Origin of the sequence: Streptomyces sp. NPDC050535 (assembly GCF_044457665.1) — a bacterium.
Taxonomy (GTDB): Bacteria; Actinomycetota; Actinomycetes; order Streptomycetales; family Streptomycetaceae; genus Streptomyces.
On the sequence record NZ_JBITHE010000007.1, the window covers coordinates 129,455 to 241,380 of the forward strand.

Annotated in this window: 108 protein-coding genes, 1 pseudogene and 1 riboswitch (2 of these 110 running past the window's edge); of the genes and pseudogenes, 63 read left to right on the forward strand and 46 right to left on the reverse strand. The window is 69.8% G+C overall.

Annotated features, from left to right (window positions below):
- The 8 genes from ACIBLC_RS18055 to ACIBLC_RS18090 all read left to right on the forward strand — a co-directional run.
- Positions 1-374 carry the 3' portion of an SH3 domain-containing protein gene (locus ACIBLC_RS18055; RefSeq protein WP_399211939.1) on the forward strand. Its footprint begins 121 nt before the window's first position, so only the last 374 of its 495 coding nucleotides appear in the window; its start codon lies beyond the left edge, outside the window; its stop codon occupies positions 372-374.
- 98 nt (positions 375-472) lie between these two features.
- Complete coding sequence (locus tag ACIBLC_RS18060) at positions 473-1,849, forward strand: FtsW/RodA/SpoVE family cell cycle protein (protein ID WP_399211940.1); 1,377 nt, start codon at positions 473-475, stop codon at positions 1,847-1,849.
- A 58-nt stretch (positions 1,850-1,907) separates the two neighbouring features.
- On the forward strand, positions 1,908-3,365 hold the full coding sequence (locus ACIBLC_RS18065; protein WP_399211941.1) for a penicillin-binding transpeptidase domain-containing protein: 1,458 nt from the start codon (positions 1,908-1,910) through the stop codon (positions 3,363-3,365).
- A 190-nt stretch (positions 3,366-3,555) separates the two neighbouring features.
- Positions 3,556-4,494, forward strand: coding sequence for a diiron oxygenase (locus tag ACIBLC_RS18070; protein ID WP_399211942.1), 939 nt, complete (start codon positions 3,556-3,558; stop codon positions 4,492-4,494).
- 277 nt (positions 4,495-4,771) lie between these two features.
- Positions 4,772-4,957 (forward strand): hypothetical protein, encoded by a 186-nt coding sequence (locus ACIBLC_RS18075; RefSeq protein WP_399211943.1) that lies wholly within the window; start codon positions 4,772-4,774, stop codon positions 4,955-4,957.
- A gap of 50 nt (positions 4,958-5,007) precedes the next feature.
- On the forward strand, positions 5,008-5,733 hold the full coding sequence (locus tag ACIBLC_RS18080) for a TetR/AcrR family transcriptional regulator (RefSeq protein WP_399211944.1): 726 nt from the start codon (positions 5,008-5,010) through the stop codon (positions 5,731-5,733).
- 23 nt (positions 5,734-5,756) lie between these two features.
- Complete coding sequence (locus ACIBLC_RS18085) at positions 5,757-6,053, forward strand: hypothetical protein (RefSeq protein WP_399211945.1); 297 nt, start codon at positions 5,757-5,759, stop codon at positions 6,051-6,053.
- A 102-nt stretch (positions 6,054-6,155) separates the two neighbouring features.
- Entirely contained in the window at positions 6,156-7,346 is a 1,191-nt protein-coding gene (locus ACIBLC_RS18090) for an NlpC/P60 family protein (protein WP_399211946.1), read from the forward strand.
- Between the two features lie 4 nt (positions 7,347-7,350).
- Here the strand turns inward: ACIBLC_RS18090 and ACIBLC_RS18095 are convergent, their stop codons facing one another.
- Genes ACIBLC_RS18095 through ACIBLC_RS18115 form a run of 5 tightly spaced genes read right to left on the reverse strand, consistent with a single transcriptional unit; the run spans position 7,351 to position 13,263 of the window.
- On the reverse strand, positions 7,351-8,604 hold the full coding sequence (locus ACIBLC_RS18095) for a styrene monooxygenase/indole monooxygenase family protein (protein WP_399211947.1): 1,254 nt from the start codon (positions 8,602-8,604) through the stop codon (positions 7,351-7,353).
- Positions 8,605-8,656: 52 nt separating this feature from the next.
- Positions 8,657-9,331 (reverse strand): GTP-binding protein, encoded by a 675-nt coding sequence (locus tag ACIBLC_RS18100; protein WP_399211949.1) that lies wholly within the window; start codon positions 9,329-9,331, stop codon positions 8,657-8,659.
- Positions 9,312-9,719 carry a DUF742 domain-containing protein gene (locus tag ACIBLC_RS18105; protein WP_399211950.1) on the reverse strand — a complete coding sequence of 136 codons (408 nt, stop codon included), beginning with the start codon at positions 9,717-9,719 and terminating at the stop codon, positions 9,312-9,314. The genes ACIBLC_RS18100 and ACIBLC_RS18105 overlap by 20 nt, the downstream gene beginning before the upstream one ends.
- Positions 9,716-10,255 carry a roadblock/LC7 domain-containing protein gene (locus tag ACIBLC_RS18110; protein WP_399211951.1) on the reverse strand — a complete coding sequence of 180 codons (540 nt, stop codon included), beginning with the start codon at positions 10,253-10,255 and terminating at the stop codon, positions 9,716-9,718. Before ACIBLC_RS18110 ends, ACIBLC_RS18105 begins: the two co-directional genes overlap by 4 nt.
- A complete protein-coding gene (locus ACIBLC_RS18115; RefSeq protein ID WP_399211952.1) occupies positions 10,252-13,263 on the reverse strand; it encodes a nitrate- and nitrite sensing domain-containing protein in 3,012 nt (1,003 codons plus the stop codon). The genes ACIBLC_RS18110 and ACIBLC_RS18115 overlap by 4 nt, the downstream gene beginning before the upstream one ends.
- Positions 13,264-13,668: 405 nt before the next feature.
- Here ACIBLC_RS18115 and ACIBLC_RS18120 point away from each other — a divergent pair, with 405 nt between their 5' ends.
- The gene (locus tag ACIBLC_RS18120; RefSeq protein WP_399211954.1) at positions 13,669-14,457 is read left to right on the forward strand and encodes a hypothetical protein; all 789 of its coding nucleotides are present in this window, start codon (positions 13,669-13,671) and stop codon (positions 14,455-14,457) included.
- A 93-nt stretch (positions 14,458-14,550) separates the two neighbouring features.
- Here the strand turns inward: ACIBLC_RS18120 and ACIBLC_RS18125 are convergent, their stop codons facing one another.
- On the reverse strand, positions 14,551-15,042 hold the full coding sequence (locus ACIBLC_RS18125; protein WP_399211955.1) for a MarR family winged helix-turn-helix transcriptional regulator: 492 nt from the start codon (positions 15,040-15,042) through the stop codon (positions 14,551-14,553).
- A 280-nt stretch (positions 15,043-15,322) separates the two neighbouring features.
- On the opposite strand from ACIBLC_RS18125, the gene ACIBLC_RS18130 reads away from it, so the two are divergent.
- The gene (locus ACIBLC_RS18130) at positions 15,323-16,159 is read left to right on the forward strand and encodes a lysozyme (RefSeq protein ID WP_399211956.1); all 837 of its coding nucleotides are present in this window, start codon (positions 15,323-15,325) and stop codon (positions 16,157-16,159) included.
- 70 nt (positions 16,160-16,229) lie between these two features.
- On the opposite strand, the gene lon is transcribed toward ACIBLC_RS18130, so the two are convergent.
- A complete protein-coding gene (gene lon / locus ACIBLC_RS18135) occupies positions 16,230-18,650 on the reverse strand; it encodes an endopeptidase La (RefSeq protein WP_399211958.1) in 2,421 nt (806 codons plus the stop codon).
- A gap of 184 nt (positions 18,651-18,834) precedes the next feature.
- On the opposite strand from lon, the gene ACIBLC_RS18140 reads away from it, so the two are divergent.
- On the forward strand, positions 18,835-19,485 hold the full coding sequence (locus tag ACIBLC_RS18140) for a GNAT family N-acetyltransferase (RefSeq protein ID WP_399211959.1): 651 nt from the start codon (positions 18,835-18,837) through the stop codon (positions 19,483-19,485).
- 3 nt (positions 19,486-19,488) lie between these two features.
- On the opposite strand, the gene ACIBLC_RS18145 is transcribed toward ACIBLC_RS18140, so the two are convergent.
- Positions 19,489-20,124 (reverse strand): rhomboid-like protein, encoded by a 636-nt coding sequence (locus ACIBLC_RS18145; RefSeq protein WP_399211960.1) that lies wholly within the window; start codon positions 20,122-20,124, stop codon positions 19,489-19,491.
- Positions 20,125-20,447: 323 nt separating this feature from the next.
- On the opposite strand from ACIBLC_RS18145, the gene ACIBLC_RS18150 reads away from it, so the two are divergent.
- The 5 genes from ACIBLC_RS18150 to ACIBLC_RS18170 all read left to right on the forward strand — a co-directional run bounded on the left by ACIBLC_RS18150 (position 20,448) and on the right by ACIBLC_RS18170 (position 27,670).
- Complete coding sequence (locus tag ACIBLC_RS18150) at positions 20,448-21,125, forward strand: spermidine synthase (RefSeq protein WP_399211961.1); 678 nt, start codon at positions 20,448-20,450, stop codon at positions 21,123-21,125.
- A 112-nt stretch (positions 21,126-21,237) separates the two neighbouring features.
- Complete coding sequence (locus ACIBLC_RS18155; protein ID WP_399211962.1) at positions 21,238-21,975, forward strand: response regulator transcription factor; 738 nt, start codon at positions 21,238-21,240, stop codon at positions 21,973-21,975.
- 40 nt (positions 21,976-22,015) lie between these two features.
- Positions 22,016-23,176, forward strand: coding sequence for an ATP-binding protein (locus ACIBLC_RS18160; protein WP_399211963.1), 1,161 nt, complete (start codon positions 22,016-22,018; stop codon positions 23,174-23,176).
- Between the two features lie 292 nt (positions 23,177-23,468).
- The gene (locus tag ACIBLC_RS18165; RefSeq protein ID WP_399211964.1) at positions 23,469-27,302 is read left to right on the forward strand and encodes a multifunctional oxoglutarate decarboxylase/oxoglutarate dehydrogenase thiamine pyrophosphate-binding subunit/dihydrolipoyllysine-residue succinyltransferase subunit; all 3,834 of its coding nucleotides are present in this window, start codon (positions 23,469-23,471) and stop codon (positions 27,300-27,302) included.
- Positions 27,303-27,472: 170 nt separating this feature from the next.
- On the forward strand, positions 27,473-27,670 hold the full coding sequence (locus ACIBLC_RS18170; RefSeq protein WP_399212195.1) for a DUF6104 family protein: 198 nt from the start codon (positions 27,473-27,475) through the stop codon (positions 27,668-27,670).
- A gap of 79 nt (positions 27,671-27,749) precedes the next feature.
- On the opposite strand, the gene ACIBLC_RS18175 is transcribed toward ACIBLC_RS18170, so the two are convergent.
- Entirely contained in the window at positions 27,750-28,589 is an 840-nt protein-coding gene (locus ACIBLC_RS18175) for a hypothetical protein (RefSeq protein ID WP_399211965.1), read from the reverse strand.
- A 170-nt stretch (positions 28,590-28,759) separates the two neighbouring features.
- On the opposite strand from ACIBLC_RS18175, the gene ACIBLC_RS18180 reads away from it, so the two are divergent.
- Both ACIBLC_RS18180 and ACIBLC_RS18185 read left to right on the forward strand, forming a co-directional pair.
- Complete coding sequence (locus ACIBLC_RS18180; RefSeq protein WP_399211966.1) at positions 28,760-29,857, forward strand: DUF4097 family beta strand repeat-containing protein; 1,098 nt, start codon at positions 28,760-28,762, stop codon at positions 29,855-29,857.
- A gap of 1 nt (position 29,858) precedes the next feature.
- The gene (locus tag ACIBLC_RS18185; RefSeq protein WP_399211967.1) at positions 29,859-30,992 is read left to right on the forward strand and encodes a helix-turn-helix transcriptional regulator; all 1,134 of its coding nucleotides are present in this window, start codon (positions 29,859-29,861) and stop codon (positions 30,990-30,992) included.
- A gap of 78 nt (positions 30,993-31,070) precedes the next feature.
- On the opposite strand, the gene ACIBLC_RS18190 is transcribed toward ACIBLC_RS18185, so the two are convergent.
- The 4 genes from ACIBLC_RS18190 to ACIBLC_RS18205 all read right to left on the reverse strand — a co-directional run bounded on the left by ACIBLC_RS18190 (position 31,071) and on the right by ACIBLC_RS18205 (position 34,519).
- Positions 31,071-31,634 (reverse strand): Clp protease N-terminal domain-containing protein, encoded by a 564-nt coding sequence (locus tag ACIBLC_RS18190; RefSeq protein ID WP_399211968.1) that lies wholly within the window; start codon positions 31,632-31,634, stop codon positions 31,071-31,073.
- The gene (locus ACIBLC_RS18195; protein WP_266832452.1) at positions 31,634-31,843 is read right to left on the reverse strand and encodes an HTH domain-containing protein; all 210 of its coding nucleotides are present in this window, start codon (positions 31,841-31,843) and stop codon (positions 31,634-31,636) included. The genes ACIBLC_RS18190 and ACIBLC_RS18195 overlap by 1 nt, the downstream gene beginning before the upstream one ends.
- 131 nt (positions 31,844-31,974) lie before the next feature.
- Positions 31,975-32,940 (reverse strand): zinc-binding dehydrogenase, encoded by a 966-nt coding sequence (locus ACIBLC_RS18200; RefSeq protein WP_399211969.1) that lies wholly within the window; start codon positions 32,938-32,940, stop codon positions 31,975-31,977.
- Between the two features lie 319 nt (positions 32,941-33,259).
- A complete protein-coding gene (locus tag ACIBLC_RS18205; protein WP_399211970.1) occupies positions 33,260-34,519 on the reverse strand; it encodes an NADP-dependent malic enzyme in 1,260 nt (419 codons plus the stop codon).
- Positions 34,520-35,059: 540 nt separating this feature from the next.
- Between ACIBLC_RS18205 and ACIBLC_RS18210 the strand changes: the two genes are divergently transcribed.
- The 3 genes from ACIBLC_RS18210 to ACIBLC_RS18220 are packed head-to-tail and all read left to right on the forward strand — an operon-like array spanning position 35,060 to position 37,771.
- Entirely contained in the window at positions 35,060-36,019 is a 960-nt protein-coding gene (locus ACIBLC_RS18210) for an ABC transporter substrate-binding protein (protein ID WP_399211971.1), read from the forward strand.
- A gap of 28 nt (positions 36,020-36,047) precedes the next feature.
- Positions 36,048-37,013 (forward strand): amino acid ABC transporter permease, encoded by a 966-nt coding sequence (locus tag ACIBLC_RS18215; RefSeq protein ID WP_399211972.1) that lies wholly within the window; start codon positions 36,048-36,050, stop codon positions 37,011-37,013.
- A complete protein-coding gene (locus tag ACIBLC_RS18220; RefSeq protein WP_399211974.1) occupies positions 37,010-37,771 on the forward strand; it encodes an amino acid ABC transporter ATP-binding protein in 762 nt (253 codons plus the stop codon). Before ACIBLC_RS18215 ends, ACIBLC_RS18220 begins: the two co-directional genes overlap by 4 nt.
- 137 nt (positions 37,772-37,908) lie before the next feature.
- Here ACIBLC_RS18220 and ACIBLC_RS18225 read toward each other — a convergent pair whose 3' ends face one another.
- The gene (locus ACIBLC_RS18225) at positions 37,909-38,667 is read right to left on the reverse strand and encodes a class I SAM-dependent methyltransferase (RefSeq protein ID WP_399211975.1); all 759 of its coding nucleotides are present in this window, start codon (positions 38,665-38,667) and stop codon (positions 37,909-37,911) included.
- 118 nt (positions 38,668-38,785) lie between these two features.
- On the opposite strand from ACIBLC_RS18225, the gene ACIBLC_RS18230 reads away from it, so the two are divergent.
- A complete protein-coding gene (locus ACIBLC_RS18230; RefSeq protein ID WP_399211977.1) occupies positions 38,786-39,415 on the forward strand; it encodes a CGNR zinc finger domain-containing protein in 630 nt (209 codons plus the stop codon).
- On the opposite strand, the gene sodX is transcribed toward ACIBLC_RS18230, so the two are convergent.
- Positions 39,319-39,753, reverse strand: a complete 435-nt coding sequence (sodX, locus tag ACIBLC_RS18235) for a nickel-type superoxide dismutase maturation protease (RefSeq protein ID WP_399212196.1) — start codon at positions 39,751-39,753, stop codon at positions 39,319-39,321. The genes ACIBLC_RS18230 and sodX overlap by 97 nt on opposite strands.
- A 145-nt stretch (positions 39,754-39,898) precedes the next feature.
- Between sodX and sodN the strand changes: the two genes are divergently transcribed.
- The 5 genes from sodN (at position 39,899) to ACIBLC_RS18260 (ending at position 43,172) form a co-directional block, all read left to right on the forward strand.
- A complete protein-coding gene (gene sodN, locus ACIBLC_RS18240; protein ID WP_399211978.1) occupies positions 39,899-40,294 on the forward strand; it encodes a superoxide dismutase, Ni in 396 nt (131 codons plus the stop codon).
- A 194-nt stretch (positions 40,295-40,488) separates the two neighbouring features.
- A complete protein-coding gene (locus ACIBLC_RS18245) occupies positions 40,489-40,914 on the forward strand; it encodes a helix-turn-helix transcriptional regulator (protein WP_399211979.1) in 426 nt (141 codons plus the stop codon).
- A 109-nt stretch (positions 40,915-41,023) separates the two neighbouring features.
- Positions 41,024-41,470 (forward strand): VOC family protein, encoded by a 447-nt coding sequence (locus tag ACIBLC_RS18250; RefSeq protein ID WP_399211980.1) that lies wholly within the window; start codon positions 41,024-41,026, stop codon positions 41,468-41,470.
- 71 nt (positions 41,471-41,541) lie between these two features.
- Positions 41,542-42,381 carry a hypothetical protein gene (locus ACIBLC_RS18255; protein ID WP_399211981.1) on the forward strand — a complete coding sequence of 280 codons (840 nt, stop codon included), beginning with the start codon at positions 41,542-41,544 and terminating at the stop codon, positions 42,379-42,381.
- Positions 42,378-43,172 carry a VOC family protein gene (locus tag ACIBLC_RS18260; protein ID WP_399211982.1) on the forward strand — a complete coding sequence of 265 codons (795 nt, stop codon included), beginning with the start codon at positions 42,378-42,380 and terminating at the stop codon, positions 43,170-43,172. The genes ACIBLC_RS18255 and ACIBLC_RS18260 overlap by 4 nt, the downstream gene beginning before the upstream one ends.
- Before the next feature lie 18 nt (positions 43,173-43,190).
- Here ACIBLC_RS18260 and ACIBLC_RS18265 read toward each other — a convergent pair whose 3' ends face one another.
- The 5 genes from ACIBLC_RS18265 to ACIBLC_RS18285 form a co-directional block, all read right to left on the reverse strand.
- Positions 43,191-43,535: a DUF952 domain-containing protein gene (locus tag ACIBLC_RS18265; protein ID WP_399211983.1), complete on the reverse strand. Its 345-nt coding sequence runs from the start codon at positions 43,533-43,535 to the stop codon at positions 43,191-43,193.
- A 9-nt stretch (positions 43,536-43,544) separates the two neighbouring features.
- Positions 43,545-44,777 carry an RNA polymerase sigma factor gene (locus ACIBLC_RS18270; RefSeq protein WP_399211984.1) on the reverse strand — a complete coding sequence of 411 codons (1,233 nt, stop codon included), beginning with the start codon at positions 44,775-44,777 and terminating at the stop codon, positions 43,545-43,547.
- A 50-nt stretch (positions 44,778-44,827) separates the two neighbouring features.
- Positions 44,828-45,241, reverse strand: a complete 414-nt coding sequence (locus ACIBLC_RS18275) for a YciI family protein (protein ID WP_399211986.1) — start codon at positions 45,239-45,241, stop codon at positions 44,828-44,830.
- A gap of 658 nt (positions 45,242-45,899) precedes the next feature.
- Complete coding sequence (locus tag ACIBLC_RS18280) at positions 45,900-46,982, reverse strand: family 2 encapsulin nanocompartment cargo protein polyprenyl transferase (RefSeq protein WP_399211987.1); 1,083 nt, start codon at positions 46,980-46,982, stop codon at positions 45,900-45,902.
- Positions 46,983-47,098: 116 nt separating this feature from the next.
- Positions 47,099-48,505, reverse strand: a complete 1,407-nt coding sequence (locus ACIBLC_RS18285) for a family 2B encapsulin nanocompartment shell protein (protein ID WP_399211988.1) — start codon at positions 48,503-48,505, stop codon at positions 47,099-47,101.
- Between the two features lie 270 nt (positions 48,506-48,775).
- Between ACIBLC_RS18285 and ACIBLC_RS18290 the strand changes: the two genes are divergently transcribed.
- Positions 48,776-49,009, forward strand: coding sequence for a hypothetical protein (locus ACIBLC_RS18290; RefSeq protein ID WP_399211989.1), 234 nt, complete (start codon positions 48,776-48,778; stop codon positions 49,007-49,009).
- 218 nt (positions 49,010-49,227) lie between these two features.
- Positions 49,228-50,139: a 1-aminocyclopropane-1-carboxylate deaminase/D-cysteine desulfhydrase gene (locus tag ACIBLC_RS18295; protein ID WP_399212198.1), complete on the forward strand. Its 912-nt coding sequence runs from the start codon at positions 49,228-49,230 to the stop codon at positions 50,137-50,139.
- A 33-nt stretch (positions 50,140-50,172) separates the two neighbouring features.
- Here ACIBLC_RS18295 and ACIBLC_RS18300 read toward each other — a convergent pair whose 3' ends face one another.
- Positions 50,173-51,036, reverse strand: a complete 864-nt coding sequence (locus ACIBLC_RS18300) for a L,D-transpeptidase family protein (RefSeq protein WP_399211990.1) — start codon at positions 51,034-51,036, stop codon at positions 50,173-50,175.
- A 54-nt stretch (positions 51,037-51,090) separates the two neighbouring features.
- Positions 51,091-52,299 carry an Ig-like domain-containing protein gene (locus ACIBLC_RS18305; protein ID WP_399211991.1) on the reverse strand — a complete coding sequence of 403 codons (1,209 nt, stop codon included), beginning with the start codon at positions 52,297-52,299 and terminating at the stop codon, positions 51,091-51,093.
- Between the two features lie 236 nt (positions 52,300-52,535).
- On the opposite strand from ACIBLC_RS18305, the gene ACIBLC_RS18310 reads away from it, so the two are divergent.
- Positions 52,536-53,225 (forward strand): response regulator transcription factor, encoded by a 690-nt coding sequence (locus tag ACIBLC_RS18310; protein ID WP_399211992.1) that lies wholly within the window; start codon positions 52,536-52,538, stop codon positions 53,223-53,225.
- Positions 53,222-55,018, forward strand: a complete 1,797-nt coding sequence (locus ACIBLC_RS18315) for a sensor histidine kinase (protein WP_399211993.1) — start codon at positions 53,222-53,224, stop codon at positions 55,016-55,018. The genes ACIBLC_RS18310 and ACIBLC_RS18315 overlap by 4 nt, the downstream gene beginning before the upstream one ends.
- A gap of 28 nt (positions 55,019-55,046) precedes the next feature.
- Here the strand turns inward: ACIBLC_RS18315 and ACIBLC_RS18320 are convergent, their stop codons facing one another.
- A complete protein-coding gene (locus ACIBLC_RS18320; protein WP_399211994.1) occupies positions 55,047-56,642 on the reverse strand; it encodes a Na+/H+ antiporter in 1,596 nt (531 codons plus the stop codon).
- Positions 56,643-56,704: 62 nt separating this feature from the next.
- On the opposite strand from ACIBLC_RS18320, the gene ACIBLC_RS18325 reads away from it, so the two are divergent.
- From ACIBLC_RS18325 to ACIBLC_RS18335, 3 genes are all read left to right on the forward strand, one after another.
- The gene (locus tag ACIBLC_RS18325; RefSeq protein ID WP_399211995.1) at positions 56,705-56,965 is read left to right on the forward strand and encodes a UBP-type zinc finger domain-containing protein; all 261 of its coding nucleotides are present in this window, start codon (positions 56,705-56,707) and stop codon (positions 56,963-56,965) included.
- Between the two features lie 311 nt (positions 56,966-57,276).
- On the forward strand, positions 57,277-57,690 hold the full coding sequence (locus tag ACIBLC_RS18330) for an anti-sigma regulatory factor (RefSeq protein WP_266454474.1): 414 nt from the start codon (positions 57,277-57,279) through the stop codon (positions 57,688-57,690).
- Positions 57,687-58,850, forward strand: coding sequence for an RNA polymerase sigma factor SigF (locus ACIBLC_RS18335; RefSeq protein ID WP_399211996.1), 1,164 nt, complete (start codon positions 57,687-57,689; stop codon positions 58,848-58,850). Before ACIBLC_RS18330 ends, ACIBLC_RS18335 begins: the two co-directional genes overlap by 4 nt.
- A 22-nt stretch (positions 58,851-58,872) precedes the next feature.
- Here ACIBLC_RS18335 and ACIBLC_RS18340 read toward each other — a convergent pair whose 3' ends face one another.
- Entirely contained in the window at positions 58,873-59,319 is a 447-nt protein-coding gene (locus ACIBLC_RS18340) for a hypothetical protein (RefSeq protein WP_399211997.1), read from the reverse strand.
- A gap of 183 nt (positions 59,320-59,502) precedes the next feature.
- Between ACIBLC_RS18340 and ACIBLC_RS18345 the strand changes: the two genes are divergently transcribed.
- Positions 59,503-60,471, forward strand: coding sequence for a diacylglycerol/lipid kinase family protein (locus ACIBLC_RS18345; protein ID WP_399211998.1), 969 nt, complete (start codon positions 59,503-59,505; stop codon positions 60,469-60,471).
- Between the two features lie 318 nt (positions 60,472-60,789).
- Positions 60,790-61,047, forward strand: a complete 258-nt coding sequence (locus tag ACIBLC_RS18350; protein ID WP_006380970.1) for a WhiB family transcriptional regulator — start codon at positions 60,790-60,792, stop codon at positions 61,045-61,047.
- 436 nt (positions 61,048-61,483) lie between these two features.
- Here the strand turns inward: ACIBLC_RS18350 and ACIBLC_RS18355 are convergent, their stop codons facing one another.
- Complete coding sequence (locus tag ACIBLC_RS18355; protein WP_399211999.1) at positions 61,484-62,959, reverse strand: sensor histidine kinase; 1,476 nt, start codon at positions 62,957-62,959, stop codon at positions 61,484-61,486.
- A gap of 420 nt (positions 62,960-63,379) precedes the next feature.
- Positions 63,380-64,132 (reverse strand): TetR/AcrR family transcriptional regulator, encoded by a 753-nt coding sequence (locus ACIBLC_RS18360; RefSeq protein ID WP_399212000.1) that lies wholly within the window; start codon positions 64,130-64,132, stop codon positions 63,380-63,382.
- Between the two features lie 97 nt (positions 64,133-64,229).
- Between ACIBLC_RS18360 and ACIBLC_RS18365 the strand changes: the two genes are divergently transcribed.
- Both ACIBLC_RS18365 and nagB read left to right on the forward strand, forming a co-directional pair.
- Complete coding sequence (locus ACIBLC_RS18365) at positions 64,230-64,982, forward strand: SDR family oxidoreductase (protein WP_399212001.1); 753 nt, start codon at positions 64,230-64,232, stop codon at positions 64,980-64,982.
- 225 nt (positions 64,983-65,207) lie between these two features.
- A complete protein-coding gene (gene nagB / locus ACIBLC_RS18370) occupies positions 65,208-65,993 on the forward strand; it encodes a glucosamine-6-phosphate deaminase (protein WP_399212002.1) in 786 nt (261 codons plus the stop codon).
- Between the two features lie 182 nt (positions 65,994-66,175).
- Here the strand turns inward: nagB and ACIBLC_RS18375 are convergent, their stop codons facing one another.
- From ACIBLC_RS18375 to ACIBLC_RS18390, 4 genes are all read right to left on the reverse strand, one after another.
- Positions 66,176-67,675: a glycoside hydrolase family 3 protein gene (locus ACIBLC_RS18375; RefSeq protein WP_399212003.1), complete on the reverse strand. Its 1,500-nt coding sequence runs from the start codon at positions 67,673-67,675 to the stop codon at positions 66,176-66,178.
- 9 nt (positions 67,676-67,684) lie between these two features.
- The gene (locus ACIBLC_RS18380) at positions 67,685-68,515 is read right to left on the reverse strand and encodes a carbohydrate ABC transporter permease (RefSeq protein ID WP_399212004.1); all 831 of its coding nucleotides are present in this window, start codon (positions 68,513-68,515) and stop codon (positions 67,685-67,687) included.
- Positions 68,512-69,501, reverse strand: a complete 990-nt coding sequence (locus ACIBLC_RS18385) for a carbohydrate ABC transporter permease (protein ID WP_399212005.1) — start codon at positions 69,499-69,501, stop codon at positions 68,512-68,514. Before ACIBLC_RS18385 ends, ACIBLC_RS18380 begins: the two co-directional genes overlap by 4 nt.
- Positions 69,502-69,585: 84 nt before the next feature.
- Complete coding sequence (locus tag ACIBLC_RS18390) at positions 69,586-70,863, reverse strand: extracellular solute-binding protein (protein WP_399212006.1); 1,278 nt, start codon at positions 70,861-70,863, stop codon at positions 69,586-69,588.
- A gap of 405 nt (positions 70,864-71,268) precedes the next feature.
- Between ACIBLC_RS18390 and ACIBLC_RS18395 the strand changes: the two genes are divergently transcribed.
- The 7 genes from ACIBLC_RS18395 (at position 71,269) to ACIBLC_RS18425 (ending at position 80,508) form a co-directional block, all read left to right on the forward strand.
- On the forward strand, positions 71,269-72,033 hold the full coding sequence (locus tag ACIBLC_RS18395) for a GntR family transcriptional regulator (protein WP_326720757.1): 765 nt from the start codon (positions 71,269-71,271) through the stop codon (positions 72,031-72,033).
- Positions 72,034-72,181: 148 nt separating this feature from the next.
- The gene (locus ACIBLC_RS18400; RefSeq protein ID WP_399212008.1) at positions 72,182-74,320 is read left to right on the forward strand and encodes a carbon starvation CstA family protein; all 2,139 of its coding nucleotides are present in this window, start codon (positions 72,182-72,184) and stop codon (positions 74,318-74,320) included.
- Complete coding sequence (locus tag ACIBLC_RS18405; RefSeq protein WP_399212010.1) at positions 74,292-74,492, forward strand: YbdD/YjiX family protein; 201 nt, start codon at positions 74,292-74,294, stop codon at positions 74,490-74,492. The genes ACIBLC_RS18400 and ACIBLC_RS18405 overlap by 29 nt, the downstream gene beginning before the upstream one ends.
- A gap of 139 nt (positions 74,493-74,631) precedes the next feature.
- Entirely contained in the window at positions 74,632-74,898 is a 267-nt protein-coding gene (locus ACIBLC_RS18410; protein WP_399212011.1) for a DUF3311 domain-containing protein, read from the forward strand.
- Positions 74,895-76,505 (forward strand): monocarboxylate uptake permease MctP, encoded by a 1,611-nt coding sequence (gene mctP / locus ACIBLC_RS18415; protein ID WP_399212012.1) that lies wholly within the window; start codon positions 74,895-74,897, stop codon positions 76,503-76,505. Before ACIBLC_RS18410 ends, mctP begins: the two co-directional genes overlap by 4 nt.
- A gap of 320 nt (positions 76,506-76,825) precedes the next feature.
- Positions 76,826-76,961: riboswitch (cobalamin riboswitch) on the forward strand.
- A 134-nt stretch (positions 76,962-77,095) separates the two neighbouring features.
- A complete protein-coding gene (locus ACIBLC_RS18420; RefSeq protein WP_399212013.1) occupies positions 77,096-79,483 on the forward strand; it encodes a ribonucleoside-diphosphate reductase subunit alpha in 2,388 nt (795 codons plus the stop codon).
- A 68-nt stretch (positions 79,484-79,551) separates the two neighbouring features.
- Positions 79,552-80,508: a ribonucleotide-diphosphate reductase subunit beta gene (locus ACIBLC_RS18425; protein ID WP_399212199.1), complete on the forward strand. Its 957-nt coding sequence runs from the start codon at positions 79,552-79,554 to the stop codon at positions 80,506-80,508.
- Positions 80,509-80,577: 69 nt separating this feature from the next.
- On the opposite strand, the gene ACIBLC_RS18430 is transcribed toward ACIBLC_RS18425, so the two are convergent.
- On the reverse strand, positions 80,578-80,772 hold the full coding sequence (locus tag ACIBLC_RS18430) for a hypothetical protein (RefSeq protein WP_399212014.1): 195 nt from the start codon (positions 80,770-80,772) through the stop codon (positions 80,578-80,580).
- 94 nt (positions 80,773-80,866) lie between these two features.
- On the opposite strand from ACIBLC_RS18430, the gene ACIBLC_RS18435 reads away from it, so the two are divergent.
- Positions 80,867-81,832 carry a GlxA family transcriptional regulator gene (locus ACIBLC_RS18435; RefSeq protein ID WP_399212015.1) on the forward strand — a complete coding sequence of 322 codons (966 nt, stop codon included), beginning with the start codon at positions 80,867-80,869 and terminating at the stop codon, positions 81,830-81,832.
- 24 nt (positions 81,833-81,856) lie between these two features.
- On the opposite strand, the gene ACIBLC_RS18440 is transcribed toward ACIBLC_RS18435, so the two are convergent.
- The 12 genes from ACIBLC_RS18440 to ACIBLC_RS18495 all read right to left on the reverse strand — a co-directional run bounded on the left by ACIBLC_RS18440 (position 81,857) and on the right by ACIBLC_RS18495 (position 94,324).
- A complete protein-coding gene (locus tag ACIBLC_RS18440) occupies positions 81,857-83,227 on the reverse strand; it encodes a cytochrome P450 (protein ID WP_399212017.1) in 1,371 nt (456 codons plus the stop codon).
- Entirely contained in the window at positions 83,224-84,309 is a 1,086-nt protein-coding gene (gene cyc1, locus ACIBLC_RS18445) for an epi-isozizaene synthase (RefSeq protein WP_399212018.1), read from the reverse strand. Before cyc1 ends, ACIBLC_RS18440 begins: the two co-directional genes overlap by 4 nt.
- A gap of 383 nt (positions 84,310-84,692) precedes the next feature.
- Entirely contained in the window at positions 84,693-85,343 is a 651-nt protein-coding gene (def, locus tag ACIBLC_RS18450; RefSeq protein ID WP_399212019.1) for a peptide deformylase, read from the reverse strand.
- A 92-nt stretch (positions 85,344-85,435) separates the two neighbouring features.
- Positions 85,436-86,416 (reverse strand): hypothetical protein, encoded by a 981-nt coding sequence (locus tag ACIBLC_RS18455; protein WP_081219330.1) that lies wholly within the window; start codon positions 86,414-86,416, stop codon positions 85,436-85,438.
- Positions 86,417-86,581: 165 nt separating this feature from the next.
- Complete coding sequence (locus tag ACIBLC_RS18460) at positions 86,582-87,838, reverse strand: HD-GYP domain-containing protein (protein ID WP_399212200.1); 1,257 nt, start codon at positions 87,836-87,838, stop codon at positions 86,582-86,584.
- Between the two features lie 187 nt (positions 87,839-88,025).
- Positions 88,026-89,417, reverse strand: coding sequence for an HD-GYP domain-containing protein (locus tag ACIBLC_RS18465; RefSeq protein ID WP_399212020.1), 1,392 nt, complete (start codon positions 89,415-89,417; stop codon positions 88,026-88,028).
- A gap of 154 nt (positions 89,418-89,571) precedes the next feature.
- On the reverse strand, positions 89,572-89,874 hold the full coding sequence (gene rsrA, locus ACIBLC_RS18470) for a mycothiol system anti-sigma-R factor (protein WP_383681741.1): 303 nt from the start codon (positions 89,872-89,874) through the stop codon (positions 89,572-89,574).
- On the reverse strand, positions 89,871-90,563 hold the full coding sequence (gene sigR / locus ACIBLC_RS18475) for an RNA polymerase sigma factor SigR (protein ID WP_365443425.1): 693 nt from the start codon (positions 90,561-90,563) through the stop codon (positions 89,871-89,873). Before sigR ends, rsrA begins: the two co-directional genes overlap by 4 nt.
- A 258-nt stretch (positions 90,564-90,821) precedes the next feature.
- Complete coding sequence (locus tag ACIBLC_RS18480; protein ID WP_399212021.1) at positions 90,822-91,472, reverse strand: alpha/beta family hydrolase; 651 nt, start codon at positions 91,470-91,472, stop codon at positions 90,822-90,824.
- Position 91,473: 1 nt separating this feature from the next.
- On the reverse strand, positions 91,474-92,289 hold the full coding sequence (locus ACIBLC_RS18485; protein WP_399212022.1) for an SOS response-associated peptidase: 816 nt from the start codon (positions 92,287-92,289) through the stop codon (positions 91,474-91,476).
- Positions 92,290-92,517: 228 nt separating this feature from the next.
- The gene (locus ACIBLC_RS18490; protein WP_399212023.1) at positions 92,518-92,952 is read right to left on the reverse strand and encodes a hypothetical protein; all 435 of its coding nucleotides are present in this window, start codon (positions 92,950-92,952) and stop codon (positions 92,518-92,520) included.
- A 613-nt stretch (positions 92,953-93,565) separates the two neighbouring features.
- Positions 93,566-94,324 carry a BTAD domain-containing putative transcriptional regulator gene (locus ACIBLC_RS18495; RefSeq protein ID WP_399212024.1) on the reverse strand — a complete coding sequence of 253 codons (759 nt, stop codon included), beginning with the start codon at positions 94,322-94,324 and terminating at the stop codon, positions 93,566-93,568.
- A gap of 359 nt (positions 94,325-94,683) precedes the next feature.
- On the opposite strand from ACIBLC_RS18495, the pseudogene ACIBLC_RS18500 reads away from it, so the two are divergent.
- A pseudogene (locus tag ACIBLC_RS18500) lies at positions 94,684-94,812 on the forward strand (helix-turn-helix domain-containing protein); the annotation flags it as partial.
- A 20-nt stretch (positions 94,813-94,832) separates the two neighbouring features.
- A complete protein-coding gene (locus ACIBLC_RS18505) occupies positions 94,833-95,030 on the forward strand; it encodes a hypothetical protein (protein WP_399212025.1) in 198 nt (65 codons plus the stop codon).
- Positions 95,031-95,094: 64 nt separating this feature from the next.
- On the opposite strand, the gene ACIBLC_RS18510 is transcribed toward ACIBLC_RS18505, so the two are convergent.
- Both ACIBLC_RS18510 and ACIBLC_RS18515 read right to left on the reverse strand, forming a co-directional pair.
- Complete coding sequence (locus ACIBLC_RS18510; RefSeq protein WP_399212026.1) at positions 95,095-96,099, reverse strand: acyltransferase domain-containing protein; 1,005 nt, start codon at positions 96,097-96,099, stop codon at positions 95,095-95,097.
- A gap of 138 nt (positions 96,100-96,237) precedes the next feature.
- Positions 96,238-97,305: a ketoacyl-ACP synthase III family protein gene (locus ACIBLC_RS18515; protein ID WP_399212027.1), complete on the reverse strand. Its 1,068-nt coding sequence runs from the start codon at positions 97,303-97,305 to the stop codon at positions 96,238-96,240.
- Between the two features lie 185 nt (positions 97,306-97,490).
- Here ACIBLC_RS18515 and ACIBLC_RS18520 point away from each other — a divergent pair, with 185 nt between their 5' ends.
- The 11 genes from ACIBLC_RS18520 to ACIBLC_RS18570 all read left to right on the forward strand — a co-directional run bounded on the left by ACIBLC_RS18520 (position 97,491) and on the right by ACIBLC_RS18570 (position 108,551).
- The gene (locus ACIBLC_RS18520) at positions 97,491-98,555 is read left to right on the forward strand and encodes a 3-oxoacyl-ACP synthase III family protein (protein WP_399212028.1); all 1,065 of its coding nucleotides are present in this window, start codon (positions 97,491-97,493) and stop codon (positions 98,553-98,555) included.
- Positions 98,555-99,343, forward strand: a complete 789-nt coding sequence (locus ACIBLC_RS18525; protein ID WP_399212029.1) for an enoyl-CoA hydratase/isomerase family protein — start codon at positions 98,555-98,557, stop codon at positions 99,341-99,343. The genes ACIBLC_RS18520 and ACIBLC_RS18525 overlap by 1 nt, the downstream gene beginning before the upstream one ends.
- 133 nt (positions 99,344-99,476) lie before the next feature.
- Positions 99,477-100,736 carry a beta-ketoacyl-[acyl-carrier-protein] synthase family protein gene (locus tag ACIBLC_RS18530; RefSeq protein ID WP_399212030.1) on the forward strand — a complete coding sequence of 420 codons (1,260 nt, stop codon included), beginning with the start codon at positions 99,477-99,479 and terminating at the stop codon, positions 100,734-100,736.
- On the forward strand, positions 100,733-102,055 hold the full coding sequence (locus tag ACIBLC_RS18535) for a ketosynthase chain-length factor (protein WP_399212031.1): 1,323 nt from the start codon (positions 100,733-100,735) through the stop codon (positions 102,053-102,055). Before ACIBLC_RS18530 ends, ACIBLC_RS18535 begins: the two co-directional genes overlap by 4 nt.
- A 159-nt stretch (positions 102,056-102,214) precedes the next feature.
- Entirely contained in the window at positions 102,215-102,472 is a 258-nt protein-coding gene (locus ACIBLC_RS18540) for an acyl carrier protein (RefSeq protein WP_399212032.1), read from the forward strand.
- Positions 102,473-102,483: 11 nt separating this feature from the next.
- Positions 102,484-103,152, forward strand: a complete 669-nt coding sequence (locus ACIBLC_RS18545; protein ID WP_399212033.1) for a TcmI family type II polyketide cyclase — start codon at positions 102,484-102,486, stop codon at positions 103,150-103,152.
- Between the two features lie 10 nt (positions 103,153-103,162).
- The gene (locus ACIBLC_RS18550) at positions 103,163-103,984 is read left to right on the forward strand and encodes a class I SAM-dependent methyltransferase (RefSeq protein ID WP_399212034.1); all 822 of its coding nucleotides are present in this window, start codon (positions 103,163-103,165) and stop codon (positions 103,982-103,984) included.
- Positions 103,981-105,186, forward strand: a complete 1,206-nt coding sequence (locus ACIBLC_RS18555) for a cytochrome P450 (RefSeq protein ID WP_399212035.1) — start codon at positions 103,981-103,983, stop codon at positions 105,184-105,186. Before ACIBLC_RS18550 ends, ACIBLC_RS18555 begins: the two co-directional genes overlap by 4 nt.
- 73 nt (positions 105,187-105,259) lie before the next feature.
- Entirely contained in the window at positions 105,260-106,198 is a 939-nt protein-coding gene (locus ACIBLC_RS18560; RefSeq protein WP_399212036.1) for an aromatase/cyclase, read from the forward strand.
- A 51-nt stretch (positions 106,199-106,249) separates the two neighbouring features.
- On the forward strand, positions 106,250-107,257 hold the full coding sequence (locus tag ACIBLC_RS18565; protein ID WP_399212037.1) for a methyltransferase: 1,008 nt from the start codon (positions 106,250-106,252) through the stop codon (positions 107,255-107,257).
- 40 nt (positions 107,258-107,297) lie between these two features.
- Positions 107,298-108,551, forward strand: coding sequence for an NAD(P)/FAD-dependent oxidoreductase (locus ACIBLC_RS18570; RefSeq protein ID WP_399212038.1), 1,254 nt, complete (start codon positions 107,298-107,300; stop codon positions 108,549-108,551).
- Positions 108,552-108,630: 79 nt separating this feature from the next.
- Here ACIBLC_RS18570 and ACIBLC_RS18575 read toward each other — a convergent pair whose 3' ends face one another.
- The gene (locus ACIBLC_RS18575; protein WP_399212040.1) at positions 108,631-109,347 is read right to left on the reverse strand and encodes a TetR/AcrR family transcriptional regulator; all 717 of its coding nucleotides are present in this window, start codon (positions 109,345-109,347) and stop codon (positions 108,631-108,633) included.
- Positions 109,348-109,500: 153 nt separating this feature from the next.
- On the opposite strand from ACIBLC_RS18575, the gene ACIBLC_RS18580 reads away from it, so the two are divergent.
- The 4 genes from ACIBLC_RS18580 to ACIBLC_RS18595 form a co-directional block, all read left to right on the forward strand.
- Complete coding sequence (locus ACIBLC_RS18580; RefSeq protein WP_399212041.1) at positions 109,501-110,457, forward strand: ATP-binding cassette domain-containing protein; 957 nt, start codon at positions 109,501-109,503, stop codon at positions 110,455-110,457.
- Positions 110,454-111,239 carry an ABC transporter permease gene (locus ACIBLC_RS18585; RefSeq protein WP_399212043.1) on the forward strand — a complete coding sequence of 262 codons (786 nt, stop codon included), beginning with the start codon at positions 110,454-110,456 and terminating at the stop codon, positions 111,237-111,239. Before ACIBLC_RS18580 ends, ACIBLC_RS18585 begins: the two co-directional genes overlap by 4 nt.
- Before the next feature lie 53 nt (positions 111,240-111,292).
- Positions 111,293-111,478 (forward strand): hypothetical protein, encoded by a 186-nt coding sequence (locus tag ACIBLC_RS18590; RefSeq protein WP_399212044.1) that lies wholly within the window; start codon positions 111,293-111,295, stop codon positions 111,476-111,478.
- Between the two features lie 217 nt (positions 111,479-111,695).
- Positions 111,696-111,926, forward strand: the start of a protein-coding gene (locus ACIBLC_RS18595; RefSeq protein WP_399212046.1) for an SDR family NAD(P)-dependent oxidoreductase. 531 nt of this gene lie beyond the right edge of the window; the window shows 231 of its 762 coding nt (coding positions 1-231); it begins with the start codon at positions 111,696-111,698; its stop codon lies beyond the right edge, outside the window.

Here is a 111,926-nt window from a genome sequence, read left to right on the forward strand (position 1 = left end):
GCGGCGACAGCCGCGAGTGGGACAACGGGCGGGACGACTCCCAGGAGGGCGACCCCGGCAGGGGCGGCGACGGCCGCGACTGGGAGGGCGGCCGGGACAACGACGGCCGCGACTGGGGCAACGGCCGAGACAACCCCCGCCTCTACAAGGGCCGCATCACCGCCCGCGGCGGCCTGGCCCTGCGCACCGCCCCGACCCGCGGCAGCCGGGTGCTCCGCGTCGCGCGGTACGGCGAGGTCGTCCACATCTTCTGCAAGACCTCGGGCCAGAACGTCGACGGCAACCACCTCTGGTACCAGCTCACCGACGGCACCTGGGCCTGGGGCGCGGCGCGCTACATCGACAACATCGGCCCGGCTCCCCGCTGGTGCTGAACCCGCACCGGGCACGCGTGGCCCGTGAGGTACACCGGAACAGCCCGTTTATCACTACATAACGGGACATCAGGGTCGCCGCTTGCTACGTTCCGGACATGATCCAGCCCGGAATGTCCGGAACGAAGGTGGCAGCGGACCTGCCCGCCCCGGCCGTACGCCTGCCCCGGCGCCGTGGCATCGAGTTCAGCCTCATCGTCGTCGCCGTCCTGCTCTGTGTGTACGGCTACTGCGCTGTCGGTCTCGCGAAGAACGGCACCGTCCCGCCCGGCGCCGCCGGTTACGGCGCCGGGCTCGGCGTGCTCGCCCTCGTCGCGCACTTCGCGGTGCGCTTCCGGGCGCCGTACGCCGATCCGCTGCTGCTGCCCATCGGCGTACTCCTCAACGGCCTCGGACTGGTGCTGATCTACCGGCTGGACCTGGAGACCCCCCGCGACCAGGCGGCCCCCACCCAGCTCGTCTGGTCGACACTCGGCGTCGCGCTCTTCATCGCGGTCGTCCTCTTCCTGCGCGACCACCGCGTTCTCCAGCGCTACACGTACGTCTCCGTCGCCGCCGCGCTCGCCCTGCTGACCCTGCCGATCTTCTTCCCGGCCGTGAACGGCGCCCGCATCTGGATCCGCGTCGCCGGATTCTCCATCCAGCCGGGCGAGTTCGCGAAGGTGCTGCTCGCGGTCTTCTTCGCCGGCTATCTGGCCGCCAACCGCAACGCGCTCGCGTACACCGGCCGGCAGATCTGGCGGTTCAAGCGGCTCCAGCTCCCCACCGGCCGCGTCCTGGGGCCGATCGTCGCGATCTGGCTGCTGAGTGTCGGCGTACTGGTGCTGGAACGGGACCTGGGGACCTCGCTCCTCTTCTTCGGGCTGTTCGTGATCCTGCTGTACGTCGCCACCGGCCGCACCGGCTGGATCGCGGTGGGCCTGCTGCTCGCCTGCGTGGGCGCGGTGGCCGTCGGCTGGCTCGAACCGCACGTGCACAGCCGGGTGCAGGACTGGCTGCACCCCTTCGCGTCGATCGAGGCGGGCGAGGGGCCCAACCAACTCGCCCAGTCCCTCTTCGCGTTCGCCGCCGGCGGGATGCTCGGTACGGGGCTCGGGCTCGGCCACTCCGTCCTCATCGGCTTCGCCGCCAAGTCGGACTTCATCCTGGCGACGGCGGGCGAGGAGCTCGGCCTGATCGGCCTGTCCGCGATCTTCCTGCTGTACGCCCTCCTCGTCGAGCGCGGCTACCGCGCCGGCCTCTCCCTGCGCGACCCCTTCGGGCGGCTCCTCGCGATCGGGCTCGCCTCGATCGTGGCGCTCCAGGTCTTCGTCATCGCGGGCGGGGTGACCGGACTGATCCCGCTCACCGGCATGGCGATGCCGTTCCTCGCACAGGGCGGCTCCTCCGTCGTCACCAACTGGATCATCGTGGCGCTGCTGATCCGGATCAGTGACTCGGCGCGGAGCCAGTACGACGGGACGGCGGCGCCGTGACTCGTCGGGTGCGGCTTCGGACGCGTCTTCGGGTAGGACTTCGGGAGGTCGTCGCGTCGTGACGCGCTACATCCGCAGAGCCGCCGCCCTGTGCGCGGTACTGCTTGTCGCCCTGCTCTGCAACGCCACACGCCTCCAGGTCTTCCAGGCCCGGTCGTACGACGAGAACCCCGCCAACCGCCGTCAGCCGATCGCCCGATACGGCCAGCCACGCGGCGACGTCCTCGTCGGCGGCCGGGCGGTCACCGGCTCCAAGGACAGCGGCGAGCAGCTCCGCTACGAACGGACGTACAAGAACGGCCCGTTGTACGCGCCCGTCACCGGCTTCGCCTCCCAGGTCTACGGGACCGCGCTCCTGGAGAACGCCGCGGACGGCATCCTCTCCGGCAGCGACCCGATGCTCGCCCCGCTCCCCCTGTGGAACGACCTCACGCGCTCCCAGAACCCCGGCGGCAAGGTCGTCACCACCCTCGACCCGGCCGCGCAGCAGGCGGCGTACGAAGGGCTCGGCTCGCGCCGGGGCGCGGTGGCCGCGATCGAGCCGTCCACCGGGAAGATCCTGGCGCTGGTCTCGACGCCCTCCTACGACCCCGAGGTGCTCTCCGGCAACGGGCCGGCGGTGAAGGAGGCCTGGGCGCGGCTCAACGGGGACGAGAGCAAACCGATGCTCAACCGGGCGATCCGGAAGACGTATCCGCCGGGGTCGACGTTCAAGGTGGTGACGGCCGCGGCGGCGCTTGACGCGGGCGTGGTGACCGATGTCGACCGGCCGACCGACTCCCCGGACCCGTACACGCTGCCCGGGACGACGACCCGGCTCACCAACGAGGTCGAGGGCTGCGAGAACGCTTCGCTCCGGTACGCCTTCGAGTGGTCCTGCAACACCGTCTTCGCGAAACTGGGCGTCGATGTGGGGCTGCGCGACATGACGCGCACCGCGGCGAACTTCGGCTTCAACGACCGGAAGCTGCGGATTCCGTTCGCGGTCGCGCCGAGCAACTTCGACATGCGGCTGGACACCCCTCAGCTCGCGCTGTCCTCCATCGGGCAGTTCGACACCCGGGCCACCCCTCTCCAGATGGCGATGATCTCGGCGGCCGTGGCGGGGGGCGGGTCCGTCAAGTCGCCCTATCTCGTGGCGAAGACGACGACCCGGAGCGGCGCCACGGTGTCCGCCAACGCTCCCGAGACCCTGCACCAGGCGATGAATCCCTCGACCGCGCTGCGGATGCGTGAGCTGATGACGGACGTCGTGGAGGAGGGCACCGGCACGAACGCCGCCATTCCCGGCGCCACCGTCGGCGGCAAGACCGGCACGGCCCAGCACGGCATCGGCAACTCCGGTACGCCGTATGCCTGGTTCATCTCCTGGGCGGAGGCCGACGACTCCGTGGGGTCGGCGGTGGCTGTCGCGGTGGTGGTCGAGGACGCGTCGGCGGAGCGGGGGGAGATCAGCGGGGGCGGGGACGCGGCGCCCATCGCCAAGGCGGTGATGGAGGCGGCGCTCGGGTTGTGAGATGCCGAGGGTGACCGGGAGTGACCAGGGGTGAGGGCCGTGGCGCGGGTCCGGCTGTAGACGCGTCGTCAACAAGTCGTGCGGGAGGGATTGACTCGCTTGCTGACGAGCGGTCTCATAAGGTGTGACCGGCGGTAACACGCGGGATCCCGTACGGCCTGAGGGATCCCGCACATCCCGTACGACCTGGATGGGGACAGCGATGACCGTGACCGAAGCCGAGGTGCTGCGCGACGCGCTCGGTCTGCTCAAGGACCGGGAGCAGGTGGCCGAGCGGCTGCTCGACTCCTCCGCCAAGCACTCCTTCGACCCGGACAAGGAGCTGGACTGGGACGCGCCGTTCGAGGACGGCAAGTGGTTCTGGCCGCCGGAGCTGGTGTCGCTGTACGACACCCCGCTGTGGCGGCGGATGAGCGAGGAGCAGCGGATCGCGCTGTCGCGGCACGAGGCCGCGGCGCTGGCGTCGCTGGGGATCTGGTTCGAGATCATCCTGATGCAGTTGCTGGTGCGGCACATCTACGACAAGGCGGCGACGAGTGCGCATGTGCGGTACGCGCTGACCGAGATCGAGGACGAGTGCCGGCACTCGAAGATGTTCGCCCGGCTGATCGCCCGGAGCGAGACGCCGTACTACCAGGTGAACCGGCTGCACGCGAACCTCGGGCGCCTGTTCAAGACCATCTCGACCACTCCCGGGTCCTTCACGGCGACGCTGCTCGGTGAGGAGATCCTCGACTGGATGCAGCGGTTGACCTTTCCGGACGAGCGGGTGCAGACGCTCGTCCGGGGGGTGACGCGGATTCACGTCGTGGAGGAGGCCCGGCATGTGCGGTACGCGCGGGAGGAACTGCGGCGGCAGATGGTGACGGCGCCTCGGTGGTCGCAGGAGTACACGCGGGTGACGTCGGGAGAGTTCGCTCGCGTCTTCTCCATCGCGTTCGTCAATCCCGACGTGTACGAGAACGTCGGGCTCGACAGGCGGGAAGCGGTTGCCCAGGTGAAGGCGAGTGGGCATCGGCGGGAAGTGATGCAGACCGGGGCTCGGCGGCTGACGGAGTTCCTGGATGACATCGGGGTGCTGCGGGGGGCTGGGCGGCGGTTGTGGAAGGCGTCGGGGTTGTTGGCCTGACGCCTTCTGGTCCGGCCCTCGTCGCCGTGGTGGGAGGGTGGGTCGGGGGGGGGGGGGGGGCGGCCCCCCCCCGCGGGGGGGGGGGCGGGGGGGGGGGGGGGGGGGGGGGGGGGGGGGGGGGGTGGGGGGGGGGGGGGGGTGGGGGGCCGGCCCGCTTGGGGGCCCGCCCCGGGGGGGGGGGGGGGGGGGGGGGGGGGGGGCCGCGCCGGTACATCCGCCCGCATCCGGACGGATCCGCTGTGGGCTGGAAGGTTCGCGGGGTTGGGGATCCGTCCGGATGCGGGCATTTGATGTACCGACACGGCCCCTTCCGTCGTACGGCGGCCGCGGCGGCGACCTGGCGGGCGGGCGAGGGCTCGACGTACCCGATCCGTCGTACGGCCGCGGCGGCGACCGGGCGGGCGGGCGGGGGCTCGACGTACCCGATTCGTCGTACGGCGGCGGCCGCGAGCCGGTGGGGTGATGGAGGGCAGCGTGGGCTCGTTGCGTGGTGGGGCGGTTACGCTGCCGGGCATGACCTCTGCGGCTCCTACTCCTGCTTACCGTCGGCTCGGTGTCGAGGAGCGGCGTAGTCAGCTGCTCGAGGCGGCGTTGTCGCTCTTTGCCCAGCGGGCGCCCGAGGAGGTGTCGCTGGATGACGTGGCGGAGGCGGCGGGGGTGTCGCGGCCGCTCGTGTACCGGTACTTTCCGGGCGGGAAGCAGCAGTTGTACGAAGCCGCGCTGCGGTCGGCGGCCGAGGAGCTCGAGCAGTGTTTCGCGGAGCCTCCCGAGGGGCCGCTGACGCAGCGGCTGTCCCGGGCTCTCGACCGGTATCTCGCGTTCGTGGACCAGCACGACGCCGGGTTCAGTGCCCTGCTGCACGGCGGGAGTGTCGTGGAGACCTCCCGGACCACGGCCATCGTGGACGGGGTGCGGCGGGCCGCCGCCCGGCACATTCTTGATCATCTGGCGGTGCGGGACCCGGGTCTGAAGCTGCGGATGACCGTACGGATGTGGATCACCGCCGTGGAGGCAGCCTCGCTCATCTGGCTCGACGAGGGGAAGGTGCCGCCGCTCGACGAGTTGCGGGACTGGCTCGTCGAGCAGTTCCTGGTGGCTGTCGTGGCCACGGCCGGGCGGGATCCGCAGACCGCCGCCGTGGTGAAGGCCGCGCTGGCCGCGGAGACGCGGGAGGGGATCGTGGGGTCGCTGGGGCGGCGGGTACTTCCCGTGATCGGCGACGCCGCGCATCTGCTCTGACCTGTCTTTGTGACACTGGTGCGGTGAAGAGCGAAGACACTCCCTTTGTCGGTGGTCCGCTGGACGGGCGGGTACTGCCCGTGCTGCTCGGGGCCACCGGGCATCCGCCCAAGGTCTACCGCGTTCCGGTGCCGGACTCCGGCGGCGGGCCGCCCACCGTGCTCGTGTACCGGCGGGTGCAGGCCGGACAGAGCAGGCGGCTCGGGCTGCATCTGGGGTGGCGGTACGAGTACGACCCCGAGGGGAAGGCGGGGCGCGGACTCAAGTGGCCCTGGTCCAAACCCGGCGGCGCCACGCCGGGCGCCAACGCCGACGAGTGACCTTCTTCGGCCGAACCGACCACCCGGCGCGCGCCCCGGCCCCATCCGCTCGATCCTGCCGGTGAGAGGTGGACGGGCCACCCCCGCACCGGAGGTGATGGCATGTCAGGAAGGTTTGGGCGGCTGGGTTGTACGGCGGTCGTGGTGTCGGTGACCGCCGGGGCGCTGCTGGGGTTCTCGCCGGCCTCCGCGGCCGCTCCGGAGCCCCCGGAGGCCGGTTCGCGGTCCGTTGTCGAGTTGCTGACGGACCTTCAGCGGCTGTACCGGGACGCGGAGCGGGCCACCGAGACGTACAACGCGACAGAGGAGAAGCTGCGGAAACAGCGGGCCGAGGTCGTCCGGCTCGACGAGGACCTCGCCAAGGCCCGCATCTCGCTGCACGACAGCCGAGGCGCCGCGGGGCGGCTCGCCCGGCAGCAGTACCAGGGCAGGACCGAGATCTCCTCGTACGTACGGCTGCTTCTCGCCCGCGATCCGCAGCACGCGCTCGACCAGGGGCATGTGCTCCGGCAGCTCTCGCTGGAGCGGGCCGAGACCGTCGAGCGGGTGGTGGGCAACGAGAAGCGGACGGACGGGCTCACCCGGGCGGCACGCAGGGCGCTGGACGGACAGCTCACCCTCGCCGGGCGGCAGAAGAGGGCCCGTGACGACGTACGCGGGCGGCTGGCGGAGGTCGAGGAGCTGCTCGCCTCGCTGACCGTGGGGCAGCTCGCGGAGCTGGCCGAGTTCGAGAAGTCGGGGGAGGCCGTGGCGCAGAAGAGGTTCATGGCCTCGGGTGCGCTCAGCAGTACCGCGCGGCGGCCATCCCGGGAGGGCGAGGACGCCCTGCGGTACGCCGTCAAGCAGATCGGGAAGCCGTACGAGTGGGGCGCCGAGGGGCCGAAGTCGTACGACTGCTCGGGGCTCACCTCGGAGGCCTGGGCGCATGCCGGGCGGCCCATCCCCCGTACCAGCCAGGAGCAGTGGGCCCAACTGCACCGCATCGCGCTGAGCAAGCTGCGGCCGGGGGACCTGGTGATCTACTTCCCCGAGGCCACCCACGTCGCCCTCTACGTGGGGGACGGGATGGTCGTACAGGCTCCTCGTCCCGGGACGAGGATCAAGGTCTCGCCCATCGCCGCCAATCCCGTACTGGGCGCGGTGCGTCCCGATCCCCGGGGGAAGCCACTGCCGAAACGCAAGTACACACCGCCGAAGCTCCCCAAGGGCTCACTGAACGGGGCGGACACCGGCTACAACAGGGCCCGGCAGGGGCGCGGGGTGCGGCTGTCGGACCGGCCGCACCCCGGGTGACAGGTCAGGCCCCCGTCACCGAAGCCAGGTACGCCTGCGTCTTGGCGGGCTCGAAGAAGAAGTTCTCGAAGTCGGCCGGGTCGTTGAAGCCGTTGGCGAACCGGTCGGCGACCGGGGGGAGTTGGCCGGCGGCGCCGATGAGGTTCAGGACGTGCTCCGGCGGAGCGCCCAGCATCGCGTTCGTCCACTTCGTCACGTGCTGAGCCGTGTCCCAGTACCGGTCGAAGGTCGCCCGCATCCAGGTCTCGTCGAACTCCTTCTCCCCGTGCTCGACGATCGAGGCGAGGTAGGCCGCGGCGCACTTGGCGGCGGAGTTGGAACCCTGGCCGGTGATCGGGTCGTTCGCCACGACCACGTCGGCGACGCCCAGGACCAGTCCCCCGCCGGGCAGCCGGCCGACGGGATTGCGGACGGTGGGCGCGTAGCGGCCGGACAACGTGCCCTGCGCGTCGGTCAGTTCGACCTTGGTGGCCCGGGCGTACTCCCACGGCGTGAACCGCTCCATGAGTTCCAGGGTCAGGGAGAGGTGTTCGGCCGGGTCCTTGACACCCTGGAAGACGTCCAGCGGGCCGCCGGGTATGCCCTCCCAGAAGAGGATGTCGGCGCGGCCTGAGGTGGTGAAGGTCGGCATGACGAAGAGTTCACCGACGCCGGGGACCAGGTTGCAGCGGACCGCGTCGTAGTCCGGGTGCTCCGGGCGCGGGCCCAGACCGTGCACGTACGCCACCGCGAGCGCCCGCTGCGGCTCGGAGTACGGGGAACGGGAGGCGTCGCGGCCGAACATGGACACCAGCTCGCCCTTGCCCGCGGACACCAGCACCAGGTCGTACGTACGGGCGAAGTAGTCGAGGTCGGAGACCGCCGCGCCGTGGATGACGAGCTGGCCGCCGCGCTGGGCGAACGTCTCCATCCAGCCGGCCATCTTCACCCGCTGGTCCACCGACTGCGCGTACCCGTCGAGCTTGCCGACCCAGTCGATCGCGCGCTGCGAGGGGCCCGGGTCGAAGGAGCCGGGGGCGGCGACCGAGACACCGAGTCCTTCGATCCTCGGGGCCTGGGACTCCCAGAAGTTCAGCTGGAGATCGCGCTCGTGCTGAAGCGCCGTGTCGAACATGCACTGAGTCGACATGACACGGCCGGAGCGGATCTCGTCCGCCGTCCGGTTCGACATCAGGGTGACCTCGTACCCGTGCGACTGGAGGCCGAGGGCGAGCTGGAGTCCGGACTGGCCGGCTCCGACAACGAGTATCTTCCGCATGCGGGTGGTGTCTCCTACGTACGTGGGCGTCGTCCCCGTTCGGGGCTGGTCCCTATTCGGGGCTGACTGCGAGCGCGTGGCCGACCAGGGCCAGCAGGGTCTCCACGACCGAGATCCGGCGGCGCGCGTCCATGATCATGACAGGTATGTGCGGGGGCACCGTGAGAGCCTCGCGTACGTCCTCGGGCTCGAAGCGCTCGCTGCCGTCGAAGTGGTTGACCGCGACGACGTACGGCAGTCCGCAGCTCTCGAAGTAGTCGAGCGCCGGGAAGCAGTCCTTGAGGCGGCGGGTGTCGGCGAGGACGACCGCGCCGATCGCGCCGCGCACCAGGTCGTCCCACATGAACCAGAACCGCTGCTGGCCCGGCGTGCCGAAGAGGTACAGGACCAGGTCGTCGTCGAGCGTGATGCGGCCGAAGTCCATGGCCACGGTCGTGGTCAGCTTCTCGGGCGTCGCGGTGAGGTCGTCGGTCTCCTCGCTGGCCTGGGTCATCAGCGCCTCCGTCTGGAGGGGCGTGATCTCGGAGACCGCGGTGACGAGCGTGGTCTTGCCCACGCCGAAGCCGCCCGCGACCACGATCTTCGTCGCGATCGGGGCGCGGGTGCGGTCGGTCTGCCAGGCCTGGAGGTTCTCGTCGGCGTCGGGGCGCGGCGAGACCGCCTCGGGAGGGGCAACTGCGTTGGGGAAGGCGGTTCTTGGCGCGCCCTCAGAGACGACGGAGTCCACTCAGCACCCTTTCCAGCAGAGCGCGGTCAGGCTGTCCGGGGCCGTGACCGGTTCCGTACACACGGATCTTTCCCTGGTCCGCCAGGTCGCTCAGGAGCACCCGGACCACGCCGAGCGGCATCCTGAGAAGGGCGGCGACCTCCGCCACCGTCCGCATCCGGCGGCAGAGTTCGACGATCGCCCGCATCTCGGGCATGACCCGGGTCTCCAGCGAGCCGTTGGTCAACTCCCGGCGCTCCTCCGGGGCTTCGAGCGCCGCGACGAACGTCTCCACGAGCAGGACGTGCCCGAAGCGGGTGCGGCCGCCGGTGAGCGAGTAGGGACGGACCCGGGCGGGTTTGCGATCGCCGCCGCGGACAGGGAGCCTGGGTGTACCGCTACTGCTCATCGGGCGCTCCCCGTCGGCTTGTTCGCGCTCACGGTCTCGCCTTCGGGACCGTCCTCGGTCTCGTAGGACTTGCGGAGTTCGATGCGGAGTTCGGGGGTCAGCACATGCCCGGCGCGGCCCACGAAGAGCGCCATGTGGTACGCCACCACGCTCATGTCGCAGTCCGGGGAGCCGTGCACACCCAGCAGCGAGCCGTCGCTGATCGACATGACGAAGAGGCTGCCCTCGTCCATCGCGACCATCGTCTGCTTGACGGCGCCGCCGTCCATCAGCTTGGCGGCGCCGATGGTGAGGCTGCCGATGCCGGAGACGATGGTGGCCAGGTCGGCGGCGGACCCCTTGGGGCCGCTCGGGCGTTCCTCCCTCGCCTCCCGGGCCTCCGCGTTTCTGCCGGGGTCGGAGGAGAGCAGCAGCAGGCCGTCGGAGGAGACGACCGCGACCGAGAGCAGGCCGGGCACCTCCTCGACGAGGTTCGTCAGCAGCCAGTGCAGGTTACGGGCTTCACTGCTCAGGCCGAAGGTACTGGGCGCGGTCAACTGCTTGCCTCCTCGACTGTGCCCCCCGATGGTTCTACGTCCTGTGCGCGCGGTGGCGCGGCATCCGCGGGCGTGTTCAGCTCCGCGGTCCGGTCGGCGATCTCCGCCTCCACCTCGCGGCGGCCCTCCTGCGCCCCCCGGTGGAAGCCGCCCAGCCTGCGGCGCAGCGCGTCGGCGTCCACGCCGCCGGCGCGGGGCCGCGGGGCCGCCACCGGCGCGGAGATCTTCGGCGTCCGCTTGGGCAGGCCCTTGTCGGTGATCCGCTCGTCCGCGTCCGCGACCCGCTCGTGGCTGTCGGGGCCGATGGCGTAGGGGTCGCTGGAGGGCGTGGACGTGGACTGGGTCGGGAAGTTGGCGAGGGACGGGTGCGGGGCGTCCGGGGGTGGCGGGGTGTGACTGGCCCCGGGGGTGCCCTCGGCGTCCTCGGCGTCCTCGGTGCCTTCCGGGTCGGTGAGCGACACGGGCCCGGAGGCATCCGCCGGCTCGGAGGCCGGCCAGGTTGTCCCGGCTGCCCCGACGGTCCCGGGGACGGAGGGAGAGGGCGTCGGCGCCTCGGACGCTTCCGTCGTCGCCGCCGTGTCCGTGCCGGTGGCCCGGCCCGCCCACGGTTCCTCCTCGGGTACCGGGGCCAGGAGCTCCATCGTGGTCTCGGGCGTCGGCTCGTTCCGCGGCTCGGGTGCCGGCGCGGGCAGCCCGGGCTCCCCGGCCTCCGGGGTGTCCTCGGCCTCGGCGTCACGTGCCGTACGCGCCGCCGCCGCGATCAGCGGGTCCTCGTCCGCGGCGGGCGTCGGCGCCTGCACCGGCGCCTTGAGCGTCGAACGGCCGTACAGGACATTGGAGTTGGCCTCGGCGTCCGCGCCGGGCAGGGTGACGGAGGGGGCGCCGCCGGTGACCGGCGCGGCGGAGGGGGCCGCCGTGGAGGGGGCGGCGGCCAGCAGTGCCTTCGGGAGGACGGCGACTACCGCGATGCCGCCCTGCTTCTGCTCGCGCAACCGGACGCGTACCGCGTGCCGGTGGGCGAGCCGGGCCACCACGTACAGGCCGAGGCCGAGTCCCTCGCCGCTCTCCTGGTCGTAGGCGTCCTCGGGGTCGAACTCCGCGAGGCGGGAGTTGAGCTGGGTCATCCGCTCGGTGGTCATGCCGATGCCCTCGTCCTGCACGGAGAGCATCACCTCGCCGTTCTCCAGGAGCCAGCCGGAGACCTCCACGGCCATGTCAGGCGGCGAGAACGACGCGGCGTTCTCCAGGAGTTCGGCCACGAGGTGCGAGACGTCGTCCGCGGCAAACCCGGCCAGGTGCGCGTGCGGCGGCAGTGTGGCGATGCGAACCCGCTCGTACCGCTCGATCTCGCTGACCGCGGCGCGTACGACGTCGACGAGCGGGACGGGACCGGCGTGATGCTGGCCGTGCTCGGCGCCCGCGAGGACGAGCAGGTTCTCGCTGTGGCGCCGCATGACCGTCGCGAAGTGGTCCAGCTTGAAGAGGGTGGAGAGCCGGTCGGGGTCCTGCTCGCGCTCCTCCAGGCCCTCGATGAGGCCGAGTTGGCGTTCGACGAGACCCAGGGTGCGCAGCGCCAGGTTGACGAAGGTGCCGTGGATGCTGCCGCGCACCTGCTCCAGATGGGCGGCGGCCGCGGCGAGTTCGGTGCGCAGCTTGTCGCGTTCGTCGGCCATCAGCTGGCGCTGGCCGATGAGGTGCTTGCGGTCGCCCTCGAGGGTGGTGATCCGCTCGTGGGCCGCGGCGGCGTGCGCGTGCAGCGTGTTGACGGAGCGGACGACCTGGGCGAACTCGTCGTTGCGGCCGGTGAACCTGACCGGCTCCTGCGCCCCCGGGTCGGCGGCGAGACGGGCCGAGCCGAGCCGCAGGACGGCCAGCGGACGGGTGAGGCTGCGGGCCATGCCCATCGAGACGCCGACCGCGACGAGCAGCAGGGTGCCGATCAGCGCGATACGGATCTCCAGCGCGGTGACGTCGTCGTCCCGCAGCGCTTCGAGGTCCTTGATGCGGCGGCTGTTGAGGGATGCCTCGGCCCCGCGCATCAGCTCGACGCGGGCGGACAGCGCCGTGTCCAGCTTCTTGGTGCTGGTGTCCAGTTCGGCGTCGGAGATCGTCGGCTGGTCGGTGAGGCCCGAGAGGTACTTGTCGGCGTTGGTGACGTCGGGCCCCGTGACCGTGGAGTCGTACGAGGTCTTGTCGGCCTTGGGCGCGTTCTCGCGGAACTCGGCGAGGGCCGCGTCCGAGCGCACGCGGGCCTGCTGGGCGGCGGCGCTGAGCGCGTCGCGCTGCCTGGAGTCCGCGTCCGACGAGACGCTGGTGGTGGTCGTCAGGCCCGTGTAGGGGTCGGTGGTGGTCTGGGTGCTGCGCGGGACGCTGAGGGCCGCGAGGAGCAGTCCACGGGCGGCGGCGGACTGCTGGACGGCGGAGTCCAGCTCGGCGAGGGAGTGCGCGCCGGAGCCCGCGCGGGGCGGCACCCGCTCGGCCAAGTCCTCGGCGAGGGCGTGGAGTTCGGTGATGGCGCCGGAGTACGACTGGTGCGCCTGGAGCGCGGTGCTCGCGCCGGTGAGTGCCGCCCTGCGCAGCGAGGCGATGGTGTCGAGGTCGGTGAGCAGGGCCGCGGGGGCGTCCTCGTCCGCCCGCAGCTCCTCGACCTGCCGGTCGACCCGGGCGCCGCGCTGCTCCGAGGGCGCCTTGTCCTTCGGCCGGCCCGCGGCGATGTACGAGGTGACCTCGTCGCGCTCGTCGGCCAGCGAGTGCGCGAGGATCAGCGCCTGCTGGGTGCGCTGCGCGAGCGTCACCAGGTTCTGGGAGTCGTTCAACTGACCCGAGGCGGTCAGGACGGTGGGGGCCCCGGCGCCGGCGATGGCGGCCGCGACGACCGCCACGGCGACGATCAGCCGGCTGCGTACACGGGCGGTCCTGCCCCTCCCCGCCGAGTCGGCGGCGGCGCCACCGGCGCCCTCCGTGGAGGACGTCTGCTTGCCTGTGCGCCTCGGCCGCGTCTTCTGCACCGGTGCTCGCATTCCTGACTCGTGTTATCCATGGGCCCGGATGACGGTGGGTCAACTGGGGCGTTCGCCCTCCCCAGGCCTTCGACTTCACTCAGGCAGGGGCACCCCGCCGGCTCCCGACCCTCCCAGTGCCGGTGGGCAGTGGTCCCGCATCATCCGGCCCGCCACCCGAAGGAGTGAACATCGGACGGGAGTTGGCGGGCAAGTTCCTCTGGCGCGTGCGATGCGCCCGCGCGGCAGGCCGGTTGGACGTGAGCGACGGGCTTTGGCAGTATTCGCCGCCACGCTTCACCGGAGTCGATCATTCCATGCCAAAACCGGCGCCTGAGCTGCTGGTCCGCGCCCGATCGACGACCGAGGGAAGCCTCTTGTGGGCCTTGTGAAGGGCTCGTGCAGACTGGCTGGATGCGCACTGAACTCGTCTCGGAGCCCGGCGACCCGGCCCACCCCAATGAGGACTTCGCATCGGTCGGACTTCCCGCCTCAGGACAGGGGGGCGCGCTGGTCTTACTCGACGGCGTGACACCACCCGCGGGCGGTGACGGCTGCGTGCATTCCGTCGCCTGGTTCTCCGCACATCTCGGCGGAGCACTGACCGAACTGTCCCTTACCCGCCGGGATCTGACGCTGCCGGAGATCCTCGCGCGTGCCATTTCGCGTACGGCCGGGGCCCACGCGGGAACCTGTGACCTTTCTCACCCACGCACACCCCAGGCAACCGTCGTCCTCGCACGCTGGTCCGCCACCGAGGTCGAGTACCTGGTCCTGTCGGACTCCGTGCTGCTGCTGGAGTCCCCCGACGGCTCGGTCATGCCGCTCCTCGACGACCGCCTCTCCCGGGTCCCCCTCGCGACTCTCACCTCCGCCGCCCGCACCGACGCGACCCTGCGCAACAAGGAGGGCGGCTTCTTCACCGCCGCCGCGGATCCCTGGGTGGCGACGCGCGCGGTGACGGGCTCGCTGCCCCGGTCCGCCGTCCACGCCCTGGCCGCCCTGACGGACGGCGCCACCCGGTGGGTGGAGAAGTTCGGGGAGGGCGACTGGACGGACCTGTTCACCGTCGTGCGGAAGGAAGGGGCCCAGGCCGTGGTGGACCGCGTACGGGCCCTGGAGACCGCGGACGCGGAGCAGCGGGTGCGGCTGGGGCGGAGCAAGACCCATGACGACGCGACAGTGGTGTTCGTGGACTGGTGAGCCACCCCGTGGCGCGGCCGGCCGCTCCCCCGGCCCCGCGCCCGCTCGCTTATCCAGGCCGCCGTCCCGCCACTTCTCCAGGCCGGTGTCCGGCTACTTCTCCAGGCCGGTGTTCAGCTGGTGCAGCAGCCGGGCCAGTTCCGCGACCTCCCGCGGGTCCCAGCCCTTCAGCTGCCGCACGTACCGGGCCCTTCGTGCCTCCCGGACCGTGCTGAAGCGGGAGCGGCCCTCCTCCGTGAGGTGGACGAGCCAGGCGCGGCCGTCGGCGGGGTCGGGCTCACGGGCGACGAGGCCGAGGTCCTCGAGGGCACGGAGCTGGCGGGACATGGTGGCCTTGCCGACGCCGATGTAGGCGGCGAGTTCCGTGGCGCGCTGGCGGCCGCACTCCTCCAGGCGGACGAGGAGCCCGTACGCGGAGGACTCCAGGTCGGGATGGACCTCGCGGGCCATCTCGCCGGAGGAGGCCCGGGCGCGCCGCAGGAACACCGTCAACTCGCGTTCCAGCGCCGGGAATTCCTGGTCCACACCACTTCGGGACGCCGTGGGTTCGGCGCGATGTCCGTCGCCGTTTCCGTTCTCGTGCACGTCAGCACCCCTGCCTCGGTTTCCGGATCCTGAAAGTTACTGCCAAAAATCACCATCGCCGCAGCTCCGCCAGTATTTCTCAGGCGTAGACCAACGGCAGCGTCCGGCCCCCCTTCCCACGCCGTCTTCTCCCTGCGTAGCTTCAGGGCCAGGCACATCAGTGGCATGGCCACGCCACCAGCGGGTCGATGCGGACCCGCCCTGACAGAGGTGGTCCATGCCGCCCGCGTTCCCCCCACCGAGCACCACCGTGCACCACCGATCCTCTCGGAGGCACGACATGCCCGCGCACGGACACAGACCTGGAACCACCCCCGGCCCGTACTTCCCGAAGCGCCTCTCCGCTCTCGGGATCCTGCTCGCCGCCTTCTCCCTCCTCCTCACCCTCCCGGCCCCCGCGGCCGACTTCCCCGCCCGTGGCTCCGCCCGCCTGGGCATGGGCGTCGTCGCCCACGACGGCCAGGGCGGCACCCCTGCCACCGGTGACGCCACCCAGACGGAGGGCGTGGACGTCAGCAGCCATCAGGGCAACGTCGACTGGGCGACCCTGTGGGGCAGCGGGGTCAAATGGGCGTACGCCAAGGCGACGGAAGGGACGTACTACACGAACCCCTACTTCGCCCAGCAGTACAACGGTTCGTACGACGTCGGCATGATCCGCGGCGCGTACCACTTCGCGACCCCCGACACCACGACCGGTGCCGTGCAGGCCAACTATCTCGTCGACCACGGCGGCGGCTGGTCCAGGGACGGCAGGACGCTGCCCGGTGTGCTCGACATCGAGTGGAACCCGTACGGGGCCTCCTGCTACGGCAAGACGCAGAGCGCCATGATCAGCTGGATCAGCAGCTTCCTCAGCCAGTACAAGGCGCGCACCGGGCGGGACGCCGTGATCTACACGGCGACCAGCTGGTGGACGGAGTGCACCGGCAACTACGCGGGTTTCGCGTCGGCCAGCCCGCTGTGGGTGGCCCGCTACGCCACCGCCGTGGGCACGCTGCCGGCGGGCTGGGGCTTCTACACGATGTGGCAGTACACGTCGTCCGGTCCGACGGTCGGCGACCACGACAAGTACAACGGGGCTCTGGACCGGGTCGTGGCGCTCGCCAACGGCTGACGGGCCCGGTGGGCATGGGAGGGCCCGGATCCCTCGCGGGACCCGGGCCCTCCTCAACCGATGGCGTCCGTCACGCCGCCACCGGAACCTCCGCGGCGGCGCCGTTCGTCGCCGGAGCGAGCGCCAGCTCCAGCACCTGGCGGACATCCGTCACCGCGTGGACGTCGAGCTTGTCCAGGACCTCGGCCGGGACGTCGTCCAGGTCGGGTTCGTTGCGCTTGGGGATGATGACCGTGGTGACCCCGGCCCGGTGCGCGGCGAGCAGCTTCTGCTTCACGCCGCCGATGGGCAGGACCCGGCCGGTGAGCGAGACCTCACCGGTCATCGCCACGTCCGTGCGGACCAGCCGGCCGCTGAGCAGCGAGGCGAGAGCGGTCGTCATGGTGACGCCCGCGCTCGGACCGTCCTTGGGAACGGCGCCCGCCGGGAAGTGGATGTGCACGCCCCGGTCCTTGAGGTCGCCGACCGGCAGTTCCAGTTCGGCCCCGTGCGACCGCAGGAAGCTCAGCGCGATCTGCGCCGACTCCTTCATCACGTCGCCGAGCTGACCGGTGAGGGTCAGACCGGCCGCGCCCGTCTCCGGGTCGGCGAGCGACGCCTCCACGAAGAGGACGTCACCGCCCGCGCCCGTGACGGCAAGGCCGGTGGCGACACCGGGCACCGCGGTGCGGCGCTCCGCCGGGTCCTGGGCGGACTCGGGCACGTGGTGCGGCCGCCCGATGAGCCCGCGCAGGTCGTCCTCGGTCACCGTGAACGGCAGCTTCCGCTCGCCGAGTTCGTGCTGAGCGGCGACCTTGCGGAGCAGCCGGGCGATCCCGCGCTCCAGGTTCCGTACGCCCGCCTCCCGGGTGTACTCCCCCGCGAGCCTGCGCAGCGCGCTCTCGTCGAGAGCGACCTCGTCCTTCTCCAGACCGGCCCGCTCCAGCTGGCGCGGCAGCAGGTGGTCGCGTGCGATGACGACCTTCTCGTCCTCGGTGTAGCCGTCGAGGCGGACCAGCTCCATGCGGTCGAGCAGGGCCTCCGGGATGGCTTCCAGCACGTTGGCGGTCGCCAGGAAGACGACGTCGCTGAGGTCGAGTTCGACCTCCAGGTAGTGGTCGCGGAAGGTGTGGTTCTGGGCGGGGTCGAGTACTTCGAGGAGTGCCGCGGCGGGGTCGCCGCGGTAGTCGGAGCCGACCTTGTCGATCTCGTCCAGGAGCACGACCGGGTTCATCGACCCGGCCTCCTTGATGGCGCGGACGATCCGGCCGGGCAGCGCGCCGACGTACGTACGCCGGTGTCCGCGGATCTCGGCCTCGTCGCGTACGCCGCCGAGGGCGACCCGTACGAACTTGCGCCCCATGGCGTGCGCGACGGACTCGCCGAGCGAGGTCTTGCCGACGCCGGGAGGTCCGACGAGCGCGAGCACGGCGCCGCCGCGACGGCCGCCGACCACGCCGAGCCCTCGCTCGGCACGCCGCTTGCGGACCGCGAGGTACTCGGTGATCCGCTCCTTCACGTCCTCGAGACCCGCGTGCTCGGCGTCGAGGACCGCCTGGGCGCCCTGGATGTCGTACGCGTCCTCGGTGCGCTCGTTCCACGGCAGTTCGAGCACGGTGTCGAGCCAGGTGCGGATCCACGAGCCCTCGGGCGACTGGTCGCTCGCGCGCTCCAGCTTCTCGACCTCCTTGAGGGCGGCCTCGCGGACGTTCTCCGGAAGGTCTGCGGCTTCGACACGGGAACGGTAGTCGTCGCTCTCGTCCTCCCCGCCCTCTCCGTTGAGGTCACGGAGCTCCTTGCGTACGGCGTCGAGCTGGCGCCGCAGCAGGAACTCGCGCTGCTGCTTGTCGACACCTTCCTGTACGTCCTTCGCGATGGACTCGGCGACATCCTGCTCGGCGAGGTGCTCGCGGAGCAGTTGAGTGGCCAGCTTCAGGCGGGCGACGGGGTCAGCGGTCTCCAGCAGCTCCACCTTCTGCTCGGTGGAGAGGAAGGGGGAGTACCCGGAATTGTCGGCGAGGGCGGAGACGTCGTCGATCGCGGTGACGCGGTCCACGACCTGCCAGGCGCCGCGTTTGCGCAGCCAGCTGGTGGCGAGCGCCTTGTATTCCTTGACAAGTTCGGTGACGTGGCCGGGCAGCGGCTCGGGCACGGTCTCGTCCACGCGGGTGCCCTCGACCCACAGGGCGGCTCCCGGACCGGTGGTCCCGGCGCCGATCTTCACGCGACCGCGGCCGCGGATCAGTGCGCCCGGGTCGCCGTCGGCAAGGCGGCCGACCTGTTCGACCGTCCCGAGCACTCCCGTGCCCGCGTACGTCCCGTCCACCCGCGGTACCAGCAGCACCTGCGGCTTCCCCGGCGTCGTACGGGCAGCGGCCTGGGCGGCCTCCACCGCGGCGCGCACCTCGGTGTCGTTCAGGTCCAGCGGAACCACCATGCCGGGCAGCACGACCTCGTCGTCGAGCGGCAGCACTGGCAGGTTGAGCGAAGTAGGAGTGGAATCGGCAGCCATGATCTTCCTCTCGACAAGCAAGTTGAGCTATGCAGACTCAATGCTTGTGAGCGCTCCGGTGTTCCCCGGCGGTGTTCGCTGTCAGCGATCGGGGCCTTCGCCCTGCCGGACGGGCTCTGGCGAATCCCACACCCGGGCTACAGTAAGCATCAAAATCAATCAGAGACCATTACAAGGAGTGCTGGTGGACAAGACCGTACGGGCCTGGGTCGACGGCTGGGTTCTCTCGCGTGGGGCGGCACCGCCGGTGGCCGAGTCGTGGGGGTGCTCCGTCGACGTGGGAGAAACGGAGCATGTGTCACGCCATGTTCTCGGGGCGACGAACGGGGCGGTCGAGGAGGCGGTGGTCCGGAAGGTCGCCGACGGGGTGACCGGTGCGGGAGTCTGGCTCAAAGTGTTCGCCGAGCCCTCGGTCGTCGGGCCCTGGCTCGGTGCGGGCTGGTGGGTCGACCCCGAGCCCGGCTTCCTGATGTCGGTGCCGCTCACCGGCACCTCCGGGGATTCCGCCCCGCCCACCGGCTACCGCCTGCGCACCTGGTCGCACGGCGACGTCACCCGCCTGCTGCTCGCGGCACCGGACGGCTCCTGCGCCGCGCGTGGCCAGATCGCGGCCATCGGCCGGACGGCGGTGGCCGACCGGATCGAGACCGCGCCGGGGCACCGCAGGCGAGGGCTCGGACGCCTGGTCGTGCGCACACTGACGCACGCGGCGGCCGCGCGGGGCGCCACGACCGGCGTACTCGCCGGAACGCCGGACGGGCGTGCGCTGTACGAGTCCCTCGGGTGGCGCGTGGAGGCGCCGCTGACCAGCGCGAAGTTCACCGGGGGCGCGTGAGCGTCAGTCTGCCGCGGGCGGGCGTCCCCGGCCCTGGCGCCGTACCAGCGGCCAGGTCGCGACACCGATCGCCAGGGCCATCAGGTGTCCCCGGTTCGTCATTGGGTCGGTGAACGCGACCAGGTCGGCGACAAGGCTCGCGCCGAAGACGGTGAGGAGCGGCCGACGCAGCCAGGGGGGCTGCAGACCCGCGAGCGCCCCGACGCTCGCGGCGGCACCGAAGCCGACGCCGTGGTCGAGGCGGTGCGGGGAACTGTCGGGCAGGTGCCCGGCCGGCACCGCCGGTCCGCCGGGGACCTCGGTGGCCGACGTGGCGATCACCTGCCCGAGCAGGAAGACACCGGCCGTCCGCGGACCGCCGACGCGCCGCTCCAGCGCGGTGAGGACCATCAGGAACCCGAGCGCGTACGGGGAGAGCATCCCGCCCGCGATCCACAGCGCATCGGCGGCAAGGGCCGGCACCGGGGTCCGTGCGAGGTGTGCGGCATCGGTACTGGACCCCTGGTGCAGCGCGTGGACGAGCGAGGGGGCGGCGTACTCCGCGATCAGCGGGGTGACGACGAGGACGGCCGCGTACCCGAGGATGAACGGTGTGCAGGTGGGGGCGGGGGTGGGGAGCAGCCGCCAGGGGCGAACCACCGGGCGGCGCGGAGCCGCAGGCGGCGCGGCGTGCCCGGCGGAGGAGCCGCAGCGCTGCCGCGGCGCACCCTCGATCGGTGGCGCACCCGCCTCCGGGGCCCCGTCTCCAGGGCCCCCGACTCCGGGGCCCCGGCCCGCTCGGTCCCGCTCCGCTTCACGGTGAGGTGCCCCTTCCGTTCCCCCCAACCCTGCGCGCCCCCTCACGTCCCTGTCCATGACCGCCGCCACGCCTGAGCCGACTCGCAGCGAATCCCCGGCCACGCCAGGGGGGGGACCTCCGGTAAATCGGCCACCCGGCCGCGGGGAACTGCCAGGATGGGCCGATGGCCACCTCGTACGACGCCCCCGCAGTGATCGACCGCCGCGAGGGCCCGTACGGCGAGGTCGTGCTGCGTCGCCATGGCGCGCTGCTCCAGATCATCGCCAACGGGTGCTTTCTGATGGACACCTCCGACGGCCGTTCGGAGCGGCTGCTCGTGGACGCCGCCCGCGACGCGCTGGACGGGCGGGCGGAGCCGAGCGTGCTGATCGGCGGCCTCGGCGTCGGGTTCTCCCTCGCGCACGCGGCCGGGGATCCCTGCTGGGGGCGTATCACCGTCGTGGAGCGCGAGCCGGCGGTCATCGAATGGCACCTGGACGGACCGCTGGCCGCGCTGTCGGCCCAGGCGCTCGCCGACCCGCGTACGAGCATCGTCGAAGCGGACCTGCTCACCCACGTCAATGAGATCTCCGACACATACGACGCCCTGTGCCTGGACATCGACAACGGGCCCGGCTGGACGGTCACCGAGGGCAACCAAAGCCTCTACTCGAAGGCCGGACTGGCAAGCTGCGCAAGGGCGTTGAGGCCCGGCGGGGTGCTCGCCGTGTGGTCCGCGCAACCCTCTCCGGAATTTGAAGGAACCCTACGGAATGCCGGGTTCAAGGGGGTGCGTACCGAAGAGATCCCCGTTGCCCGGGGCGTTCCCGACGTGGTCCATCTCGCGGTCAGACCTGGATAGCCGAGGCGCGGTTACTGCCCGTACTCTGCTTCCCTGACGCAGATCATTCGGCGTCAGGGGCAGTCATGGGATCACCCCACGGATTCCGGAAAGCACACCTCAGGGGCGGGCGATGGAGCAGACACACACCTCCCAGAACGGCGCGGCGGCGACGCAGGGCGCTCAACGACGGGTTCTGGTGGTCGAGGACGACCCGACCATCGTCGACGCCATCGCGGCGCGTCTGCGCGCCGAGGGGTTCCTGGTGCAAACCGCGGGCGACGGCCCGGCCGCCGTCGACACCGCCGAGGCCTGGCAGCCCGATCTGCTGATCCTCGACATCATGCTCCCCGGCTTCGACGGTCTTGAGGTCTGCCGCCGCGTGCAGGCCCAGCGCCCGGTTCCGGTGCTGATGCTCACCGCGCGCGACGACGAGACCGACATGCTGGTCGGTCTGGGCGTCGGCGCCGACGACTACATGACGAAACCGTTCTCCATGCGTGAGCTGGCCGCCCGCGTGCACGTCCTGCTGCGCCGGGTGGAGCGCGCCGTGGTGGCCGCCTCGACGCCGCGCAGCGGGATCCTCCGCCTCGGCGAACTGGAGATCGACCACGCGCAGCGCCGGGTCCGGGTGCGCTCGGAGGACGTGCACCTCACGCCCACCGAGTTCGACCTCCTCGTATGCCTCGCGAACACCCCGCGGGCCGTACTCTCGCGTGAGCAGTTGCTCGCCGAGGTCTGGGACTGGGCGGACGCGTCCGGCACACGGACCGTGGACAGCCACATCAAGGCCTTGCGCCGGAAGATCGGCGCCGAGCGCATCCGTACGGTGCACGGCGTGGGCTATGCCCTGGAGACCCCGACTCCCTGAGCCGGGCCTCTGCCGGGACCTTGTCTAGGGGGCTGATGTGATGAGCGGGTTCGGAGAGCGCAAGAGCGCGAGACCCGGGTTCGGGGAGCGCCACCGGGCGGGCTCCGGACTCGGGGAGACCAGGGACGAGAGTCCCTGGAGCGGCGTGCGGCCCTTCTCCATCAAGACCAAGCTCGGCACCCTGGTCGTCGTCTCGGTCTTCATCACCACCGGCCTGTCGATCATCGCGGCGCGCACGCAGACCGAACTGCGCTTCATCACGGTCTTCTCGATGATCGCCACACTGCTGATAACGCAGTTCGTGGCGCACTCGCTCACGGCCCCGCTGGACGAGATGAACGCGGTCGCCCGGTCCATCTCGCACGGCGACTACACCCGCCGGGTGCGCGACGACCGCCGCGACGAGCTGGGCGACCTGGCCCAGACGATCAACCTGATGGCCGACGAGCTGGAGGCCCAGGACCGGCAGCGCAAGGAGCTCGTGGCGAACGTCTCCCACGAGCTGCGCACCCCCATCGCGGGGCTGCGCGCGGTCCTGGAGAACGTCGTGGACGGTGTCTCCGCCGCCGATCCCGAGACCATGCGGACCGCGCTCAAGCAGACCGAGCGCCTGGGACGGCTGGTGGAGACGCTGCTGGACCTGTCCAGGCTGGACAACGGCGTCGTACCGCTGCGCCAGCGGCGCTTCGAGGTGTGGCCGTACCTGTCGGGCGTGCTGAAGGAGGCCAACATGGTCGCCTCCGCGCGCGCGGGCATCGCGTCGGGCTCCGGCAGCCACACCCGCACGGACGTCCATCTGCACCTCGACGTGTCCCCGCCCGAGCTGACCGCGCACGCGGACCCGGAGCGGATCCACCAGGTCGTCGCCAACCTCATCGACAACGCGGTCAAGCACAGCCCGGCGCACGGCCGCGTCACCGTCAAGGCCAGACGGGGCGACCACCCCGAGTCCCTCGCCCTGGAGATCCTGGACGAGGGCCCCGGCATTCCGAAGTCGGAGTGGCACCGCGTCTTCGAGCGGTTCAACCGCGGCGGGGTCCCCTCGCCGCACGGTCCCGGCAGCGACGGCGGTACGGGTCTCGGCCTGGCCATCGCGCGCTGGGCGGTCGATCTGCACGGCGGCCGCATCGGTGTGGCCGAATCCGAGCGGGGCTGCCGGATCCAGGTCAGCCTTCCGGGGCTTCCATCTCTGCCAAGTTGACGTAAAGTTCGAGCCGGAGCCACAAGATCCACCGGCGTCCGTCCCCGACGGACACGTGTGATCAGGCAGAGAGCCGCGTGAGTCGTGCCGCGACCTCCGATCCACGCACTCCAACGCGCCCGTTCCGAACCGGAACCACGCTTGTTTCCCGCCATTTCCACCACCGAAACACGCTTTCCGGTGTGACTTACACGACGATGCACCGGCCCGGCCTGACCTTCCCGGCCACGGGGGCGTAGCCTTAATTCCCGCTGTCCATCACCTTGTGAAGCGGAAGAGGGCGGTTACCGCCGTGTCGCCACAGTCCCCCAGTAACTCGAGCATCTCGACCGAAGACCAGGCAGCCGGGAAGAACCCGGCTGCCGCGTTCGGGCCCAATGAGTGGCTCGTCGACGAGATTTATCAGCAGTACCTCCAGGACCCGAATTCGGTAGACCGAGCCTGGTGGGACTTCTTCGCCGACTACAAGCCGGGCGCCGCCGTCGCCTCGCCTCCGTCGGGCACTGCGGCCGCGGGGGCCGCAGCGACCACCCCAGCGGCTCCGGCCGCTCCCGCGGCCCCTGCCGCGCCGCCCGCCCAGGCGGCTCCGCCGGCGCAGGCCGCGCCGACGCCCGCTCCGGCTCAGCCCGCGGCAGCCGCTCAGGCTCCAGCTCCGGCCAAGGCCGCCGCTGCGGCTCCGGCTACGGCTCCGGCGAAGGCCGCTCCGGCGGCCGCCAAGCCGGCCGCCGCGAAGGCCGAGCCCGCCACCGAGGCTCCGGGCGGTCCGGAGTACGTGACGCTGCGCGGCCCCGCCGCCGCGGTCGTGAAGAACATGAACGCCTCGGTCGAGGTGCCCACGGCCACGTCCGTGCGCGCGGTCCCGGTGAAGCTGCTCTTCGACAACCGCATCGTCATCAACAATCACCTGAAGCGCGCCCGGGGCGGGAAGATCTCCTTCACCCACCTCATCGGGTACGCGATGGTGCAGGCCATCAAGGCCATGCCGTCGATGAACTACTCCTTCACGGAGAAGGACGGCAAGCCGACCCTGGTCAAGCCGGAGCACGTCAACTTCGGCCTCGCCATCGACCTGGTGAAGCCCAACGGCGACCGCCAGCTGGTCGTCGCGGGCATCAAGAAGGCCGAGAAGCTGAACTTCTTCGAGTTCTGGCAGGCCTACGAGGACATCGTCCGGCGCGCCCGTGACGGCAAGCTGACGATGGACGACTTCACCGGTGTCACGGTCTCGCTGACCAACCCCGGCGGCCTCGGCACCGTCCACTCCGTGCCGCGTCTGATGCCCGGTCAGTCGGTCATCATGGGCGTCGGCTCGATGGACTACCCGGCGGAGTTCCAGGGCACCTCCCAGGACACCCTGAACAAGCTCGGCATCTCGAAGGTCATGACGCTCACGTCGACCTACGACCACCGGGTCATCCAGGGCGCCGCCTCCGGCGAGTTCCTGCGGATCGTCGCCAACCTCCTCCTCGGCGAGAACGGCTTCTTCGACGAGGTCTTCGAGGCCCTGCGCATCCCCTACGAGCCGGTCCGCTGGCTCAAGGACATCGACGCCAGCCACGACGACGACGTCACCAAGGCCGCCCGCGTCTTCGAGCTGATCCACTCCTACCGGGTCCGCGGCCACGTCATGGCCGACACCGACCCGCTGGAGTACCGCCAGCGCAAGCACCCCGACCTGGACATCACCGAGCACGGGCTCACCCTGTGGGACCTCGAGCGCGAGTTCGCGGTCGGCGGTTTCGCGGGCAAGTCCCTGATGAAGCTGCGCGACATCCTCGGCGTGCTGCGCGACTCGTACTGCCGCACCACGGGCGTCGAGTTCATGCACATCCAGGACCCGAAGCAGCGCAAGTGGATCCAGGACCGCATCGAGCGCTCGCACTCCAAGCCGGAGCGCGAGGAGCAGCTGCGGATCCTGCGCCGGCTGAACGCGGCGGAGGCCTTCGAGACCTTCCTGCAGACGAAGTACGTCGGCCAGAAGCGCTTCTCCCTCGAGGGCGGCGAGTCGGTCATCCCGCTGCTCGACGCGGTCATCGACTCGGCCGCCGAGTCGCGCCTCGACGAGGTCGTCATCGGCATGGCCCACCGCGGCCGGCTGAACGTGCTGGCGAACATCGTCGGCAAGTCGTACGCGCAGATCTTCCGCGAGTTCGAGGGCAACCTCGACCCGAAGTCGATGCACGGCTCCGGCGACGTCAAGTACCACCTGGGCGCCAACGGCACCTTCACGGGCCTGGACGGCGAGCAGATCAAGGTCTCGCTGGCCGCGAACCCGTCCCACCTGGAGACGGTCGACCCGATCATCGAGGGCATCGCCCGCGCCAAGCAGGACATCATCAACAAGGGCGGCACGGACTTCACGGTCCTGCCCGTCGCCCTCCACGGTGACGCGGCCTTCGCGGGCCAGGGTGTGGTCGCCGAGACGCTCAACATGTCGCAGTTGCGCGGCTACCGCACGGGCGGCACGGTCCACATCGTCATCAACAACCAGGTCGGCTTCACCGCCGCCCCGGAGTCCTCGCGTTCGTCCATGTACGCCACCGACGTGGCCCGCATGATCGAGGCGCCGATCTTCCACGTGAACGGCGACGACCCCGAGGCCGTCGTCCGCGTCGCGCGGCTGGCCTTCGAGTTCCGCCAGGCGTTCAACAAGGACGTCGTCATCGACCTGATCTGCTACCGCCGCCGGGGCCACAACGAGTCCGACAACCCGGCGTTCACGCAGCCGCTGATGTACGACCTGATCGACAAGAAGCGCTCGGTGCGCAAGCTCTACACCGAGTCCCTCATCGGTCGCGGCGACATCACCCTCGAAGAGGCGGAGCAGGCGCTCCAGGACTTCCAGGGCCAGCTGGAGAAGGTCTTCACCGAGGTCCGCGAGGCCATCTCGCAGGCGCCCGAGGCTCATGTCCCCGAGGCGCAGCCGGAGTTCCCGGTGGCCGTGACGACCGCGATCTCCCAGGAGGTCGTGAAGCGCATCGCCGAGTCGCAGGTCAACATCCCCGACCACGTCACCGTGCACCCGCGACTGCTCCCGCAGTTGCAGCGCCGGGCGGCGATGATCGAGGACGGCACGATCGACTGGGGCATGGGCGAGACCCTCGCCATCGGTTCGCTGCTCCTGGAGGGCACCCCGGTGCGCCTGTCGGGCCAGGACTCCCGCCGCGGCACCTTCGGCCAGCGCCACGCGGTGCTGATCGACCGCCGCACGGGCGAGGACTTCACCCCGCTCCAGTACCTCTCGGACGAGCAGGCCCGCTACAACGTCTACGACTCGCTGCTCTCCGAGTACGCGGTCATGGGCTTCGAGTACGGCTACTCGCTGGCCCGTCCCGAGTCGCTGGTCATGTGGGAGGCGCAGTTCGGCGACTTCGTCAACGGCGCGCAGACGGTCGTCGACGAGTACATCTCGGCGGCCGAGCAGAAGTGGGGCCAGACGTCCGGCGTCACCCTGCTCCTGCCGCACGGCTACGAGGGCCAGGGCCCGGACCACTCGTCGGCCCGTATCGAGCGCTTCCTCCAGCTGTGCGCCCAGAACAACATGACGGTCGCCCAGCCGACGCTCCCGTCGAACTACTTCCACCTCCTGCGGTGGCAGGTGCACAACCCGCACCACAAGCCGCTGGTGGTCTTCACCCCGAAGTCGATGCTGCGCCTCAAGGCCGCCGCGTCGAGCGCGGAGGAGTTCACGACGGGCGGCTTCCGCCCCGTCATCGGCGACGACACCGTCGAGGCCACGGCGGTCCGCAAGGTCGTCTTCTGCGCCGGCAAGATCTACTACGACCTCGAGGCCGAGCGTAAGAAGCGCGGCGGCACGGACACGGCCATCATCCGCATCGAGCGCCTGTACCCCCTCCCGGGTACCGAGCTCCAGGCGGAGATCGCCAAGTACCCGAACGCCGAGAAGTACCTGTGGGCCCAGGAGGAGCCGGCGAACCAGGGCGCGTGGCCCTTCATCGCCCTCAACCTGATCGACCACCTCGACCTCGCGGTCGGCGCGGACATCCCGCACGGCGAGCGGCTTCGGCGCATCTCGCGCCCGGCCGGCTCGTCGCCCGCCGTGGGTTCCGCGAAGCGGCACCAGGCCGAGCAGGAGCAGTTGGTACGGGAGGTGTTCGAGGCGTAGGTCTCGGACACGGGTCTCGACACGGTCTGTACGACGCCGGAGGCCCGGTCCCCTTTCGAGGGGGCCGGGCCTCCGGCGTTCGTCGTACGGGGTCTCGGACCCGGTGGGGCCACGGCCTACCCTGAGGGGGTAGACCCCAGGGCTTGTCCCGTTCGCATCAGGAGCATGAGTTGTACTTCACGGACCGCGGCATCGAGGAACTGGAGAAGCGGCGCGGCGAGGAAGAAGTCACCTTCGAGTGGCTCGCCGAGCAACTGCGCACGTTTGTCGATCTCAACCCGGACTTCGAGGTCCCGGTGGAGCGGCTGGCGACGTGGCTGGCACGGCTGGACGACGAGGAGGACGAGGAGGACGACGGGGACGCGTAGGGCTTCCGTTCCGGCGGGCCTGGGGCGCCTGTGCCGGTCTGATCACCGCGGCCTGTGGGTGTGGGTGCGGGTGCGGGTGTCAGCCGACGGCCCGCAGCCGGTCGTACGCCAGTCCGAGCGCACCGTGGATCGCTAGCAGGAGCCCGGCCGCGGTCCAGCCGCCGCTGCCGCGTCTCATTCCCCAGCCGGCGAGCGGCAGGCCCGCGGCCAACTGGGCCACGGCCAGGGCGCGGGCCTTCGGGCCCCGCAGCCAGGGCCCCAGGTCGCCGCCCTCCACGACGTCGAGTTCCGCGCCGACGGCGGCACGCCACCCCGGCCACTCGATCTGTTCGACACCGGGCTGGACACGGGCTGCTTCACGGAGCCTTCCGACGGGCTCCCCGGGGGTGATCCCGGGCGGAAGTGCCACACCCGCGCGCGTGAGGACGGCGAGCAGCCCGAGCATGCGGGTGCGGGCGCCGGCGGCGGAGTCGGGCTCGGTCAACTGCTCCAGGGCCTGCATGTCCAGTACGGGATCGAGACCGAGGCGGGCCGCGAGGGTGCGCATCGCCTCGTCCTCGCCGACCGGGGTGCCGTTCGCCAGCCACTCGTAGCCGACGGTGCGGCGGAAACCCGAGGCGAGGGTGCAGCCGCTGTGGTCGGCGTCCCACCAGAGGGCGAGTACGGGCCAGGGGGCGCCGACGGCGAGAGCGGTGGCCCAGCCGGTGAGCACCCGGTCGACGGGTTCGGCACCGTGCACCCAGGGCCTGCCCTCCGGAACCAGCACGCTCCACTCGGCATCGGCATCTGTGCCGGCACCGATGAGCAGCATCCGCTCACGCAGCAGCTGGGCGGCGGGCCCGACGGACTCGGGTCGCGCCCGGCAGAGGAGCAGGGCGCCGGGGGTTCGGCCGGAGGGCTCGCCGGACGTCGTGGACATGGTCATACGTTAGGCCCACTTGGTAATGACTTGCCCGTTTTGTTCGGCTCAATCCCGACCGGAGACCCTCGGGAGGAAGTGTCTTGACTTTCCGTATCCGCGATATATCGTGTTGCATGGAAGACGCGATATGGCGCGTCCCATCCCGATCCTGTCGAGGAGGTCGCACCATGTCCGAGTGGTCCGTCGCAGAGCCCGGAAAGCTCACCTTCGACGCCCCCGTGACGGCACTGCGTGTGCGCGTTGTCAACGGAACAGTGAACGTCGTGGGTACCGACGAGGGTTCCGCCCGGCTCGAAGTCTCCGAGATCGAGGGCCCGCCGCTCCAGGTGATCCACGAGGACGGCACGCTCACGGTGGCGTACGAGGACCTTCCCTGGAAGGGCTTCCTCAAGTGGCTCGACCGCAAGGGCTGGCGTCGCAGCGCGATGGTCTCCCTGGCCGTTCCGGTGGGCATCCAGGTCGAGGTGGGCGTGGTCGGCGCCGCCGCCGTCGTGTCCGGCACGGACGGCCGGGTCGAGGTGAAGGGCGTCACGGGTGACACGACCCTGGTGCGCTTGTCGGGTCCGGTACGCGTGGACACCGTGGCGGGGAATCTGGAGGCCCAGGCCGTCACCGGCGATCTCCGCTTCCACTCCGTCTCCGGCGATCTGACGGTCGTCGAGGGTTCGGGCTCCTCCGTGCGGGCCGAGTCGGTCAGCGGCTCGATGATCGTGGATCTGGATGCCACGGGCTCACCGACGGACGTCCAGTTGTCGAACGTCTCGGGCGAGATCGCCATCAGGCTCCCCCAGCCGGCGGACGCGGTGGTGGAGGCGAACACCGCGAGCGGCAGTGTCTCCAGCGCCTTCGAGGATCTCCGGGTCGGCGGGCAGTGGGGCGCCAAGAAGATCACCGGCCGACTGGGCGCGGGCAACGGCAAGCTGAAGGCGATGACCGTCTCCGGTTCCATCGCCCTCCTGCGGCGGCCACCGACGGAGGACGAACCGCGAGAGGAACCTCGCGACGCCGTCCCCGAGCCGCCGAAGGGACCACGGGACACCGTCCCCGAGCCGCCGAAGGAACCGCACGGCGCCGCGCCCGACTCCCCGTCGAGCTCCGCCTCGGACGCTCCCACCGACACCCCCTCCGGCACCCCGATCGACGCCTCGCCCGACGGCCCGATCGCTGCCTCGCCCGATGCCTCGCCCGACGGCCCGACCGACGGCCCGACCGACGGCCCGACCGACGGCCCGACCGACGGCCCGACCGACAAGAAGGTGCTCTGAGATGCCCCCCGTCTTCGCCCATGGCCGCCTTCGCCTCTACCTCCTGAAGCTGCTGGACGAGGCGCCGCGCCACGGGTACGAGGTGATCCGGCTCCTGGAGGAGCGCTTCCAGGGCCTGTACGCCCCCTCGGCGGGGACCGTCTACCCCCGGCTGGCGAAGCTGGAGACCGAGGGACTGGTTACGCACACGACCGAGGGCGGTCGCAAGGTGTACGCGATCACGGACGCGGGCCGTGCAGAACTCGCCGACCGCAGTGGCGAGCTGGCCGATCTGGAGCTGGAGATCCGCGAGTCCGTGGCGGAGCTCGCCGCGGAGATCCGTGCCGACGTACGGGGCGCCGCGGGTGATCTGCGACGCGAGATGCGGGCGGCGGCCACGGAGGCCCGGTGGGGCGGCACCGGTGGCGGCACGGGCAGCGGTGCGGGCAAGGAACACGAGACCGCGCAGGGCGAGTTCGGGGACTCCGGGGACTTCCGCGACAAGGAGTCGTGGCGGGTCGCGAAGGAGGAGATGCGCCGCGTCAAGCAGGAGTGGAAGGAGCAGGCCCGGCGCGCGAAGGACGAGAGCCGCCGCGCCCGCGACGAGGCGCAGCGCGCCCGCCGCCAGGCCAAGGAAGCTCAGGAAAGGGCCCGCGCCCAGGCCCAGGAGGAGATGCAGCGTATGGCCAGGCATGTCCAGGACCAGGTCCAGGATCACTTCGCTCGGGGCGACTGGCCGACGGGGGTCCGCGAGGGCCTGACCGAACTGGTCAAGGAGTTCGGCGAGTTCGGAAAGAACTTCGGCAAGGATCTGAGCAAGGATTTCGGCAAGGACTTCGGCTTCGGCCGGACGGAACCGGCCGGCGAACCGGCGAGGGAGACAAAGGCGCGGGAGGCCAAGGAGCCGAGGGAGCCGGAGTACACCGTCACCCCGGACGACTTCCCCGCCGACTACGAACCCTCCTGGGCCCACGAGGACTCCACCGGCAGCCCGGCCCGCGACCTCGACCGCCTCCTGGACCGCTTCCGCGACGACATCCGCGACGCGGCCCGCGACCACGGGGTCACGGAGGACCAACTGCGCCTGACCCGCGACCACTTGTCGAGGGCCGCAGCACACATCGGGTCAACCCTGCGCAGGGCTGACCGCTCTTAGCGGTCCGGGACGGCCCCCTGGTCCGGTGCTCGAGGAGCGGGGGCGGGGTCGGGCCCCCTCCCGACCCCGCCCCCAACCTCACCCCGCCTTGGCCTCCCCGCCTCCGTATAGCACCCGTGCGACCCCCGCGTACGTGACGCCATGATCGGCCAGTACCTCGGCGGGGACGCCGGGCCGTGCGGCGAGAGCCATCAGCAGGTGCTCGTCGCCGATGTGCCGGTCCTGATGAGCGAGAGCGATCCGCAGGGACTGGACCAGCACGTCCTTGGACCCCGAAGTGAAGCCGGGCCGCCGCGACCGTCGGCCGGGGCGGCGCTGCCCCGGCTCCAGTGCGCCCACCCCGTGCGCCTCCTCAATCCGGGAAACGATCTCCGAGAGGTCGATACCGAGACCGGAGAGGGCGTCGGCGTCCGCGCGGGAGAGCCCACCACGCCGCCGCGCCTCGGCGAGTTGCCGTACGACCGAGTCACGTCGCCCGGCCAGCCCGAGCGACGTCAGGGCGAACGAGCCCCGGCTGCCTTCCCGGTCCAGGAGGGCGAGCAGCATGTGGGCTTCCTCGACCCGCCTCTCCCCGGCCCGTTCACAGTGCTCGACCGCACCCTCGACGACGGCCCGCGCGTCCTTCGTGAACCGTTCGAACATCACTGCCTCCCGTACTTCTTGTGCACGGCCTGCCTGGTCACTCCGAGTTCCGCGGCGATCTCCTGCCAGGACCAGCCCTGATTGCGCGCACTGCGCACCTGTACCGCTTCCAACTGCTCCAGCAGCCTCCGCAGCGCGGAGACCGCCCGCAGCCCGATGCGCGGATCGCGATCACCCGCGCGCTCGGCAAGATCCGTTGCTTCGGTCATAGCGTCAACCTACATTGACACCAGGCGGTCGTCAACCACGGTTGACATGCAGACGGCAAACGGCGGGCTCGAGGAAGTCGAGCCCGCCGCGACGGAGAATCACCGGCAATCGTCGGTCCACCCGGCGATCGTCAGTCCACCGTGAGGACGATCTTTCCGAACTGCTCGCCGGACTCCAGCCGTTCGAAGCCCTCGCGGGCCCGGTCGAGCGGGAACATGTCGTCGATGACGGGTCGCACACCGGTGGCGGCGCAGAACGACAGCAGGTCCTCCAGCTCGTCCTTGGTGCCCATGGTCGAGCCGACGATCTTCAGTTCGAGGAAGAAGATCCGGGTGAGTTCGGCGTGCGAGGGCCGGTCTCCGCTGGTGGCGCCCGAGATGACGAGGGTGCCCCCGGGGCGCAGCGACTTGACCGAGTGCGACCAGGTGGCGGCGCCCACCGTCTCGATGACGGCATCGACCCGCTGCGGCAGCCGCGCCCCGGATTCGAGCGCCTCCACTGCCCCCAGCTCGACGGCTCGCTTCCGCTTGGCCTCGTCGCGGCTGGTGGCGAACACCCGCAGCCCGGCGGCCTTCCCCAGCACGATCGCGGCCGTCGCCACGCCTCCGCCGGCGCCCTGGACGAGGACGGAGTCGCCGGGGCGTACCCCGGCGTTGGTGAAGAGCATGCGGTACGCCGTGAGCCAGGCGGTGGGCAGGCAGGCGGCCTCGGCGAACGACAGTTCCTTGGGCTTCGGCAGTACGTTCCACGCGGGTACGGAGACCTGTTCCGCGAAGGTGCCCTGGTAGCGCTCGGTGAGGATGGAGCGGGGCTCCTTGGGGCCGACGCCGTGCCCGGTCTGTCCGATGACGGAGTGGAGGACGACCTCGTTGCCGTCCTCGTCGATCCCGGCGGCGTCGCACCCGAGGATCATCGGCAGTTTGTCCTCGGCCAGGCCGACTCCGCGCAGTGACCACAGGTCGTGGTGGTTGAGGGAGGCGGCCCGTACGTTCACGGTTGTCCAGCCGGGCCTTTCCTCGGGGGCCGGGCGCTCCCCCAGCTCCAGGCCACGTAGCGGCTGGTCACGGTCGATTCGGGCGGCATAGGCAGCGAACATGGCCCCGACGATAGGCTCCGCCCCCGCCGGGGGGAACCAGCTCCCCCTGTGACACACGTCCCGCAGTGTCCGGGACCCAGGTCACAGAGTTTTCGCACCCTCCGCCCCTGCCCGTCCCTTGTTCCTGGGGCTCCGCCCCAGACCCCGCTCCTCAATCGCCGGAGGGCTGAAATCTTTCAGCCCGTCCGGCGTTTGAGGACGAGCGCGAAGCGCGAAAGGGGGGTCTGGGGGCGCAGCCCCCAGGGACGGGACGGGCAGGGGCGGAGGGGGCGAAAAAACTGGCCCCGCCGAGACTTCCCGGCGGGGCCAGATCCACGGCTCAGCGCCGAGCCACACCCTCCGCCCGAGCGGCCGCGGCCACCGCGGCGGTGACCGCCGGGGCCACCCGCTCGTCGAACGGCGAGGGAATCACGTAGTCCGCGGCAAGATCGTCCCCGACCACCGCGGCCAACGCGTCGGCCGCCGCGATCTTCATCCCCTCGGTGATCCGGGAGGCCCGCACCTGAAGGGCGCCCGCGAAGATCCCGGGGAACGCCAGCACGTTGTTGATCTGGTTCGGGAAGTCCGACCGCCCGGTCGCGACGACGGCCGCGTACTTGTGGGCGATGTCCGGATGCACCTCGGGGTTCGGGTTGGCCATGGCGAACACGAACGCGCCCTCGGCCATGGAAGCCACCGCCGGCTCCGGCACCGTACCGCCGGAAACGCCGATGAAGACGTCGGCGCCGGACAGCGCGGACTCCAGCGAGCCCGAGATCCCCGCCTTGTTGGTGATCGAGGCCAGCTCGCGCTTGACGTCCGTCAGGTCGTCGCGGTCCGAGGAGACGACACCCTTGCGGTCCGTGACGGCGACATCACCGAGACCGGCCCCCAGCAGGAACTTGGCGATGGCGACACCGGCCGCACCCGCGCCGGAGATCACCGCGCGCAGGTCACCCAGCTCGCGCCCGGTGAACTTCGCGGCGTTCCGCAGGGCCGCCAGGGTCACGACCGCGGTGCCGTGCTGGTCGTCGTGGAAGACCGGGATGTCCAGCCGCTCCTGGAGTCTGCGCTCGATCTCGAAGCAGCGGGGCGCGGAGATGTCCTCCAGGTTCACTCCCCCGAAGGAGGGTGCCAGCCGGACCACCGTCTCGACGATCTCGTCGACGCCGGTGCAGGCGAGCGCGAGCGGCACGGCGTCGACCCCGCCGAACTGCTTGAAGAGGATCGCCTTCCCCTCCATCACCGGAAGGGAGGCCTCGGGCCCGATGTCCCCGAGCCCCAGCACCGCTGTACCGTCCGTCACGACGGCGACGACCGACGACTTCCACGTGTAGTCGTCGACGAGCTCCGGGTTCTCGGCGATCGCGGTGCACACCTTGGCGACGCCGGGCGTGTACGCGAGGGAAAGGTCGTCCTTGTCGCGGATGGGCACGGTGGCCTGCACGGCCATCTTGCCGCCGCGGTGCAGCGCGAACACGGGGTCGAAGGAATCGAGGGGCTCGCCCGCGCGCTCCTGACTCGTACTGCCGCCGGCACCGTCGCCGCCGCTGCTGTCACCACTGCTCGCGGTGCGAGGATTGACAATCTCCGCTGCCACTTTGTTTTACCCCTTAAGTCTTCAAGTTTTTGAGGGTGACCACTCCTGATTGAGGGGTGGGCGGGCACCGCGCAGGCCCAGCCGCCGTGGTTGCGTACGGGCAGAACGCGACGGGCGCGCCGCACACGCGCCCTGAGCCCCGGATGAGGGGTGTAAAGAACCTTCCTACCCGACGGAACGGGCCGTCCGCGAGTCCATAGCGCGAAGGCCACACGTCGGCGACATGACTCATAGCCGAATATGTGGACAAGTCCACGACTTGCCCGCATGACGCCGTATGTGCGGCGTATAAACCGTTCGCATCCCGAGATGCGCCGAAGATCTTCCGGCCGGAAGGATCAGTTCCCGTATAAGGTCCGGCCTCGATGTACCGGCCTGGGGCGGTTCGGGGGTCACCCGTTATCCGATTTTGACATAGCTGGCCGCCTGAATGACGAGGTCCGAATGGCAAGATGCCGTAATCACACAAGGTCGCGACACCCGAAGGTGTGTGTTCTCGTCGACCCATCGGCACCTCTCTCATCCGCCGGAGGACCCAACATGACCGCAAGCTTCACCCGTCGTACGACCGCCCTGCGCTCCCGGACAGCCGCGGTCGGTGCGATCGCGGTCGCGGGGGCCCTGCTGCTCGCCGGCTGCGGCGACCAGACGAAGAGCGACGAGGGCGACAGCTCCTCCGAGTCGGCCAACAGCGCCCCTCTCTTCTCCAAGCTGCCGAAGGCGATCCAGAGCGCGGGTGTCATCAAGGTCGGCACGAACGCCGAGTACGCCCCCATGGAGTCGGTGGAAGGCGGCAAGATCGTCGGCGTCGACCCGGACATCGCCGCGGCGCTGGGCAAGCAGCTCGGTGTCAAGTTCACGTTCACCTCTGGCTCCTTCGACGGCCTGATCACCGCGGTGAACTCGGGCCGCTACGACATCGCGATGTCGTCCATCACGGACAACAAGCAGCGCCAGGAGGGCCTGGACGACGACGGCAAGAAGCTCGGTGAGGGCGTCGACTTCGTCGACTACTTCGTCGCGGGCACGGCCATCTACGTCAAGAAGGGCAACCCCGAGGGCGTCAACGGCATCGAGGACCTCTGTGGCAAGACGGCCGCGGTGCAGCGCGGCACCACGTACGAGGAAGCCCTCAAGGACCAGTCCAAGAAGTGCACGGACGGCGGCAAGAAGGCCGTCAAGATCGAGTCCTTCGAGAACGACACCGAGGCGCAGACCCGCGTGAAGTCCGGCGGTGCCGTGGCCGGCATCAACGACTACCCGGTCGCCCTGGACCTGTCCCGCAAGGCCGACGGCGGCAACGCCTTCGAGGTCGTCGGCGAGCAGTACGACGCCGGACCGTTCGGCATCGTGCTGAGCAAGAAGAACACCGAGCTCCGCGATGTCCTGAAGGAAGCCGTCGACGCGATCATCGCGGACGGTTCCTACCAGAAGGTGCTGGAGAAGTGGGGCGCGGAGTCGGGCGCGATCGACAAGTCCGCGATCAACGGCGGCAAGTGAGCCCAGCGCACCACTGAAGGGCAGTCACGTGACTGACAAGTTCGACAAGTCCCCCTCGGACACCCCGCCCCCGGGGGGCCCGGTTTCCGCGCCCCCGGTGCCCCCGGGCGGCCCGGAGGCCATCAAGGCGATCCCCGTCCGGCACTACGGCCGCTGGGTCAGCGGCGTCATCGTCGTCGCGCTCCTCGCGGCGATCGTCTACGCGTTCTCGCAGGGCGACATCCAGTGGTCCACGGTCGGCGACCAGCTCTTCGTCTCCAGCGTCGTCCAGGGCGCCGGCCGCACGCTGCTGATCAGCGTGCTGTCCATGATCGTGGGTGTGGTCCTCGGCATCGTCCTCGCGGTGATGCGGCTCTCCAAGAACCCGGTGACCAGCGGCGTCGCCTGGCTCTACATCTGGTTCTTCCGCGGCACCCCGGTCTACGTCCAGTTGCTGCTCTGGTTCAACCTGGCGCTGATCTTCCCCGTCCTCAACCTCGGTCCGATCTACAAGGACGAGATGACGGACGTCATGACCCCGTTCATGTGCGCCCTGCTGGGGCTCGGCCTGAACGAGGCCGCGTACATGGCCGAGATCTGCCGCGCCGGTCTGCTGGCCGTCGACGAGGGCCAGACCGAGGCCTCGCACGCCCTGGGCATGAGCCACACCAAGACCCTGCGCCGGATCGTGATCCCGCAGGCGATGCGTGTCATCGTGCCGCCGACCGGCAACGAGTTCATCAACATGCTCAAGACCTCGTCGCTGGTGTACGCGGTCACGTACAACGAGCTGTTGCGCTCGACCTCGGCGATCGGCTCGACGTCGTACGCGGTGATGGAGATGCTCTTCGTCGCCTCGATCTGGTACCTGGCCATGACCAGTGTGTTCAGCGTCTTCCAGTACTACCTGGAGCGGTACTACGCGCGCGGCTCCCTCCGTAGTCTGCCGACCACCCCCTGGCAGAAGATCAAGGCGAACATGCTTTCGCTGGGTAGCGAGAGGGGCTCGAAGTGACCGCCATGGTGAAGTCCGAGGGCGTCCACAAGTCCTTCGGCCCCGTCGAGGTCCTCAAGGGCATCGACCTGGAAGTGAACACCGGTGAGGTGTTCTGCCTCATCGGCCCGTCCGGCTCCGGCAAGTCAACCTTCCTGCGGTGTATCAACCACCTCGAGAAGATCAACGCCGGGCGTCTGTACGTCGACGGTGAGCTGGTCGGCTACCGCCAGAAGGGCGACAAGCTGTACGAGCTGAAGGACAGCGAGGTCGCGCTGAAGCGGCGGGACATCGGCATGGTGTTCCAGCGCTTCAACCTGTTCCCGCACATGACGGCGCTCGACAACGTCATGGAGGCGCCGGTCCAGGTCAAGGGCGTGAGCAAGTCCCAGGCGCGGGAGCGCGCGGGCCAGCTCCTGGAGCGGGTGGGCCTGGCCGACAAGGCGAAGACCTACCCCTCGCAGCTCTCCGGGGGCCAGCAGCAGCGTGTGGCGATCGCCCGCGCGCTGGCGATGGACCCGAAGCTGATGCTCTTCGACGAGCCGACCTCGGCGCTCGACCCGGAGCTGGTCGGTGACGTCCTGGACGTCATGCGCGACCTCGCCGAGTCCGGCATGACGATGATCGTCGTCACCCACGAGATGGGCTTCGCCCGCGAGGTGGGCGACTCGCTGGTCTTCATGGACGACGGCATGGTGGTCGAGTCCGGCAACCCCCGCGACGTACTGACGAATCCGCAGCACGAGCGGACGCAGTCGTTCCTGTCGAAGGTGCTCTGAGAGTCCGAGGGTGCGCTGAGTCCGAAGGTGCTCTGAGTCCGAAGGTGCTCTGACGGTACGCAGGGGAAGGGGCGGTACGGAAACCTCCGTACCGCCCCTTTTCATGCTCCCCCTACGGCAACAGCTCCCCGCGAGGCCTATTTGACCGCCAGCACCAGCGCGTCGGAGGGGGAACGCCACACGGGCCTGGCCTCCCCGAACCCCTTCTCGCGCAGCACGCGCGCGTGCCAGTCGGGGGAGGGCGTGTCGCCGTCCGCGTGCTCGCCGTAGATCTCGAACCGGCGGGCGGTCGGCGCGGCGAGCACGGGGTCCTGGGCGGCGAGCTGCCACCATTCGGCCCAGTCGAGCACGCCGTCCGCCTTCGCCCGGTCCATCCGGGTGTGCCGCTGCGCGCGGTCCGCCGCGTTGATCCGGGGCGTCGACTCGTCGATCATGTGGTCGGCGTTCATGAAGACACCGCCGTCGCGGACGAGTTCCGCGATCCGACCGTAGAGATCCGTGAGGGGTCCGCTGTGCAGCCAGTGCAGGGCCGTGGCGGTCAGGACCGCGTCGTACGAGTCGTACGGCAGCCGGGCCGCCCACCGCGGGTCCTTGAGGTCGGCCGTGACGAAGGTGACCCGGTCGTCGCCCTCGAAGGTGCCCTCGGCGATGGCGAGGAGCGCGGGGTCGAGGTCGACGCCGGTGCTGGTGGCGTCCGGGAGGCGGTCGAGCAGCCGGGCCGTGATGGTCCCCGTGCCGCAGGCGAGGTCGAGGACGCGTGGCGCGGGCCCGACCAGAGCCTCGACCATGTCGAGCATCACCCGGAAGCGCTCCTCGCGGTCCGGCATGTACCACTCCTGCTGCCGGTCCCAGCTCTCCTGCCAGGCGCCCCAGTCGGTTCCGGTGGTGGTGGTCATGAAAGCCCCTTCTTCGCTCGGCCGCGTGATCCCGGCACTACCCGTAATACCCTTGAAGCACAGTCATCCGTTACTTCTCCGCAACCCCGACGATAGAGCGCCTCCGTAAGGACTACAAGTGGAACTGGCCTATTACTCGGACTACGCGGTACGCCTTGTCAACAGCGAGGAGCCGGCCCGGGGCAAGGACTCGCTCACCTCGGTGGACGCCGTACGTGACCTCTTCGGAGGGAACTCCTCGGCCGCCCGCCGGGCCACCGACGCGGACGTCACCCGCTTCCGCTCCGTACGGGCCCGGCTCCGCGCGGTCTTCGAGGCGGCCGACGGCGGCAACGAGACGCTGGCCGTGGACCTGCTGAACTCGCTCCTGCTGGAGTTCCCGGTCAGCCCGCAGATCTCCGGACACGACTACCGGGACGACAACGGGCGCCCGCTGTGGCACATGCACCTGGCGGACCACCCGTCGAACGCGACCGCGGGCTACGCGGCGATCGCGGCGATGGGCCTGGCCTTCCACCTGACGGAACACGGCGTCGACCGCCTGGGCCTGTGCGAGGCAGCGCCCTGCCGCAACGCCTACCTCGACACCTCTACCAACCGCTCCCGGCGCTACTGCTCGGACCGCTGCGCGACCCGCGCCAACGTGGCCGCCTACCGCGCGCGCAAGCGCCTGGAGGCGGACCGGTCGGACAGTACGGGCCTGGCCGCGCCGAGCGCCCAGCGCACCAGCGCGAACGGCGACCACTGATCCCTTCGCAGCGGCCGGTACCGGAACCGCACCTTCCCGAGGACGAGATCCTCGGGCACGGTGCCGTAGTCGGTGCTGTCCCCGCCGGCGAACGCGTTGTCGCCCAGCACCCACCAACCGCCCTCACGCCGTTCCGTGATCCGCTTGACGACCAGCAGGTCCTGCTGGAACGGATGGCACAGAACGACCACGTCACCGGGCCTCACCCGCGCCCCGTACTGCACGACGAGCCGATCCCCGTGCCGCAGCGTGGGCACCATGGACGGCCCCGTCACCTCCGCCGCCCCAAAAGGCAGGACGGCCCTCCCCCGCTCGGTCTCCTGCGACAGCTCCGGCATCACCGGCACCTCCCCGGTCCTATCCTCCACGAGTCCCAGTCTCACCCTGGACTTTTGTCCTAAGCCCATGGGGGCACTCGCGAAAACCCGTCTCCTACGGAGTAATGTCCCACCTGAGAAGACGATCACGAGGAAGGACAGCAGCATGCTCTCCCGCCTGTTTGCCCCCAAGGTCCAGGTCAGCGCGCACTGCGACCTGCCCTGCGGCGTGTACGACCCCGCCCAGGCCCGCATCGAGGCGGAGTCGGTGAAGGCCGTCCAGGAAAAGCTGGCCGCCAACGACGACCCGCACTTCCAGACGCGTGGCACCGTCATCAAGGAGCAGCGCGCCGAGCTCGCCAAGCACCACGTCTCGGTGCTCTGGAGCGACTACTTCAAGCCCCCGCACTTCGAGAAGTACCCGGAGCTGCACCAGCTGGTCAACGACGCCCTGAAGGCCCTCTCGGCCGCCAAGGCGTCCACCGACCCGGCGACGGGCCAGAAGGCGCTCGACTACATCGCCCAGATCGACAAGATCTTCTGGGAGACCAAGAAGGCCTGACCTCAGGTCTGTTCACCGGGTCTGGCATCACGTCAGGTCACCGTGACCGGCGAGCGGTGCACCCTCGCGGGTCAGCGCGGTTCCTGCGCACGGAAGGGGCTCGGCCGGAGAACCGGCCGGGCCCCTTCGGCATGGCACTCCAGGATCGCCGCGGCCCGTACCCCGCTGTCGGTGCCCCGTGCCATCCTGATGAGGTGACCGTGGAGGATCTGGTCCGGCTGCGCCGGGCCCGCGACCGGATGAACCGTGAGTACGCGCGACCGCTGGACATGGCGGAGCTCGCGCGCACCGCGCTGATGTCGCCCGGACATTTCCAGCGGAGCTTCCGGGCCGCCTTCGGCGAGACTCCGTACACCTATCTCATGACCCGCAGGATCGAGCGCGCCAAGGCCCTGCTGCGCCGCGGCGACCTGACGGTCACGGAGGTCTGCTTCGCCGTGGGGTGTTCGTCGCTCGGTTCCTTCAGCTCCCGCTTCACGGAGCTGGTCGGCGAGACCCCCAGCGCGTACCGCGCGCGGCCGCACGACCACGGCGCGCCGATCCCCTCCTGCGTGGCCCAGCGCCTCACCCGCCCGGCCCGCCACCGCAACCCGGAGGCAGAACCGGGCACACGCCTCTAGGGCGCGCCCGGCGGATCATGCCGGTGAGCGGGGTCCGGCACGCCGGTACTCACGAGGCGCGGTCGCTTCACTCCGACCTGATCCGCCGGACAGGCTCTAGCGTGGCCCCATGACTGGACCCATGAACGGCCCCATGGTCGACCTGAAACTGTCCCAGTGCTTCATCTCCGTGGACGATCACGACAAGGCACTCGCGTTCTACCGCGACGTCCTCGGTCTGGAGGTCCGCAACGACGTCGGGTTCGAGGGGATGCGCTGGGTGACCGTCGGCTCGCCGCTCCAGCCGGACGTGGAGATCGTTCTGGAGCCCCCGGCGGCGGACCCGGACGCGTCCCCCGCCGACAAGCAGGCGATGGCCGAGCTGCTGGCCAAGGGCATGCTCCGCGGTGTGATCTTCTCGACGCCGGACTGCGACGCCCTCTTCGCCCGCGTCCAGGCCTCCGGCGCGGAGGTGCTCCAGGAGCCGACGGACCAGCCCTACGGCCTTCGCGACTGCGCCTTCCGCGACCCGGCGGGCAATCTCCTGCGCTTCAAGGAACGCCCTCTCGGCGCCTGACCACGCCCTGGACGGCCCGGTCCCGGGCGGGCGGGCCTACCATCGGCTGATCACCATCACCGGGAGACCTCATGCCGTCCGCGCGCCCCAGCATCCTGTACGTCAGTGACCTGGCCTATCCCGCGAAGGGCCGCCGGTACTGCGACGAGGACATCTTCCTCACCTCCCGGCTGCGCGCCGAGTTCGACCTCGCCGTGTGCCACCCGCTGGACGCGGCCGCGCTGATGCACGCCTTCGACGCGGTGGTCGTACGCAACAGCGGACCGGTCCTGAACTACCAGGCACCGTACGAGGCGTTCCGCGAGCGGGCGGCCGCGGACGGCGTGCGCGTCTACAACCAGCTCTCGGGCAGGGGCGACATGGCCGGGAAGGGGTATCTGCTGGAGCTCACGGCGGCGGGGTATCCGGTGATCCCCACCATCGACCGCGCCGCGGACCTCGGCCGGCTTCCGGACGTCGGCACGTACGTGGTGAAGCCGAAGCTGGGAGCGGACTCGATAGGCCTGGAGTCCGTGCCCCGCGACCGGCTCGCCGACCCGGCGCTGTACGGCGACGTCCTCGTCCAGCCACGCGTCGACTTCGCCTACGAGGTGTCCTTCTACTTCGTCGACGACACCCTCCAGTACGCCCTGTACGCGCCCCGCCCCGAGGAGCGGTGGGCCCTGGAACCCTACGAACCGACCGAACGGGACCGGGAGTTCGCGCAGCGGTTCGTCGACTGGAACGACATCGCGTACGGGATCCAGCGCGTGGACGCCTGCCGGGCACCCGACGGTGAGCTCCTCCTCGTCGAGCTGGAGGACCTGAACCCCTACCTGTCCCTGGACGTCCTCTCCCCCTCCGCGCGGGACGCGTTCGTCGCGCGCGTAACAACGTCGTTGCACGGCCTGATCGGAGACAAGAGACCATGACGGAGCCGATCCGGCTGACCCAGCCGATCCGGTGGACCTACGCCTTTGTCGACCGGCCGTTGAAGAAGTTCGGGGCGGCCTGCGAGTTCTGGACGGCGGTCACCCGCACCAAGCTGTCCGAACGGCGCGGCGAACGGGGCGAGTTCGTGACCCTGCTGCCCGACGGGGCGGCCGACGCGTGTGTGAAGGCGCAGGGTGTCGCGGGGAGCGGGCCCGGCGCCGGAGGCGCGCATCTCGACCTCGTCGTCGAGGACGTACACGCGCTGGTGGAGTCGGCGCTGCGGCTGGGGGCCGATACCGTCGCGGACCACGGGGACTGGGCCGTACTCCGTTCTCCCGGCGGGCAGTTGTTCTGCGCCGTGCCCTGGCACGGGGAGTCGAAGCGGCCCCCGGTGATCAAGGGACCGTCCGGTGTCACCAGCCGTCTCGACCAGGTGTGCATCGATCTGGCGCCGGCCGTGTACGAGGCGGAGATCGCGTTCTGGAGCGCGCTGACCGGCTGGGAGTCGGTGCCCGGCGCGCTCGCGGAGTTCCACGCGATCAGGCCGCCGGCCGCGCTCCCGGTCCGTATCCTCCTGCAACGTCTCGGCTCCGCCCGCCCCACCTCCGCGCACCTCGACATCGCCTGCTCCGACATCGACGCGATCCGCATCCGCCACGAACTGCTCGGCGCCACGCTCCTCGGCCGCGGTGCCCGCTGGGCGGTGATGCGCGACCCGTCGGGCGGCACGTACTGCCTCACACCGCGCGACCCGGAGACGGGCGGCCTGCCCGTCCCGCCGACGAGCTAGCGCGGCGCCTCGGACGAGCTAGCGCGGCGCCTCGCCGGAGTCCCACACCTCGACGTCCACGACGGCCTCGGCCGGAATCGGTCCGTAGATGTGCGGGAACTCCTCGCCCCCGGCCTCGACGGCCTCGTAGCGCAAGGGGGCGCCGAGCAGTCCGGGGTCGATCACCAGGACCACCAGTTCGTCGGGCCCGGCGTAGGAGCCGTACAAGAAGGCGGCCACACCCGGGAGTTGGTGGCGCAGGGAGCAGTGGATGAAGCCCTCCTCCTGGAGGGTCCGGCCGCGGGTGGACATCTCGTACGCGCCGGACGCGCGTGCCGCGTCCCAGAGGGAGCGCTCGGTGATGTGCAGGATGTGTTCGGGCATACCCGTACGCTACGGCTTCAGCCGTACGGCACGCGCCTGCATATACCGCTGTTCGGGGAGGCTGAGGGTCTTCCCGGCCGCCGACTCGTAGGCGGCACGGGCCCCCGCCGTGTCCCCCGCGCGCTCCAGCAGATGACCTCGGACCGCGTCGATCCGATGTCCGAGCGCCGACTCCCCCTCCAGCGGCTCCAGTTCGAGGAGCCCCGCCCGCGGCCCGTGCACCATGGCCACCGCCACCACCCGGTTGAGACGCTCGACGGGCCCCGGAACCCGGCGGACCAGGATGTCGTACAGACCGAGGATCTCGCGCCAGTCCGTGGCGTCCGCCGACGGCGCCTCGTCGTGGACCGCGGCGATGGCCGCCCGCAGCTGATACGGCCCCGCCGTCCCCCGCGACACCGACAGCGCCTCCGTCACCAGCGCCACGCCCTCCCGCACGGCCGCCTCGTCCCACAGGCCGCGGTCCTGTTCGTCGAGCGGGACCAGTTCACCGTGCGGGCCGGTGCGCGCGCCGCGCCGGGCGTCGGTCAGCAGCATCAGTGCCAGCAGCCCCGCCACCTCGCCGTCCCCTGGGAGGAGTTGGCGGACTGTACGGGTCAACCGGATCGCCTCGCCGGCGAGTTCGGCCCGCTGGAGGGCCGGTCCGGAGGTCGCCGTGTACCCCTCGTTGAAGATCAGGTACAGCGTGTGGAGGACGGCGGGCAACCGGTCCTCCCAGTTGTCCGGGCGCCCGAACCGCGTCCCCCGCACCCGCTGCTTCGCCCGGCTGATGCGCTGGGCCATCGTCGCCTCGGGCACGAGATGGGCGCGGGCGATCTCCGCGGTCGTCAGACCGCCGACGGCCCGCAGGGTGAGCGCGATCTGGCCGGACGCGGTCAGCTCCGGATGGCAGCAGAGGAAGAGCAGGGAGAGCGTGTCGTCCTCGCTCGGCGCCCGGGCGGCCCCGGGCGGCGGCGCCACGAACGCGTCCCGGGGAGTCAGCGCCGCCGCCCTCTCCTCCCGCAGCCGCCGCGACTCCTCACTGCGCAGCGCGTCCGTCAGCCGCCGCGAGGCCACCTTGATCAGCCAGCCGCGCGGATTGTCGGGCACGCCGTCGCGGGCCCACTGCCCGGCCGCCGCGAGCAGAGCCTCCTGTACGGCGTCCTCGGCCAGGTCGAAATGCCCGTACCGGCGTACGAGCGCGCCGAGGACCTGCGGCGCGTGCCTGCGCAGCAGGTCCTCGACCTCGGTCGTACGACTCACCTCACTCGCCCGACCCACGCGACCTGTCCGCCCCGTCCGCCCTGTCCGGCTCAGATGTCGCCGGCGCCGTCCATGATGGGCCGGATGACCACCGGGTAGTCGACGACTCCCTCCGGGCCCGGGCACTGGGCGACACGCGCGGCGATCTCCGTGACCCGGTCCAGGCTCTCGCACTCCAGGACCCAGTAGCCGGCGAGCAGTTCCTTGGTCTCGCCGTACGGCCCGTCGGTGATGACAGGCTTGCCGTCCGCGCCGGCCGAAACGAACCGGGTCTGGGCGGGTTCGGCCAGCCCGTTCGCGTCGACCAGCTCACCGGACTCGGAGAGGTCATTGTTGATCGCGCCCATAAAGGCGTACATGGCCTGGAGCTCCTGCTCGCTCCAGGCCGGGGCCCCGGCGGAGGCCTTGCCCCGCATACCCTCGTAGTCCGCCTGTGTTCCCTGCACCATCACCAGGTACTTCATGAGTCCACTCCTTCGGCTTGGCCGGCTTCCACGGTCGGACCACCCGCACGGGCGGCCCTCACAGGAGACGTCGGAGCCGGCCCGCGTTTCTCTACACGGCCGCGCGGACTCGGTCAGGTTTTCTTCGTGACGGGCTCCCCGGGCCGGACTGCGGTCCGGGGCTCCTCCTCGGCTTCGTCGGCAGACGTCCCGCACTGCGGGTTCCGGCAGGGGCCGGCCACCCAGGCGGGAACCCACGCGCCCATGGTCTTGTGCCTCTTCACGACCGTGGCGACCGGCTGCCCGCAGGTGGAGCAAACATACTCATCGGTGCCCATGCCTTCAGGATATTGCGGAAGAGCCTTCAGCGCTTCCTGCTGTACGTCCTCACCAGCACCCCGTTCTTGAAACGGGCGCGATGATCGTGCGCGGAGAGATGAGCGTTTTCAGCCCGTCCGGCGTTTGAGGACGAGCCCGTCAGCGCGAAGCGGGGGTCTCGGGGCGGCGGCCCTCAGAAACGGGACGGGCAGGGGCGGAGGGGGCGAAAGAACAGGTCCCGCACACCGTGGGGATGTGCGGGACCAACCGGAGCCCGAAACGGGACCGTACGGACGTCAGGTGCCGTACGGAACCGGGACCACCGGCGTCATCGGGGACTCGAACCACCCCGCAGGCGACCTCAGTTGCTGCGCCGCGTCACGAACTCCGCCAGCGCGAGGAGACCCCCCGCCGCCTCGGGCTCAGGCACCGCCCGGGACAACTCCTGCACCGCCCGGGCCATCCAGTCGCCGGCCTGCGCCTGCGCCCAGTCCCGACCCCCCGCCCGCTCGACCGCCAGCACCGTACGCTCCAACCCCCCTTCCCGATAAGGCGCTCCGTACAGCTCGGCCAGTTCGGCCGCCGCCGCCGTACCGGAGGCGAGCGCGGCCACCACGGGCAGCGACTTCTTCCGGACGACGAGGTCCGCCCCGGCAGCCTTGCCGGTACGGCTCGGATCCCCCCAGATCCCGATCACGTCGTCGATCAGCTGAAAGGCGAGCCCGGCCGAACGGCCGAACGCGTCCAGCGCCTCGACGTCCTCGTCCCCCGCCCCCGCGTACAGCGCACCCACCGCGCAGGCACAGCCGAGCAACGCGCCCGTCTTGGCCTCCGCCATGGCGAGGCACTCGTCGAGGGTGACCTCGTGCGGGCCGCGCTTCTCCATGGCGGTGTCCGCGTGCTGCCCCTCGCACAGCTCGACGACACAGGACGCGAGCCGGGCGGCGGCAGCCGAGGACGCCGGGTGCGGGTCCTCGGCGAGCAACCGCTGCGCCAGCGCCTGCAGGGCGTCCCCCGCGAGGATCGCGTCGGCGTCGCCGAACACGGTCCAGGCGGTGGGGCGGTGCCTGCGCGTGGTGTCCCGGTCCATCACGTCGTCGTGCAGCAGCGTGAAGTTGTGGATCAACTCCACCGCGGCGGCCGCCCGTACGGCCGTCTCGTGCTCTCCGCCGAGTGCCCGGACCGCGGCGAGCACGAGGGCCGGCCGGATCGCCTTGCCCGGATTGCCCGCCGCGGGTGTGCCGTCCGCGTGCTCCCAGCCGAAGTGGTAGAGCGCGATCCGGCGTATCGATCCGGGCAGCGAATCGAGGGCTCTGCGCAGCTCGGGGTCGACGGAGGCCCGGGCACTCTCCAGGATCGCCGCCGCTTCCTGCCCTCCCCCGCTCCCGGCCTCGCCCGAGCGGGGGGACCCCAGCCGCGCGCCTGCCGGGACCTGCTCATCCATGGGCCTCCCGATGGATCTTTGCCGTCCGGGACTCTCGGCCGGGCTCTGTGGTGACGCCGGTCTGCCGAGTGTCCCCGCCCGGCCGGGCGGGGACACCACGCCCGGCCTGGGGGTCGTCACCGCCAGCGGCCGATCTCGACGTTCTCCAGGATGCCGAGGGCGTCCGGCACGAGCACCGCGGCCGAGTAGTACGCCGTCACCAGGTAGGAGATGATCGCCTGTTCGTTGATGCCCATGAAACGCACCGACAGGCTCGGCTCGATCTCGTCCGGGATACCCGCCTGCTGGAGCCCGATGACACCCTGCTCGGCCTCACCGGTTCGCAGGGCGATGATCGAGGTCGTACGGGCGTCGCTGACCGGGATCTTGTTGCACGGGAAGATCGGCACCCCGCGCCAGGTCGGGATGCGGCTGCCGCCCATCTCGACGGTCTCCGGGACGAGACCCCGCTTGTTGAACTCGCGGCCGATCGCGGAGATCGCGCGCGGGTGTGCGAGGAGCAGCTTGGTGCCCCGCCTGCGGCTGAGCAGTTCGTCGAGGTCGTCGGGGCTGGGCGCGCCGTCGTGCGGCTGCAACCGCTGGTCGTACTCGCAGTTGTTGAGGAGCCCGAACTCCCGGTTGTTGATGAGCTCGTCCTCCTGGCGCTCCTTCAACGCCTCGACAGTGAGCCGGAGTTGCTGCTCGGTCTGGTTCATCGGCTGGTTGTAGAGATCGGCCACGCGCGAGTGCAGGCGCAGCACGGTCTGGGCGATGCTGAGTTCGTACTCTCGCGGCGCCCCCTCGTAGTCCACGAAGGTGCCGGGGATGTCCGACTCCCCCGTGTGGCCGGCCGCGAGATCGATCTCCCGCTCTCCGTACTTGTTGGCACGCTGCTCCGGAATCGCGCGCAGCGCCTGGAGATGGTCGCGCAGGGACTCCGAGCGCTCCGCGACCTGTTCGAGGTCGTTGCGGGGCAGTGTGAGCACGGTGCACGCGGTGACCGCGCGGGCCGTGTACTCCCAGATGGCGTCCGGGTCGATGAGCGCCTGCTCGCCGAAGTACGCGCCGTCGGCCAGGACTCCGAGGACCGCGTCGTCCCCGTACGGCCCCGTGCCGGTCTTCTCCACCTTGCCGTGCGCCAGCAGGAACACCTCGTCGGACGGGCTGCCGAACGAGACGAGCACCTCCCCCGGTGCGAACTCCCGCTGCTGGCAGCGGGAGGCGAGCTCGCCGAGCACCTCCTGATCCTCGTACGACCGCAGCACGGGCAGTTCGCCGAGCTCCGCGGGGATGACCTGAACGCGGTCACCCGTCTTCACGAATGTCACGCGGCCGTCGCCCACCGAGTAGCTGAGCCGCCGGTTCACGCGGTACGTGCCACCCTGCACGTTCACCCAAGGAAGCATGCGCAGCAGCCAGCGTGAACTGATCTCCTGCATCTGGGGTGCGGACTTGGTGGTGGTGGCCAGGTTCCGCGCGGCGGATGTGCCGAGACTCTGCTGCGGCTTGCCCTGACCCGCACGGACCTCTTCGCCTACCGACATGAAAATTGCCCTCCCAGTCGTGCGCTGATCTGCGAGAGCAACCCTTCCATCACAGAGCGTGTCAGTGCTATTACACGAATGAGGGGGAATGGATCACCGACGGAATGGGCACGGGGCGGTTTTTCGTCGATCAGTCGAACAATGGGCGGTTGTCGAGGGGCGGGAACTTCAAGATCTGGTCAAGCGTTTGACGCGGTGACTGATGATTCGATCGACGTCTCGGCTGACGCTTCGACGTAAGAGTTCGACGTAAGAGAACGGGAGACGGTCATGGCAGGCTTTCTGGACCGCGCCAAAGAGCAGGCGCAGCGCGGACTCACCCAGGGCAAGCAGAAGATCGACGACGCGCAGGCACAGCGCGCCGGCGGCGACCTGCTGAAGAAGCTGGGCGCCGCGTATCTCGCGGAGCGGCGCGGCACGGGCTCTCCCCAGGTGACGCAGCAGGCCCTGCAGGCGCTGGAGAACCACATCGCGACGCACGGGGACAGCTTCCTGCGCAGCTGATCCTTCCCGCGCGGATGATCGCGGGCTCTCCTTTCGCGCCCGGCCCACCGTCGGACGTCACCGCCGGCCACTGACACGCCGCGTCCGGGCCCCTCCCTCCGGAGGCCCACCCCGGACGCGTGTCCGACAATGGCCCTGTGACCAGCCCGGACATCCCCGCCGTCCCCCACCCCACCGAAGCGCCCGCGCCCGGCCTCGACTCCGGCTTCGGCCTCGACATCAACCCCGACGTCCTGCACCCCCGGCTTCCGTCACCGGCGCAGGATGTCGTCGACGAGCGTTTCGAGCGCCGCGGCGTCCGGCTGGTGCTCAAGCGGGACGATCTGATCCACCCGGAGCTGGTCGGCAACAAGTGGCGCAAGCTGGCCCCGAACCTGGGGGCGGCGGAGGGCCGTACGGTGGTCACTTTCGGCGGGGCGTACTCGAACCATCTGCGGGCCACGGCCGCCGCGGGCCGCCTCCTCGGGTTGCCCAGCATCGGCGTGGTCCGCGGCCAGGAGCTGTCCGGGCGCCCGCTCAACCCCTCACTCGCCCGGTGTGCGGCCGACGGCATGCGACTGCACTTCGTCGACAGATCGACGTACCGCCGCAAGACCGAGCCGGAGACACTCGCCGGGATCCTGCGCGCGCTGGGCACCGAGGACGCGTACGTCGTGCCCGAGGGCGGCAGCAACTCCCTTGCCGTACGCGGCTGCCGGGCGCTCGGCGAGGAGCTGCGCGGCCACGCCGACGTCGTCGCCCTGCCCTGCGGCACCGGCGGCACGCTGGCCGGCCTGGCCGCCGGGCTCGCCCCCGACCAGCGCGCTCTGGGCATACCCGTCCTCAGGGGCGGCTTCCTGGGCGCCGAGATACAGGCCCTCCAGGTCACGGCCTTCGGCGCCCGCCGAGGCGACTGGTCACTCGACGAGCGCTTCCACTTCGGCGGCTATGCGCGCACCACTCCCGAACTCGTGGCGTTCGCCGCGGACTTCGGGCAGCGCCACGGCGTGCCTGTCGAACATCTCTATGTCGCCAAAGCGCTGTACGGACTCGTCACCCTGGCCGAGGAGGGCGCCTTCCCTCGCGGAACGACGGTGGCGGCCGTGATCACGGGAGCACCGCTCCAGCCGGGCGCGGAACCCAGGCGCTGAGCGCCGGCCGCACGCCGTCCCCCGGCTCACCTCTCAGCGTTCGAGAGACGCCGCGTCCCCCATGACGATCACGGGGTGCTGGTCGGGGTCGAGTGTGCGCAGGAGCTTCTTCATGTGGTCCTCCTCCAGGCTCACGCAGCCCTGCGTGGGGCCGCCGTGGTCGACGTGCAGCCATATGCCGCCGCCCTTGCCGTCACCGAGCGGGCGGGTCCAGTCGAGAGGGGAGGTCCCCTGCTTGCGGTTGTAGTTGATGGCGACGACGTAGTCGAAGGAACCGGCCAGGGGTTCGCCCTCGAAGCCCGTGCCGCCGATGGTGAAGCCCCCCGACCGGTCGTACGGCAGCTCGGTGCCGGGATCGGCGAGCAGCCCGCCGGCGTCGGTGAGGGAGAACACGCCGATGGGTGACCGGAGATCACCGGCGTGGTGGTCGTCCGTCCAGCCCTCGCGGGCGTTGTGGGCCCTCCAGGTGGCTCCCGGCTCCCAGCCCGCACCGGTGCGGCGGTACAGCACCACCCGCGAGTTCGAGGAGTCCCTGCCCTGTCCGGTGACCAGCAGTACCTGGCGTGCGTTCGCGGGGATCTCGGACCGTGTCCGGGCACCGATTCCCGGCAGCTCGGCGGGGGCGGACGCTTCGCCGCCCGAGGGTGTCCGGCCCGGGACGGCCTGTGCCGTGCCGGGGCCGGCGGCCGGCGGCCGAGCCGCGCCGGTCGCCCCGCCGTCCGCCCCCGGCCCGGCCCCCGCGCATCCGGAGACGGCGACGACGACGGTCAGGGCCAGCACAGCGGCCGGCAACCCCAGAGCCTTCGGGACCGACGTGATGGAGACCGCCGCCCGGGGGTTGCCGGACGGGGCACGCAGAAGCCGCCGTCGGGACGGGCGGCACATTGGTGAAGTCATGATCCTCAGCCTGGTGGGGACAAATGAGGAACTGGTCAGCTCCGGGTGACCGGGTCAGGCCAGTTCGGAGCCCGCCTTCCACTGGGCCCAGGGCATGTTCCAGCCGTTGAGGCCGTTGTCGGGGGCGATTGTCCGGTCGTTGGAGTTCCGCACCACGACCACGTCGCCGATGAGGGAGTTGTCGTAGAACCAGGCGCCGTTCTGGTCGGGGTCGCCGCCTCCCTTGACGTCGTTGAGGCCCACACAGCCGTGGCTGATGTTCGAGTGCCCGAAAACGGAGTCCGCACCCCAGTAGTTGCCGTGAATGAAGGTGCCCGAGGTGGACAGCCGCATGGCGTGCGGGACGTCGGGTATGTCGTACTGACCGGCGAACCCCACGGTGTCCCCGTCCATCCGGGTGCTGATCAGCTTCTCCGAGATCACCATCCGGCCGTTCCACGTGGGCGAGTTCGCGGCACCCGCTGTGATCGGCAGCGTCTTCAGCGGCACGCCGTCGCGGACCACCGTCATCCGGTGTGTGCCGGCGTCCACGGTGGAGACCTGGCTGCGGCCGACGGTGAAGCGGACGGTCCTGTCCTGTTCGCCGTACGCGCCGTCGGCGCCCTTGACTCCGTCGAGGCGGATCCTGACGGTGACGGTCGAGCCGGCCTTCCAGTACTCGCGCGGACGGAAGTCGAGGCGCCGTGCGCCGAACCAGTGGCCGACGACGGTCTGTCCGCCGCTGGAGCCGACCTCGACGGCCGACTCGACCGCCTTCCTGTCGGTGATCGCCTTGTCGAAGGTGAAGGAGACGGGCATCCCCACCCCGACCGTGGCTCCGTTCTCCGGGGTGGACGTGCCGGTGAAGCCGTCCGTTTCGGCGACGGTGGTGAACGCGATCTCCTTCGTCACCTCGCGTCCCCCGGCGCCCGCGGCCACCACGGTCAGCCGGTAGCCGGTGCCGTGGTGGAGGGCGGCATCCGGCCTCCAGGATCTGCCCGTCGAGGAGACGGCGCCGTGTACCGCCTGGCCGTTCGTGGCCGCCAGGGACACCTCGGTGATCCTCCCGGCCTCGACCGTGACACGGCCGCCGCGTCCGACGGAGACATGCTTCTGCCCGTCGGTGGCGTTCAGCCGTATCTGCGGCGTGCCGGCCGCTCCGGCCGTCGCCGGGACCGCCTTCGTGCGGTCGCCCTCGGCTGCGGGCCCGGTGCCGCAGCCGGCCAGAAGGCAGGCCGAGAGCGACAGCGCGGCCAGGGTCACGGCCGGGCGGGTGCGGTGCATGGGTTCTCCGTCGTTCGCGTCGGGTGATGTCTCCCGCCTCCCGCCGAGCGGCGGGAGGCGGGAGGCGGGGCGCGGCCGTGTCCGCCGGCCACCAGGCGTGCCGCCGGCGCCGGACGCGCCGAGGGGCTTCGGCCACCCTGGCTCGCGGATATCAGGAAGTTGTGAGGGTGCGTGAGGTTGTGGGAAGGGCCTCAGGGGGCGCTGAACTCCGCTTTCCCGCGCCTAGAGTCAGCGGCGTGTGCGCACATATCCTGGTCGCGGAAGACGACGAGATGCAGGCCGAGCTGATACGACGGCTACTGCTTCAGGAGGGTCACACCCCTGTCGTGGTCCACGACGGGCGGGCCGCGATCGACGAAGCCGTCCGGCACCGGCCCGACCTGGTCGTCCTGGACCTGATGCTGCCCAAGGTCGACGGTCTCGGCGTGTGCCGGGTGCTGCGGGAGAACGGGAACATCCCCGTCCTCATACTCACCGCCCGCTCCACGGAGGACGAGGTCCTGCTCGGCCTGGAACTCGGCGCGGACGACTACATGACCAAGCCGTACAGCCCACGGGAACTGCTGGCCCGCATCCGCACCGTACTGCGCCGCACCCTCGGCCCCGCGGACCCCTCCCCCGTGCTCCGGGTGGGCGGCATCACCGTCGACCCCGCCCGCCACCGGGTGACCTGCGACGGCGCCCCGGTCACCTGCACTCCCGGCGAGTTCGCCATCCTGCACGCCATGACCGCGGAACCCGACCGGGTCTTCTCACGCCGGCAGTTGCTTCAGCACACCCGGGGCCACGACCGCGCTTCCACCGAACGCGCCATCGACGTACACATCATGAACCTGCGCAAGAAGATCGAGCCCGATCCCCACGTACCCGTCCGGCTGCTCACGGTCTTCGGCATCGGCTACAAACTCACCGGGCAGCCGTCGTGACACCCGGTCCTCGTATCCCCTGGCGCAAGAGCCTGTTGGTACGGCTCCTGCTCACCTCCGTGACGATCGCCGTGCTCTCCGTGGGAGCAACCGCCTGGCTGGCCGTACAGACCACCACCCGGGCCATCCAGGACGAGCGCGGCCAGGCGCTCTCCGACGACACCGACATCCTCCGCCGGCTCAGCGGGTTCGCCGCGGAGCACCCCGACTGGGACGGCGTGCGGACCTCGGTGCACGCCCTGTCCCGCACCACGGGACGGCGCATAGCCCTCACGACCGAGACCGGCCGCACCATCGCCGACTCGGCGGCCCCCGGCACCGCCCTGCCCACCCGGGCCTCGGCCACCGTCGACCCGCTGACCACCGACACGTACACCGAACCAGGTGCCCAACTCGCCGGACTCGACCCACGGGCGGTGGGACCGTACGCGCTCACCTCGGACGAACGGACCAAGGTGAGGGTATTGGCCGAGAAGTGCGCGCAGGGGTTCGTGGACCGGGGCGGCGTCCGAGAACTTCCGAGCGGCCGAACGGTGGTCGTCACCGACACCGGAGAGACAATCGTGCCGCCGGTCTGTGCCTACGGAGTGCTCGGCGGGCCCACGTCCGCCGAGCAGAAGGCGCTGACGAAACTCAGCGCGCTCGCCGAGCCCTGCTTCGACCCGGGCCGGGACCAGTGGCTCGAATCGTGGATCAACTTCCTTCCCGGCTCGCCCGCGGGCGAGCCGGTCAGCAAAGCCCACGACGGGGGGCAGCCGGCGGAGACCTGCCTCGAAAACGCCCGGCGCACGCAACTCGACCCGTACGTCGCCCCGAGGGCCCTGCTCTACCTGGGCAACATGGGCGGACAGCCCGGGGGCTTCGACCTCTCTCCCGCCAACAAAACCAAGATCATCGGTGTTACGGGGCTGGTCCTGGCCGTCACCGTCGCCATGACCGCCGTGGTCGCGATCCGCCTCGTCCGTCCCCTGCGCGCCCTGACCGCCGCCGCCCAGCAGCCGCCGCACCAGCACACCCGTGTCGCCGTCACCACCAAGGACGAGACCGGGTACCTCGCCGCCGCCTTCAACGACCTCACCGCGCGCCGCGAACAGCTCGAGGCCCAGCGCAAGGCCATGGTCAGCGACATCGCGCACGAGCTGCGGACCCCGCTGACCAACATCCGCGGCTGGCTGGAAGTCACCCGTGACGGGCTGCTCGACCCGGACCCGGACCTCATCGCCTCCCTGCACGACGAGGCGCTGCTCCTCCAGCACATCGTCGACGACCTGCGCGATCTCGCCGCCGCCGACGCGGGCACCCTGCGACTGCACCGCCGGCCCATGTCCGCGGACGAACTCGTCACCCAGGCGGTTTCGGCCCACAGCACGCGTGCCGAGACCTCGGGCATCCACCTGCGCACACACACCGACCCCGGCCTCTGGCTGGACGCCGATCCGGTTCGGATGCGCCAGGCCCTGGGCAACCTCATCTCCAACGCGCTCCGGCACACCCCCGCGGAAGGCACCGTCACGCTCACCGCCCGGCGGAGCGGCGACACGGCCGTCCTCACCGTGGAGGACACCGGCAACGGCATCGCACCCGAGGACCTGCCCCACGTCTTCGAGCGCTTCTGGCGGGCCGAGAAGTCCCGCAGCAGGCACACCGGCGGCAGCGGGCTCGGGCTGTCCATCGCCCGCCACTTCGTCGAGGCACACGGGGGAACCATCACCGCCTCCGGAGAACCCGGCGGCGGAGCCGTGTTCACCATCCGGCTCCCCGGCGCCCGACAGCCGGACAGCGCGGCTCCGTGACCCGCTCAGGACGTCCGGGAGCGGGCCCTCATGTCGCCTCGCGGTACGCCGCCGCCTCCTCCAGGTCCAGCCTGCGCAACAGCGTCCGCAGCATCTCGTCGTCGATGAAGCGGAGGTCGCGCAGCCGTACGAAGACCGCGCGTTCGGCGCCGATCATCTCGCCGGACAGCCTGCGGTAGGTGTCGTCGGCGGATTCGCCGGTCACCGGGTTCACCGAGCCGAGGCGTTCCCAGACGGCGTTGCGGCGGCGCTCCAGGACGGCGCGCAGCCGGTCGGCGAGCGGCGGGGGCAGCGCGTTGCGCTCGTCGGCGAGGAGCTCGTCCAGGCGTTGCTCGGCGGACCTGGAGGCCTGTGCCTGGGCGTTGGCCTCGGCGAGCGTCTCGGCCTGCGTGTCGCGCCCCGGCAGCTTCAGGAGGCGGATCAGCGGGGGCAGCGTCAGGCCCTGCACGACCAGGGTCCCGATCACCGTGGTGAAGGTCAGGAAGAGGATGAGGTTGCGGTCGGGGAACGGCTCGCCGCCGTGCATGGTGAGCGGGATCGAGAAGGCGATGGCGAGCGACACCACACCTCTCATCCCGGCCCAGCCGATGGCGAACGGAGCCTTCCAGGTGGGGTTCTCCTCCCGCTTCCGGATGCGCGCCGAGAAGATGCGCGGCAGGAAGGTCGCGGGATACACCCACACGAACCGGGTCGCGACCACCACGAGGAAGAGAGCCACCGCGTACCAGGCGGCGTCGATACCCTCGTACGCCCCAAGGTCCTTGAGGACGACGGGCAGTTGCAGGCCGATCAGCGCGAACACCGCCGACTCCAGGACGAAGGCGACCATCTTCCACACCGCCTCCTCCTGGAGCCGGGTCGCGAAATCGACCTCCCAGGAACGGTGTCCGAGGTAGAGGGCGACGACGACCACGGCGAGCACCCCGGAGGCGTGCACCTGCTCGGCGACCCCGTACGCGACGAAGGGGATCAACAGGGAGAGGGTGTTCTGGAGAAGTGCCTCCTTGAGGTGGGTGCGCAGCCAGTGGAGCGGCACCATCAGGACAAGTCCGACCGCGATGCCGCCGAACGCCGCGAGCAGGAACTCCCCGATGCCGCCCGCCCAGGTCGCGCCCTCGCCGACCGCCGCGGCGAGCGCCACCTTGTAGGCGGTGATCGCGGTCGCGTCGTTCACCAGGGACTCGCCCTGGAGGATCGTGGTGATCCGTGACGGCAACCCCACCCGGCGCGCCACCGCGGTGGCCGCGACCGCGTCCGGCGGCGCCACCACCGCCCCCAGGACCAGTGCCGCGGTCAGCGGCAGGCTGGGCACCAGCAGATATGCGGCCCAGCCGACGACCAGCGTCGCGAAGAGGACGTAGCCGACCGACAGCAGCGCGACGGGTCGCAGTTGCGCCCGCAGATCAAGGTACGAGCTGTCGGTGGCCGCCGTGTAGAGCAGCGGGGGCAGCAGCAGCGGGAGTACGACGTCGGGGTCGAGTTCGTACTCGGGCACCCCTGGGACGTACGAGATGAGCAGGCCCACCGTGACGAGCAGCAGCGGTGCCGGCACCGGTGTGCGGCGGGCCGCCGCCGCACACGCGGCACTTCCCGCGACCAGCAACAGCAGTGGCAAAATGTGCATCGTCTTCCGCCCGCCCTATGTTTTCGCGCGGCTTCCCGCACACCCGACGTAACCTGGCAATCATGAAACAGTGCACGCACGCCGACGCGCTGCCGCACCCCGAGCCCGAGCCCCAGAGCGAGACCTGCGTGGAGTGCGTGGCCGCCGGCACGCACCCGGTGCAGCTTCGGCTCTGTCTCTCGTGCGGGCACCTCGCCTGTTGTGACTCGTCTCCGCTACGGCACGCGACGGAGCACTTCAAGGACACGGGGCACGAGATCATGCGCACCTTCGAGCCCGGTGAGAGCTGGCGTTGGTGCTTCGTCGACCACGTACTCGTATGACCCGTCGACCGCCGCTTCGACGGCATACTGACAGGGGTCGTGGATCACATGCGCGTGTGACCCGCGATCCGGACGGTTCGACCGTCTGACGCCTGGGTACGTCAACCCGGCGCGTTCTCTTCCTAATTGGGGCCGCAGACCCCTAGCCACTGTCCGTACTCATATGCTTACTATGAGTGACAGCAAGGGGCGGGGTCCCCGGGACAGGAAACTTGGGAGCGCGGTAGCGTCACCGCTGAACCACCTAGCGCGTTACCCCGGGGGGCGACCCTCGGCCCCCCTGAAGAGCTTGTACCACCATGGAGGTGAGGGTGTCCCAGATCGCAGGCGAGCCCGCGACCAAGGACTTCGTGGAAGTCCGGCTGCCCGCCGCGGGCGCCTACCTGTCGGTGCTGCGTACGGCCACGGCCGGACTCGCGGCCCGTTTGGACTTCACCCTCGACGAGATCGAGGACCTGCGCATCGCGGTGGACGAGGCCTGCGCGATCCTGCTGCAACAGGCCGTCCCCGGTTCGGTGCTGAGCTGTGTCTTCCGGCTCATCGACGACTCACTGGAGGTCACGGTCTCGGCTCCGACTACGGACGGTCACGCCCCCGCGCGGGACACGTTCGCCTGGACCGTCCTCTCCGCCCTCGCGGGCAAGGTCGAGTCCACCGTCGCCGAGGACAAGACCGTGACGATCAGCCTCTACAAACAGCGCGGCGCGGGACCCGGGCCGGCGTGAGGAACGGGGACGGGCCGGTGCGGGACGAAGAGCGCGGCACACGGGAGCTTCCCGCCGGGTTCGTGGACGGGCCGCGGCACATCGCTGACGGCGTCGACGGCATCCCCGAGCAGGCCCGGCCGCACCCGGAGGACGGCGCGGCCTCCGCGGAGACCGCGCCGGTCGACGAGGACGAACGGGAGAAGCTCTCCGGCCAGGGCGACGGGCAACGGGATCCGGAGGCTGCCACACCGAGCTCGTCCGCAGAAGGACTGCTCGGAGCCTCCCCCGCTCGAGCAGAGCCGAGAGCTCGGGGAACGGTGACGGGCGGGACTATGAGCGAGCACGAGCGAGACGACAAACCGGGGGCGCAGAGCGTGCAGGGCGCGCAGCACGGGCCGAGCGCCCAGCACATCCGGCACGACCCCCAGGACCGCAGCGCGGCGCGGACGATGTTCATCGAACTGCGCAAGCTGAAGGACGGCAGTGCCGAGTACGCGGAGCTGCGCAACCAGCTGGTCCGCATGCACCTGCCGCTCGTCGAGCACCTCGCGCGCCGCTTCCGCAACCGCGGTGAACCGCTGGACGACCTCACGCAGGTCGCCACCATCGGCCTGATCAAGTCGGTGGACCGCTTCGACCCGGAGCGCGGCGTCGAGTTCTCGACCTACGCGACACCGACGGTGGTCGGTGAGATCAAGCGGCACTTCCGTGACAAGGGGTGGGCGGTGCGCGTCCCGCGCCGCCTCCAGGAGCTGCGCCTGGCGCTCACCACGGCCACGGCCGAGCTGTCGCAGCAGCACGGCCGGTCCCCCACGGTGCACGAGCTGGCCGAGAAGCTCGGCATCTCGGAGGAGGAGGTCCTGGAGGGCCTGGAGTCCGCCAACGCGTACTCCACGCTGTCCCTGGACGTTCCGGACACCGACGACGAGTCGCCGGCCGTCGCGGACACCCTGGGCTCCGAGGACGAGGCGCTGGAGGGGGTCGAGTACCGCGAGTCCCTCAAACCGCTCCTCGAGGACCTGCCGCCCCGCGAGAAGCGCATCCTGCTGCTGCGCTTCTTCGGCAACATGACCCAGTCGCAGATCGCCCAGGAAGTCGGCATCTCCCAGATGCACGTCTCCCGGCTGCTGGCCCGGACCCTGGCCCAGCTCCGCGAGAAGCTGCTCGTCGAGGAGTAGGACCGCGCTCCGGCGGGGTCCGCTACTTCTCCTGGACGCCGCCCGGGCCTTGGATTCCCAGCGCCCGGGTCGTCGCCGGATTCACCAGCAGCACCAGGGCCGTGACCGCGACGACCGCCAGGGCGATGCCTCCGGGGATCGCCAGGCTGTCGGCCTGGAGCAGGTTGTAGGCGACGGGCAGCGCCATGATCTGGGTGACCACCGCGGGGCCCCGGCTCCAGCCGCGGCGAAGCAGCAGCCCGCGCGCGGCGAGCAGCGGCAACAGGGCGAGCACGATCAGCGTCACACCCCCGGTGACGGCCTGCTGCCGGTCGTCCGGGTCGCCCGTGAGGCCCAGTACGAGCACGTAGACACCCCCCGCGGCCAGCACGAGCCCTTCCAGCGCGAGCAGCGCCGCCGCGGCGGTCAGCCGCCCGGGGCGGGGTTCTGCGGAGGGAGTGTCTGGAGTGGGATTCTGCTCACGGCTCACCTCTGAAGAGTAGCGTCCGGTCCCGGCCGGCCGACTGCCCCGGTGACCCCGCCGCGAAGGACTCCAGGACCCGCGTCGGCCCGTACGACCCGTCGCTCCACGTGGCCAGGCTCACGGCCAGGACTCTTACTTGATCCCTACTCGGCCCGAGTCGAGTACCGCCGAGTGGGTACTCTGCATCGCATGCGTGCACTTCTCGTGGTCAATCCGGCGGCAACCACCACAAGTGCGCGCACGCGCGATGTCCTGATCCACGCGTTGGCGAGCGAGATGAAGCTGGACGCCGTCACCACCGAGTACCGCGGGCACGCCAGAGACCTCGCCAGGCAGGCCGCGGACAGTGACGACATAGACCTGGTCGTCGCCCTCGGCGGCGACGGAACGGTCAACGAAGTGGTGAACGGCCTGCTGCACCGCGGCCCCGACCCGGCCGGCCTGCCCCGTCTCGCGGTGGTCCCCGGCGGCTCAACCAACGTCTTCGCCCGCGCCCTGGGACTGCCCAACGACGCGGTCGAGGCCACCGGCGCCCTGCTGGACGCGCTGCGCGAGGAGCGGGAGCGGACGATCGGCCTCGGCCTCGCGGCCGGCACCCCGGGCACCGAGGACGAGTCCGTACCCTCCCGCTGGTTCACCTTCTGCGCGGGCCTCGGCTTCGACGCGGGCGTGATCGGCCGGGTCGAGCAGCAGCGGGAGCGCGGCAAACGCTCCACGCACGCCCTGTATTTGCGCCAAGTACTACGGCAGTTTTTGGACGACCCGCACCGCAGACACGGAACGATCACCCTGGAGAGGCCCGGTCGGGACCCGGTCGCCGATCTGATCCTCTCCATAATCTGCAACACGTCCCCATGGACGTTTCTCGGCAATCGTCCGGTGTACGCCTCGCCTAAGGCCTCGTTCGATACCGGCCTCGACGTACTCGGCCTCAGCCGCATGTCGACCCCCTCGATTGCCCGGTATGCCACCCAGTTGCTCACTTCGTCCCCCGAACGCGGCCCCCATGGCAAGCACGCGGTGTCCCTGCACGATCTGACGGACTTCACCTTGCATTCGAAGGCTCCACTCCCCCTCCAGATGGACGGCGACCACCTCGGACTCCGCACGAGCGTGACGTTCACAGGCGTTCGCCGTGCACTGCGTGTGATTGTGTGAGTGGAAGACCCCAAAGTCCTTTCACTCGAACGTTTAGACCAGGGTCCACCCCATGGAAGTACGGCTGTGACCTAGTCGACACCGAGGAATCAAAAAAAACTTTCCAGAAGGGGTTGTATCCGCCGCTGAGGTTTGCGAGTCTCTACGTGGCGCTCGGGACGGCCCGCAACATCGGCCCCACGAAGAGCCAGAACCCCTCCTCAAAACTCAGGACCACGTCAGGTCATCTGACAGTCGGCCCTTCACTTGTTGAGGGATTCGTGAAAGCGTTCACATTCACAAGCAACGTGCATGTAATACCAAGGAGAGGTAGCAGCCATGGACTGGCGTCACAACGCCGTTTGCCGCGAGGAAGACCCCGAGCTCTTCTTCCCCATCGGCAACACCGGTCCTGCGCTGCTGCAGATCGAGGAAGCCAAGGCCGTCTGCCGCCGCTGCCCCGTCATGGAGCAGTGCCTGCAGTGGGCGCTCGAGTCCGGCCAGGACTCCGGCGTCTGGGGTGGCCTCAGCGAGGACGAGCGTCGCGCGATGAAGCGCCGCGCTGCCCGCAACCGAGCCCGTCAGGCCACCGCCTGACGCTCCACCCCGCAACGGGCCTGATGGTTGGCGGCGCGTACAGCGAGTACGCATCTCCCGCCCCCGAGCCGCAGCGCGCAGTACCCCCGATGCGCATAGCAGCGTAGAGCTCAACCAGTGGCCCCGGACCAGTAGTTGGTCCGGGGCCACTGTCATGCGCCGAAGCCGCTCGCTCCGACGGTTCACGCTCTTTGCGTTTGCGTGGATTGCGTGGAGGAATTGGTCGGTTGTGCTGTGGGGGCCGATTGCGGTGTGGCTGCCGCGACCGCTTGCACTGCTTCCGCCGCTCCTCATACTTTTGCGGGTTCCGCCAGTCCTGCGGGTCCCGCTACTTCCGCTGGTCCTGCTGCCGCCGCTACTCCTGACACTCCTGCCGCTTCCGCTACTCCTACGGCTTCCGCTACTCCTACGGCTTCCGCTACTCCTACGGCTTCCGCTACTTCTGCGCCCGGACCGGGATGTCCAGGATCACCTGAGTCCCGCGCTCCGGTGCCGCCACCATGTCGAACGTGCCGCCCAACTCGCCCTCCACCAGAGTCCGTACGATCTGGAGGCCCAGATTCCCCGAGCGGTGCGGGTCGAAGCCCTCAGGGAGACCGACCCCGTCGTCCTGGACGGTGACCAGGAGCCGGGCGTCCTTGCTGGTGCCGCCGCGGACCGCCGAGACCTCGACCGTGCCGCGGTCGCCCTCGCGGAAGCCGTGCTCCAGGGCGTTCTGCAGAATCTCGGTGAGGACCATGGAGAGCGGGGTCGCGACCTCGGCGTCCAGAATCCCGAAGCGGCCGGTGCGCCGGCCGGTGACCTTGCCGGGCGAGATCTCCGCGACCATGGCGAGCACCCGGTCGGCGATCTCGTCGAACTCCACCCGCTCGTCCAGGTTCTGGGACAGCGTCTCGTGCACGATCGCGATCGATCCCACCCGGCGCACGGCCTCCTCCAGAGCCTCCCGGCCCCGGTCGGACTCGATCCGCCTGGCCTGGAGCCGCAGAAGTGCCGCCACCGTCTGGAGGTTGTTCTTCACCCGGTGATGGATCTCCCGGATGGTCGCGTCCTTGGTGATCAACTCGCGCTCGCGGCGCCGCAGTTCGGTGACATCACGCAGCAGTACCAGGGAACCGACCCGAGTTCCCTTGGGTTTCAGCGGGATCGCGCGGAGCTGGATCACACCTTCCCCGCTCTCGATCTCGAACTCGCGGGGCGCCCAGCCGCTGGCGACCTTGGCCAGCGCCTCGTCCACCGGCCCCCGGGACGGGGCGAGTTCGGCCGTGGTCGAGCCGAGGTTGTGCCCTACCAGGTCGGCGGCCAGGCCGAGGCGGTGATACGCCGACAGCGCGTTCGGTGACGCGTACTGGACGATTCCGTCCGCGTCGAGGCGGATCAGTCCGTCGCCGACACGGGGCGAGGCGTCCATGTCGACCTGGTGGTCGGTGAACGGGAAGGAACCCGCCGCGATCATCTGGGCGAGATCGGAGGCACTCTGGAGGTACGTCAGCTCCAGCCGGCTCGGGGTGCGCACGGTGAGGAGGTTGGTGTTGCGGGCGATGACGCCGAGGACCCGCCCCTCACGCCGTACGGGAATGGACTCCACCCGGACGGGGACCTCCTCCCGCCACTCCGGATCGCCTTCGCGCACGATCCTGCCCTCGTCCAGCGCGACGTCCAGCAGGGGGCGGCGGCCGCGCGGGACGAGGTGGCCGACCATGTCGTCCTGGTAGGAGGTGGGGCCGGTGTTGGGCCGCATCTGAGCCACGGAGACATAGCGGGTGCCGTCGCGGGTGGGGACCCACAGGACGAGGTCGGCGAAGGAGAGGTCGGAGAGCAACTGCCACTCCGAGACCAGCAGATGCAGCCACTCGAGGTCGGTGTCACCGAGGGCGGTGTGCTGGCGGACGAGGTCGTTCATGGAGGGCACATGTGCGAGCGTACCCGGCGTATACGACAGGGCCCGAAATCAGCCGTCCGCGGGGGCCGCCCAAGGGGCCCGGAGACACCCGCGGGCCGCGGCGCCTGAGAGGGACCCTCAGCCCTCCCGGCACCGCAGCCCGGAGCAACAACGGCCACGGGGTGTGCGGTCCCGATCGGCCGAAGAGAGGAGCCGGAGCAGTCAGGGCAGAGAGCTCCGGTTCCTCGGTCCGCCTTCCTGTGCGGGGAAGGCGGAGGCTTGTTCAGTTGAGGCTCTTGAAGTCCTACCAAGCATTGTGGACTAGACCATGCGCCCGCGTCCATGGTGCCCGCGTCCGCGTGTGGACGGATGTTCGCCGCTGTCTCTTTGTCCGACATCCGCTTGTCCAACAACCGCCAGCATCCACCACGCAGATTAGCCCGCCGCGGTTCACGATGGGGGCCAGATCGCCATCGCGAGCTCGGCGAGGGCCGTCAGCTCCTTCTTGGTGGCACCGTCACGGGCCTGCTGGGACATCCCCTGGATCAGCGCCCCGGTGTACCGGGCGAGCGCCGCCGCGTCGGTGTCCGGGGGCAGCTCACCTGCGGCGATCCCCGCCCTTATACGACTCTCGAAGGCGGCGATGTTGGCGTTGCGCCGCGTGCGCAGGGACTCCTCGACCTCCGGCGACGTGCAGTTCGTGGCCGCGTGGATGACCAGACAGCCGTGCGGGTGGTCCGGATCCGTGTACTCGGCCGCCGCCTCGCGCAGCATCCGCCGCACGGCGGCCCGGGCCGTGGGTTCCTCGGCGAGGGCGCGCTCACCGAACGAGCCGTACTTCGTGCCGTATGCCCGGACCACCTCGTCGAAGAGCGAGCGCTTGTCCCCGAACGCGGCGTACAGGCTCGGGGCGCCGATGCCCATGACACGGGTCAGGTCGGAGACGGAGGTCCCCTCGTACCCGTGCTCCCAGAAGGCCAGGATCGCCTTCTCCAGCGCGGTCTCGCGGTCGAAGGAACGGGGACGGCCGCGCTGCTTGGCCACCGCCTTGACCTCGGACCCGCCGCCCGCCCGGCCGTCCGTCCCACCGCCGACCCCGCCGCCGACCCCGCCGCCGACCTCGGTGTCGATCCCGCCGTCCGATCCGCCGTGCGATCCGTCGTCCGGCCCGGCCCGCCGCCCGCTCGCCTGCCTGCTCACCATGGGGTGGATTTTATAACGAGTGCTAGAGAAATGTCGGCGGCCTGTTGTACGGTTTTTTCTGTAGCGACCACTAGAGAAATGCGAAGGGGGCGTCGACATGGGTGTGCTCACGGGCAGGACGGCACTCGTCACGGGCGGCAGCAAGGGGATCGGGCGGAGCATCGCCGAACGGCTGGCGAGGGACGGCGCGCGGGTGGCCGTGCACTACGGCAGCGATGAGGCGGCCGCGAAGCAGACGGTCGCCGCGATCGAGGCGGCGGGCGGATCGGCGTTCGCGATCGGAGTGGAGCTCGGCCTGCCGGGCGACGCGGAGGCCCTCTGGGAGGCTTTCGACCGGCACGCGAGCGGGCTGGACATCCTGGTGAACAACGCTGGGATCGGTACGTCGCGAGCGCTCGGCGAGATCGACGAGCAGGAGTACGACAGGGTCTTCGCGGTGAACGTGAAGGCGCCGCACTTCATCGTCCGAAACGGCCTCGTCCGGCTGCGGGACGGCGGGCGGGTCATCAACATCTCCTCGGGCCTCGCGCGGACCGCGGTGATGCCGGACAAGATGGCGTACGCGATGACGAAGGGCGCCCTGGACGTCTTCACCCGCGACCTGTCCAAGGTCCTCGGCCCCCGGGGCATCACCGTGAACTCGGTGGCGCCCGGCATCATCGACACCGAGAGCAACGCCGGGTTCCTGCGCGCGAGCGACGAGGCCTGGGCCCGGGCGGCGGCGATATCCGCGCTGGGCAGGGTGGGGACCCCGGCAGAGGTGGCGGATGTGGTGGCGTTCCTCGCCTCGGACGCGGGGCGATGGGTGACGGGCAGCTGGGTGGACGCGACGGGGGGTTCGCTGACGTAGGTCCGGCCCTTCGGCCCTGGGGGGCTCCCGCCTGGACGGCCGTGCGGAGTGCGGCGACGACTTGGCGAGACGTGGGGTGCGGGCACGGCCTGGACAGCCGTGCGGGGTGCGGGAACGGCGAGGGTTGGACACGATGAGTTGGCGAGGCTCTGCTAGATTGGTCTATACCACATGTGTCCTTCTTTGGATTCCAGTCGAGTCCCCTCTCAGATCGGCAGGCCCAGCGTGGAAGTTGTCATCGTCCCGGACGCCAAGGCGGGCGGCGAGCTGATCGCCGAGGCCATGGCGGAGCTACTCCGACGCAAGCCCGACGCCCTGCTCGGTGTGGCCACCGGCTCGACTCCGCTGCCCATCTACGAAGCGCTGGCGGCGAAGGTGGGCGCCGGTGCCGTGGACGCCTCGCGGGCGCGCATCGCACAGCTCGACGAGTATGTGGGGCTGCCCGCCGAGCATCCCGAGTCCTACCGCTCGGTGCTGCGCCGGGAGGTGCTCGAGCCGCTCGGGCTGGGCCTGGAGGCGTTCCTGGGACCGGACGGTACGGCGGAGGACATACGGGCCGCGTGCGAGGCCTACGACACCGCGCTGGCCTCGGCCGGCGGAGTCGATCTCCAGCTGCTCGGTATCGGGACGGACGGGCACATCGGGTTCAACGAGCCGTGCTCCTCACTCGCCTCCCGGACCCGCATCAAGACACTGACCGAGCAGACCCGCGTCGACAACGCGCGGTTCTTCGAGGGTGACATCGAGCAGGTGCCGCAGCACGTCATCACGCAGGGCATCGGCACGATCCTCGAGGCCCGGCACCTGGTGCTGCTCGCGACGGGCGAGGGCAAGGCGGACGCCGTCGCCGCGACCGTGGAGGGACCGGTCGCCGCGGTCTGCCCGGCCTCGGCCCTTCAGCTCCACCGGCACGCCACCGTGGTCGTGGACGAGGCCGCGGCGTCCAAGCTGAAGCTCGCGGACTACTTCCGGCACACCTTCGCGAACAAGCCCGACTGGCAGGGCATCTAGGGATCCCACCGCATCCGCCGCATCCACCGCATCCGCGCGGACACGGACGTAGACGTACGGAGCGGACACGGACACGGAGGTACGAAGGTGCCGGGGCGCCCCCCGTGGGCGCCCCGGCACCTTCTGTCCAGGGATCGACGGGCCTACGGAACCACAGGCCCGCGGAACGACGAACCCACCGGCTACTCCCTCGCGATGACCTCCGCCGCCGCACGGCCGCACACGCTCGCGGCGCCGTGGGTGGCGATGTGCGGGGCACCCCTCGGCGGAGCCTGAGGTACGCCCATCTCGACCACGATCGTGTCGGGGCGGGCGGCGAGGAGGGTGTCGAGGGCCGTCGCCATCCAGGGGTGGCGGTGTTCGTCGCGGACGACGGCGACGATGCGGCGGGGGCCCGCGACGGAGAGCGCCACGACGGCGGCGTCCTCGCCGGCGAAGCTGCCGGTCTCCGTGCCGGGGAGCAGGCGGTTGAGTTCAGCCGCCACGCCCCAGGGGGTTTCGTCGCCGACGGCGATGTTGGCGACGGGGGTGAGCAGGGCGACGTACGGCGCTTCGGTGACCGGGACGTGCGACTCGGCGCGCGTCACCGTGACCGCCCGGCGCGCGGCGACCAGTCCGACCTCGGCGTGTCCGTCCGGGACACCGGCGGGACCCGACGCGGCCGCCGCGGCGGAACCGGTCCACCGGGCAAGGGCGCGCACCCGCGCCGCCGCGTCCGCGAGGCGTTCCTCGGGGAGTTCGCCGGTGCGTACCGCCGAGACCAGGGCGTCGCGCAGGAGACGTACGGTGTCGTCGTCCGCCAGGCCCCCGCCCACGCAGATCGCGTCGGCGCCGGCGGCGATGGCGAGGACGCTGCCGCGTTCGATGCCGTAGGCCGCGGCGATGGCCCGCATCTCCATGCCGTCGGTGACGATGAGGCCGTCGTAGCCGAGTTCCTCGCGGAGCAGGCCCGTGAGGATGCGGCGGGAGAGGGTGGCCGGGTGGTCGGGGTCCAGGGCCGGGACCAGGATGTGCGCGCTCATCACCGCGCGCGTCCCGGCGGCGATCGCGGCCCGGAACGGGGCGAGTTCGCGGGCGTCGAGCACCGGCCGTGCCGCGTCGATGCGCGGCAGCGCGTGGTGCGAGTCGACCGCCGTGTCGCCGTGCCCGGGGAAGTGCTTGGTGCAGGCGGCGACGCCCGCCGCCTGGAGTCCGGTGACGTAGGCGGCCGTGTGCCGGGCCACCAGGTCGGTGTCGGCGCCGAAGGACCGTACGCCGATCACGGGGTTGTCGGGGTTGGAGTTCACGTCCGCCGACGGTGCCCAGTTGAGGTTCACCCCGCACACGGCCAGGCGGCGGCCGAGTTCGAAGGCGACGTCGCGTGTCAGCGAGACGTCGTCGACCGCGCCCAGGGCGTGGTTGCCGGGGAAGGAGGAGCCGGTGCGGACCTCCAGGCGGGTGACATCCCCGCCCTCCTCGTCGATGGCCACCAGCACGTCGTCACGTTCGGCGCGCAACTGGGCGGTCAGGGCGGCGAGTTGGTCGGGCGAGGCGATGTTGCGGCCGAACAGGCCGACCGAGGCCAGGCCCTCCCCCAGCCGCCGCAGCAGCCAGTCGGGGGCGGTGGTTCCGGTGAAGCCGGGCTGGAGGACGGTCAGCGCGTCGCGCGTGAGCGTGTCCGTACCACTGGCGATTGTCGTCATCGGGTGGCGTTATCCCTTCACAGCGCCTGAGGTGAGGCCGCTGACGGCCTTGCGCTGAAGGAAGACGAAGAGGATCAGGATCGGTACCGCGAAGAGCGAGGACGCTGCCATGGTGGCCCCCCAGTCGTCCCCGAAGACCGTCCGGAAGCTGTTCAGCCACAGCGGGAGGGTCTGGGCCTCGATGTCCTTGTTCAGGATGAGGACCATGGGGAACTCGTTCCAGGCGGTGATGAACCCGAAGAGCGAGGTGGCCATCAGGCCGGGCGCGAGCAGCGGGAAGATCACCTTGATGAAGGCCTGGGTGCGGGTGCAGCCGTCGACCATGGCCGACTCCTCCAACTCCTTCGGCACGGCGGCGACGTAGCCGCGCAGCGTCAGGATGGTGAAGGGCAGCACCATGATCATGTAGAAGAGGGTCAGCGGGACCAGACTGTTCAGCAGGTCCGCGTCGCGCACGATCATGTAGGCCGCGATGACCATGACCTCCCAGGGGGCCATCTGCGCGATCATGAACGTGAGAACGAAACCGCGCCGTCCCCGGAACCGCATCCGCGCCAGGGCGAAGGACGCGAACAGCGCGATGACGAGGGACAGCAGCACCGAAAGCACCGTGACGGTCAGGGAGTTGCCGACCAGCGTCCAGAAGTGGTCGGCGTCCATCGCCGTCCTGAAGTGCTCCAGGGTCACGTCGGTCGGGAAGAAGACCGGCGTCTCGGAGATGATGTCGCCGGTCGGCTTGAAGGCCGTCGCGAACATCCAGTAGACGGGGAACGCGCAGATCACGAAGAGGACGATCGCCGTCGCGTTGGGCCACAGGCGGCCGATCAGGGAGCGCTTCACAGCTCGTCCTCCTCCTGCTTGATGACGGTCCGGAGGTAGTACGCGGTCAGGCCCAGCAGGATCAGGATGGTGAGGAACGAGATCGCCGCGCCCATGCCGAAGTGCTGGTTGCCGACGCCCTCGACGAAGGCGTAGACCGGCAGGGTCTCGGTGAGGCGGTCCGGGCCGCCCTGGTTCATCGCGAAGAGCTGCGTGAACGACTTGAAGACCCAGATGATCTCAAGGAAGGTCGTGGCCCACAGGAACGGCCGCAGGAACGGGAAGGTCACCGAGGTGAAGGACTTCCAGGCGCCGGCGCCGTCCAGCGAGGCTGCCTCGTACAGCTCCTTGGAGATCGTGGTCGTCGCGGCGTAGAGGTTGATCGCCACGAACGGGACGGACTGCCAGACGATCAGCAGCGTGACCACGGAGAAGGTGGAGAACTGGCTGCCGAGCCAGTTGTAGTCGGCCATGGAGTGCCAGCCGAGCTTGTCCAGGATCCAGTTGACGACGCCGAAGCGCTGGGCGAACAGCCACTGGTAGACGGTGGTCGCCGCGATCATCGGCATCGCCCAGGCCAGCACCAGGCCGAGCAGCAGCGTCAGCCGCATGCGCCTGCCGAGCCGGGCAAGGAGCAGGCCGACGAGGGTGCCGAGCACCATGATGAGAACGACGTTCGCGGCGGTGAAGACGATCGTCCGCACGACGACGTTCCAGAAGTCCGAGCCGGACAGGACCTCTTGGTAGTTGTCGATCCCGTTCCACTCGGTGAGGTGGAGGATCAGCTGCCGTGGGTTGAGGTTCTGGAACGACAGCATGCCGTTCTTCACCAATGGCCAGCCGAGGAGCACCGCGGTGGCCGCCAACGCGGGCAGCAGAAGCAGATAGGGGGCGGACGCGCCGCCTCGCTTCCGCGTCGGGTTCCGTTCCTCGCCCGGAGGGGGTGCGCCGGTCTTGCCGGTCCCGGCCGCCGGGACCGCGTCCGCGCGTTCGGTCTGCACTGACATGCTCGCCATCTCTCTGTGGCCCTACTGGTCATGCACCACGGCGCCGGGGCGCCCCGACTGCGGGACGCCCCGGTGCGCGGGCGATCAGCTCGTCTGCGAGAGACGCTTGTTGATCTCGTCCTCGACCTGCTTGGCCGCCTCGGCGGGCGACTTACCGTTCAGCACGGCGGTCATGTAGGTCTTGATCGGGTTCGGAGCGTTCTCCACCGCGGCCCACTCGGGGATCAGCGGCGTGGTGCCGCCGAAGGCCGCGGCCGGTGCGGCGGCCACCGCGGCGGGGTTGGCCGTGAGGTTGGACTGCAGCGACTCCTTGTTCGGGATGACGCCGTTCTCCTTGGCGAGCGCGCCCTCGAACTTGTCGGACAGCGCCAGCTTCAGGAACTCCTGGGCGAGCTCCTGCTTCTTGCTGCCCGCGGCCACCGCGAAGTTGGAGCCGCCGAGGAAGACGCCCTCGGGCTTCTCGGCCGTCTCACCGGGGATGGTGAAGTAGCCGATGTTCTTCTCGATGTCCTTGTTGGCGGCGATGGCCGTACCGGCCTCCCAGCCCATGCCGATGAAGGCGCCGACGTCGCCCTTGGCGAACACCTCGGCCTGCTGGGGGGTCGCCTCGTCCTTGTCCTTGGGGGCCTTGGAGAAGGCCTGGTACTTCTTGTAGATCTCGATGGCCGCGGTGACCTTGGGGTCCGCGAGGTTGGAGACGTACTTGTCGCCTTCCTTCTTCACCAGGTCGGCACCCTGGCCGATGGTGAGGCCGTCGAAGAAGTACCAGTTCTGGCCGGGCAGGTAGATCGGCTCGGCCTTGGTCTTCTTCTCGATGGCCTCGAGGTCCTTGAAGAACTCGTCGCGGGTCTTGGGGGTCTCCGTGATGCCGGCGTCGGCCCAGACCTTCTTGTTGTAGATGACGACGCGGTTGGCGAAGTACCACGGGGCCGCGTACTGCTTGCCGTCGAAGACGGAGGACGCGTTGAGGGCCTCGGTCCAGTCGGCGCCGATCTCCGACTTGAGGCCGGACAGGTCGGCGAGACCGCCGGTGGCCGCGTAGGCGGGGGTCTGCGTGTTGCCGACCTCGAGGACGTCCGGCGGGTTCTCCTCGGAGAGCGCTGTGGTGATCTTCTGCTGGATGCCGTTCCACTGCTGCGTCTCGAACTTCAGCGTGGCGCCGGTCTGCTTCTCGAAGGCCGCGGTGAGGTCCTTGGTCCAGCCGGGAGGCGTCGAGCCGTCCATGGCCCAGACGGTCAGGGTCTCGCCCTTGAAGCCATCGGCGGCGGTCTTGCCGCCGCTGTCCTTGTCGTCGCCCCCGCACGCCGCGACCGAGACCATCATGCCCGCGATACCGATCGCGGCTATCAGCTTGCGCTTCACGCCATCCTCCTCAGGGATGCCACAATCCCCCCTGCCCACCGCGTGACATACGCCGAGTACTGCCCGTGGGACTGGGACCTGGACCAATGGTGTAGACCAGTACGGGGAGCTTGGCCTAGACCTAGAGGGGTGTCAAGGGTGTGTAAGCCCGCCCAGACGGACGTTATGGGACCGACATATGCAAGGACCTTTAAGTAGGTAAGCGGCATAACAGGCAGCCCTGTTCACGCACGTGGGCGGCCACTTACGCGCGCGGTGGACTAGACCAACCAGGAACGCCGACGGTATATAGAGGGGATCACGGAGCGTGCGGGGGGACACTCGCACGGCAAGCCGTGCCACGATGTGAGCCGTGACCGATCGGACAGGTCGGCCGCTTCGGCACCGGAGCCGGGAAGGCAGAACATGAGCACCGACGTCAGCAGTGCGGAGAACGAGGGTGGGGCCCCCATCCGTACCGCGCGCGTGCCCAAGTACTACCGCCTGAAGAAACACCTGCTCGACATGACGGAGACGCTCCCGCCGGGCACCCCGGTGCCCCCCGAGCGCACTCTGGCCGCCGAGTTCGACACCTCCCGCACGACCGTGCGCCAGGCCCTCCAGGAGCTGGTCGTCGAGGGCCGCCTCGAGCGCATCCAGGGCAAGGGCACGTTCGTCGCGAAGCCGAAGGTTTCCCAGGCCCTCCAACTCACCTCGTACACCGAGGACATGCGCGCGCAGGGCCTCGAACCCACCTCGCAGCTCCTGGACATCGGCTACATCACCGCGGACGAGACCCTCGCCGGCCTGCTGGACATCTCGGCGGGCGGCCGGATCCTGCGCATCGAGCGCCTGCGTCTGGCGAGCGGCGAACCGATGGCGATCGAGACGACCCACCTGTCCGCGAAGCGGTTCCCCGCCCTGCGCAGGTCGCTCGTCAAGTACACCTCGCTCTACACCGCGCTCGCCGAGGTGTACGACGTCCACCTCGCCGAGGCCGAGGAGACCATCGAGACCTCGCTGGCCACCCCGCGCGAGGCCGGCCTGCTCGGCACCGACGTCGGCCTCCCCATGCTGATGCTCTCCCGCCACTCGATCGACAGGCAGGGCGAACCGGTGGAGTGGGTGCGGTCGGTGTACCGCGGGGACCGCTACAAGTTCGTGGCGCGCCTGAAGCGGCCGCAGGAGTAGCGGCCTCCGGGAGCGGTCACCACCCCAAGTCGGTCGGTATCAACCTCCCCCAGGAATAAACCACTTGGGGTGGTGCAAGAGGTGTAGCGCCACTCCTCTCCGCTGCTCTACGGTCCTTCCGTCATCGCATGGACGGGAGGACGACCCGGTGCGCACCGCGAACACTCGATCCATCGTCATCTGGACCCTCGTCGCGCTGGTCGCCGGCGCGGGCTGGTCCGTACTCGCGCTCTCGCGGGGCGAGGAGGTGTCGGCCGCCTGGATGGTCGCCGCCGCGCTCGGCTCGTACGCCATCGCCTATCGGTTCTACTCCAAGTTCATCGCGTACAGGGTGCTCAAGCTCGACAGGACCCGGGCGACCCCCGCGGAGCGGCTGAACGACGGCATCGACTTCCATCCGACCGACCGGCGGGTGCTGCTCGGCCACCACTTCGCGGCGATCGCGGGCGCGGGACCGCTCGTGGGCCCCGTACTGGCCGCGCAGATGGGCTACTTGCCCGGCACCATCTGGATCATCGTCGGCGTGATCTTCGCCGGGGCGGTCCAGGACATGGTCGTCCTGTTCTTCTCCACCCGCCGCGACGGCCGCTCGCTGGGGCAGATGGCCCGCGAGGAGATCGGCCCGTTCGGCGGGGCAGCCGCGCTGGTCGCCACCTTCGCCATCATGATCATCCTGCTCGGCGTGCTGGCCCTGGTGATCGTGAACGCGCTCGCGCAGTCGCCGTGGGGCACCTTCTCCATCGCGATGACCATCCCGATCGCCCTGCTGATGGGCTTCTACCTGCGCGTCCTGCGACCGGGCCGGGTCTCCGAAGTCTCCCTGATCGGCGTCGCGCTGCTGCTGCTCGCACTCGTCGCGGGCCGCTGGGTCGCGGAGTCGTCGTGGGCCGACACCTTCACCCTCGCCCCCTCCACCCTGGTCATCTGGATGGTGGCGTACGGCTTCATCGCCTCGATCCTGCCCGTGTGGATGCTCCTCGCGCCGCGGGACTACCTCTCCACCTTCATGAAGATCGGCACGATCGCGCTGCTCGCCCTCGGCGTGGTCATCGCGCTGCCGACACTCAAGATGGACCCGGTCACGGACTTCGCCTCGCGGGGCGACGGACCGGTCTTCGCGGGCTCGCTCTTCCCGTTCGTCTTCATCACCATCGCCTGCGGCGCGCTGTCCGGCTTCCACTCGCTCATCTCCAGCGGTACGACGCCGAAGATGATCCAGAAGGAGACGCAGATCCGGATGATCGGGTACGGCTCCATGCTCATGGAGTCGTCCGTCGCCGTGATGGCGCTGGTCGCGGCCTGCATCGTCGACCCGGGCCTGTACTTCGCGATGAACGCGCCGGCCGGGGTCATCGGCACCACCGTCGAGTCGGCCTCCCAGGCGGTCGCGAACTTCGGCTACACCATCTCGCCCGCGGACCTGGCGAAGGCGGCCGAACAGGTCGAGGAGGCGACCCTGCTCTCCCGCACCGGAGGCGCACCCACCCTCGCCCTCGGCGTCTCGGAGATCTTCTCCCAGGTCACCGGAGGGAGCCTCAGAGCCTTCTGGTACCACTTCGCGATCATGTTCGAGGCGCTGTTCATCCTGACCGCCCTCGACGCGGGCACCCGCGTGGGCCGGTTCATGCTCCAGGACATGCTGGGCAACGTCTACCGGCCCTTCAGGAACGTGAGCTGGAAGCCCGGCCTCGTCATCACCAGCGGCATCGTGTGCGCCCTGTGGGGCTACTTCCTCTGGGTCGGCGTCCACGAACCGCTCGGCGGCATCAACCAGTTGTTCCCGATCTTCGGTATCTCCAACCAGCTGCTCGCCGCGGTGGCCCTGGCCGTCTGCACGACACTGCTGGTGAAGTCCGGACGCCTCAAGTGGGCCTGGGTGACCGGGATTCCACTCGTCTGGGACGCGGTGGTCACCCTCACCGCGAGCTGGCAGAAGGTGTTCTCCAGCGATCCGCGCGTGGGCTTCTTCAAGCAGCGTTCGGTCTACCAGGACGGCATCGACGCGGGCAAGGTCCTGCCGCCCGCCAAGAACATGGACGACATGCACACGGTCGTCACCAACTCCACGGTGGACGGCGTCCTCGCGGCGGTCCTCGCCGTCCTGGTCGTCGTCGTGATCGTGGACGCGGCCCGGGTCTGCGTCCGCCACATACGCCGCCCCGCGCTCTCCACCCTCACCGAGACGCCCTACGTGGAGTCGAAGATCATCGCCCCGGCCGGGCTGATCCCGACCAAGCAGGAGAAGGCGGAGGAGCTCGATGCGGTCGGCGCTGCGCAGGGCGATTAGCTCGGTGCGCTGGTACGTAAGGGAGTTGACGGACGAATCCGCGTACGACCGCTATGTCGCACACGTCGGCGCGGACCATCCGGACACCCCAGCCCCGTCCCGGCGCGAATTCGAGAGAATGCGAACGGACCGCCAGGAGAAGGATCCCCGACAGGGATTCCGTTGCTGCTGAGGGCACTTGAGAACACGCTCGGCGGCACCCTCGAACCGTTTGCGGACCGATACGCGGACAGGGCTTCCGCTTGAGGGACTTCGTCACCTAGATTGCCTGCGCGTTACACAGGTGATCAGTGAGGGGACGGAGCCGCCGTATGTCAGATGTGCCCGAAAAGAAGCCACCGACAGTGCCGCCGGTGGTGACACCGGTCCGCGTGGTGATCGCCCTCTGCCTGCTCGCCCCGTTCGTGGCGATGCTCTGGGTGGGCTCCTACGCGAAGACGGACCCGACCTTCATCGGGATCCCGTTCTTCTACTGGTACCAGATGCTGTGGGTGCTCATCTCCACCGCACTGACCGTGATCGCGTACCAGCTGTGGCAGCGTGACCAGCGCGCCCGCAAGAGGGGTGCCGGAGCATGAACGACGGCGTGAACGGCGTCGCACTCGCCGTCTTCATCTTCTTCTTCCTGGCCGTCACGGTCATGGGCTTCCTGGCCGCACGCTGGCGCAGGGCGGCCGACGAACAGAGCCTGGACGAATGGGGCCTGGGCGGCCGGTCGTTCGGCACCTGGGTCACCTGGTTCCTGCTGGGCGGCGACCTCTACACGGCGTACACCTTCGTGGCCGTACCGGCCGCGATCTACGCGGCGGGAGCGGCGGGCTTCTTCGCCGTGCCGTACACCATCCTCGTGTACCCCCTGATCTTCACGTTCCTCCCCCGCCTCTGGTCGGTCTCACACAAACACGGCTACGTGACAACCTCGGACTTCGTCAGAGGGCGCTTCGGCTCGAAGGGCCTGTCCCTCGCAGTCGCGGTGACCGGCATTCTGGCGACGATGCCCTACATCGCACTGCAACTGGTGGGCATCCAGGCGGTCCTGGACGTCATGGGCGTGGGCGGCGGCGAGAACACCAACTGGTTCGTCAAGGACCTCCCCCTCCTCATCGCCTTCGGCGTACTGGCGGCGTACACCTACTCCTCGGGCCTCCGGGCCCCCGCCCTGATCGCGTTCGTGAAGGACACCCTGATCTACATCGTGATCGCGGTGGCCATCATCTACATCCCGGTCAAGCTCGGCGGGTTCGACGAGATCTTCAAGGCGGCGAACGACAAGTACACGGCGGCGGGCGCGGGCGGCATCGTCCCGGCCGAGGCGGGCCAGTGGACGTACGCCACCCTCGCGCTCGGCTCGGCGCTGGCCCTCTTCATGTACCCGCACTCGATCACGGCGACCCTCTCCTCACGCAGCCGCGAGGTGATCCGCCGCAACACCACGATCCTCCCCCTGTACTCGCTCATGCTGGGCCTGCTGGCCCTGCTCGGCTTCATGGCGATCGCGGCCGGGGTCAAGGTCGAGAACGGCCAACTCGCCATCCCCCAGCTCTTCGAGGACATGTTCCCGGACTGGTTCGCCGGCGTGGCCTTCGCCGCCATCGGCATCGGCGCGCTCGTGCCGGCGGCCATCATGTCCATCGCGGCCGCGAACCTCTTCACCCGCAACATCTACAAGGACTTCATCAAGCCGGACGCCACACCCGCCCAGGAGACCAAGGTCTCCAAACTGGTCTCCCTCCTCGTGAAGGTCGGCGCCCTCGCCTTCGTCCTCACCATGGACAAGACGGTCGCCATCAACTTCCAACTCCTGGGCGGCATCTGGATCCTGCAGACCTTCCCCGCCCTGGTGGGCGGTCTCTTCACCCGCTGGTTCCACCGCTGGGCCCTCCTCACGGGCTGGGCCGTCGGCATGCTCTACGGCACCATCGCCGCGTACGGCGTCGCCTCCCCCACCCAGAAACACTTCGGCGGCAGCTCCAAGGAGATCCCCGGCATCGGCGAAATCGGCTACATCGGCCTGACAGCCTTCGTCCTGAACCTCGCCGTCACGGTGATCCTCACCTTCGCCCTCCGCGCCTTCAACGCTCCCGACGGCATCGACGAGACCTCCCCCGAGGACTACACGGCAGACGCCGGCGACAAGGGCGTACAGGTGGAACTCCCCCCGGCCACGGCGGGAACAACTCACTGACCACCGGGTGGGGGCTGGGGGATTCTTCGCCCCTCCGCCCCTACCCGTCCCTTGTTCCTGAGGGCTGCTGCCCCCAGACCCCCGCATCGCGCTGAACGCGCTTGTCCTCAAACGCCGGACGGGCTGGATGATGCCCACCGGCAGCAGGGGACGTGCCGGAACGTCCGCCCGCAGCGGCTGGCGCGTCAACGCCGCCCCCTTCTTGGCCAACCGATTCCGCGCCAGACCGAGGACGGATGCTCCGGTACGGCCCCGACCCACAACGGGTCTCCCGAAGCCAGCACGACACAACATGTAGGGGTACCACCGCGCCCCGACACAAGATGTATGCTCATGCTCGTTGTCGCCGCAGGGGAATCCGGTGCGAATCCGGAACTGTCCCGCAACGGTGTACCTGTGCGCGTTCGTTCACGCACACGTCGAGTCCGAGGACCTGCCGACAGCACGCCCAGGCCAGCCGGCCCGGGCGACATGACGTCCGGGCCTCGCGGAATGGGCCGGTGGACGCGGCGTACCGCTGCCAGAAAGCGCGCGCTCGTGTGCCCCGCCGCCCTCCCCAAGGCCCCGTGCCGAGCGAGGGAGAGCCCCACGTGACCATCGCGCCAGTCGATCCGGCCTCAGCTCCTACACAGCAGCAGCCGGCCGAGACGGACGGCCCCGGTGCCGCACTGCTGCGGACCCTGACCGACCTGACCGCCGACCTCCCCGGCGCCGACCCCGGCCGGGTCGCCGCCGCCGCACTGCGCGGCCGGTCCACCCGGGCGGACGACGCGGAGTTGCGCGAGCTGGCCACCGAGTCCGCGGCAGGCCTGATCTCCGAGGACCCCGTCTACTCCCGGCTGGCCGCCCGCCTGCTGACGATCAGCATCGCGGCCGAGGCCGCCTCCCAGGGCGTGCGCTCCTTCTCCGACTCGGTAGCCGTCGGCCACCGCGAGGGCCTGATCGCGGACCGCACCGCGGAGTTCGCCCGCCTGCACGCCACGCGCCTGAACGCACTAATCGAGGCGTCCTCGGCCGAGCGCGCGGACGACCGCTTCGGCTACTTCGGCCTGCGCACCCTGCACAGCCGCTACCTCCTCCGCCACCCGATCACCCGCGGGGTCATCGAGACGCCCCAGCACTTCATGCTGCGCGTGGCGTCGGGCCTGGCGGAGGACGACACGACCCGAGCCCTGGACGAAGTCGCGGCCCTCTACCGGCTGATGAGCCGCCTCGACTACCTGCCCTCCTCCCCCACCCTCTTCAACTCCGGTACGCGCCACCCCCAGATGTCGTCCTGCTACCTCCTCGACTCCCCGCTGGACGAGCTGGACTCCATCTACGACCGCTACCACCAGGTCGCGCGCCTCTCGAAGCACGCGGGCGGCATCGGCCTGTCGTACTCCCGCATCCGCTCCCGCGGTTCACTGATCCGCGGCACGAACGGCCACTCCAACGGCATCGTCCCGTTCCTGAAGACCCTCGACGCCTCGGTCGCCGCCGTGAACCAGGGCGGCCGGCGCAAGGGCGCGGCCGCGGTCTACCTGGAGACCTGGCACTCCGACATCGAGGAGTTCCTGGAGCTGCGCGACAACACCGGCGAGGACGCCCGGCGTACGCACAACCTGAACCTCGCGCACTGGATCCCGGACGAGTTCATGCGCCGGGTGAACGAGAACGCCCTCTGGTCCCTCTTCTCCCCGTCCGACGTACCGGACCTGGTCGACCTGTGGGGCGACGAGTTCGACGCGGCGTACCGCAAGGCGGAAGCCCAAGGCCTCGCAAGGAAAACGATTCCCGCCCGGGACCTGTACGGCCGCATGATGCGCACCCTCGCGCAGACCGGCAACGGCTGGATGACCTTCAAGGACGCCGCCAACCGCACCGCCAACCAGACTGCGGAGCCGGGCCACACCGTCCACTCCTCGAACCTGTGCACCGAGATCCTGGAGGTCACGGACGACGGGGAGACGGCGGTCTGCAACCTGGGTTCGGTGAACCTGGGTGCCTTTGTCGACACGGCGACCGGGGACATCGACTGGGACCGGCTCGACGAGACGGTGCACACCGCCGTCACCTTCCTCGACCGCGTCGTGGACATCAACTTCTACCCGACCGAGCAGGCGGGCAGGTCGAACGCCAGGTGGCGCCCGGTCGGCCTCGGCGCGATGGGCCTCCAGGACGTCTTCTTCAAGCTGCGCCTGCCCTTCGACTCGCCGGAGGCCAAGGCGCTCTCCACCCGTATCGCGGAGCGCGTCATGCTCGCCGCGTACGAGGCCTCCGCGGACCTCGCCGAGCGCAACGGCCCGCTCCCCGCCTGGTCCCGTACCAGGACCGCCCGGGGCGTGCTGCACCCCGACCACTACGACACCGAGCTGAACTGGCCGGAGCGCTGGGCGGCCCTGCGGGAACGTATCGCCGGGACCGGCATGCGCAACTCGCTGCTGCTGGCCATCGCGCCCACCGCCACGATCGCCTCCATCGCGGGCGTCTACGAGTGCATCGAGCCGCAGGTGTCGAACCTGTTCAAGCGCGAGACGCTCTCCGGCGAGTTCCTCCAGGTCAACTCCTACCTGGTCGCCGAGTTGAAGAAGCTCGGCGTGTGGGACGCGCAGACCCGGGAGGCGCTGCGCGAGTCCAGCGGTTCGGTGCAGGGCTTCACCTGGGTGCCGCAGGACGTCCGCGACCTGTACCGCACGGCCTGGGAGATCCCGCAGCGCGGCCTGATCGACATGGCCGCCGCCCGCACCCCGTTCCTGGACCAGGCCCAGTCCCTGAACCTCTTCCTGGAGACGCCGACCATCGGCAAGCTCTCCTCGATGTACGCGTACGCCTGGAAGTCGGGCCTGAAGACGACGTACTACCTGCGCTCCCGCCCGGCGACCCGTATCGCCCGCGCGGCACAGGCGCAGACCCCGATTCCCGTGCAGGCGACCCCTGATGAGGACGCCGTCGCCTGTTCTCTCGAGAACCCCGATTCCTGCGAGGCCTGCCAGTGAGCACCCCCCAGAAGACCGTGCCCGTCAAGAACCTGCTCGACCCGGGCTTCGAACTCACCCTGCGTCCGATGCGCTACCCGGACTTCTACGAGCGCTACCGGGACGCCATCAAGAACACCTGGAGTGTCGAGGAGGTCGACCTCCACTCGGACGTCTCCGACCTCGCGAAGCTGTCGGAGGGCGAGCAGCACATGATCGGCCGTCTGGTCGCGTTCTTCGCGACGGGCGACTCGATCGTGGCGAACAACCTGGTGCTGACCCTCTACAAGCACATCAACTCCCCCGAGGCGCGGCTGTACCTGAGCCGTCAGCTCTTCGAGGAAGCGGTCCACGTCCAGTTCTATCTGACGTTGCTGGACACCTATCTGCCCGACCCGGAGGACCGCGCCGCCGCCTTCGACGCGGTGGAGAACATCCCCTCGATCCGCGAGAAGGCGGAGTTCTGCTTCAAGTGGATCAACGAGGTCGAGAAGCTGGACCGCCTGGAGAGCAAGGCCGACCGCCGCCGCTTCCTGCTCAACCTGATCTGCTTCGCCGCGTGCATCGAGGGGCTCTTCTTCTACGGCGCCTTCGCCTACGTCTACTGGTTCCGCAGCCGGGGTCTCCTGCACGGTCTGGCGACCGGCACCAACTGGGTGTTCCGCGACGAGACGATGCACATGTCCTTCGCCTTCGAGGTGGTCGACACCGTCCGCAAGGAGGAGCCGGAACTCTTCGACGACCAGCTTCAGCGGGAGGTCACCGACATGCTGCGGGAGGCCGTCGAGGCGGAGCTGCAGTTCGGGCGCGACCTGTGCGGTGAGGGTCTGCCGGGGATGAACACCGACTCGATGCGCCAGTACCTGGAGTGCGTGGCCGACCAGCGGCTCCAGCGGCTGGGCTTCGCTCCGGTGTACGGCTCGGAGAACCCGTTCTCGTTCATGGAGCTCCAGGGCGTCCAGGAGCTGACCAACTTCTTCGAGCGCCGCTCCTCCGCGTACCAGGTGGCGGTGGAAGGCACCGTCGATCTGGACGAGGACTTCTAGGGACCGCCGCTCACACAGCGACCGCCCCCGGGCCGTGAGGCCGGGGGCGGTCGCCCTTTTCCGTCGCCATCACGCCGCACGCGCGACATCGTGCGCGGTGAGACCGCGCCGGCTCCGGTCGGCCGAGGCCTGGCCGGACAGGTGCGCGGCCGCCGCCCGGAGCTGCCGGTCGACGCGCCACTCGTGGGCGTATCCGACCAGCGCCGGGAGGGCCAGAATCAGGAGGGTTCCAAGGACGGTCAGAGTGTCTGTGAGTGCGTTCATGTCCTCTACTGTCGCGCCGATCGCCCGCCGAGGTCAGTGGCAGGACTGCCGTACCCCCTCGAATTACTGCCACTTCTGAGGCACACTGGCGGACATGCTGAAGAACGTGGCCGTTCCCCTGCTCGACGGCGTACACCCCTTCGAACTCGGCGTCGTCTGCGAGGTGTTCGGACTCGACCGCGGCGACGAGGGCCTGCCCGTGTACGACTTCGCGGTCGTCTCGGCCGAGGGCCCGACGCTCACCACCCATGTCCCCGGATTCACGGTCTCCACCCCGTACGGCCTGGACCGCCTCGACGAGGCGGACCTGGTCGTCGTACCGGCCGGGAGCGCCTACGCCGTGCGCGACTACCCGCCCGAGCTGCTCGAAGCGCTGCGCCGGACGGTGGACCGCGGCGCCCGGGTGCTCAGCGTCTGCTCCGGCGCCTTCGTGCTAGGCGCGGCCGGGCTGCTGGACGGGCGGCGCTGCGCCGTGCACTGGCACCATGCCGAGCTGCTCGCCCGGCAGTATCCGCGCGCCATCGTCGAGCCGGACGTGTTGTACGTGGACGCGGACCCGGTGATCACCTCGGCCGGCACCGCGGCCGGTATCGACGCCTGTCTGCACATCGTGCGCAAGGAACACGGGCCGGAGGTCGCCAACGCCATCGCGCGGCGCATGGTGGTACCGCCGCACCGCGACGGCGGCCAGGCCCAGTACGTCGAGCGGCCCCTGCCGCGCGCCGAGTGCGACACGGTGGGCGAGGTGCTGGTGTGGATGGAGCGCAACCTCGACGAGGAGGTGACCGTCGATCAGCTCGCGGCCCGCGCCCACATGTCGCCGCGCACCTTCGCTCGCCGCTTCCAGCAGGAGACGGGTACCACGCCCTACCGCTGGATACTGCGCCAACGGGTGCTGCTGGCACAGGAGTTGCTGGAGGCGACGGACGAGACGATGGACGCCGTAGCGGGCCGTACCGGGTTCGGCAACGCGGCGGCGCTGCGCCACCAGTTCGTCCGGAGTCTGGGGACGACCCCGCAGGCGTACCGGCGCACGTTCAGGGGCCCGCAGGCTGCCTGAACGCGCACCGGTACGGACGCGGGGTCAGCGCGGAACGGCCTTCAGCCGCAGCCGGTTCGGCCGCAGCGTGATGCCGACGCGCGTCGCGTCGTTGGATCCGGACACCTGCTCGAAGCGCCACCTGGAGGCGATCGTCGCCGTGATCAGGGTCAGCTGGGCCATCGAGAAGTGGTCGCTCGGGCACTTCCGGTTACCCACGCTGAAGGGACGCATCGCGTACTTCGGCAGGGCTTTGGACCTGTCCGGAAGCCACCGGTCGGGGTCGAAATCGAGGTGCCGTTCGTACGACCGCGGGTCGCGCTGGACGGCGTACGGGCTGTAGACGATGTCGGCACCGGCTGGAATGCGATAGCCGCCCAGCTCGGTTTCGGTCACCGCCCGCCGCGTCAATATCCAGACCGCGGGACGCAAACGCATCGCTTCGACGACGACATTGTTCGTGTGCGACAGCTTTCGGACATCGCCGAATGCCACCGGTCGGCCGCCCGCGACGGATTCGACCTCCTCACTGATCCGCTGCGCCTCTTCCGGATACTGAGTGAGCACCTGCAGCAGCCACATGACCGTGGACGCGATGGTTTCGCTGCCAGGAGTGAGTATCGCGACGACTTGGTCGTGGATCTCCTGTTCGTCGATGGGGTCGCCGTTGTCGTCCTTCGCTTCCAGCAATGCTGTCAGCAAATCGTCCGGCTTTTGACCAGATGCACGACGCTCGTCGATGATCTCATCGACAAGTGCGTGCAAATCAGCCAATGCACGGTCGAATTTACGGATGGCCGGCAGCGGCAGCCGATAGAGCGGTCCGGCCGGTATGACCATGCGCCGGTACATGCCGCGGAAGACGGTGGCGAGCGCGATGCTCAGCCGCTCGGCCCGCTCGTCCATGAACTGGCCGCGGAGCAGGCAGCGGGCCGCGATCCGGACGGCGACGCGGAACGACTCCGACGTGCAGTCGACCGCCCTTCCGGACTCCCAGCGCGCCGCGAACGCCCGCGCCTCCTCCTCCATGATCGGCCCGTACTCGGGGATGATGTCGAGCCGGAACGCGGGCTGGATCGTCCGCCGCTGGCGCCGGTGCTGCGGCCCGTTGGCGGTGGCGACACCCTTCTTGCCGAGGAGGCCTTCGAGGGACTCCCACAGCGGGCCGCCGATCTGGTAGTCGGGGTTCAGCGCCAGCGCACCGGTGAGCTCGGGGCTGGTGACCGCGTACACCGTCTTGGGGCCGAGCTTCAGCCGGACGACGTCGCCGTGGTCGCGGAGCTGGGCCAGGAAGGCCAGCGGGTCGCGGACGAGTTTCCAGCCGTGGCCGAGGCCGGGCACACCGCCGCCCGCGAGGGGCGGGGTGGACGGCTCCAGCGTCTGAGGAACGTCAGGTCGCACGGACTCGACGGTCATTTCTCACCTGCCGCTTCGTTGTTGACGTACGGGGGTGTCGAGCGGTCGTCCCAGCTGTCGACCATGTAACGGCCGGACTCGTGGTGGAACCAGTACACGGAGCTGAACCAGTTCCGCATATTGCCCAGGCACGCTTTCAGGGCGACGCTCGTTTCCTTTCCCTGCACTGTCCCGTCCGCGAGAGTTCCCGCGAGCCGTAATGCGTCCTTTTCGGCGATCGAGAATTCACTGATGCATTCTTCGACGCGCCGCCGGACTTCCGTCACGGCCTCTTCGATGGTCAGCCCCTCGTGATGAATGAGGCTGATTCCGAGATTGTGGAACTCATCACCCGCGATTTCCTTGGGGAGCGAACACAGGTCGTTGTACCAGGCGGCGAATTCCTGGCTGAGCAGAGCAGCCCTCCGATAGGCCGGGTGATTGCGGACCGAGACCGGGAGTTCACGCCCCGCGCTGGGTTCGAGAAGGTCGGTCCAGATCCAGTGCGCAAATGTCAGTCGACGGAGTTCGAGGTATTCCTCGACCGTTGGGACCGTGCCGGCGGTGCGGTTGTGGAACTCGCGGTCGTACGCCTCGATCACCGCGTGGAAGTGGAGTGCGAACCGCTCGTTCCACTCCTTGCCGAGGAACGAGTACAGCCGCACCATGCTGTCCGCGAACGCCGCGACCAGGGGATCCTCGTGGTGCAGGTGTTTCCTGGGTGAGTCGAGGGCCGCATGCAACTGGAACCGCAGCCTCCGCCAGGCGCCCGGCCGGCCATGGATCACATCGCGGTCGTGGCGGTCGTCCCAGACGAAGAACCACGCGCTGTAGTCCGCTATCGCCTGCATGACCTCATCGGGGGCGCCTATGTAGTAGCCCGCCATCAGATCCGTATAGCAAAGGCCGTCGGCATATTCCTCGACCTTGTCGGGCGGCATCAGCCGCTTTTCGAGGAGCCAGACCCTGGTGTTCTCCTGGAGCCTGGGCCAATACGGGTGGAGTTGACGGGGAAACTCGGCCTCGATCACCGGGAGAGAGAGCGCCGGTGGGACCGCGACCACTGTTGGTGTCGATGAAGTGCTCCGTGAGAAAGCATGCACGAACAAACCCCTCTCAGCCGCCTGCTGGCGCCACGCCCCTCCCGCTGTACCGGGCGTGCGCCGTTGCGTATCCCCGCACTTCCTATTCAGCACCACAACTGACCGTTCTGGGAACGGATTTGCTCCACTCACTACCCCATGATGCCGAGAATCTCCCCTTGTGTGACTGATTCTGGATCACTGGATGAGCACAAGGGATCGAACGTGCGACGCACATACGAACGACGCCTGGTCAGGGAGTTCCTGACCAGGCGTCGCACAAGGGGACCCACGATGGTGGCTCACTGGAGATCGCGAGCACCAACTGTCATTTTCTGTCTCAGTCGTTCACAGGGACGCCTCGGCAGCACGTCACGGCTGCTCAGGCGTTCGGCGACGAGCGCTCAGTCGTTGGCCACGATCGGGTAGCGGGGCTCGTTCTCGGCCATCTGCCGCAGCGCGTCCTTGCGCTCACGCTTGGAGAGCCGGTCGATGTAGAGGTATCCGTACAGGTGGTCCGTCTCGTGCTGGAGGCAGCGCGCGAAGTAACCGGTGCCGCGCAGCTTGATGGCGTTGCCTCGCTCGTCCTGCCCGGTGACCTCGGCGTAGTCGGGGCGGGCGAGCGGCGCGTACGCGGTCGGCACGGAGAGGCAGCCCTCGTTGCTGTCGTCCAGGCGGCGCTGCTCGGCGGGCAGTTCGACGAGCACGGGGTTGCAGACCACGCCGGTGTGCCGCTTGCCGTCGTCGTCGGGGCAGTCGTACACGAAGACCTTCAGGTCGACGCCGATCTGGTTGGCGGCCAGGCCCACGCCCTCGGCGGTGTGCTGGCTGGCGAACATGTCGGCGACCAACTGCGCCAGTTCGTCGCCGAAGTCGGTGACGTCCTCGCACTCCTTGTGCAGCACGGGGTTCCCGACGACGGTGATCGGCCGCGAGGTGCCGCGCTCGCGGTAGGCGCCCTCGCGCTCCTCGCCGTCCTCGGTGTCGATGACGAAGCCCTCGTCGTCCACGGGGAGCACGCCCGCGTGCTGCTGATCGGTGTCCTGCTGCGCCATGACCGACGTATGCCTTCCTGAATCCCTGAAATCTGCGGGTACAGCCTACGGGGAGCGGACGGGTGCCTCCCCTGCAGTCGCCGGCGAGCGGGTCAGCAGACCTCTTCCAGATCCCGCCAGTCCCGGCTGTCCGGGCTGTCGGCGACCCACCCGTCGAGCAGTCCGCGCACCAGCGAGGCGGGCGCGGCAAGACCGCACTCGCGCTCGGGCACCCACAGCTGTCCGTCGGTGCGATGACCCAGCGGCCCCGGATGGCCCGGCTCACTGTGGTCGTGCGGGTCGAGGTGCTCGCCGTCGCCCTCGTCGGACGGCATGCGCGACTCGGAGCACATCCGGCACAGCAGCCGTACGGAGGACGACCAGTCCTCGGCGGCGAAGCCGGCATCGGCGGCGAGCTGCTCCAGCGCGTCCCGGTCGTCCTCGGTGGCCGCTTCGAGCAGGACCACCCAGGTGGGGACGGGCGACGGCGCCCACAGCTCGATCTCGTCGAACACCGGGTAGGAGTGCCCGGCGGCGGTCGTCCGCTCGCCGTGCGGCACCCCGTCGTGCAGCACGACCTCACCCCAGCGCCGCCCGGAGGACGGCAGCGGAATGGACAGCACCTCGATGCGGGCGGGGTCCAGCCGCCGCCCCCAGACGACCTCGGCCTCGCCCTCGGGAGACAGCCGTACGGCCGCGCTGCCGAGGTCCATGCCGACCGGCTCCCCTGAGACGGCGGCGCCGCCGGGCACCCGCAGTCCGTACGCCTGCCAGGCGCGCCGCGCGAGCGGCCAGTCCTGGAGCGCGGTCGCCGCGATGCCCACGTTCCACCAGTCGGGTGCGCCCGTCTCCCGGTCGAGGAGGGCCACGGCCCTGAGTCCCGCCGCCCGCGCCTGCTCCCAGTCGTGCCGGAACTTGTGCAGCAGCGCCAGGTTGAACCAGGACTCGGACAGCCACGGCTCCAGGTCCGCGGCGCGCGTCAGCAGCGCGCCCGCGTCCTCGTACCGTCCGTCGCCGATCAGCGTGAACGCGCGGTCGGTGGCCTGCCGCCATGAGGCGGAGGGCCGGTGTCGTCCCTTGCCGAAGATCCTCACGATTCCCGCCTGCCAGTTCCTTGCGATTCCCGCCTGCCGGTCCCTTGAAAAGTTCCCTGAAGAGTCCTCGGAGGACAACGCAGCCCCGGGCTGGCCCATACCCCCGAACACCCTCTTCCTCGCATCCAACCACGTACCGTCGGACGGCCGCTCATTACCCATGGGTTACCCAGCCTGGGGCAGGCTAAGGCCACCCCGCGACAGCACTCTGGCCAGCGACTCCACGACCTCGGGCTGATAGTCGCGGGCGGTGCCCAGGCGCAGCTTCTCCAGTGCGGAGAGCGGGCCCGTGGGCCCTGCTTCCCTGGCCATCTCCTCGTATGCGTTCACGGCCCGCACAATCCGTGCGGTGACCGGCTGCTCCCGGTACGGGTCGGCCTGCCGCTCCACCACCACCGCCACCTCCGTGTCGACTCCGGTCTGCCTTACGACGGCGCCGCCGAGCAGCGCTATCCGGCGTTGTTCCTCCGCGGGGAGTACGGCGGTGGCCCCGGCCGGAACCGGGTCGACAAGGCTGAGCTGTCCGATGTCGTGCATCAGTGCGGCGTACTCCAACACGGTCAGGTCGGGCTCCGAAAGCCCCAGCTCCCGCCCGACGGCACGGCTGAGGACGGCCACGCGGCGGGCGTGCCCGGCCGGTGTGCAGCCCGCGATCTCGGTCGCGCGGGCCAGTGAGGTGATGGTCTGCCGGTAGGTGACCCGCACGGCGGCATACCGCCGGAAGGAGAGCTGGGTGAGCAGCAGCGGCAGCGAGAACAGGGGCAGCGCCCAGAGCCCGACCACCGCGACGGCGAGCGCCATCACGGCGCCCGTCGCGCACACCGCGGACCCGATCCCGGGCATGGCCCGCAACTCGTCCCGCAGCAGCGGCCCGAACGGCCACCGGGTCCGCGAACGCGCCATCGCGGCGGCGAGCACGGCGTCGCACAGTGCGGTGAGCACCAGCAGCGCGACCAGCAACAGGGCGTAGGCGGGGCCGCCCCACTCCAGGAACTCCCCCCGGTTGTAGAGGGGTTGGAAGCAGACGGCCGCGAACCCGACGGTGAGGATCCGCCGCGTGAGGTGGTCGGCGCACGGCTCGGTGCCCCTGGCCACATGGGGCACACACCCCAGCAGCGCGGCCGCCGTGACCACGGCGACGACCTGGAGCACCCCGTGATGCGTCGCCTGCCCGGCGTTCTCGCCGAGCAGCGCGTACGACAGCGCTCCCGCGGCCCCGAGCGGAGCGGACTCCCGTTCCTCGGCGCCGCTCCAGCGGGTGAGCTCACCCATGACGACGAGGATGCCGAAGGCGAGCGCGGTGCCCCGGTCGTCGAGACCGGTCCAGAGAACCGAGGAGAGGGCGAACACGCCGAGCAGGGCGGCGGCGGCACGGGCGAACCCGGCGAGCGAGCCGGTGGCCTCCCCGAGCGCCCCGACCACGAACGCGGAGTACGACGAGCTCACGGCGCCCTCCACCGGAGGGGGTGCGGCGAGGCACCCGGGGGGAGGGATCCGGCGAACCGACTCCGGGCGAGGCCTGGGGCGAGGCCGTCGGCCCGCCGCCCTCCGGCGAACCGTCCCCCGACGTCGCGCGCGAAGCGCCCCTCAAGACCCGCACCGACGGCGCTCACCCGCTCCCCCGCCCCCCGATGTTCGTCGGGTGCGCTGCCGGCCGTCCGGAAACGGGTGGCGCGGCGGGCGGGCGAACCCCGGCGCGAAACGGCGTACCGGTATCGGCGGTGACGGCCGGATGCCACCCGTACCGGTCCAGCGCCCGCGCCAACGCGTCCACCATCCCGGGGTCGAACTGCGCCCCCGCACACCGCTCGAGCTCCTCCAGCGCCGCCGGCACCGGCCGGGCCCGACGGTAGGACCGGGTGGACGTCATCGCGTCGAACGCGTCGGCGACGGCCACCACCCGGGCGAACTCCGGGATCTGCGCCCCCACCAGCCCGTACGGATACCCGCTCCCGTCCAGCCGCTCGTGGTGGTGCAGAATCGCCGACCGGGCCTCCCCCAGGAAGCCGATCCCCCGCACCATCTCGTGCCCGTACTCGGGATGCAGCTCGATGACCCGGCGCTCCTCGGGGGTCAGCGGCCCGTCCTTCCGGAGCAGCCGCGTGGGAACCCCCAGCTTCCCCACGTCGTGCAGGATCCCGGCGAACCGCAGCACCTCGGCGCGCTCGTCGTCCATGCCGAGCTCCCGCGCGATCATCATCGAGGCCTGCCCGACCCGCTCGCTGTGCCCGCGGGTGTACCCGTCCTTGATGTCGACGGCCTGGACGAGCGCGCGGATGGTGGCCTGGTGGGCGGCCCGTTCCCGGTGGTACTGGGCGAACACCCAGCAGGAGACGTACATCGGCAACAGCACGAGCAGCGCGGCGACGGGCCCGTACGGGCTGCGCCACAGCACCGCCATCATCAGCCCCGCGAGCCCGTGCACGGCGACGGGCGCCAGCGAGCGCGGGAAGAGCCCGCGCCAGGCGCCCCGCACCGGCACCCGCTCGGCCAGCGCGAGCACGCCGCCGTCGAGGACGGTCTGCACCAGGCAGAAGGTCAGCACGGCGGCCCCGGCGGGCACGAGCGCGTACGGGAAGTCGGGCGCGACCACGGCGTCCCGGCCGCCCAGCGCCCAGTGCACCCGGGAGGCCGCCCAGATCGCGACGACCAGCTGGGCCGCCCGCCAGACCCGGCGCAGCCACCGCGGCCGGTGCTCGACCCGGGCGAGCAGCGCCCCCGGCAGCACGACGAGCGCGGCGGCCGGGGGCGGCAGCAGAAAGGCCCCGGCCAGCAGCACGGGGAGGAAGGTGCCCATCCCTTTGGGGACGTCGTGACCCGGGGTGCCCGAGGCCCTGGGGCCACGCGGGAGCGTGATGCGCTCGCACCCGGCGTACAGCACAGCCAGCAGTGCGACGATCCACCAGGCGACCCGGACGGTCGGCAGCGGAGCGAGAACGGCCACGGCGCCGAGAACGACACAGGCCACGTACACCCGGGCCCACGCCGGCACCGACCGCATCTCCTCGTCCCCTCCCCCGACTCCAGGACTCCGGAGCCTAGGGCGGCGGGAAAGACCGGGGGACCCCGAACGGCCCAATCCGTGGGCTCAGAGCCCACGGATTAGCACGTACGGGTGACGGACGGGCCCCCGGGAACGCGCCCGGGCCGGCGGCTCAGGACTCCTGGGGCGCGGTGGCCACGTCATGCTCGGGCACGGTCTGCCCCGAGCGGATCAGATCGATCCGCCCCATGACCTTGGCGCGCAGATCGGTCGGCACGTCGTCCTGACCGCAGCACCGCTTGACGAGCTTCTTCACGGCCTGCTCGAGCCCGTACTTCTCCAGGCACGGCGAGCACTCCTCGAAGTGGACCTCGAACTTGGTGCAGTCCGCGTCCGGCATCTCGTGGTCGAGGAACTCGTAGAGATGGTCGAGTACCTCACTGCAGTCCGTCTCGTGCGGCTCTCCGCAGCTCATGAGCCCGAGCCTTTCGCTTCGTTCGACTCTCCGGCACCGGCCGGAACCAGCCCGCGGTCACGCGCGTAGTCCTCGAGCATGCCGCGCAGTTGACGGCGGCCGCGGTGCAGTCGGGACATCACCGTGCCGATGGGTGTCCCCATGATGTCGGCGATCTCCTTGTACGCAAAGCCCTCTACGTCCGCGAGATAGACGGCGATCCGGAATTCCTCCGGGATCGCCTGCAGCGCCGACTTGACGTCCGAGTCGGGCAGGTGGTCGAGCGCCTGCGACTCCGCGGAGCGCAGACCGGTCGACATGTGCGACTCGGCGCGCGCGAGCTGCCAGTCCTCGATCTCCTCGGCCGCGCTGCGCTGGGGCTCACGCTGCTTCTTGCGGTACGAGTTGATGAAGGTGTTGGTGAGGATGCGGTAGAGCCATGCCTTGAGATTGGTGCCTTCGCGGAACTGGTGGAAGGACGCGTACGCCTTCGCGTACGTCTCCTGCACCAGGTCCTCGGCGTCGGCCGGATTGCGCGTCATGCGCAGCGCGGCCGAGTACATCTGGTCGAGGAATTCGAGCGCGTCCCGCTCGAAGCGCGCGCTGCGCTCCGTGGACGATTCCGTGGTCGCGTCGCTCGTGCCCTGGCCCTCGGGCTGGTCCGCCTGGCCATGTTCGGTCCCTGCGTCGGTCCCAGTGACCGGACCCACCTCCTCCAGCGACGTAGCGAGACCGAAACCGGTCCCACTGGAATCGGAGGATAGACGAACATCGACACCCGCCGCCGCCCGAATAGGCGCGTTCTTACCCGCATGCAGCACCGTCCAGTCCAGGTCAGCGCTGCTGCTGCGGCTCGGGCAGATGGTCGAACCCATGCGGCGGACTTCCTCTCGTACGAACGGTCCAGCACCCGTTCCGTGCTGTCTGTATCGGCACAACAGAGGCCCGCCGCTCAACATTCCCGGGCGTTACGCGAGTGACGAGGTCCACTTCACGACACCGTCGGTGATGATCTTCAGGGCCTCGTCCTGGCCGAGCGGCGCCCGTTTGGGGACGGCGAAGCCATGATCGCCGTAGGGCACTTCGACGAGCTCGTACGCCCCTTCGGGGAACTCCTCGGGCTTCCCGAACGGATCACTGCCGCCCTGTACGACGAGGGTGGGCACCCCGGAGCCGAGCAGTTCCCCGGCGCGCGACCTCTCGGGCCTGCCCGGCGGATGCAGCGGAAAACCGAGGGCGAGCACCGCGGCGGCCCCCAGCTCCACCGCCGTACGGCAGGCCACGCGGGCTCCCGCGCTGCGCCCGCCCGCGACGGCCGGAAGCCCGGCGCTCGCGACCGCGGGCCACAGCCCCCGCCATCCCACGTCGAGCGTCCTGGGCGCGGGCGCCAGTTTCTTACCCGCCACCCGCCACGGCTGCTCGACGAGCGCGACGCTCACCCCGTGCGCGGGCAGCACCCGCGCCAGCACCTGGAGGTCCCGCGCCTCGACACCTCCGCCGGCCCCATGGCTGACGGCGAGAACAAGCCGCGCGCCCGCCGCCCTGTGCCAGGTGACGCGGCCGGTCCCGGCCTCCGTCTCAACCAGCTCGGTCACATCGGAACCCGTGTCAGAACTCACGTCAGAAGAGTGTGCCCTCTTCGGGCCCCTCCAGCTCCTTCAACAGCTCCGGACCGTTGTTGCGCACATTGCTCACGGCCGTGGACACCGGATAGGCCCGCATCAGCCCCGCCGGTGGCGCGGTGAGCAGCGACCGCAGGTCCTCGACCTCCGTCCGGGCGGGATCCAGCCACGCGTCCCAGCGATCCGGGGTGAGCATCAGGGGCATCCGGGGGTGGATGTCGGCCAGTACGCGCGGCCCGTCGGCGGGGGCCACCGCGAGCGGCGTGGTCTCGGCCTCGGTCGTGATGACGGAGCACGTCACCCACCAGGCGAGCGGATGCTCGTCGGGAAGCGTCCGGTCCCGCCAGAACTCGTACAGCCCGGCCATCGCGAAGACCGAGCCGTCGGCCGGCGTCACGAAGTACGGCTGCTTGCGCGGGCGCTTCTTCTTGCCCTCGACCTCAAGATCGCGCTCGCCGGCGCCGGTGACCCACTCGTAGTAGCCGTCGGCGGGGATGACGCAGCGCCGGGCGGCGAAGGCGCGGCGGTACGAGGGCTTCTCGTGGACGGTCTCGGCGCGCGCGTTGATCATCCGGGCGCCGCCCTCGGGCGTCTTGGCCCAGGACGGGACGAGTCCCCACTTGAGTGTGCGGAGCTGGCGAACCGGTTCCGAGGTGTCGGCGTCCTTGACCGGACGGTCGAGAACCGCGTAGACCTCCTTGGTCGGGGCCACATTGAAATCGGGGGCAAGAGCCTCCTCGGGCTCCCACTTCTCGATCTCAAAGATTCCTGCGAGATCCTCGGGCCCACGACTCGCCGCATACCGTCCGCACATCTGTAACCACCCATCTGACCTGCGGAAACGCTAGAAAATTCCGCCTCAATCAGCACCAGTCAGCATGGTGCCGGATCGGCGCCAGGCGCGGACCCGCGTGTTTTCGCGGGACCCCGTGCTCATGGAAACCTGAACCTACAACGCGGTCAGCGCCGACGGGAGATCTTCAGGACATGGGGCTCGCCACCACGGGGAACGCACGGAGTAAAAATCTCCCCTCCCTGTTGGTCAGCGGTTTCCTCGGTCACCGACCCTCTGGTCGAGGCGACGACGAACAAACTCGGGGAACCCGCGCCACCGGCTGGGGTAATTGTCCACGTACCAGGAGTAGACCTGCTCCACCGCGGTGCCCACCGTGTCGACCAAGTCCGCCAGCAGGTCCTCCGTTCCGTCCACAAGGGGCTCTCCATTGTGGTCCCGCTCCTCCAGGCGACGGTGGAACTCACCCAGAAGCGCCGACTTACCGGAGCCCGGCGCTCCGGTGATGGCCAGCCACCGTCCGGGCGAGTCCGTCGCGGACATCCAGGCATTCAGCACTCCGAGCTCGGTCATGCGGCCGACGAACCCCGTACCGCCACGGCCGATCTCGTGGCCTTCGTCCAGCGCGCGCCGCGCGGCCTGCTGTTCGGCGAGGGAAACCCCTTCCCGCGGAGATCCTTCCATTACCGGGGATCAGGAAAGAACGGGTATTCGGCCCCCTCACTGAGGAAGGTCGCGTGGGTAGCATGCCGCCTGTCCCCGAACCGGGCGTTCACACGGTCCACCAGAGTTTCCAGGATCAGTTTCTGCGCACGCATTCCTCCAGACGCCTCATTCTTCACCTCCGATTCCAGGGCCTTGGAGAAATCAGAGCCGCGGGCAACCTCGTGAGCGCGTGGGGCGCACAGCACGGAGAACGGCCGAACAAGCGAACCTGAATACCCGTCAACCCAGTCCGACCAGCTGATCAACGACTTCCGATCAATCGCCCGGCAGACGTCGGAGTACTTGTCGGCGGCCGCGTTGAGCGCCTGGAGCGTGGTGTCGCCCCCACTTACCCGTGGTCACCCGGTGCTCCGGCCCATCCAGCGCCGTGATGATCTCCGCAGGGCTGAACACGTGGGTGGAGACTTGTAGATCATCCGAGAAGGTACGCCCTGCGCACGCTCCGCGGCGAAATGATCCACAGCTCCTGAGCATTGCTCCGATCCGTACCGCTCCCTCGCGGAACTCTGCGTTGTAGTGCGCTTCCTGGATCCCACGACCCTCAGCCGTCCCTCCGGTCGCGGCCTCCACGCTACGCGGGGAGGTTCAGCACCTCGTACTGCATCCGTTGAAGTGCAGGGGAAGGGTCTATGCCCAGTTCCTCGCCGAGCAGGTGACGCAGGTCCTGATAGACCTGTAGCGCTTCGCCGCGCCGTCCGGAGAGACTCAGCGCGCGCATCAACTGTTCGTAGAACCATTCGTTCAGTGGGTGCGCTGCGGTGACCGACCGGAGGTCGGCGATCATTTCGCGGTGCCGGCCGAGCTGCATTTCTGCCTCAACTCGCAGCTCAAGAGCCTGGATCCGAATGTCCTCAAGTCGGACGACGTGTGCCTCGAGGTGCGGGCCGAGTGGTATGTCGGCAAGGGCGCGGCCTCGCCAGATGGACAGCGCATTCTGCACCCGAGCCAGCGCCTCTTCGACCCTTCCAGCGTCAAGGAATGCCCGTGCGGAGCCGACCGCCTGCTCGAACTGGGCCACGTCGAGCTGATCCACCTGGATCCGCAGGAGATAACTTCGTTCCCGGCGGGTGAGCAAGATCCCCGCTGCGCTTTCCCGGACCTCGCGGTGGAACATCTTGCGCAGCTGATAGATGTAGGTTTGCGCCGTGGTGACCGCGCTGCGCGGCGGGCTTCCGTTCCACAACTCTTCGATGATGGTCTGCAAGTCGACCGGGCGGTTGGCCTGTAGTAATAGAAGGGCCAGTACCTGACTCGCCTTTGGCGCCACGAAGGGGAGTTCGGCACCTTGGTACAGGATATATAACTCACCGAGCAGGAAGAATTCCAACATGTCCCCGTTTCCCCCTTAACCTATTCGCGAAGGTTCGATACCCACTCATCTCAGACGTCGAAAATGACGCACAAGTATTCAGCATATGGGATCCAGAATTCTTTTCGCAGTTCAGTTCTGGTCATTTTTCCAAAGCCGGCAACCACGGCGACGACCGCAAATATTTCGGTCAAGTTTCAGATTTCCACCTGAGGACACCCTGGGCATGCGCCGGCCGCTTAGGCCTCACCGGGAACTGGGGTCGAACTCGCTGTGGCGGGCGTGGGTCTGACGATTCGTGATCGTTGCGGTATGCCGGAGGTATGCGGTATGCGCAGGGTGGCGGACTGACGCCGAAGAAATAGGCAGCTCGCGAGCAGCTGAGGCTGGAGGCCGCGGAGCGGTTCGCGCGCGGCGAGAAGACCATGGACGTCTCACGTGAGCTGCGGGTCGGGGAGCGCCAGGTGGAGAAGTGGCGCAGGACGTGGCGCGAGGGCGGGGTGGAGGCGCTGCGGCCGAAGGGGCCGATGTGCGTGGAACTGTTGAGCCCCTCGACCCGCAGGAAGGCTTCTGGTCGCTGGTCGAGCGCGGGCTGGCCGATTTCGCCGCCGCCGACCTCGACCACCTGGTCCGCGTCATGAAGCTCAAGCGCAAGAGGATCCGGTACCGAGCGGAGCTGATCGACGGTTGCCTCACCGAAACCGGACTGATCATGAGTGCCGGATGATCGACCGGACCGCCACTGCGAGTTCAACCTCAGTAGCACGGCCTGCTTCGCCTCCGTTGATTGGTCATGGCGCGATAACGGCGGCATGGCGCATATGGCCATCGGAGGCGAATCGGTCCGCCGCTCTGCGGGCGCCATCGAGCTCGGAGTTCCGGGTGCCGGCACGGACCGGCAGCAGGTTGAGGACCTCGACGTCGCCCGTCCGCACTGCCGGGTGCCGGCGCGCCAAGGTGGTCAGCCCTCGCCCCGGACCGATCTCTGCGAGCAGCAGCTTCCGGTCCCGCAGCAACGCGTCGAGGGTCGGCCAGAACAGCACCGGTCTGGCCGGCTGGAGTGCCCAGAACACCGGGTCCACCGCCGTCTCCGGATCCAGCACGGAACCCAAGTACGCCGAATAGATCGGGACACGCGGCGGGGACAGGCTTACCGTCCGCCATCCGGCGATCGTGGCAGCTGCCGCGTCGGCCACCACGGGACTGTGGAAGGCCTGTTTCGCGCGCACGGTGATGCAGGTGAGCCTGTTGGACCGCAACGTTTCGGCCAACTCGGCCAGTTCTGTTCGGCCCCCGGCGATCATGGTCTGCTGCTCGGCGTTGACCGCGGCGACCGCGAGCGTGCCGGACAGAAATGGTGTGATGTCGGCCGCGGAGGCGGAGACCGCCAGCATGCCGCCCGGCGGGGACGCGGCGTAGTGCTCGATCCGATCCACCATCAGCCGCACGCCGTCGTCGAAGTCGAGCACGCCGGCCAAGGTGGCCGCGACCATCTCTCCGACACTGTGCCCGAGCAACGCGGCCGGCCGAACGCCCCAGTCCAGCACCATTCTCCCGAGAGCGCACTCGACCGCGTACAACAGAGGCTGGGCCACGGTCACGTTGTCGTACCGGTCGCCAGGAGAGTCGGACAGCCAGTCGTGGCGGAGCGCGGCACCGTCGTCTCCGAGCAGGTCGAACGCGCGATCCATGGTTTCCGTGAACACATCAACCGCGCCGTAGAGCCCGGCCGCCATCCTCGGATACTGCGATCCCTGACCAGGAAACAGGAAGGCCACCTGCCTGCTCCCCGTCATCTAGGCTCCCTCTGGCTGCCCGTAGTCTGCCTGCCCATGCCTAGTCGGCGCGGCTCGCGGAGCAGTCGAGCCCGGTTCGAGGCTCGGCCGAGGGAAACGGCTGATGCCGGCGGCAACAGTGCTGAGCAGCGCCCGAGCTCAGCCCGCAGCCGCCATCGCATCGCCGACGATCTCGATAACGGCACAGGTCCAGGACATGCCGGAGCCCACAGCGGAAAGCAGGCAGCGCTGGCCCGGCTGGAGCTTCCCGGCCCGTTGCAGGTAGTGGAGACCGGCAAACTGGTCAGCGGCGCCAAGGTGACCAACGGTCTTGGCCCAAGGCCATGTCGTACGGTCCGGATCGATTTCGAAGCGACGGAAGTACGCGGCGTCCAGGCGTGCGAACCCGAAGTTGGGAAGCACGTACCAGTCGATTTCGCCCAAGGTGGTCTCGGCCTCGTCGAGGACGGCCTTCAGCGCCTCGTCCTGACCGGCTCGCAACCTCACAAGCGTGTCCGCGCGACCGTGATCGCGTACGTAGTCGCGCACTCGTCTGTCGGCATCCGGAGGCCCGTTGAGAAACGGGGCGTCCGTGAACGCCTCGTCGCCGCGATGCAGCGCCTCCAGTCCGGTATCAGAGACGGTGACCACGCTGCGCACCCGGGCGAACCCAGCACGGTTCGACAGGACCAGCGCCGAGCCGCCGTCCGCGAACACCATCCCGCTCTCGGAACGCCACCGGTCGTACCCGGGAAGGCAGAACTTGTCCGCAGCCGTCAGCAACGCGACCGCGGGCCGGGACGCGGCGCGGGGCCCGTCCGCGGACCACGGGCGGGAGCGGCCGGCGACCGAGGCGGCGCCGAGTTCCAGCGCGGCCATCCCGCCGGCAGACATCTGACGAACCTCGAAAGCGGGGCAGGTGTTGCCAACTACCTGATTCTGGACGAAGGACGCTGCCGCCCAGAGGTCGAGTCCCTGGTGGTGCACAGATGAGTGCAGGACCAGGTCGACGTCGTCGGCACCGAAGCCGGCGGCAGCCAGCGCGCGCCGACCCGCCCGAGCGGCCATTTCGGGTGGGATGTCGTTTCCGGCGACGGTGACGGAGACGATGCCGTCCCGTGCGCGGCTGGCCCTGGTCCAACGACCGTCTGCGACGGCTTCATCGGTGGCGACTGCTGGAGGCAACCACGTGCCGGTCCCAGAGATGTAGAGCTGGTCGTAACGCATCGAGGACTCCCGTTCGCCGAGACTGCGCCACTGGATGGTCCGCGCTGTTGCTCGACGTCCGCTCAAGGTCTGCTCGCTCGGTCCTGGACACCCACGTCGCAGCGCCCGTCCGATCAACATCGAGTGACTGTCGACGACGTCTGACAAGGATGCGTCCGTATCGCAAAGCCGCGAGGGGAGAGCAGATGATGTCAGCTGACAGTGTGCTTACAGGCGGTGTGGATGCTCGTCACAACGCCTGGACCACTCGGGGTACGGCGAAAGATCTGGGAATCTCCACCGGTATCATCGGCACGGGGATTTACATCCCGAAGAAGATAGTCACCAACGACGAAATATCGGCGAATCTCGACACTGACGACCGGTGGATCCGGGACCATACCGGAATCATCGAGCGCCGCTTCCTCGACAGCGACATGTCCACTTCCGACATGTGTCTCGCAGCGGCCCGCTCGGCTCTCCAGGCGTCGAATGTCGCCGCGGAGGACATCGACGCCATCGTGCTGAGCACGATCACCCCCGATCAACCCCTGCCGTCCACCGCCCTCATCGTCAAGGAAAAACTCGGAGCCGATCGTGCGGTGCCCATCGACCTGAACCAGGTCGCCTGCGCGGGAGGTGTCTATGGGATGTTCCTCGCCAGTCACCTGCTGCAGAACCAGGCCTTCCGATACGTCCTGGTCATCGGCGCGGACTGCCTGAGCCGGCTGACCGACCCGACCGACCGGAGAACGCGGGTCTTCTTCGGTGATGCCGCAGGAGCTGTGGTCCTCGGCACCTGCGGCCCCGGCGACGGGTTACTGGCCTGGGACCTCGGTGCCGATCTGTCGTACAGCGTCGAGGTCGCCGCGGGTGGTGCCAGCCGGCCGACCACCGCACAGACCGCTGCGGACGGCGGCCAGTTCCTGCGGATGGATGGACGCACGGTGTGGCAGCAGGCCACGAAGAGACTTCCGGAGAGCATTTCGAGTGCCTTGTCCGCCATCGGACTTCAGCCGACGGACGTACAACACATCTTCGTCCACCAAGCGAATCTGAACATCATCACCGAGGTTCTGCGGCGGCTCGGGCTTCCCGAGGACAGTGCGCCGATCACCGTCGACTGGCTGGGCAACACCGGTGCGGCGTCGGTGTACACCGCCATGCATGGGTCCATGCGGCGCGACGATGTCTCGTCCGGTGACCTGATGGTGATCTCGGCAATCGGTGCGGGTTACCTGTGGGGCACCCTCTGCTTCCGAGTGCCGTGATGCCGGCCCGGCATTTGCGGGTCGATCGGGACAGAGGGGCGCTGTGGCTGCGTCTGGACCGACCGGACCGCGGAAACGCGCTCTCCCAGGAGCTGCTCGGCGAGCTTGCCGCGAGCGCCCGCGAGCTCGATGAGGACGTCGGCTGCGTGGTCCTGTTCGGCAGCGGCGCGAACTTCTGCGTCGGTGGGGACATCGACGGGTTTGCGGCCGCCGCACACCCGAGCGAGCACCTGCGGCGGTCGGCCGGCCTGTTGCACGACTTCCAGTCGGCGTTGCGAGACGCCGCCGTGCCCGTTGTCGCAGGCATCCAGGGCTGGGCGGCCGGCGCCGGAATGAGCCTGGCTCTGACCGCGGACATGATCGTGCTGACTCGCACCGCGCGGATGCGAGCCGCATACACCGGCATCGGTCTGTCCTGCGACGGCGGGATGTCCTGGACGCTGCCGCGGACGGTCGGCCACGCCCGCGCCATGGATCTCATGCTGACCAACAGGGTTCTCGAGGCGGAGGAGGCCCTCGCATGGGGTCTGGCCAGCCGTGTGGTCGACGAGGACGACCTCACGGCCGAGCTCGCCGGCCTTGCCCGCGGGCTGGTCGACGGCCCACGCCAAGCCTCGGGTGCGATAACGACACTCGCGCGGAAAGGTCCGGTCCGCACCCTGGAACAGCAACTCGATGCCGAGACCGACGCACTGGCCGCGTGCGGTGCGACCGCGGACAGCCGCGAGGGCATCCGGGCGTTCGTCGAACGCCGCCCGGCACGCTTCGGTGCGGCGGCCCGGACCTGACGCAGCCTCCTGGCCTGGCGATAAGCCCAATCTTGAATCCGTCTCGATCGGGAGTGCCAAGTATGGAGACATCCGTTTCCGACGGTTTGCGTCGAACACCGATACCAGAGTCCAGACCGTTAAAGGAGTCGCGATGACCCGGCGTGTGGCCATCACCGGAATCGGCGTGCGAGCGCCGGGCGGTGGGAACACCAAGAAGTTCTGGGAGTTGCTGTCGTCGGGGACCACCGCGACGCGCAGGATCTCGATGTTCGACGCGTCCGCGTTCCGGTCGCAGGTCGCGGCCGAGTGCGACTTCGACCCGGCCGCGGAAGGACTGACGGCGCGGGAGATCCGGCGGATGGACCGCTGTGTCCAGCTCGCCGTCGCCGCCACGCGCGAGGCGTTCGCCGACAGCGGCATGGAGCACGAGGACTTCGACCCGACACGTATGGGTGTCTCGGTCGGCAGCGCGATCGGCAGCACGGCCAGCCTCGACCGGGAGTACAACGTGCTCAGCGACGGCGGCCGGAAATGGCTGGTGGACCACGAGTACGCCGTCCCGCACCTGTTCAACTACATGGTCCCCACTTCGCTGGCCGCCGAGGTCGGCTGGGCGGTGGGCGCGGAGGGCCCGGCCGCGGTCGTCTCCACCGGCTGCACCGCCGGGATCGAGTCCGTGGCCCATGCCGCGCGGCTCATCCGCGAGGGATCGGCGGACGTGATGGTGACCGGCGGCAGCGACGCGCCCATCTCGCCGATCGTGGTGGCCTGCTTCGACGCGATCAAGGCCACCACGCCCCGCCTCGACTCCCCGGAACGGGCCTGCCGCCCGTTCGACGGCACCCGCAACGGGTTCGTACTGGCCGAGGGCGCGGCGATGCTGGTGCTTGAGGAGTACGAGCGGGCGAAGAGCCGGGGGGCGCACATATACGCCGAGCTCTCGGGGTTCGCGGTGCGCACGAACGCCTACCACATGACAGGGCTGCGCTCCACGGGGGAGGAGATGGCCGCGGCGATCACGGCGGCCATCAGCATGTCGGGCCGCGCCCCGTCGGACATCGACTACGTCAACGCGCACGGTTCGGGCACCAGGCAGAACGACCGGCACGAGACGGAAGCGTTCAAGCGGACCCTCGGCAAGCACGCCTACCGGACACCCGTCAGCTCGATCAAGTCGATGGTGGGTCACTCGCTGGGCGCCATCGGCTCGATCGAGATCGCGGCCTGCGTGCTGGCGCTGGAGTACGGCCTGGTGCCGCCCACCGCGAATCTGCACGAGGCCGATCCCGAATGCGATCTCGACTACGTGCCGAACGAGGCGCGTCCCGCACCCCTGGAGACGGTGCTGACCGTGGGCAGCGGCTTCGGCGGCTTCCAGAGCGCCATGGTGCTGAACAAGGTGGCCGCGTGACCGCGCGGAGCGCCCTCACCCGGGACACGGCCGCGGGTGGCGTGGCCGAGACCCTGCCCGGTGCGGTCGTCACCGGCATCGGGATCGCCGCGCCCAACGGCCTGGGGACGGACGCGTACTGGGCCGCCGTCCTGCGCGGCGAGAGCGGTATCGGCCGGATCACCCGGTTCGACCCCTCCGGATACCCGGTGCGGCTGGCCGGCGAGGTCGAGTCCTACGATCCCGCCGAGCATCTGCCGGGGCGGCTGGTTCCGCAGACCGCCCATACGACAAAGCTGGCGCTGATGGCCATGGAGTGGGCCGTGGCCGACGCGGACGTCGATCTGGGGGCAATGCCACGGGACCGGGTCGGCACCGTGACCGGCAACTCCGTCGGCGGCCTGGAATTCAGCCAGGAGGAGCTGCAGAAGCTGTGGAGCCTCGGCAGCAAGCACATCAGCGCCTACATCTCGTTCGCCTGGTTCTACGCGGCGAACACCGGGCAGATCTCGATCAGGCACGGTCTGCGCGGCCCGGGCGGCGTACTTACCGGACATGTGGGCGGGGCGGACGCGGTCGCGCACGCGCGCCGCTATGTGCGGGACGGCCTGCCACTGGTCATCTCCGGCGCGGTGGACAGCGCGATGTGTCCGCTCGGCTGGGTGACCGAACTGACCACCCGGCAGGTCAGTACGAATCCCGACCCCGCCCGCGCCTACCTGCCGTTCGACACCGCCGCGAGCGGCTACCTCCCCGGTGAGGGCGGCGCCATCATGATCGTCGAGGACGCGAAGGCCGCGAGCCGCCGCGGTGCCCGTCCATACGGCTCGATCGCCGGATACGGGTCCACCTTCGACCCCCCGCCGGACTCCGGCCGGGAGCCGGGGCTGCGGCGGGCTATCCAGATCGCGCTGCGGGACGCGGGGCTGTCGCCGGCCGACATCGACGTGGTGTTCGCCGACGCGTGCGGGGTCGCCGAGCTGGACCGCGCGGAGGCCGCCGCCATCACCGGCGTGTTCGGCCCGCACGCGGTTCCGGTCACCGCGCCGAAGACGATGACGGGGCGGCTGCACTCCGGTGGTCCCGCGCTCGATATCGCCACGGCACTGCTCAGTCTCCGGCACGGTGTCATCCCGCCGACGATCAACGTGACGGAGACGGTCCCGGCCGACCGGCTGGACGTGGTGCTCGGCGAGCCTCGCGAGGCGTCGCTGCGAACCGCGCTGGTGCTGGCCCGCGGCGACGGTCTGAACTCCGCGGTCGTGCTGGCCGGAACCGGCATCACCGTGGCGAAGGAGGAGGACCGGTCCTCCGGCCCATGGTCCGGGCGGCAGGCGTAACCATCGTCGCGCCGCCGGATGTCGTCGCGTCCATGGCACACCCACCCCATCGCGACGGCCCAACGCCGCGAGTCGCGATCTGCCGGGCGGATCCCCGCGCAGATCGCGACTCGCCGGCAGGCAGTACCCGTACGGCAACTTCCCTGGAGAGGAAACGAGATGACCACGTTCACCCTTGCCGACCTGGTTCGGTACATGCGCGAGGCAGCGGGCGAGGACGAGACGAGCGTCCTGGACGGAGACATCAGCGCGACCACGTTCGGCGATCTCGGCTACGACTCGCTCGCCCTGATGGAGACGACCAGCCGGATCGAGCGGGAGCTCGGCGTGAGCCTGCCCGAGGAGACCATGGCGACGGCCGAGACCCCGGACCAGTTCGTCCAGGTGGTCAACGAGCAACTGTCCACCTCGGTGTGAGGAGAAGACACATGCCGAGCATCGTCACCGTCCACACGTTCGACAGCGGTGGCATCGACGACGTCACCAAGGTCCTTCAGGACTTCGATGGTGAGTTCGCGCCCGAACTGCCCCAACTGCGCCGCAGGCAGGTCTACGGCTACTGCGATCTGTTCGTGCAGATCCAGGACTGGGATGTCGCGGACGCGTCCGAGGCCCACCGGATCACCACCACCGACCCCCGGTGCACGCGGCTGGACGAACGCCTGGCGCCGTACCTCGGCGAGTACGCCGCCCCCGCGACCTGGGACGGCCCGACCGACCGGCCGACCGCCACACGCTTCTACCTGTGGCCGGCCGAGCGACTGGACAACCTGGAGCAGACGCACTCCGCGGTGATCGTGAACACCCAGCAGCAGGAGCACATCCCGCAGGCGTCGCGGCTGTTCGCGGAGTCCGACGCGACCGACTTCCCGCACACGATGGGCACGCTGCGCCGCCAGATCTACCTGTACCGCGGTATCTACCTGCACATCCAGGACTTCGCCCACGCCGACAGCCGCAAGGTGATCAGCGCCGTGTGGGACGACCCCGACCCCCGCTTCCTCCAGCTCGTCGAGGACCTCAAGAAGATCATTCCGCCGTACAGGCCGGAGGGCGGGGCGTTGGCCACTCGCTTCTACCACTGGGCCGCGAAGTAGGGAGACGCGTATGTACGAGGCGACGGCCGAGAAAGAAGAGCAGGGGTTCGACAACTCCAGACCCGAGGCGCCGAAGCAGCTGAGCCTGCTGTCGGACATCCTCAACCGGGAGACCTTCACAGTCCTGGACGGGCTCGGTGCCGGCGGCGGGCGGCGGTGCTGGGACATCGGCGCCGGTGACGGATCGGTGGCCCGGTGGCTGGCCGACCGGGCCGGCAGCACCGGCCAGGTGATCGCCAGCGACGCCAAGCCGCAGCACGTTCCGCAGCATCCGGGCATCCAGGTGATCGAGCACGATGTCACCACCGACCCGTGGCCGGAACCGGCCTTCGACCTGATCCACGCCCGGCTGGTGCTGATGCACCTCGCCGAGCGCGAGGAGATCGCCGTCCGGCTGGCCGGTCACCTCCGGCCAGGTGGCGTACTCGTACTGACCGACTGGTACTGCAACTGCGCGGCCGGGATGGTGGCCACACCCGCCGACAAGCACACCACCGAGATCTGGCAGCACTGCCACGACGCCGTGCACACGCTCGGCGAGCGGACCGGCATGGACCTGGCGTGGGCCCCCCGTACGGCCGGTGTGCTCCGCGCCGCGGGCTACGACGTCTCCACGAAGCTCTTCCGGGACACGGGACAGGGCGGCACACCGAGCGCACTGCTGGCCCGGTTGCACACCTTCATGCTCGAACCGCATCTCAGGGTCAACGCGCACCTGACGCCGGACGACCTGGAGACCATCCGCAGCAACCTGCTCGACCCCGAGTTCGCGATGACCACGTACCTCACCTACACCACGATCGTCCGAGCCTTGAACGAGGTGCCCGCATGACCGATGTACTGAGCTATCCGATCCGGCGCCAGGAGCCCGGCCTGCTGCCGCCCGAGTACGAGGCGCTGCGGGAACGGGGGATCGGCCGGGTGCGTATGCCCACCGGCCACCTGGCATGGCTGGTGGTGAACCCCGACTACGCCCGGCTGGTGCTGTCCGACCCGCGGTTCAGCGCGAACAAGCTGCTGCCGGACTTCCCGAGGCTGTCACCGCGGCCGATGGAGAAGCTCAAGCACTGCGCACCGTTCCTGGTCAACATGGACGGCAGGGAGCACGCGCTGGCCAAGAAGCCGGTCGTCCAGGAGCTCTCCCCGCAACGGGTCGCGGAGGCACGGCCCCGCCTCCAGGGCGCCGTGGACGAGATCATCGACGCGGTGCTGGGCCGGCCGGAGAAGCCGGTCGACCTGGTGCAGGAGCTGTCGTACCCGGTCGCGTGGCGGCTGCAGGAACTCCTGCTCGGCCTGCCGACGGCCGAACTGGTCACGATGCGGCAGAACATCTGGGACCTGGTGGTCACGGCCGGCACCGAGGACGAGGAGGTGGCGGCAGCCGCGCGCCTGCACGAGCACGTCGCGGACGTCCTCGCGGAGAAGGAGAAGCACCTGGGCGACGACATCGTCAGCCATGCGATCGAGCAGCAGCTTGCCGAGTACGGGAAAGTCGACCGGTACGAGCTGTCCAGCCTGGTGCTGGCGCTGGCGTTCGGCGTCCATCACTCGGTCGCGACCATGGTGTCGCTGGGCGTACTCACCCTGCTGACCCACACCGACGAGCGGGCGGTGCTGCTCGGCCAACCGGACCGGATGACGGTGGCGGTGGGCGAGATGCTCCGGTACTTCTCCATCAACGACGCCACCCCGCTGCGGCTGGCCCTGGAGGACGTGCGCGTCGGTGACACGCTGATCAGGGCGGGTGACGGCGTGGCGGTCCCGACCCTGCCCGTCAACCGTGATCCGGCGGTGTGCCCGTTCCCCAACCGGCTGGATCTCCTGCGGGAGCGTCCCACCAGCCACCTCGCGTTCGGCTACGGGCCGCACCGGTGTGTGGGGGCCCACCTGGCGCCGGTGCTGCTGGGGATGGTCTTCACGACGCTGTTCGAGCGGATTCCCACGCTTGAGCTGGCCGTGGCCGAAGCGGAACTGGAGTTCAAGTACCACTCGCAGCAGTCGTTCGGCCCGAGCGAACTGCCGGTCACCTGGTAGCACCGCTCCCCGAGTTCGGCTTCCAGACACTTCCAGATGCTTTTGGACATACGACGCATGCGAGGTGACTGTCATGTCAAGTACACAACAGCAGGTCAAGCACGGCGCGACCATCGACGCCGGTTGTGACGCGGCACTGGATCTTGTCGCGGCTGTCGAGGGATGGCCGCAGTTCGACCGGACCGCCGTGCACGCGGAGCGGCTCCGCGCCACAGAGCGCGGGGAGCTGATCCAGCACTGGTCACTGTCCGGTGACTCCGCCGTCCGCACCTGGCGAGTCCTGCGCCGGGTCGACCGCGCGGCTCGCCGCATCACGTTCGAGCAGGAGGAAGCCGAGCCGCCGGCCACCGGGATCCGCGGGGAGTGGGTGTTCACCGAAGTGGCGCCGAACCGGACCGAGGTCGAGCTGCGCCACTACGTCGACGCGCCCGCCGACGCCGACCTCGGCCCGCTGCTGAAGGGGATCACCCAGGACGGCCAGGGACAGCTCGACCTCCTGCGCGAAGCGGCGGAACGGCAGGCGGAGAGGGACGAGCTGGTTCTTTCCTTCGCCGACCCGCTGTTCGTCGCAGGTTCCGTCGAGGACGCCTACGACTATCTGTACCGGGCCGATCTGTGGCCCGAGCGCATCCCGCACGTGGCGGCGCTCGTCCTGTCCGAGGAGGTGCCGAACATCCAGTTCTTCGACATGGACACCATGTCGTCGGGCGCCAGTGCGCGCACCCGCTCGGTGCGGATCTGCCTGCCGCCCCACCTGATCGTCTACAAGCAGATCACGCCTCCCCCGCTGCTGGACGCGCACACCGGCCACTGGCGGTTCACCGAGACGCCGGAAGGCGTCATCGCCGAAGCCCGGCACACCGTCACGATCAAGCGCTCTGCGCTGTCCCTGCTGGGAGACGGGACGACGGTCGCCGACGCGCGCCGGTACCTGCGACGCCTGCTCAGCGCCAACAGCATGAGCAACCTCCGCCTCGCCAAGACGTTCGCGGAGGAGCGGGCAGGCGTGTGAACAGCCGACAACCGCCGACAACCGCCGACAACCATCGATCAAGGAGACGCCTTGCCCAAGGAGACGACCGGACGGGGCGGGGGCCTGTGGGCGGCAGCCGACCTGCTGACCCCGATGTCCATCCGGGTAGCAGCGACATTGCGGCTGGCCGACCACATCGCCGGCGGCACCCGGACAACCGAAGCGCTGGCGGCGGTCGTGGACGCCGACCGGGAGACGCTGGGACGACTGCTGGACCATCTGGTGACCGCCGGCGTGTTGTCGCAGGTGGAGCCCGGCACCTACGGCCTGACGGCTCCGGGTGAGCACCTGCGTGAGGATCACCCCGAGGGGGTACGCGCCTGGTTCGATCTGGAGGGGGCCGTCGGCCACGCCGATCTGGGCTTCGTCGAACTGCTGCACACGGTTCGTACCGGCGAGCCCGCGTTCCAGCGCCACTTCGGCCTGACGTTCTGGGAGGACCTGTCGGCCGACAACGGGCGTGCCAGGTCCTTCGACACCCTGATGGGATCCCGGCTGACGGCGAACGCGCCCGCCGTGGCGGACGCCTACCCCTGGGGCAGCCTCGGTCATGTCGTCGACGTGGGCGGCGGCGACGCCAGCCTGCTGATCGCCATCCTGCGCGCCCATGACGGCCTGCGGGGAACGGTCGTCGACCTGGCCGGAGCGGTTGCCCGCGCCAAACAGGCCCTCGCCGAGGCCGGCCTCGGGCACCGGGCCGACGCCGAGTCCGGCAGCTTCTTCGACGCCCTTCCTCCCGGAGGGGGCGGCTACCTGCTGTCGAGCATCCTGCACAACTGGCCCGATCCGGAAGCGCTCAAGATCCTGCGCCGGTGCGCCGACGCGGCGTCGGAGACCGGAAAGGTGCTCGTCGTGGATCACTTCAAGGACCAGGGCTTCACCCAGCAGACAGAGGGTGACCTGCGCATGCTGTGCTACTTCGGCGGCCGGCAGCACACCCTCGACCAGTTGGGCGCGCTGGCCGGATCCGCCGGGCTCAAGGTCACCTCGGTCACGCCGGTGGGCTCGCTCTCCGTCGTCGAACTGCTCCCCTCCTGATCCACATCAGGCGCACCCACCTACGGAAGGGTTCCGAGTCATGTCAGAAACCAAGCAGTACGACGTTCTCGTGGTCGGCGGTGGACCGGCCGGATCGACGACCGCCGCTCTGCTGGCCAAGGCCGGTCGCGATGTCCTCCTGCTCGAACGCGAGCGTTTTCCGCGCTACCACATCGGGGAGTCCCTCATCACCGGCGTGACCCCGGTGATGGACGCGCTGGGGTTGATCGACGAACTCGACGCCCGGTTCCAGTGGAAGTACGGCGTCACCCTGGTGTGGGGCAGCGAACCCGAGCCCTGGCGCATCTCGTTCGGCCAGGCGGGCCTGTACGACCACTCCTGGCACGTCGTCCGCAGCGAGTTCGACCAGTTACTGCTGAACAAGGCGCGGGAACTGGGCGTCGAGGTGCGGGAAGAGGCACAGGTCACCGAGGTGCTCACCGGCGAGAACGGTGAGGTGCGGGGGGTCGCGTACAAACACGGCGGCGAGAAGCACCGGGTGGCGGCCCGTTTCGTCGTCGACGCTTCCGGCCAGAGCCGGGCCGTCTCCCGCAATCTCGCCGACGTCTCGTGGCAGAACGACCTGCGCAACGTCGCGGTCTGGAGCTACTTCAGCCCCTACAAGCCGCTGCCGGACGGCAACCAGGGCGACATCCTCGTGGAGTCGGTCAAGGGGGGTGGCTGGTTGTGGGGAATACCGGTCACCGGGGAGAAGCTGAGCCTCGGCCATGTGCTGCCGGTGGACCAGATGACGGCGAAGACCGCCGACGGGCGCAGCCAGCAGCAGGTGTTCGAAGACGCGGTTGCCGCGAGCGAGGTCGCCCAGTGGATGATCGCCGGTGGCGAACGCGTCGACGCGGTACGCACCATCCGTGACTGGTCGCATGTGTGCGAGCAGTTTCACGGGCCGGGCTGGCTCACGGTGGGTGACGCGGCGGGATTCATCGATCCGCTGTTCTCCCAGGGCGTGTGGCTGGGCACCTCCGGAGCCTGGATGGCGGCGCGGGCCCTGGACGCCGCGCTGGAGAACCCGGCCGACACCGCCCGCGCACTGGACCGGTACCAGACGGTCTACCGGCAGCTGTTCGACGAGTTTCTTTCGTTCGTCCGGTTCTTCTACGACCCGACGCGGATACGGAAGATGTACATGGAGCGCGCGCAGCAAATGGCCCGTGTTCCCAGGGACAACCTCCAGGGCGGCTTCGCCTCCATGATCTCCGGCATCCAGGCACTGCCGGATGTCACCGGGTTCGACCCGTTGGGGACCGAGTCCCTGCAAGTGGGGCGGGCGTGAGCTGAGCGAGCGGACGGCGGGGCTGCCCCGCCGGCCGTCGCCATCCGCCCAGGAGTTTGCTTTCGGAAAGAAAACCCGATCAGGACTCCCCGACGCGCGAAAGCCGGGCTTCGACACCGTCCAGGAGTATCGCCAGCCCGTTCTCGAACAGCTCGTCGGTCTCGGCGAACTCGGACTCCTGGACCATCCGGCCCAGATGCGGGAACTCACCGGTCGCGAGCATGGTCTTGAGATACGGCCCCATGCGCTGCTGCCAGGTGTGCCGGTCGAGGCCTGACTTGCGCCCGGCCGCCCACTCGCTCAGCTCGGCCTGCACGGCACCGTTGACCCAGTGCTGGATCAGGTTCAGCACGTCGAGCATCCCCTCGATGCCCAGGCCGCAGCCATCGAGCAGCGCGAGGTCGCGCTCCTTGGCGGACAGGACGTTGGGGCCGATGATCGGGCGGCCGGCCAGGAGTTGGGCGAGCCAGGGATGCCGTCGCAGGGTCTGCCGGTAGCGGCGCGCCAGGGTCGCGAGGTCGGCGCGGATGTCGCCGGTCGGCTCCTGCGGCTCGAAGCCGACCACCTGGTCGACCATCACCGCGTACAGGTCCTCCTTGGCCGGAAGGTAGCGGTAGAGGGTCATCGCACCGGTGCCGAGTTCCTTGGCGATGCGTCGCATCGATACGCCGTCGATGCCTTCGGAGTCCGCGATCTCGACCGCCACGGCGGCGATCTGCCCGCGACTGTACGTCGGTGCCGGGCCGCGTGCGGGCTTCTCGGGGCGCATCCAGATGATCGGGTTCGGGTTGACCACGGGAGCCAGTCTAAACGGCTCCCGTCCACTTGCGTACACCGACCGCAGTTTGCTACTTTCGTTTACCGCATACACCGTACCCAGTTATTGGAAGTGAACTGGAACGGACTGGAGTGGACTGAAGCGGAGTGGACTCTTGTGGATAACCCGGTCGTGTACACGAAAGCGCTGCGGAAGGAGTTCGGCGAAGTCGTAGCGCTCGACAACTTGGACCTGGCGGTGTTACCGAACACCGTCTACGGCCTGCTCGGCCCCAACGGCGCGGGCAAGAGCACCCTGGTGCGGATACTGAGCACGCTGACCAGGCCCAGTGGCGGGCAGGCCGTCGTCGCCGGCCATGACGTGGCCCGGGAACCGGGCAAGGCTCGCGAGGCGATCGGGCTCACCAGCCAGGCCGCCGCGCTCGACAAGAAGCTGACCGGCCGGGAGAACCTGCGGATCTTCGGCCGGCTGGCCCGGCTGGGCGTCCGCGGCGCCCGGCAACGCGCCGACGAGCTGCTGGAACGGTTCGATCTCGCCGACGCCGGCGACCGGCTGGTCGGCACCTACTCCGGCGGCATGCTTCGCCGCCTGGACCTGATCACCAGCCTGCTGCGGGCCCCGACGGTGCTCTTCCTCGACGAGCCCACCACGGGTCTCGACCCCCGGAGCCGACTGGGGATCTGGGACGCCATCCGCGACCTGGTGGCCGAGGGCACCACCGTGCTGCTCACCACCCAGTATCTGGACGAGGTGGACCAACTCGCCTCGGCCGTCGCCGTGATCGACCACGGCCGCTTGATCGCCGAGGGCAGCCCGGCCGAGCTCAAATCCGAGATCGGCAGTCATATCGACGTCGAAACGGATTCCCTTGACCATCTGCCGGGAGCCATGGCGGTCCTGGAACGGCTCACCGGTCAGCGCCCGGAGGCGGACGGGACGCACATCGTGGTCGCGGCCGTCGGCGAGGTGCCGACGCTGCCACGGGTCGTGCGCGAACTCGACGCGGCCAACGTCGTGATCCGTGATGTCGGCATCCGCCGGCCGAGCCTCGACGACGTCTTCCTGTCGCTGACCGGCAAGCAGGCCAAACCCGCGGAACCGGCCGGGACTCCGGGAGTGATGGCATGACCACCCTGATCGACGGCTGGACCCTGACGCAGCGCCAGCTCCTGCGACTGCGCCACCAACCCGGCAACCTGATCGCCATGCTGGTGATGCCGGCGGTGTTCATCGTGCTGTTCGGGTTCGTGTTCGGCAGCGCGATCGGCGTACCGGGCGGCGGCAACTACCGCGAGTACCTGCTGCCCGGGCTGTTCGTGATGACCACTGTCCCCGCCATGTCCTCGGCGATGGTGGACGTCGCGATGGACCAGAAGAGCGGGGTGATGGACCGCCTGCGCTCAATGCCCACCACCCGTGCGTCCGTGCCGCTGGGCCGGTCCGGCGCGGACGGGCTCACCGGAACGTTCGTGCTCGCGGTGATGCTGGTCTGCGGGCTTGCCGTCGGCTGGCGGGCACACAAGGGCGTCGGACCGACGCTGGCCGCGATCGGGCTGCTCCTGCTGTTCCGGTACGTCATGTCGTGGGTCGGCACCTTTCTCGGCCTCGCGGTCTCCTCGATCGAGGTCGCGACCAGCCTGGCGCCACTGACGTTTCCGATCAGCATGCTGTCCAACGCGTTCGTACCCACGGACGGCATGCCCTCATGGCTGCAGGCCATCTGCGACTGGAACCCGATCAGCTCGACGGTCGCGGCGGCCCGGGTGCTGTTCGGCAATCCCGGCGCTCCCGGACCGGACGCCGCCTGGCCGCTGGCCCACCCGGTGACCGCGAGCCTGCTGTGGTCCGCCCTGCTGCTGGTGATCTTCGTACCGCTGTCGGTACGCCGTTTCGCCCGCGCCGGTCTGTAGCCGGACGCCCACCTGACCAGCAACCAACCGTCACGACACAGAGGAGGACCACCATGCACCGCCCCCTGACACCCAACGAGATCGCACAGCTGAAAGCCGCTCACGGGGACATGCTGAACCGGCCGGCGCACGAACTGGACGCCTTGAAGGGCCGGCTCAAGGCGAAGCACGCCTCGTTCAGCGAAGACGAGCGGGCCAGTATGGTCGACCGCCTTCGTTCGGGCCGCCTGCCCCAGTAGGACAGCCGCGGGGGGGGGGGGGGGGGGGGGGGGGGGGGCCCCCGCCCCCCCCCCCCCCCCCCCCCGGCCCGTCTTCGCCGACCTCGGGTATCGATGGCGTATGAGCTGCGCGCCACTGATCCTCCACACGTGAAGTCACGTGATCCCTCATGCGTGAAGTCACGGCGGGCCGAGACCACCCAGACGTCGAGACCACCCAGACGTAAGGATCGAGCAGTTGGACATGTCCAAAGGTGTCGCCGTGATCACCGGTGGCGCATCCGGGCTCGGCCTCGCCACCGCACGCCGGCTCACCGCGGCCGGAGCCCGTGTCGTCCTGGTCGGCCTGCCCAGGTCGGACGGCGAACGCACGGCCGCCGCACTCGGCGACCAAGCCTGCTTCGCCGCGGCCGACGTCACCAGTCCCGAGCAGGTGACCGCCGCACTGGACACGGCCGAGGCGCTCGCC

What these genes read in the sequence shown, in the direction of transcription:
- ACIBLC_RS18060 (WP_399211940.1), top strand. Translation starts at nt 473, where the DNA reads ATGATCCAGCCCGGAATGTCCGGAACGAAGGTGGCAGCGGACCTGCCC.
- ACIBLC_RS18070 (WP_399211942.1), top strand. Translation starts at nt 3,556, where the DNA reads ATGGGGACAGCGATGACCGTGACCGAAGCCGAGGTGCTGCGCGACGCG.
- ACIBLC_RS18075 (WP_399211943.1), top strand. Translation starts at nt 4,772, where the DNA reads ATGCGGGCATTTGATGTACCGACACGGCCCCTTCCGTCGTACGGCGGC.
- ACIBLC_RS18080 (WP_399211944.1), top strand. Translation starts at nt 5,008, where the DNA reads ATGACCTCTGCGGCTCCTACTCCTGCTTACCGTCGGCTCGGTGTCGAG.
- ACIBLC_RS18090 (WP_399211946.1), top strand. Translation starts at nt 6,156, where the DNA reads ATGTCAGGAAGGTTTGGGCGGCTGGGTTGTACGGCGGTCGTGGTGTCG.
- ACIBLC_RS18095 (WP_399211947.1), bottom strand. Translation starts at nt 8,604, where the DNA reads ATGCGGAAGATACTCGTTGTCGGAGCCGGCCAGTCCGGACTCCAGCTC.
- ACIBLC_RS18105 (WP_399211950.1), bottom strand. Translation starts at nt 9,719, where the DNA reads ATGAGCAGTAGCGGTACACCCAGGCTCCCTGTCCGCGGCGGCGATCGC.
- ACIBLC_RS18120 (WP_399211954.1), top strand. Translation starts at nt 13,669, where the DNA reads ATGCGCACTGAACTCGTCTCGGAGCCCGGCGACCCGGCCCACCCCAAT.
- ACIBLC_RS18130 (WP_399211956.1), top strand. Translation starts at nt 15,323, where the DNA reads ATGCCCGCGCACGGACACAGACCTGGAACCACCCCCGGCCCGTACTTC.
- lon (WP_399211958.1), bottom strand. Translation starts at nt 18,650, where the DNA reads ATGGCTGCCGATTCCACTCCTACTTCGCTCAACCTGCCAGTGCTGCCG.
- ACIBLC_RS18150 (WP_399211961.1), top strand. Translation starts at nt 20,448, where the DNA reads ATGGCCACCTCGTACGACGCCCCCGCAGTGATCGACCGCCGCGAGGGC.
- ACIBLC_RS18155 (WP_399211962.1), top strand. Translation starts at nt 21,238, where the DNA reads ATGGAGCAGACACACACCTCCCAGAACGGCGCGGCGGCGACGCAGGGC.
- ACIBLC_RS18160 (WP_399211963.1), top strand. Translation starts at nt 22,016, where the DNA reads ATGAGCGGGTTCGGAGAGCGCAAGAGCGCGAGACCCGGGTTCGGGGAG.
- ACIBLC_RS18175 (WP_399211965.1), bottom strand. Translation starts at nt 28,589, where the DNA reads ATGTCCACGACGTCCGGCGAGCCCTCCGGCCGAACCCCCGGCGCCCTG.
- ACIBLC_RS18180 (WP_399211966.1), top strand. Translation starts at nt 28,760, where the DNA reads ATGTCCGAGTGGTCCGTCGCAGAGCCCGGAAAGCTCACCTTCGACGCC.
- ACIBLC_RS18185 (WP_399211967.1), top strand. Translation starts at nt 29,859, where the DNA reads ATGCCCCCCGTCTTCGCCCATGGCCGCCTTCGCCTCTACCTCCTGAAG.
- ACIBLC_RS18190 (WP_399211968.1), bottom strand. Translation starts at nt 31,634, where the DNA reads ATGTTCGAACGGTTCACGAAGGACGCGCGGGCCGTCGTCGAGGGTGCG.
- ACIBLC_RS18195 (WP_266832452.1), bottom strand. Translation starts at nt 31,843, where the DNA reads ATGACCGAAGCAACGGATCTTGCCGAGCGCGCGGGTGATCGCGATCCG.
- ACIBLC_RS18200 (WP_399211969.1), bottom strand. Translation starts at nt 32,940, where the DNA reads ATGTTCGCTGCCTATGCCGCCCGAATCGACCGTGACCAGCCGCTACGT.
- ACIBLC_RS18210 (WP_399211971.1), top strand. Translation starts at nt 35,060, where the DNA reads ATGACCGCAAGCTTCACCCGTCGTACGACCGCCCTGCGCTCCCGGACA.
- ACIBLC_RS18225 (WP_399211975.1), bottom strand. Translation starts at nt 38,667, where the DNA reads ATGACCACCACCACCGGAACCGACTGGGGCGCCTGGCAGGAGAGCTGG.
- sodX (WP_399212196.1), bottom strand. Translation starts at nt 39,753, where the DNA reads ATGCCGGAGCTGTCGCAGGAGACCGAGCGGGGGAGGGCCGTCCTGCCT.
- sodN (WP_399211978.1), top strand. Translation starts at nt 39,899, where the DNA reads ATGCTCTCCCGCCTGTTTGCCCCCAAGGTCCAGGTCAGCGCGCACTGC.
- ACIBLC_RS18250 (WP_399211980.1), top strand. Translation starts at nt 41,024, where the DNA reads ATGACTGGACCCATGAACGGCCCCATGGTCGACCTGAAACTGTCCCAG.
- ACIBLC_RS18255 (WP_399211981.1), top strand. Translation starts at nt 41,542, where the DNA reads ATGCCGTCCGCGCGCCCCAGCATCCTGTACGTCAGTGACCTGGCCTAT.
- ACIBLC_RS18260 (WP_399211982.1), top strand. Translation starts at nt 42,378, where the DNA reads ATGACGGAGCCGATCCGGCTGACCCAGCCGATCCGGTGGACCTACGCC.
- ACIBLC_RS18265 (WP_399211983.1), bottom strand. Translation starts at nt 43,535, where the DNA reads ATGCCCGAACACATCCTGCACATCACCGAGCGCTCCCTCTGGGACGCG.
- ACIBLC_RS18275 (WP_399211986.1), bottom strand. Translation starts at nt 45,241, where the DNA reads ATGAAGTACCTGGTGATGGTGCAGGGAACACAGGCGGACTACGAGGGT.
- ACIBLC_RS18280 (WP_399211987.1), bottom strand. Translation starts at nt 46,982, where the DNA reads ATGGATGAGCAGGTCCCGGCAGGCGCGCGGCTGGGGTCCCCCCGCTCG.
- ACIBLC_RS18285 (WP_399211988.1), bottom strand. Translation starts at nt 48,505, where the DNA reads ATGTCGGTAGGCGAAGAGGTCCGTGCGGGTCAGGGCAAGCCGCAGCAG.
- ACIBLC_RS18290 (WP_399211989.1), top strand. Translation starts at nt 48,776, where the DNA reads ATGGCAGGCTTTCTGGACCGCGCCAAAGAGCAGGCGCAGCGCGGACTC.
- ACIBLC_RS18300 (WP_399211990.1), bottom strand. Translation starts at nt 51,036, where the DNA reads ATGACTTCACCAATGTGCCGCCCGTCCCGACGGCGGCTTCTGCGTGCC.
- ACIBLC_RS18305 (WP_399211991.1), bottom strand. Translation starts at nt 52,299, where the DNA reads ATGCACCGCACCCGCCCGGCCGTGACCCTGGCCGCGCTGTCGCTCTCG.
- ACIBLC_RS18320 (WP_399211994.1), bottom strand. Translation starts at nt 56,642, where the DNA reads ATGCACATTTTGCCACTGCTGTTGCTGGTCGCGGGAAGTGCCGCGTGT.
- ACIBLC_RS18325 (WP_399211995.1), top strand. Translation starts at nt 56,705, where the DNA reads ATGAAACAGTGCACGCACGCCGACGCGCTGCCGCACCCCGAGCCCGAG.
- ACIBLC_RS18345 (WP_399211998.1), top strand. Translation starts at nt 59,503, where the DNA reads ATGCGTGCACTTCTCGTGGTCAATCCGGCGGCAACCACCACAAGTGCG.
- ACIBLC_RS18350 (WP_006380970.1), top strand. Translation starts at nt 60,790, where the DNA reads ATGGACTGGCGTCACAACGCCGTTTGCCGCGAGGAAGACCCCGAGCTC.
- ACIBLC_RS18360 (WP_399212000.1), bottom strand. Translation starts at nt 64,132, where the DNA reads ATGGTGAGCAGGCAGGCGAGCGGGCGGCGGGCCGGGCCGGACGACGGA.
- ACIBLC_RS18365 (WP_399212001.1), top strand. Translation starts at nt 64,230, where the DNA reads ATGGGTGTGCTCACGGGCAGGACGGCACTCGTCACGGGCGGCAGCAAG.
- ACIBLC_RS18375 (WP_399212003.1), bottom strand. Translation starts at nt 67,675, where the DNA reads ATGACGACAATCGCCAGTGGTACGGACACGCTCACGCGCGACGCGCTG.
- ACIBLC_RS18385 (WP_399212005.1), bottom strand. Translation starts at nt 69,501, where the DNA reads ATGTCAGTGCAGACCGAACGCGCGGACGCGGTCCCGGCGGCCGGGACC.
- ACIBLC_RS18395 (WP_326720757.1), top strand. Translation starts at nt 71,269, where the DNA reads ATGAGCACCGACGTCAGCAGTGCGGAGAACGAGGGTGGGGCCCCCATC.
- ACIBLC_RS18405 (WP_399212010.1), top strand. Translation starts at nt 74,292, where the DNA reads ATGCGGTCGGCGCTGCGCAGGGCGATTAGCTCGGTGCGCTGGTACGTA.
- ACIBLC_RS18410 (WP_399212011.1), top strand. Translation starts at nt 74,632, where the DNA reads ATGTCAGATGTGCCCGAAAAGAAGCCACCGACAGTGCCGCCGGTGGTG.
- mctP (WP_399212012.1), top strand. Translation starts at nt 74,895, where the DNA reads ATGAACGACGGCGTGAACGGCGTCGCACTCGCCGTCTTCATCTTCTTC.
- ACIBLC_RS18425 (WP_399212199.1), top strand. Translation starts at nt 79,552, where the DNA reads ATGCGCTACCCGGACTTCTACGAGCGCTACCGGGACGCCATCAAGAAC.
- ACIBLC_RS18430 (WP_399212014.1), bottom strand. Translation starts at nt 80,772, where the DNA reads ATGAACGCACTCACAGACACTCTGACCGTCCTTGGAACCCTCCTGATT.
- ACIBLC_RS18435 (WP_399212015.1), top strand. Translation starts at nt 80,867, where the DNA reads ATGCTGAAGAACGTGGCCGTTCCCCTGCTCGACGGCGTACACCCCTTC.
- ACIBLC_RS18440 (WP_399212017.1), bottom strand. Translation starts at nt 83,227, where the DNA reads ATGACCGTCGAGTCCGTGCGACCTGACGTTCCTCAGACGCTGGAGCCG.
- def (WP_399212019.1), bottom strand. Translation starts at nt 85,343, where the DNA reads ATGGCGCAGCAGGACACCGATCAGCAGCACGCGGGCGTGCTCCCCGTG.
- ACIBLC_RS18465 (WP_399212020.1), bottom strand. Translation starts at nt 89,417, where the DNA reads ATGCGGTCGGTGCCGGCGTGGGCCCGGGTGTACGTGGCCTGTGTCGTT.
- rsrA (WP_383681741.1), bottom strand. Translation starts at nt 89,874, where the DNA reads ATGAGCTGCGGAGAGCCGCACGAGACGGACTGCAGTGAGGTACTCGAC.
- ACIBLC_RS18485 (WP_399212022.1), bottom strand. Translation starts at nt 92,289, where the DNA reads ATGTGCGGACGGTATGCGGCGAGTCGTGGGCCCGAGGATCTCGCAGGA.
- ACIBLC_RS18490 (WP_399212023.1), bottom strand. Translation starts at nt 92,952, where the DNA reads ATGGAAGGATCTCCGCGGGAAGGGGTTTCCCTCGCCGAACAGCAGGCC.
- ACIBLC_RS18495 (WP_399212024.1), bottom strand. Translation starts at nt 94,324, where the DNA reads ATGTTGGAATTCTTCCTGCTCGGTGAGTTATATATCCTGTACCAAGGT.
- ACIBLC_RS18510 (WP_399212026.1), bottom strand. Translation starts at nt 96,099, where the DNA reads ATGACGGGGAGCAGGCAGGTGGCCTTCCTGTTTCCTGGTCAGGGATCG.
- ACIBLC_RS18515 (WP_399212027.1), bottom strand. Translation starts at nt 97,305, where the DNA reads ATGCGTTACGACCAGCTCTACATCTCTGGGACCGGCACGTGGTTGCCT.
- ACIBLC_RS18520 (WP_399212028.1), top strand. Translation starts at nt 97,491, where the DNA reads ATGATGTCAGCTGACAGTGTGCTTACAGGCGGTGTGGATGCTCGTCAC.
- ACIBLC_RS18525 (WP_399212029.1), top strand. Translation starts at nt 98,555, where the DNA reads ATGCCGGCCCGGCATTTGCGGGTCGATCGGGACAGAGGGGCGCTGTGG.
- ACIBLC_RS18530 (WP_399212030.1), top strand. Translation starts at nt 99,477, where the DNA reads ATGACCCGGCGTGTGGCCATCACCGGAATCGGCGTGCGAGCGCCGGGC.
- ACIBLC_RS18540 (WP_399212032.1), top strand. Translation starts at nt 102,215, where the DNA reads ATGACCACGTTCACCCTTGCCGACCTGGTTCGGTACATGCGCGAGGCA.
- ACIBLC_RS18545 (WP_399212033.1), top strand. Translation starts at nt 102,484, where the DNA reads ATGCCGAGCATCGTCACCGTCCACACGTTCGACAGCGGTGGCATCGAC.
- ACIBLC_RS18550 (WP_399212034.1), top strand. Translation starts at nt 103,163, where the DNA reads ATGTACGAGGCGACGGCCGAGAAAGAAGAGCAGGGGTTCGACAACTCC.
- ACIBLC_RS18555 (WP_399212035.1), top strand. Translation starts at nt 103,981, where the DNA reads ATGACCGATGTACTGAGCTATCCGATCCGGCGCCAGGAGCCCGGCCTG.
- ACIBLC_RS18560 (WP_399212036.1), top strand. Translation starts at nt 105,260, where the DNA reads ATGTCAAGTACACAACAGCAGGTCAAGCACGGCGCGACCATCGACGCC.
- ACIBLC_RS18570 (WP_399212038.1), top strand. Translation starts at nt 107,298, where the DNA reads ATGTCAGAAACCAAGCAGTACGACGTTCTCGTGGTCGGCGGTGGACCG.
- ACIBLC_RS18585 (WP_399212043.1), top strand. Translation starts at nt 110,454, where the DNA reads ATGACCACCCTGATCGACGGCTGGACCCTGACGCAGCGCCAGCTCCTG.
- ACIBLC_RS18590 (WP_399212044.1), top strand. Translation starts at nt 111,293, where the DNA reads ATGCACCGCCCCCTGACACCCAACGAGATCGCACAGCTGAAAGCCGCT.